Source organism: Ramlibacter sp., assembly GCF_036383835.1.
GTDB lineage: Bacteria > Pseudomonadota > Gammaproteobacteria > Burkholderiales > Burkholderiaceae_C > Ramlibacter.
Map to the genome: position 1 here is coordinate 1 of NZ_DASVNN010000064.1, position 111,792 is coordinate 111,792.

The following is a 111,792-nucleotide window of genomic DNA, read 5'->3' on the forward strand; positions in this document are numbered from 1 at the left end:
GCCTGGAAGCGCAGACCGTCATGTTCGGCATGCCGACCATGATCCGCATCCCCGACGTCGTCGGCGTGCGCCTCACCGGCGCGCTGGCGGCCGGCGCGCAGGCGACCGACCTCGCGCTCACCGTCACGCAGCGGTTGCGGCAGGCCGACGTGACCGGCGACTTCGTCGAGTTCTTCGGTCCGGGCGTGGCGACGCTCGATGCGGGCGATCGCGCCGTGGTGGCCAACATGGCGCCGGAGTACGGCGCCACCACCGGTTTCTTCGCGGTGGACGCGCACACGCTGGACTACCTGCGCCAGACCGGCCGCGGCGCAGAGGCGGTGGCGCTGGTCGAGGCCTATTGCAGGCGCGCCGGCCTGTGGTTCGACCCGCAGGCGGCGCCGCGCTATTCGCGCGTGGTGGAGATCGACCTGTCCGCCATCGGCATCCACGTGGCGGGTCCGCGCCGACCGCAGGACCTGCTGGATTTCGCCGCGACGGGCGAGGCGCTGCGTGCGACCGGCTTCGGCGGAAAAGGCGAAGGCGCGATGCCGCGCCACCCGGTGGCGATCGCCGCCATCACCAGCTGCACCAACACCTCCGATCCGCGCCTGCTGATCGCCGCCGGCCTCGTGGCCCGCAACGCGCGCGCGCTCGGCCTGCGCGCGCCGGCCTGGGTGAAGACCTCGCTGGCGCCCGGATCGCCCGCCGCGGCTTCCTATCTCGAGCGTTCGGGCCTGCTGGCCGACCTGCAGGCGGTGGGCTTCGGCATCGTCGGCTACGGCTGCACGACGTGCATCGGCAATCCCGGGCCGCTGACCGAGCCGATCCGCGCCGCGCAGGGCGCCGGCCACGCCAAGGCCGTCGCGATCCTCTCCGGCAACCGCAACTTCCCGGGCCGCGTGCATCCGGACATCGAGCTGAGCTTCATCATGTCGCCCGCATTGGTGGTGGCCTTCGGTCTCGCGGGCGATGCCGAACGCAACCTGCGCGACGAGCCCGTGGGCACCGCGCCGGACGGCCGCCCCGTGCGCCTCGCGGACCTGTGGCCCACGCGCGAGGAGATCGAGTCGCACCTGCGCTCGGCGCTCGATGCCGGTGACTACGCCCGCGACTTCCGCGAGGCGTCCGCCAATCCGCTGTGGAAGGCGCTGAAGGCGCCCGAAGGCGCGCGCTTTCCCTGGGATGCCGGGTCCACCGCGCTGCGCCGGCCGCCCTTCGCGGCGGTGACCGAAGGCAGCCTGCTCGGCCACTACACCGCGCAGCCGCTGCTGGTGCTGGGCGACGACGTGACCACCGACCACATCTCGCCCGCCAGCGCGATTCCTCCCGACAGCCTGGTGGCCGACCACCTGGTGGCGCGCGGCGAGCAGCGCGACGACCTCAACGTGTTCGCCTCGCGCCGCGGCAACTGGGAAGTGATGCTGCGCGCGGCCTTCCACAACAAGACGCTGCGCAACCTGCTGCGGCCCGATGCGCCCGTCGCGCACACGCTGCACGTGCCCAGCGGCCAGGTGCTGCCGATCTGGGAAGCGGCCGAACGCTATCGCGCGGACGGTCAATCGGTGGTCGTGGTCGCGGGCGAGCGCTATGGCATGGGCTCCTCGCGCGACTGGGCCGCCAAGGGCCAGCGCCTGCTGGGCATCCGGGCCGTGCTGGCCTGCAGCTTCGAGCGCATCCACCGCTCCAACCTGATCGGGATGGGCATCCTGCCGCTGCAGCTGCCCGAAGGCGTGCATCCGGACAGCCTGGCGCTGCAGCCGGGCGATCGCCTCGACATCGACGCGCGCACCGACGCGCTGAAGGTGCGCGCCGCCGTACCCGTGAAGCTGCTGCGCGCCGATGGCCGCGTCGAGACCTTCGCCGCCACGGCCGCCGTGGAAACGCAACTGGAGATCGACCTGCTGCGCGCCGGCGGCGTGATCCCGGCCATCCTGCAGGAGCGCCTGTCGTGAGCGTATTGGCCTTCGTCGGCTCGCGCACCACGCGCGAACGCAATGCGCGCGGGGAGGGCATCAGCGTGCTGCGCGTGGCGGACGACGGCACGCTCGCGCGCGTGCACCTGCAGGGCGGCTTGGTGAATCCTTCCTTCCTGGCGCTCAATCGCCGCGGCGACCGTCTCTACACGGTGCACGGGGACCAGCACGAGGTGAGCGCCTTCGCGGTCGACGAAGACGGCAAGCTGGCGTTTCTCAACCAGGTCGGCTGCGGCGGCCGCAACCCGGTGCACCTCGCGCTCGATCCGAGCGAACGCTTCCTGGTCGTCCCCAACCACCTGGACGGAACGCTCGCGGTCCTGTCGGTGAAGGAAGACGGCGCCCTGGGCGAGCTGCTCGAACTGACGAAGCTGCCCGGTGTGCCGGGCCCGCACCGCATCGAGCAGCCGTTCTCCAAGCCGCACTTCAATCCCTTCGACCCCAGCGGCCGCTTCGTGCTGGTGCCGGACAAGGGCCTGGACCGCGTGTTCAGCTTCCGCTTCGATGCCGGCCGGCTGGTGCCGGCGGCGCAGCCCTGGGCGCAGGCGCGCGAAGGCGCCGGGCCGCGCAACCTGGCCTTCCATCCGGTGCTGCCGGTCGGCTACGTGCTGAACGAGCTCGATTCCACGCTCGCCACCTGCGGCTTCGATGCGGAGAGCGGTGCCCTGCAGCCGCGCCACCTGCTGACGACGTTGCCGGCAACGTTCACCGGCCACAGCCGCGGGGCGCAGCTGCAGGTGGATCCCTCGGGACGATTCCTCCATGCGTCGAACCGCGGGCACGACAGCATCGCGCTGTTCACCCTCGACGCGCAGGGAACGCCGGCCTTCGTGGAGGCCTTCTCCAGCGGCGGCCGCACGCCGCGCTTCATCGCGCTCGGCCCGGTGGGCGACGTGCTCTATGCGTTGAACGAGGACAGCGACCGCATCGCGGTGCTGCCGCGCGACCCGGCCAGCGGCCGCCTCGGCGCGCCGCGCCAGGAACTGCCTTGCGGCAGCCCCGTGTGCATGGTGTTCAGGGCTTCAGCACGTTCCTGATCTTCGCCAGGTTGCGCAGCGTGCTTTGCAGGTGCTCGCGCAGCATCCCGGAGGCTTCCTCGTTGCGGCCCTGTTCCAGCAGGTCGAGGATCTTCAGGTGCTGCCTGCAATGCTGCTTGTAGCGCTGGCGGTCCTGCATCGAGCGGTAGGACAGCAGGCGGCGCACGCGGTTGACGCGGCGGATCGCGTCGATGAAGAAGGGATTGCCCGAGCCTTCCACCAGCGCCTCGTGGAAGCGCACGCCGCGGTCGTGGATCTGGTCGGGCGTGTCGGTCTCGATGCCGCCTTCCAGCAGGTGGATCTCGGCGGCGCGGCAGCGCGCGAGCACCTGCGGGTCGATCCGGTAGCCGGGCTCCATCAGCGCCATCGGCTCCAGCGCGAGCCGCAGGCGGTAGGACTGCAGCAGGCTCTCCGGCGTGGTGAGCATGGGCGAGAACTCCCAGCCGTAGCCGGGCTTCTTCTGCACCCAGCCTTCGTGGGCCATGCGCGACAGCAGGCCCTGCAGCTGCGCCGGGGTGAGCTCGTAGCGGCGCTTGAGCAGCGCTTCGGTGAAGGTGTCGGGCAGCTCGCCGCGCAGGCGGTCCTCGGCGATGCGGAAGTAGATGGCGGCGAGGTCGTCGCCTTCGCCGAGGTCCAGCACGCCGGCCTCCGCGCGCGCGAGTTTCTCCGCGCCCTTGGCGAGGAAGTAGCCGCGGTTCGGCTGCCGCTGCAGGATGCCTTTGTCCTCCAGCAGGCCGAGGGCCTCGTTGATCGGCGAGCGCGACACGCGCAGGCGGTCGGCCAGCCATTGCGCGGGCAGGTGCGCGCCTTCCTCCAGTCCTTCGGTGCGGACGAGGTCGAGGATCTGGCTGGCGATGGGCTTGTCGGTGGTGAGCATGGAGGGCGGTGTGCGGACCTGCATAGGGTAACGGGAAATCCCTGAGCGTTCGGGCTGGCCAGATTGCTCTTTAACTAGCTAAAATGCAATCATCAACAACGCGGGATTTCCCATGCAAAGACGCCATCTCCTCTGCGCCGCCGCCGCTGCGACGCTGCCCTTCGCCGCGCAGGCGCAGGACTTCCCGGCCAAGCCGATCACGGTGATCGTGTCCTTCGCCGCCGGCGGCAACAACGACATCCGCGCGCGCATGCTGGGCGTCGAGGTGGCCAAGAGCCTCGGCAAGAGCATCGTGGTGGACAACAAGCCGGGCGCGAGCGGCAACATCGGCCACGACTACGTGGCGCGCCAGGCGGCCGACGGCTACACGCTGGGCATCGGCGCCATGGGCCCGCTGGCGGTGAACCCGTCGCTGTATCCGAAGATGAATTTCGGCGCGAAGGACTTCACGCCCATCGTGCTGATCGAGAAGGCGCCGCTGGTGCTGGTGACCCGCGTCGACAAGCCCTTCAAGAACCTGAAGGACGTGATCACCGCGGCCAAGGCCAGGCCGGGCGGGCTGTCGATCGCCAATGCGGGGCCGGGCGGCGCGCACCACCTGAGCGCCGAACTGTTCAAGCAGCAGGCCGGCATCTTCATGCTGTCGATCCCGTACAAGGGCGGCGGTCCCGCCGCCAACGCGCTGCTGTCCGGCGAGGTGGACATGATGTTCGAGCAGACCTATGCGGCGCTGCCTTCCATCCAGGCCGGCAAGACGCGCGCGCTGGCCGTGACGAGCGAGAAGCGCCTCCCCAGCCTGCCGGACGTGCCGACGATGGCCGAACTGGGTTATCCCAGCGTGACGGTGTCGAACTGGCTGGGCCTGGTCGGTCCCAAGGGCATGCCGCCGGCGGTGGTGAAGCGCCTGAACGAAAGCTTCAACGCCGCGCTCGGCGTGCCCGATGTCCGCAGCAAGATCACCGGCCCCGGCAACGAGATCGGCGGCGGCACGCCCGAGCAGTTCGCGAGCTTCATCGAGGCCGAGAACAAGCGCTGGGCCCAGGTGGTGAAGGCCGCGAACATCAAGCTGGAGTGAGGTCCGGGCGCGGCGGTAGTGAACGTCGCAGGAAGGCCAGCATGCGCGTCCATGAGTCCTTCCGCGCGTGGGCGGTCGCCTCCGGCGTGCCGCCGAAGTCGACCTCTTCGCCGGACACCCGATGCGTGAAGCGGGTGAGCGTCGTCGATACGTGCGGCCAGCCGAGGAAATGGCCCGCCTCCGGGTAGGCCAGGACTTCCACTTCGTGCGGAAAGCCGCCGTGCCTGAAACGGTCCAGCGCGAACGCGGTCAGGTCCGCCGACGGCCACATCCGGTCGGCCGCACCGAGCACCAGCATCACAGGGCCGCGGATGTTCTCGACGCGGATCGCGCTTGCTGCGAGGAGGGCAGGGTCGCGCAATGGCCGCAGGTACCACTCGAAGCTCTCTTCTTCCGCCTCGCCCCTTGCCACCATCGAGAGCCATTCCTCCATGGGCATCACGTCGGCATATGCAAGTTCGTCGCCGCTGAGCGTCCAGGCCGAATGTCCGCTGGCGGGGTACGCCGGCCCCACGATGCCGCTCGGGGAATAGGCGACGACCGCGCTGATCGAGGGAAACGTCGCGCCCAGCAGGAGCGCGAGCTCGCCCCCGCGTGAAGAACCGCAGACTGCCACGCCACCGGGCTGGACGCCGGGGCTGGCGCGCAGCCAAGCCAGGGCCTGGCCGAAAGTTTCCAGCGGGATCCGGTCCAGCGTGGCGGGCAACGCTTCCAGGCCGAAGTAGCCCAGGGCCAGCGCCGCGAATCCGTTCGCGGCCAGCAGGGCCGCCATCTCGCCGGACCACGACAGGCCACCGCCGGATCCGCCCACGACCAGGACGGCCGGATGCCGGCCTTCCCGCTTCGGTCGGAACAGTGCGCCGACGAGGCCGTTCTCGCGAAGCTCGGTGCGCGACACGATCGCCGCATCGAAGTACATCCGGCGCAAGCGATGCGTGATGCGCTCGTCGGTCCCCTCCACCTCCGCGGAGAGGGTCACCGCCATCGGGTCGGCATCCAGCGCCAGCCACGGCGGGGCCGCGGCGGAATCCTGCACGGAGCGTGACCAGAACAAGCCCATCGCGTCGATACCCGCGTACCCGCCCGCGAGCGGTGCATCGCGGGCGAGGTCCAGGTCGCCGCGCGTTGCGGCGAAGGTCGCCTGGGAGGCGAGCACCTTCCCGTCCGGCGTGGCCGATGTCGCTCGCACCACCAAACGCGCATCCGGCGAGACATTCTCCACCGTGATGTGCAGCGCCTCGTCGACGCGGCAGGCAGTTGGGAGCAAGCCGAAGCGCATCCGCCGGCGGTGCCGCTCAGTAAGGCGGCGCGAAGCCGTTGCGGCCGGCGCTGATGCGCGTGGCCGTCGGCTGGCCCTGCACCTCCTGCGCGCTGACGGCGATGGCGCTGCCGACGGCGAGCATCGCGCGCTCGCCGGGGCGCAGGCTCACGATCGGCGTGCCGGGCGGAACCACGATCGTCTTCTGGCCATCGCCATAACGCAGCTCGAGCCGCTGGCCATCGGCCGCGGTGGCGACGCCGGCCACCGTCGCATTCGTCATCGTGCTTTGCGGCAGGAAGTCGAAGGGCCGGTGGCCCTCGCCGGTGCCGCGCATGTTCTCCGGGAACACCGTGACGGCGATCGCGCGCTGCGTGCCATCGGGCTGCGGCATCGCGCCGACGCCGATGAAGCTGCCCGGGCGGATGTCGGCCAGGGTCACCGGATACACCTCGGTCACCACGAGGTTCGCCGGCAGCGCGAGTTCCACGCGTTCGCCGCCGCGGGTGCGCAGCACCAGGCGGGTGTCGCCCAGCGACTCGATCGTGCCGCGCAGGCGCACGCTCCGTGCCTGCGCGAAAGCCATGCCGGGCAGCAGCGTGCAGGCCAGCATCGCCGCGCAGAAGGCCCGTCGCATCGTCTTCATCGTCGCTCTCCTTCTCAGCCTTGCAGGCCCTGCTCGATCGCCTCGATCAGCGCCTCGGGCTGGGCCGGCTTCACCAGATGCCTGCGGAAACCGGCTTCGTAGGCCTTGACGGCATCCGCCGCCGTGCCGTAGCCGGTGAGGGCCACAAGATAGCAGTTCCTGCCGTTGCGATGCGACTGCATGCGCGCGGCCAGCTCGTAGCCGCTCATGCCGGGCAGGCCGATGTCCAGCACCGCCACCTGCGGCTCGAACGCGTCGAGCAGGGCGAGGGCGACGCCGGGGTCGTAGGCGACCTTCACTTCGTAGCCCGAAAGCGCGAGCAGCGTGCCGGCGGTGTCGGCCGCGTCCTGGTTGTCGTCCACCAGCAGCACACGGGCCTGCGCGCCGTCGCTCGCGGGTGCGTGCGGCGCGGCCGCCGCCTGCGCCGGCGGCTGGATCACCGGCAGGCGCAGCGTGAGGGCGCTGCCGCGGCCTTCGCCCTCGCTGTGCGCCTGCACCGAGCCGCCGTGCATCTCCACCAGGCTGCGCACGATCGGCAGGCCGAGGCCCAGGCCGCCGCGCGCGCGGTCGGCGTCCTGCGGCGCCTGGTAGAACAGCTCGAACACGTGCTCCAGCACCTCGGGCGGCATGCCGATGCCGTCGTCGCTCACCGTGATCCCGGCTTGCGCGTCCTGCAGGCGCAGCGCCAGCGCGATGCGCCCTTCCGGCCCGGTGAACTTGACCGCGTTGCCCAGCAGGTTGTTGAGGCACTGCGACAGCCGCACCTCGTCGCCGCTCACCCAGAGGTTCTCGGCGTCCGGCGCGATGTCGACGGCGAAGCGCCGCAGTCCCAGCACGGACTGCACCGACTGGCCGGCTTGCCGCACCAGTTCGGCGGCGCGCACGGGCTGCATGCGCATCTCCAGCCGCTTGCCGGTGATGCGCGAGACGTCCAGCAGGTCGTCGACCAGCCGCTTCATGTGCGCGACCTGCCGCTCCATCACCTCGCGCTCGGTCTTCGAGCCGGGGTCGCCCTTGCGCGCCATCAGGTGCAGCGCGGTGGCCATGGGCGCGAGCGGATTGCGCAGCTCGTGCCCCAGCATGGCGAGGAATTCGTCCTTGCTGCGGCCCGCGTCCTCGGCACGGCGCAGGGCCTCGGTCACGCGCGCGAGCAGGCTCTCGCGTTCCGCGGCGGACCGGTCGCGTTCGGCCGAGGCGTCCTGCAGCGCGGCGCCCACGTCCTGCAGTTCGGCGATGCCCAGCGGCTCCAGGCGCACCGGCTCGCCGCGCCCGAGCGCGCCGGCCGCGCCCTTCAGCTGGTCGATGGGGTCGAACACGTCGCGCGCGAAGTACCAGGCGGCGAAGGCGGCGAGCGCGAGCGAGGCGAGCAGGCCCCCGCCCACCGCGCCGAGCACGCCGTACAGGCCGCGCTCGGAGCCGGCCTGCGCGATTCCCGTGGCCACGACCCAGTGCGACCGGGGCAGGCGCACGTAGCCGGTCTGGCTGCGCGCGCCTTCGAGCGTGACGGTGTGGCCCGCGCCTTCGGAACGGCCCTGGTTCAGCAGGGCCTGCAGGGACGGCGACGGTCGCGCGGAGGCGTGCTCGCGCGAGCGCGACACGCGGTTGTGGTTCTGGTCGAACACCGCCACCACGGAGGTGGCGGGAAGCTGCTGGCTCTGCAGCACCGTGGCGATGCGCTCCACCGGGACGACCGCCGTGAGCACAGCGGCCAGCTTGTCCCCGCGCAGCACCGGGACCCGGACCGCGAAGGCGGGGCCAAGACGATGCGGCCCTTCGGCGACCGTCCCCACCACGGGCTCCATGCGGGCGACGACCAGCTGCATGCTCTCCTGCTCCACCGGCGACGCCGGGACGTTGCCGAAGGACGCGGCGGTGCTGAGGACCACCTTGCCGGCGGGATCGGCCAGCACGACGGCACGCCAGCCCTGGTGGACGGCGATGCGCCGGGCCAGCGCATGGAAGTCCCGGTGCCGCTCCGGATCGAGTTCGTCGAACAGCGCGATGCTCTGGAGCACGCCGATCGTGGAACGCAGCTCCGCGTCCACTGCGGCGCCCATGGCGCGGGAGATGGCCAGCGCGGTGTCCTGCGCGTCGCGCTCGCGTTCGCCCGCCAGGTAGGCCAGCACCACGCCGGCGACGATGGCCAGCGGCAGCAGGCCGCTCGCGGCCAGCAGGAACAGGCGGAAGCGCAGCGGCCGGCCTTGTCGCTGCGGCTTCATTTATTTCAGCCGGACGACGTAGCGGACGAAATCGTCCGCCTGCGTGAAGCGGTCGTAGAGCCGCCGCGCCTCGGCGTTGTCGGCCTTCGTCATCCAGTACAGGCGCGCCCAGCCTTCGGCGCGCATCGCGTTGCGCAGCCACTCCAGCAAGGCGGTGCCGACACCGTGGCCGCGCGCGGCCGGCGTGACGTACAGGTCCTCCAGGTAGCAGACGGCCTGCGTCTCCCAGGTGTTTTCGTGCACCACGCAATGGGCGAAGCCGTAGACCTGGCCGTCGACTTCGGCCACGACGCACATCACCTGCGAATCGGGATCGAGGATGCGCTTCCAGGTGCGGTTGGTGACCTCCTCGGGCAGCTGGGTCCCGTAGAAATCGCAGTAGCCGCGCCAGAGCTGGCGCCAGGTGGCTTCGTCCGAGGGCAGCGCGGCCCGGATGGTGCAGGACATGGGAGTCACATGCACATGTTAACGGCCTTCGTCCTCCCCGCGGAGGCGGGGATCCAGGGCATTGCGAAGAGGCGCTGCGCGCCGTCCTGGGCCCCCGCCTACGCGGGGGTGACGTCGTGCAGTTGCCTTGCCAGCAACACCGCCGCGTGGATCGCTTCGCGCTGCGCACCATCGTGGATCTGGTGCCTGCAACTGGTGCCGTCGGCGACCACGATCGCGTCGGGCGCGGAGCGCACGGCGGGCAGCAGGCTCAGCTCGGCCATCTGCATGGAGACGGCGTGGGTCTTCGCCTCGTAGCCGAAGCTGCCGGCCATGCCGCAGCAGCTCGACTCGATCAGCTGCGGCTGCGCGCCCGGGATCAGCTTCAGCACGTCCAGCACCGGCGACACCGCGCCGAAGGCCTTCTGGTGGCAGTGGCCGTGCACCAGCACGGGCTGCGCCACCGGCTTCAGCTTCGCGCGCAGCGTCTCCAGCCGGCCGGCCTGCGCTTCCGCCGCCAGGAATTCCTCCAGCAGCAGCGACTGCTTCGCCAGCGCCTGCGCGCGTTCGCCGAAGCCCATGGCCGTCATCTCGTCGCGCAGCGTCAGCAGGCAGGAGGGCTCCAGGCCCACGACCGGGATGCCCCTGGCCACGAAGGGCTCCATCGCATCCAGCAGTTCGCCCGCCTTGGCTTTCGCTTCCTCCACCATGCCGCCGGCCAGGTAGGTGCGGCCGCAGCACAGGTGCTTGCCGTCGTCGACCTGCTTGCTCGCCACGTGCACCGTGTAGCCCGCTGCCTGCAGCACGTCGAACGCCGCTTTCGCATTGGCCGATTCGAAGAAGCCGTTGAAGGTGTCGACGAACAGCACGACCGGGCGGGCCGCGGCCAGCACCTCGTCGCGCGAGGCGCCGCGCACGCCGCTGTTGAAGAAGTGCTCGGCCTGCCACTCGGGCAGGCTGCGCTTCGCGGAAAAGCCCAGCAGCTTCTCGCCCAGGCTCGCCAGCAGCGGGCTGCGGTTGCGCAGGTTCAGCAGGCCGGCGATCCTGCTGGCGCCGGCGGCGTACTCGGGCAGCCTGGCGATCAGCTTGTCCTTCAGCGACCAGCCGTTCTTGCGGCCGTCGGCATGGCGGAACTCGATCTTCATGCGCGCCATGTCGACGCCCGTGGGGCAGTCGCGCTTGCAGCCCTTGCAGCTGACGCACAGCTCCATGGCTTCGCGCACCGCTTCGCTGGCCAGGCCGTCCGGCCCGAGCTGGCCGCTCACCGCCAGCCGCAGCGTGTTGGCGCGGCCGCGCGTGAGGTGCTGTTCGTCGCGCGTGACGCGGTAGCTGGGGCACATGGTGCCGGCGTCGAACTTGCGGCAGTGGCCGTTGTTGTTGCACATCTCCACCGCCTTGGCGAAACCGCCGGCGGGATCGCCGCCGGTGCCGGGCGCGGTGGTCTGCTCGGTGGCGGGATCGTTCTGCACGTTCCAGGCGCTCCAGTCGAGCACCGGCTGCAGCGGGATCACCTTGTAGCCGGGCGGGAAGCGCATCAGCCGCGTGTCGTCCATGCGCGGCGGATCGATGATGCGGTTCGGCGACAGCAGGCCGATCGGATCGAACATCCGCTTGATCTCGCCGAAGGCGGCGTCGATCTCCGGGCCGAACTGCCACTGGATCCATTCGCCGCGGCACAGGCCATCGCCGTGCTCGCCGGAGTAGGCGCCCTTGTACTTGCGCACCAGCTCCGACGCTTCCTCGGCGATGCGGCGCATCTCCGGCGCGCCGTTGCGCCGCATGTCGAGGATCGGCCGCACGTGCAGCGTGCCGACCGAGGCGTGCGCGTACCAGGTGCCCTTGGTGCCGTGCCTGCGGAACACCTGGGTGAGGGCGTCGGTGTATTCGGCCAGGTGCTGCAGCGGCACCGCGCAGTCCTCGATGAAGGAGACCGGCTTGCCGTCGCCCTTGAGGCTCATCATGATGTTGAGGCCGGCCTTGCGCACTTCCCACAGGTTCTTCTGGGGCGCGTCGTCCGACATCAGCACCACCGAGCCGGGCAGGCCGAGGTCGCCCATCAGCTCCTGCAGTTCGCCCAGTTTGCGCACCAGCGTGGACTTGTCGGCGCCGGCGAATTCCACCAGCAGCAGCGCGTCGGGCTGGCCGATGAGGGCGCTGCGCACCGTCGGCGCGAAGGCCGGGTTCTGCAGCGACAGCTCGATCATCGTGCGGTCGACCAGTTCGACGGCGGTGAGCGTGCCATCGGTGCCCAGCTTCACGATGTGCTGGGCCGAATCCATCGCCTGGTAGAAGCTGGGGAAGTTCACCACGCCCAGCACCTTGTGCCTGGGCAGGTCGGACAGCTGCAGCGTCAGCGATTTCGTCAGCGCCAGCGTCCCTTCGCTGCCGATCAGGAGGTGCGCCAGGTTGACGCTGCCGTCCTGGGTGTAGGGCCGCTCGTTCTGGTTGTGGAAGACGTCGAGGTTGTAGCCCGCGACGCGGCGCATCACCTTGGGCCAGCGCGACTCGATCTCGGGCTGCAGCGCCAGGGCGAGGTCGCGCACCTTCTCGCCGAAGGCGCGCGCGGTGCCGGTGCTGGCGTCGAAGCGGCCGAAGGTGTGCAGGGCGCCGTCGGACGTCCAGGCTTGCGCGCCCAGCACGTTGTGCACCATGTTGCCGTAGGCGATGCTGCGGCTGCCGCAGGAGTTGTTGCCGGCCATGCCGCCGAGCGTGGCCTGGGCCGCGGTGGAGACGTCCACCGGATACCAGAGGCCGGTCTTCTTCAGGTGGGCGTTGAGGTGGTCCAGCACGATGCCGGGCTCCACCGTCACGGTGCGGGCGGCCGCGTCGACGTCCAGCACGTTGCGCACGTGCTTGGAGAAGTCGATGACGAGGCCGGCGCCCACGGTCTGGCCGCACTGGCTGGTGCCGCCGCCGCGCGGGACGATGGGTACCTTCAGGTCGCGGCAGATGTCGAGCGCGACGCGGGCGTCCTCGGCGCTGCGCGGCAGGAACACGCCGACCGGCATCACCTGGTAGATCGACGCATCGGTGGCGTAGCGGCCGCGGTCGGCGGGCGAGAACAGCACTTCGCCCTGCGTTTCGCGGGCAAGGCGCTCGGCGAGCTTGCCGGCGACTTCGTTGCTGGCGCGCGCGACCTGGTCATAGGCCTGGCCCGCGGCTTCTCGGGTGACTTCGAGTGGCAGCGGTGCGTTCATGCGGCCCCCTTGCTGGTCTTGTGGACGGCACGCAGCTGCTCCAGCACCACGTCGCGCTTGTTGCGCAGGTGGGTGAGCAGCACCTCGCGCATGCCGGCGGCGTCGCGCGTGGACAGGGCTTCGATCATCTTCTCGTGTTCCTTCACGGCCGTCTTCCACTTCTCGCCGTCCTGGTTGGAGCGGAAGCGCAGCGCCTGTAGCCGGGCATTGACCTGGCTGTAGACGGTCTCCAGCACCGGGTTCTTGGCCGCCGCGTTGATCGCGTCGTGGATGCGCGCGTTGAGCGCGTAGTAGGTGGAGAGGTCGCGCCGGGTGTAGGCGGCCATCATCTCGAACTGCATGGCCTGGATCTCGGCCAGTTCCCTGGGCGTGATGCGCTGGGCCGCGAGTTCGCCGCTCAGCCCCTCGAGTCCGGCCATCACCTCGAAAGTATTCAGCACATCCTCTTCCGTCAGGGAAACCGCTATCGCGCCCCGATTCGGGACCAGTTCCACTAGCCCCTCGGCGGCGAGCATCTTGATCGCCTCCCGCAGGGGCGTGCGGGAAACGTTCAGCAGCTCGGACAGTTCGCGTTCATTGAGCTTGGCGCCCGGGGCGATGCGCCCTTCCACCAGCATCTGGCGCAGGCGCTGCGCCACCTGCTCGTGCAGGGCAGCGCGGGGAATCGAGATCACATCGGCGGTCATGGACGCTATTTTGTATGCAAATTAAAAGGTGAGCAAACCGTTAGTTCAGGATAGTCGGGTATTGACATTCGCATTTTGTATGCAAAAAATGGCGTCCATCGTCCACCCGTCCTGAAAGAGCACGCCCATGGTCACCCTCGACTTCCACCCCACCGGCCGCCACTTCCTGCAGATCCCGGGTCCGTCCCCGGTGCCGGACCGCATCCTGCGCGCCATGAGCTACCCGACGATTGACCACCGCGGTCCGGAGTTCGGCGTGCTCGGCCTGCGGGTGCTCAAGGCGATCCAGCAGATCTTCCAGACGAAGAACCCGGTGGTGATCTATCCGGCGTCCGGCACCGGCGCCTGGGAAGCCGCGCTCTCCAACACGCTGTCCCCCGGCGACCACGTGCTGATGTACGAGACCGGCCACTTCGCCAGCCTGTGGAACAAGATGGCCACCCGCCTGGGCATCAAGACCGAGTTCATCGGCCTGCCCGGCGTCGAAGGCTGGCGCCGCGGCGTGCAGGCGCACCTGATCGAGGAGCGCCTGAAGGCCGACACCCAGCACAGCATCAAGGCCGTGTGCGTGGTGCACAACGAGACGTCCACCGGCGCCACCAGCAACATCCTGGCGGTGCGCCGCGCGATCGATGCCGCGAAGCATCCCGCACTGCTGCTGGTCGACTCGATCTCCGGCCTGGCCTCCGCCGAATACAAGCACGACGAGTGGGGCGTCGACGTCACCATCAGCGGCTCGCAGAAGGGCCTGATGCTGCCCCCGGGCATCAGCTTCAACGCGATCTCGCCCAAGGCGCTCGAGGCGAGCAAGACGGCCAGGCTGCCCAAGTCCTTCTGGGCCTGGGACGAGATCGTCGAGATGAACAAGACGGGCTACTGGCCCTACACGCCCAATACCAACCTGCTGTACGGCCTGGCCGAAGCCTGCGACATGCTGCTCGATCCGCACTTCGGCGGCCTGCAGGGCGTGTTCGCGCGGCACCAGCGCTGGGCGGCCGGCGTGCGCGCCGGCGTCAAGGCCTGGGGCCTGGAGACCCAGGTGATCGAGACGGCCACGCAGTCGCCCGTGCTCACCGGCGTGGTCATGCCCGAGGGCGTCGATGCCGACGTCGTGCGCAAGCTGATCTACGAGCGCTTCGACCTGTCGCTGGGCACGGGCCTCGGCAAGGTCAAGGGCCGCATGTTCCGCATCGGCCACCTCGGCGACTGCAACGACCTCACGCTGATGGCGGCGCTTTCCGGCTGCGAGATGGGCCTCAAGCTGTGCGGCGTGAAGCTCGCCGGCTCCGGCGTCGCCGCCGCGATGGAGTATTTCGCCGGCCATCCGGCGCCGGTCGCCCTGCAGAAGGCGGCCTGAACGACAAGCATCCACAGAAGAAGCCGCGTTCCCCTTCCCACTTCCCCACCATCAAGGAGGCTTGCATGCAACGTAGAACTTTCATGACCGGCGTCGCCGCATCCGTGGCCCTGCCCACGCTGCGCGCGCAGCAACTCGGGCTGCCCAACGGCCCGATCCGCATCGTCGTGGGCTTCGCCCCCGGTGGCGGCACCGACGCCCTGGCGCGCGTGATGGCGCAGAAGCTCGGCCCGGTCTGGGACCGGCAGGTGATCGTGGAGAACAAGGCGGGGGCCTCCGGCATGATCGCCGCCGAATACGTTGCCAAGCAGCCTTCCGACGGCAGCACACTGCTGATGGCCCACATCAACAGCCACGCGCTGGCCCCCGCCATGGGCATGCGCATGGGCTACTCGCCGGACCGCGACTTCGCCCCGATCATGCTTGTGGGCGTCACGCCCAACCTGCTGATCTGCAACGAGCAGCAGCCCGCCAAGACCGTGAAGGACCTCGTGGACCTGTGCAGGAAGAACCCGGGCAAGATCAGCTTCGGGTCCGCCGGCAGCGGCTCGGCCCAGCACCTGGCGCTGGAGATGTTCAAGCTGCGCGCCAAGGTCGATGCGATCCACGTGCCGTACAAGGGCTCGGGCCCGATGCTCACCGACCTGATCGGCGGCCAGATCCAGTACAGCTTCGACACCATGACGGCGGCCACGCCGCACGTGAAGAGCGGCAAGGCGATCCCGATCGCGCAGACCCGCCTGAAGCGCGCCAAGAGCTACCCGAACGTTCCCACCATGGCCGAGAGCGGCTTCCCCGGCTTCGAGGCCACCACCTGGTACGGCCTCGTGGGCCCCGGCAAGCTGCCCACGCCGCTGGCGCAGCGCATGAACGAGGACATGAACAAGGTCTTCGCCATGGCCGACGTGCAGGAGAAGTTCGAGCAGTTCGGCGCCGAGGACGGCGGCGGCTCGCGCGAGAAGTTCGCCCAGTTCATGACCAGCGAGCTGAAGACCTGGACCAAGGTGGTGAAGGAAGCCGGTGTCAAAGCAGAAGGTTGAAGAAGAAGGCGGGCGGCCCCTGCCGCTGGCCGGTGTCCGGGTCCTGGACATCAGCCAGGTGATGGCGGGGCCCTATGCCTGCATGCTGCTGGGAGACCTCGGCGCGGACGTGATCAAGATCGAGCCGCCGGGCACGGGAGACCAGACGCGCGGCGCGATGGGGTTCAAGATGAAGGGCGCCGACAGCCTCGGCTTCCTGAACATGAACCGCAACAAGCGCAGCGTCGCGCTCGACCTCAAGTCCGACGCGGGCAAGGAAGTGCTCAAGGCGCTCGCGAAGCACGCCGACATCCTGGTGGAGAACTACCGGCCCGGCGCGCTGCGGCGCCTGGGCCTGGGCTACGACGTGCTGAAGGAGATCAATCCGCGGCTCGTCTACACCAGCATCTCGGGCTTCGGGCAGACCGGTCCCTGGGCGGACCGCCCCGGCTTCGACCTGATGGCGCAGGCCATGTCCGGCGTCATGAGCGTCACGGGCTATCCCGACAGCCCGCCGGTGAAGGCCGGCGTGCCGGTGGCCGACATCGGCTGCGCGCTGTTCGCGGTGTACGCGACGCTCGCCGCCTGCATCGGCGCCCGCAACACGGGGCAGGGCCAGTACATCGACGCGGCGCTGTTCGACACCGCGATGGCCTTCTCCGTCTGGGACACCTGCGACTGGTGGGGCACCGGCAAGCCGCCGCAACCGCTGGGCACGTCGAACAAGATGACCGCCCCCTACCAGGCCATGGCCTGCGCGGACGGCCACTTCGTGATGGGCGCGAACAACCAGAAGCTGTGGATGCAGCTGTGCCGCTTGCTGGGGCGCGACGAACTGCCGGACGACGCGCGTTTCACCACGATCGCACAGCGTCTCGCCCATCGCGCCGAACTGCAGGAGGAACTGGAGCGGACCTTCCGGCTGCACGGCAAGGACCACTGGGTCGAGACGCTGCTCGCCAACGGCATCCCGGCCGGCCCCATCCTGAGCTATCCGGAAGCCTTCGCCAGCGAGCACGCGCAGGTGCGCGGCATGCGCATGGACATCGACCACCCGGTGGAAGGCAAGGTGCCCAACATCGGCTTCGCGGTGAAGCTCTCGGGCACGCCGCAGCAGGTGCGCCGCCATCCGCCGCTGCTGGGTGAGCACACCGGGGAAGTGCTGGAGGAAATCGGCATCGGCGGCGCGCAGCTGGCGCGGCTGCGCGAGGAAGGAGCGTTCGGTCCATGAGCAACGAGGGTGCAGTCCACCTCGAGATCCAGGGCGGCATCGCCTCGGTGACCTTCGACCGTCCCGAGGCGCGCAACGCGATGACGTGGTCCATGTACCAGCGCCTGCGCGCGATCTGCGAGCAGGTGCGGGAGGACCACGCCGTCCGCGTGGTGCGCTTCCAGGGCGCCGGCGGCGAGGCTTTCGTCGCCGGAACCGACATCGCGCAGTTCCAGCACTTCGAGGGCGGCAAGGACGGCGTCGAGTACGAGCACCGCATCGACGGCACGATGCAGTTGCTCGCGGCGCTGCCCATGCCCACCGTGGCGGTGGTGCAGGGCTGGTGCATCGGCGGCGGCCTGGCCATCGCCAGCACCTGCGATTTCCGCATCGCCACGCCCACCGCGAAGTTCGGCGTGCCGATCGCGCGCACGCTGGGCAACTGCCTGTCGATGGGCAACGTCGCCGCGCTGGTCGCCAACTTCGGACGGCCGCGGGTGCAGCGCCTGCTGATGCTGGCCGACATGATCGGTGCCGAGGAAGCCAGGGCCTGCGGCTACGTGCTGGAGATCGCCGAGGCCGATGCCATCGAGGCGGCGGCGCAGAAGCTGTGTGCGAAGCTCGCTTCGCTCGCGCCCGTCACGCAGCAGGTGAGCAAGGAGGCGCTCAACCGCCTGCTGAAGCACGGCCTGCCCGACGCCGAAGACCTCATCCGCCGCACCTACGGCAGCGAGGATTTCAAGGAAGGCGTGACCGCGTTCGTGCAGAAGCGCTCGCCGGCCTGGAAAGGGAAATAGGTCCCCATCGGCCCCGTCCTACGCAGCGCGCCCGCTGCGCTGCCTAGGATGGGTCAGCCACCGGAGACCGCCATGGCCGCGAAGCCGCACGATTCCCTGCCGGGCTCGAACGCCCCCACGCGTCCGGGCGACACCGCCGACCTCGACCTGTCCGTCGCCGGCGAGGAGGATCCGGGCGCGTCGTTCGACCTTCCTGCCAACCCGCCCGGCGGCACGACCGACACCGGCGAAAGCGTCTGCCCGCAGTGCGGCGGCAACGGCCGCCTCGGCGGCTCCACGTGCCCGATCTGCCAGGGCAAGGGCAAGGTGATCGCCGGCATCGGCGGCGCCTGAGCGCGCGGGCCGCATGCAGCAGCACGCCGCGGACTCCCTGGGCCTGCTGCCGCCCATCCGGGCGCTGCAGACGCGCCAGGGCCGCCTCGGCTACATGGTCTCGGGCAAGGGCCCGTCGACCATCCTGCTTTTCAGCGGCGCCGGCATGAGCCTCATGGGATGGGAGCCGCTGTACCCGCAGGTCGAACAGCTCGGAACGGTGTTCGGCTGGAACCGCTTCGGCATGCAGGGCAGCGACCCGCCGCAGGAACGCCAGACCGGCCCGGTGGTGATCGGATCCCTGCGCGAACTCATCGGTTACGTGGGGCTCGAGGCGCCGTACATCCTCGTCGCGCATTCGCTGGGAGGCCTGTTCGCCAACCTGTTCGCGCGCCTCTATCCCGAGGAAATCGCCGGTGTCCTGTTCCTGGAGGCGACGCACCCGGCTGACCATGCGTTACTGAAGAAACACGAGAGCCACCTCACGCGCGCGCTCGCCAGGATGCTCGCGCTGCCGCAGGTCCTGTTCAAGCCCAACCTGCAGACCGAACTGGCCTGCGTGGCCGACACCGTGCGCGAGATCGAGGCGGCGGGCCCCTTCCCGCCGGTGCCGCTGACCGTCGTGACGGGCGGCCTCACGCCGAGGTCCTGGCTGATGTCGCCCGGCGCGGTGGGCGCCAGGCGCGCCCACCAGCAGGAACTGGTGCGCCTGTCGCCGCTGGGCGAGCAGGTCATCGCGCAGAAGAGCGGGCATTTCCCGCAGATGACGGAGCCGGATCTCGTGCTGCGCGTGCTGGCGGAGCTGGTGGCGATTTCCTGAGGCCGCCAGCCGTCCGGCGCTCAAGCCTCCATCACGCTCGCCGCGCGGATGGTGCCCACCGGCACCAGCCGCGGCACGGCGATCGAGTCGGCCCGGTGCACCGACAGGTGGATCACGTCGACGCTGTCGACGAACGCGTCGCGATACAGCAGTTGCCCATTCAGCGCCATGCCTTCGTTGTCGATCTTCAGCAGCGCGGTGGCCACCGAAGCGACGCCCTTGCTCACCGGCGCGAGGTTGAGGGTGGCGTAGCCTTCGCGGATGCGGCCGGCCAGGCGCAGGGTCAGGTCGAAGGACTGGATCTCCGAGCGGTAGCGGATGATCATCAGGCCCACGAGGTCCGCGGCGTCCTGGTCCAGGGTCACGGTGATCTCGGTCCATTCGCCGTTGGAGGCCGTGACGCCGGTTCCCAATCCTTTCCATTCGCCGGAAATCGTTACCCCTTGGTACCGCCAGCGTCGTGCGAGCGGCAACACCGTGTCGCCCCAGAAGCGGCTCAGGGCGAACAGCAGGAACGCGGAAAGCAGGCCGCAGATGATGCCGAGAACGATGGGAAGCGTGGTCTCTGTCATGGAACTGGAGGCTGTTTGCGCGGCGTCGGGTCCTGCCGCAACGGATGCAGCCACTTTGCCACCGGCGCGCCGGGGACCTGTTCGCGAGTGCAACAGCTGTCAGGCCGCGATGATCCCCGCCGCCTGGCGCACCAGGCCGTCGGCCTGCGGCCCGAGCCGGAACGCGCGCGTGAAATCCTGCACACCGTAGTCGGGGTGCGAGCGCCGGATCGCCGCCGCGTAGTCCCCCGCTTCGCGCGTGCGCCCGGCCAGGGCCAGGCAGAACATCGCGATCGCCCGGATGTGGACGTGCGCGTTGGGCCGCGCCGCCGACCGCACCGCCCAGTCGGCGGCCTCCTCGCAGCGCCCCAGGCGGATCAGCGCCAGCGCGCGCGACGCCAGCATCCCGAACAGCAGGGGGTCCATGGGACTCAGTTCGCGCGCCTGGTCCGCTTCGGCGATGGCCACCAGCGGATCGCCCGACTGCGCATGCACGAAGCCGAGGGTGTAGTGGCCGAGGGCGAAGTTGGGACTCAGCTCGATCGCGTCGCGCAGTTCGCGCAAGGCGTCGTCGTCGCGCTGCTTCAGCCACAGCGCGCGTCCGAGCGCCCAGTGGGCGGCGGGATCGCGTTCGTCCGCCATCAGGCCTTCCGCCGCCGCGGCATAGGCCCGCTCGATGGCCGCGTCGCGCTCGGCCCAATCGAGGAACGCGTCCTGGAAATGCGTGAACGACAGGCCCGCGTGCGGCCGCGAGAAGGTGGGGTCGAGGCGCACCGCGGCCTGGAAGAAGTGCCGCGCCTGCTGGTTGTCCTCGCGGTTGAAGCGCACCATGTGCCACAGGCCGCGGTGGTGCGCTTCCCACGCGTTCAGCGAGTTCGGGTTGCGCAGGATCGCGCGGTTGCGTTCGGCCACCTCGATCTGGTTGGCGATCGCCGTGACGATGCGGTTGCCGATCGTATCGAGCACCTCGAAGGCGTCGTCGACGCGGCCGGAGAATTCCTCGGCCCAGACCACCTGCGCGCTGCGCGTTTCCGTCAGCTGCACGGTGACGGCGAGCCGGGCGTCGTCGCGCCGCAGCCAGCCGCCGGCCACGTAATCCACGTCGAGGCGGCGGCCGGCGTCGTCCGGATCCACGTGCCGCTCGGACAGCGCGAACATCGTGCCTTCGGCGATCACGAACATGCTGCGCAGCTTGGCCAGGCGCGTGATGATGTCGTGCGCCATGCCGTCGCCCGGGCCGCCGCGCACCGCGACGCCGCGGGTGCGATCGAGGAAGGGCATGACGGCGAGCGAAGCGCGGCGCCGGGCCGAAGCGGGAACCTCGGGCAGCGTCTCCTGCAAGGCGATGACGGGGCGGGCCGTCGCGATGGCCGTGCCGTCGTTCGCGTGGCGGGCCTTGGCGGCCTGCCAGGCGCGCCCGATCGGCGTCCAGTCCTGCCCCTCGGCTTCGTAGCGGCGCGCCGTTTCGGCCAGGTGCTCGTCGCCCTCGCGCAGGCGGCCGCGCGCGGCGAGCGCGTCCAGCAGCTGTTCGTGCGCCTGCCGGTCGAAGGGCGCGATGGCGATCCAGCGGGCGAGGGCGGACATCGCCGTGTCGCTGCCGGTCGGAAGCGCGCGCACCCAGTGTTCCAGCACCGCCGCGTGCGCATTGCGAAAGCGCCGGCGCTCGGCCACCAGCCAGCCGGTGAATACCGGGTTGTGCGGCAGGTCGAGCGCATCGAGGAGATCGCCCTGCGCGAACCGGGCGGCGAGTGCTTCGAGCCGCGCGGCCGGCAGCGCCGGCACGCCGTCGTGCAGGGCCTGCAGCACTGCCTGCGTGTCGACGTCGTCGTCCGAGAGGTCGAGCGCGACGCCGTCGCCATCGGCGATGACGCGCGTGCGCCCGGGTTCGTCGAGCAGGGAACGCAGCTTGCTCAGGCACCAGCGCAGTTCGCCGCGCGGATCGCTGGGGAGGTCCCACAGCAATTCGCACAAGTGGCTGCGCGTGGTGGGGCGCTCCTGCAGGGCGAGCCAGGCGAGCAGGGCACGCACCTTGCGCGAGCGGGGCAGGGCGAGGGGCGTGCCGTCGCGGCTCAGCGCGAGCGGCCCGAGCAGCCGCAGCGCGAGGCGCGATGCGCCGGGCGCGTCCGAAGGCAACCGCTTGCGAATTTCCACGCCGATTCCCACGCCGGCCACCACGCCGGCTTCCACGTCCCCGGCGGAGAGTCGTGTCTCCCCCTTCTTCACCGAGGAACGACCATGACCCCCTTGCCCACCACCGCCGTTGCGCCGCAAGCCGCCGCCGACTTCAGCGCGATCAAGACCCGCCAGAAGGCCGCCTGGGCTTCGGGCGACTATGCCGTGATCGGCACCACCTTGCAAATCGTCGGCGAGACGCTGTGCGAGGCCGCCGACCTGCGTGCCGGCGAGCGCGTGCTCGACGTCGCCGCCGGCAACGGCAACGCCACGCTCGCCGCGGCGCGCCGCTGGTGCGAAGTCACTTCCACCGACTACGTGCCAGCGCTGCTGGAGCGCGCCCGCGAGCGTGCCGCGGCCGAGCGCCTGCACGGCATCGACTTCCGCGAGGCCGATGCCGAAGCCCTGCCTTTCGACGACGGCAGCTTCGACGTGGTGCTGTCCACCTTCGGCTGCATGTTCGCGCCGAACGCGCCGCGCGTGGCCGGCGAACTGCTGCGCGTGTGCCGCTCCGGCGGCCGCATCGCGATGGCCAACTGGACGCCGGAGAGCTTCATCGGCCAGGTGTTCAAGCTGATCGGCCGGTACGTCCCGCCGCCCGCCGGCATCACGCCGCCGGCGCAGTGGGGCACGCGCGCGCTGCTGTCGGAGCTGTTCGAGGTGGGCTCGTCCCGCATCGCGACCGGGAAGCGCCACTTCGTGTTCCGCTACCGCTCGCCCGGACACATGCTGGAGATCTTCCGCGGCTACTACGGGCCGGTGCTGAAGGCCTTCGCGGCGCTCGACGAGGACAAGCAGCACGCGCTGGCCGGCGAGTTCGTCGCGCTGATGGAGCAGTTCGACGCCGTGCGCGATGGCGGACTCGTGATCCCGAGCGAGTATCTCGAGATCGTCATCACGCGCCGTTGAGGCGGTCGCGCTTACAACCTGAGCCGTAACCGCACGTATTCTCCGCGCCGCCCGTGCGATGCGGCCCTACAGTCCCCCCATGCACATCAAGGAATTTTCCACCCGCGTGGTCGCCTTCAAGCTGGCGGCCGCACTGGAGAAATACGAGATGGACCTGCGCGCCCTGGCGGAGACCTGGGCCGATCCGGTGCTGTGGCGCCGGCTGCAGGACGAGTTCGGCGAGCTGCGCATCCTCGGCGCTTCGTTGCCGAAGCTGTCGGTGAACTGGGTCGCGGTGCTGGTCTCGCGCGCGAGATTGCTGCAGGCCTTGTGCACCCGCGCGGCGCTCGGGTCGGAACTGCAGGAGCACCTGCGCGCGGTGGAGTCGCTGCGCGATCGCTGCGTGCGCGCGATGGGCCTGCCGGGCGGCGCGCCGGCCTGAAGAGGTCCCGCGCCGGCCCGTCCGCCAACGAGCGTGTAGATTCGGCGTCGTGACGACCAACAGGCTCCAGTCCGAACTGCAGCGCCTCTTTGCCGGAGGCGAGGCGCCGCGCGACGACACCGGCTCCACTACACCGCACGCCGCCGCGATGCAGGTGGGACTTTCGGGCGCCGGCGCGTGGCCCGCCCTCTCGCGCATGTGGCAGGGCGTGCAGGCCGACCTGGACCTGCCCGCGCCCGGCATCGCCGTCTCCGGTGAAGAGGGGTACCAGCTCTGGTTCGCCCTGGCCCAGCCGGTGGGCGCGCAGGATGCGGAAGCCTTCCTGGCCGCCTTGTGCCGGCGCTATCTCGACAACGTGCCGGCGCAACGCATCGCCAGGTCTGTCGTGGTCGCCGGTGGCGACAGCGCCACACGCGTGCCGCCCGCGGAGATCGCACCGGGGCGCTGGTCCGCCTTCGTCGCTCCGGATCTCGCGGGGCTTTTCGCCGAGGAACCCTGGGTCGACTTGCGCCCGCCGGACGACGCCCAGGCCGACCTGCTTTCCCGGCTGCAGCCGATCACGCCCGCCGCGTGGAAGGCGGCCTGCGATCGGCTGCTTCCCGGCGACGCGCTGGTTCCGCAAGGCAGGGGAGAGGCCTTCCTCCCGCCGCAGGGACGCGCCCTGGCCGTCACGCCGTCGTCGCCGCCCGCGGCGCAGCAGGATCCGCGCCGCTTCCTCCTGGAGGTGATGAACGACCCGGCGGTGGACCTGCGGCTGCGCATCGAAGCCGCCAAGGCACTGCTGCCCTACGCGGAGCGCTGATTCGAAGGCTGGTCTTCCGGCATCGAGCGTTCGCTGGTGAACGAGACGCCCCGCAGGATCTTGCGCAGCGACCGCTCCAGCGGCCGCTGCTCGATGTCCGGCTCCAGGGTGACGCATACCCGGGCGGCGCCGAGGACTTCCGCGCCGCGCGGATCCAGCTCGAGGCGCAACAGTCCCGGCGACAGGACGGCCTCCTGGATGCCGCCGTGCAAGGACCACTGGCGATCGGAAAGTTCGAGGTAGGGCAGGCCCGGCACGCTGCCCGCGAGCTGGCGCGAGAGCAGCACGTAGGGCGCGGCGCCCCGCGCCCGGGCACCCACCAGGGCCACGCTCATGGCGCCGTCCTGCTCCTGGCAGGCCATGTGGACGGCGGCCACCCGGGAGCGATCGCCGGAAGCGCGGGACCCGCCGCGGCGCGCTCGCAGCGCCAGGCCGATTTCGACGAGGCAGCTGATCGCCGCACCGGCGAGGACGAAACGGAGTTCCTCCTGCAGCAGCGACAGGCCGGCAAGGGCCAGGAGCAGCAGGAGGGCGGCACTGCGTACGAGGTGGCGCATCATCGAAGGGATGCAGCCGCAAGGCATGGATTTCTCACGGGCGCCAGCGTAGCCGGTGAATGCGGCGTCCTCCCTGCTCAAGAAGTAAAAGCGGCCGCTCTTCTCAACCGTCGGGGCGCACTTGCAGTAGATTCGCCCTCGTGATCCTGACCACCCCCTCCCTGCGCACGCTGCCCAACGGCGTGCGCCTCCTCGCCATCCCGCTGCCGCACGTGCGCAGCACCAGCGTGGGCGTGTTCCTGCACGTCGGCTCGCGCGACGAGACGGCGGCCAACAACGGCATCAGCCACGTGCTGGAGCACATGGCCTTCAAGGGCACGACCCGCCGCACCGTGCAGGAGATCAACCTCGACGCGGAGAGGCTGGGCGCCGACGTCAATGCGTTCACCAGCAAGGACACCACCGGCTACTTCATGACGGGCCTCGGCCGGCATGCGGGCGAGTTCCTGGGCATGCTCGCCGACATCGTCCTGAACAGCACCTTTCCCGAAGCGGAGCTGAAGCGCGAGCTGGAGGTGATCCGGCAGGAGGCGATCGAGTACGACGAAGACCCGGAGGAAAGCTCCGGCGAGCTGCTGGATCGGGCGCTGTTCGGCGCGCATCCGCTGGGCATGCCGGTGATCGGCACCGTGGCCAACATCGAGCGCTTCACGCGCGACGACCTCGTGGCGCACGTGCGGTCGCACTACGTGGCGGAGCAGACCGTTGTCGCCATGGCGGGCGAGGTCGACGTCGAAGCGTTCTTCGCGCAGGGCGAGGCGCTGTTCGCCGGCATGCCGCGCGCTTCGGTGGCGGTGCCCGCGCCGGCCGTGCCCGGACACGTGGGCAGCGCCATGGGGCGCCGCTTCACGCAGGTCTCGCAGGTGTTCATGAACGTCGCGTACCCGGTGCTCCCCGAAGCCGCGGTGGACCTGCGCGACCAGCGCTGGCGCCTCGCCGGCTCGCTCGCCACCATCCTGTTCGGCGGCGGCATGTCGGCGCCGCTGACGGACACCGTGCGCGAACGGCTCGGCCTGGCGTACACGGCGCACTCCACGTCGGAGAGCGGCGACGACTGGTTCAGCTTCATCGTCCATGCCGTCACCACGCCGGAGCAGCTGGACGAACTGGTCGGCGCCGCGGGCACGCTGCTGCGCGCGCATGCGCAGGAGATCGACCCCGTGCACCTCGAACGGGCGAAGAACCAGCTCACGGTGTCGCGCGTGCGCTCCTCGGAACGCACCTATGCGGCGATGGAGCGCGCGGTGGAGGAGCTGTTCCTGCGCGGCACCATCGGCGCGCTGGGCGACACGCTCGACCTGATCGAGGAGATCACGCTGGAGGAGGTGCGGGCGGTGTTCGAGCGGATGCTGCGGCATCCGCCGGCGCTGGCGATCACGGGCAAGGGGGCGACGGCGAAGGCGGCGAAGCAGCTGGCGGGGAAGCTGCGGGCGGGGTGAGGGTGCTCGACGGCGCCTGCCCTTGCCGGAGTCAAACCGGCGAGAACGACACCGACCGCAGCATCTTCGTCTCCTGCTCCAGGATCACGTCGAGCTCGCGCAAGGCGTTCACGTAGTCCGGCCACAGCGGGTCCTCCTCCATCGCCTTGCGCCGGCGCTCGCGCTCGGCCAGGCTGTCGAAGGCCCAGAGGTGCACCACCTGGTTCAGCGGCCCCACCTCCGAGACGAAGAAGCCCACCAGGTGGCCCAGGTGCTTCTTCTGCAGCGGCAGCGCCGCCCGCTCGTACAGCGCGAGGAAGTCGCGCGTGCGCAGCGGCTTGAGGGTGTAGGTCCGCTGTTCGACGATCATCGCGTCACTCGACCTTGATGCCGAGTTCGGCGATCAGCTTGCCCCAGTAGGCGTGGTCGGCGGCCATGCCGGTGTTCACGGCGGCGGCCGGCGTGCCGGTGGGCGTGAGTCCCAGCGAATGCAGGCGGGCCTGGATCTCCGGCATCTTCACGACCTTGACGATCTCGGTGTTCAGGCGCGTGACGATCGCATCGGGCGTGCCCGCGGGCACGAAGAAGGTGTGCCACGAGTTGCCGATCACGCCGTTTGGATCGAGCTCCGCGTTGTACTCGGTCATGGTGGGAACGTCGGGCAGCGCCGCGACCCGCTGCGCGCCCGACACGGCCAGCGCCTTGATACGCTTGGCCTGGATCGAGGGGATCGCGGTCGTCGACGCCTCGAGGTACATGTCGACCACGCCGCTCATGACGTCGGGCGAGGGATTGGTCTTGTACGGCACGTGCGTGAGCTTGATGCCCATGCGGCGCGCCCAGGCCTCGAGCGCCACGTGCGGCTGCGAGCCGACGCCGGCCGAGGCGTAATTGAGCTTGCCGGGATTCGCCTTCGCGTACGCCACCATTTCGGCCATGGTGTTGAAGGGCGCGTTCGGCTTGGCCGTGATGATGTGCGGCACGATCAGCACTTCGGTCACGGCCTTGAAGTCTTTCAGCGGGTTGTACTTGGCCTGCGTGTACAGGTGCGGCGCGATCGCCATCACGCCCTTGACCGTGTAGAACAGGTTGTAGCCGTCGGCGGGCATGGTGGCCGCCGCTTCGGCGCCGATCATGCCGCCGGCGCCGGCGCGGTTGTCGACGATCACCGGCTGGCCGAGCGCCTGCGACAGCTTGTCGGCGATCACGCGCGCCACGACGTCCGGCGAGATGCCCGGCGCGTAGGGCACGATCACCTTGAGCGGCTTGTTCGGATACCCGGACTGGCTCCATGCGGGCAGGGCGAGCGCGGCGGCGGCACCGGTCGCGCCGGTGAGCAGGGTTCTGCGTTTCATCGGTGTTGTCTCCTGGTTCTTCGCTGGCAGGGAAAGGGAGCGCTTCAGCGGCCGCCGGACACGTCCAGCAGCGCGCCATGGATGTAGCTCGCCTGCGAACCGCACAGGAAGCTCACGACCCGGGCCACTTCGTCGGCGCTGCCGACGCGGGCCATGGGCACGGTGGGCGCGAGCCTGGCCAGCGTTTCCTGGCCGCCGTGCGCCTCGTGGATCTCGGTGTCGATGAGGCCGGGCCGCACCGCGTTGACGCGGATGCCGTGCGGCGCGAGCTCGCGCGCCAGGCCCAGCGTGAGGCTGTCGATGGCGCCCTTGGAGGCGGCGTAGTGCGCCTCGTTCATCATGCCGCCGGTGCGCGCCGCGACGGAGGACATGTTGACGATCACGCCGCCGCGGCCGCCCCTTTGCGTCGACATCTGCTTCGCTGCTTCGGACACGCAGTAGAAGCTTCCGAGCACGTTGGCGTCGAACACGCCGCGCAGGTGCTCCGCATCGGCGTCGAAGATCGAGCGCGTGCCGCCGACGACGCCCGCGTTGCTGACCATGGCGTCCAGCCGGCCGAACATCTTCTGCGATTGGGAGAAGAGGCGGCGCACGTCCTGCTGCTTCGCCACGTCCGCCTGCACGGCGAGTGCCTTGCGGCCGGCCTTCTCCACCAGCGCCGCGGTCTCGTTCGCGGCGTTGACGTTGGACAGGTAGCTGAAGCAGACGTCCCAGCCTTCGCGCGCCAGCATGAGGACGATGGCGCGGCCGATGCCTCGGCTGCCGCCGGTGACGATGGCCACGCGGCCCTTGCTCTCGATGTCGCTCATTCGCGTCCCCTGTTGGTATCCGATGACGTGGCGGGCGCGTGAAGCGTGCTATCGTGCTTCGCGCCATGCCTTCCGCTGCCAAGACCGTCCGCCACGTCGCCGCCCGCCCCGCGCTGAAGCAGGTGAAGAACGTGACCCTGCGCGAGCAGGTGACCGAGTCGGTACGCAGCGCGTTGATGAACGGGCACTTCCAGCCCGGCGAGGTGGTGACCGTCAAGGCGATCACCGAGTTGCTGGGCGCGAGCGTGATGCCCGCGCGCGAATCCATGAACCGGCTGATCGCCGAGGGCGCGCTGGAACTGCGTCCCAACCGCACGGTGATCGTGCCGGTGCTCTCGCGGCATGAATTCGACGAACTGACCGACCTGCGCTGCCACGTCGAGGGCCTGGCCGCCTCGCATGCCGTGGCGCACGCGGACGCGTCGCACGTGCAGCAACTGCGCGAGATCGACCGCGCGATGCGCGCGTCGGCGCGCAGCGGCAATGCCGACGCCTATCTCGACGGCAACTTCCAGTTCCACTTCCTGATCTACCGCCTGGGCGCCAGCCCCTTCATGCTGTCGATCATCGAAAAGCTGTGGGTGCGCGTCGGCCCGCTGCTGCGCTCCTGCTTCAACGAGACCGGCTTCTCCGATTCGAGCAAGCACCACGCGCAGATCGTCGAGGCGCTGGGCGCGCGCAAGGCCGGCGAATTGCGCAAGGGCATCGTGGCCGACATCGCCATGGCCGCCGACACCATCCGCGCGGTGCAGGCCGGGCGCGCCGAGGCGCGCAGGGCGGTGGGAGCGGGCCAGGGGGCGCATCGCGCAGCGGATGCCTGGCTCTAGAAGCGGACCTGGTCCGCGCCCTTGAGCTGCAGGATCCCGCGCGCCTCGGCGGGCGTGGCGACCTGCAGGCCCAGGCCTTCGACGATCTTGCGGATCATGCGCACCTGCTGCGCATTGCTCTCGGCCAGCGTGCCGGGGCCGGCCCACAGGCTATCTTCCAGGCCCACGCGCACGTTGCCGCCCATGCCGGCGGCGATGGTGGCGATCGTCATCTGGTGGCGGCCCGCGCCGAGCACGGACCACTGGTAGTCCTTGCCGAAGAGGCGATCGGCCGTGCGGCGCATGTGCGCGACGTCTTCGGGATGCGTGCCGATGCCGCCCAGGATGCCGAACACCGACTGCACGAAGAAGGGCGGCTTGATCAGGCCGCGGTCGGCGAAGTGCGCGAGGTTGTAGAGGTGCCCGATGTCGTAGCACTCCAGCTCGAAGCGCGTGCCGTTGGCGGCACACTTCGCCAGCGCGAATTCGATGTCCTTGAAGGTGTTGCGGAAGATCAGGTCGCGGCTGTTTTCCAGGTGCTGCCGCTCCCAGTCGTGCGTGAATTCCTTGAAGCGCTCCAGCATCGGGAACAGGGCGAAGTTGATCGAGCCCATGTTCAGCGAGGCCACTTCGGGCGCGAAGCGCATCGAGGGCTGGATGCGCTCCTCGATCGTCATGAAGGGCGAGCCGCCGCTGGTGAGGTTCAGCACGGCGTCCGTGCGCGCCTTGATCTGCGGCAGGAAGCGGCCGAAGGCCTCGGGGCTCTGGTCCGGCTTGCCGGTGACGGGATCGCGCGCGTGCAGGTGGATGATGGCCGCGCCGGCCTCCGCCGCACCCACCGCCGCCTCGATGATCTCCTCCGGCGTCACCGGCAGGGAGGGCGACATCGACGGCGTGTGGATGGCGCCGGTGACGGCGCAGGTGATGATGACTTTGCGCATGGAGAGGGATCCCGACGACGACCTTGATGTTTGATCAAAGGCGAGTGTAGGGGCCGTCGTCCGGCCGGCTCTACAGGTTTACCCGGTGCCCGATGCGCACTGCGCTAGAGTCGCGCCCATGCAATGGCTCCGTTCCCTCATCGCCCGATCGCCCAGGCGCGCCCTCGTGCTCGGCAAGACCTTGTTCCTCGCGGGAGCGATCCTGATCCTCGGCGCGGTGTTCGCGCGCGCCTCGCTGGTGGCGCTCAATACGGATCGCGCCGAAGCCAGGCAGCCGGCGTTGCACACGCTGGCCGAGGCCTGGCCGCAATACCCGACGTGGCTGGTGCCCGAAGGGCCCGTCGGATTCGGCATCGCCGCGGTGCTGGTGCTCGTGGGCATGGGCGTGACTTCGCTGGCGGAGTCCGCGCGGCGCAAGCAGAAGCGTTGAAGATGGCGGCGCGCGCGATCGACGTCCGTCCCGCGGTTGCGGCGGACGTGCCGGCGATCCTGGGGTTCATCCGGGAGCTGGCGGTCTACGAGAAGGCCGAAAGCGAAGTGGTGGCGACGGAGGCGATGATTTACGCGTCGCTGTTCGGCGAGGCGCCCCGCGTCCACGCGATCATGTGCAGCGTCGACGGCACGACTTGCGGCTTCGCGCTGTACTTCTTCAACTACTCCACCTGGCAGGGCCGGCAGGGTCTCTACCTGGAAGACCTGTACGTGCAGCCGGCGTATCGCGGCGCGGGGGGCGGCAAGGCGCTGCTCCGCCACCTCGCGCGCATCGCGGTCGCGAACGGCTGCGGACGCTTCGAGTGGAGCGTGCTCGATTGGAACGAGCCGGCAATCCGGTTCTACCGTTCGCTCGGCGCGGTGGCGATGGACGAATGGACGCGCTATCGCCTCACGGGCGAAGCGCTGGCGACGTTCGCGGCGGGCGAACCGCCCGCCCGCTGAGCCGCGATCAGACCTTGATCAGACCTTGATCAGGCGCGCGAGCTCCACGGCTTCCTTCGCGCCGAGGGCGGCGTTGCGGATGTGCCGCTGGGTCTCGACCGGCAGCTGGGCGGTGTTCAGGCCGGTCCACTTGTTGCGGCCCTTGATCGACAGGTTGTAGTGCACCGACACGCCTTCGCGCAGCTTGGCGGCGTACAGCGCAGGGTCGGACTTCAGGTGGCCGATGCGGGGGCTCGCCCATTGCGCGCCGAGCTTCATGTACTTGGCGGCGGCGAACACGGCCTGCACGGGGTCCTGCGGGTCGTCCAGGCCCATGGCCTTGGCGGTGCGCGGCTCGAACTGCGCCAGGCCCAGGTTGGGCGTGCCGTTCTTGCTGGAGCCGGTGCGCTGGATCCAGGACGTCTCGGCTTCGATCACGCCGTACACGTCGTTGTAGTCCAGGCCGACTTCGCCCAGGCCGGCCTTCTCGGCCGCGGCCTTGGCCAGCAGGATGCGCGAGCCTTCGTCGAGCGTCTGCACGGGCTTGCCGCCCCAGCGCACGGTCTCGAACTTGATGGCGGACCGCAGGGCGGCCTCGGTGCCGGCCTTGGCCACCACCGGCGCGGCGAAGCGGATCGCGGGCTGCACGGCGGGCTTGAGGGCGGCCACGGCGGCGGCCGCGGAAGGGGCCTTGAACTGCAGGGCCACACGCGGCTGGGCGCTCGAAACCTGGCTCGTCAGGGCGGCCACGCCAACGGCGGCGAGGGAAACGGCAACCCGGGCGGTGGTGTTCTTGCGCAAGCTCTTCATCGTGTGTAGGTCCTTCTTGATCAGCGTGTAGGCGACTTCTGATAGACCCGTAGGAGGGACGGAAAGTTCTAAGCTCGGCGTGGACGTATTTGGGGATTGGGAGGCTCGATGAGCCCCGATGTCGCTCGGCGCAGGCCCAACGGTGGGCAAGCAGAGCTTGCCCAGCCTTCGAGGCCGCGTGGGAGCCGTAGGGTGGGCAAGCCCTGCTTGCCCACCATTCCCCGAAATCGAAGAGCTACGCCAGCCGCCGGAACCACACCACCGACAGCGCCCCCGCGCCGAGCATGAACAGCCCCGCCGCCAGCGCGAGCAAGCCCGTCAATTCGGTTTCGCGCGTTTGCACCGCCAGGCGCGAGCCGAGGTTCTCGTAGACCGTGCGCAGCTTTTCCGCGGTGCCCGCATGCTCGTACAGGCCGCCCGTCATGCGCGCGACTTCGCGCAAGGTCGCTTCGTCCAGCTGCAGGTAGAGCGGCAGGCCTTCGCCGGTGGGGGCGGTGCCCGCGGTGGCGCCGAGACCCACGACATAGATGCGCACCCCGCGGTCGGCCGCCATCTTCGCGGCTTCCAGCGTGTCGATCCCGGTGGTGCGCCTGCCATCGGTCAGCAGGACGATCGCGGCGGACGCGTACGAGCCCGGCGCCACCGGCGCGATCGGCTTCGGCGGCCCCTTGGGCTGCTCGTCGAGGCTGCGGCCGTGCGACTTGCCGCTGCCGAACGTCATCTCGCCGACGTCGATGCCGTGGTCCGGGAATAGTTCGGCCAGGCACAGCACGATCGCGTTGCCCACCGCCGTGTGCATCTGCATCTGGAAGCCGTCGATCGCGGTGACCAGCGCCGCGCGGTCCAGCGTGGCGCGCTGCGCCACCTGCGTGCTGCCGGCGAAGGTGACGAGGCCCACTTCGATGTCGCGCGGCAGGTCGCGCAGGAACAGCTTGGCCGCCTCCTGCGCCGCCGCCATGCGCGTGGGCTTCACGTCGCTGACGCGCATGCTGAGGGACACGTCCATCGCCAGCATGACCGTGGAGCGTCCCCAGGGCAGCGGCACGCGCGCCACCGGGCGGGCGGCCGCGAACAGCAACAGCGAGCAGGCCAGGAACAGCAGCGCGGGCGGCACGTGCCGCTTCCAGCTGCGCGTGCCGGCCGCGCGCACCGTGCCGATGCTGCTGTAGCGCACGGCGACCTTCCCGCCGCGGCGAACCAGCCAGAGGTAGGCCGCCGGCAGGAGCGGAAGTGCCAGCAGCAGCCAGAGGGATTCGGGCCACAGGTAGAGCATCGCGATGCCGCGCGGCCACGGCGGCTCGGCGGTCCGCACATCGTGCTCCCGGCGCGGCGGCTTGGCAATCGCCGGGCCCGCGCGGCCCCGGGCTTCAGTCGACGCGCGTGAACGTGCGCCGCACGTGCTGCCGGTCCAGCATCTCGAAGTGCCACCACTCGTTGTCGATGCCGCCGAAACCGCCGTGGGCGACGGCGCGCCGCAGGAGTTCGCGGTTGGCGACCTGGTCCCGCGTGAGCTTCCCCTCGGCGAGGTTCCTGGCCTCGAGCACCGGGTGCGACATCTCCGTCATCTCGTCGAAGCCGCTGCCCATGTCGAGCTCGCGGCCCCGCGGGTCGAGGATCGTCGCGTCCAGGGCCATGCCGAAGGAATGGATGGAGCCGCGCGCCGGATCGGCGACGTACTGGCGCAGGTCGGTGCCTTCGAGGAAGTCCCAGAGCTGGATCTGCACGCGGTGCGGCCGCAGTGCGTCCAGCACGAGGAGGCGATGGCCGCGCGCCTCGCGCGCCAGCAGGTCCGCCGCGCGTTCGAGTCCCTCGGCGGCCAGGCGGTGCAGCCAGGCGCAGTCGAGCGTGCCGTAGAGGTCGTGGCCGACGAAGTTGTTCGGCGTGGCATAGCGCAAGTCCACCGCGACGGGCGCGACGGTGGACAGGTGCCGGAAATCAGGGTGGGAACCAACGTCTTCGCAGCGCATCGGGCTGAAGGATACCTGCCCGGAGTGGCCGCCCAATGAAAAAGCGCCGCATGCGCGGCGCTTTGGGGAAGCCCTGGGTCCCCGCCTGCGCGGGGATGACATTCAAACGCCCAGTTCTTCCTGAACTTTTCGCAGCAGCTGGCCGCCACCGAAACTCAGTTGCTCGGGCGGGGTGCCGCCCGCCGTGACGCGGATCGCGCAGTACTTCAGCTCCGGGATCTTGGCCACCGGGTCGAGCGCGTCGTTCGTCACGCGGTTCACCGCCGCTTCGTAGTAGCAGAAGGGCACGAACACGGCGCCGCGCGGCGAGCTTTCGTCGGCACGGCCGTACAGCGACACCTTGCCCCGGCGCGACTCGATCGTCAGCAGCTCGCCGGGCTTCACGCCCATCGCGGCCAGGTCCAGCGGGTGGACGAGGGCGACCGGATCCGGCTCGATCGCATCGAGCACGGTGGCGCGGCGCGTCATGCTGCCGGTGTGCCAGTGTTCCAGCTGGCGGCCGGTGATCAGCACCATCGGGTACTGCGCATCCGGGCGCTCCGCGGCGGGGATGATGTCCGCCGGCACGAAGCGGGCCTTGCCGTCGGCGCGCGGGAAGTCCTCGACGAACACCACGGACTCGCCGGGGTCGCCTTCCTGCGTGCAGGGATAGGTGACCGCGTCCTCGCGCTCCAGGCGGTCCCAGGTGATGCCGCCGATGCTCGGCATGCTGTGCCGCATCTCGTCGAACACCTCGGACACGTGCTGGTAGTTCCAGTCCAGGCCGAGGCCGCGCGCGATCTCCTGGATGATCCAGAGGTCCTGCTTGGCGTCGCCGGGCGGCGTCACGGCCTGCCGGCCCAGCTGCACCAGGCGGTCGGTGTTGGTGAAGGTGCCGTCCTTCTCGGCGAAGGCGCTGGCGGGCAGCACGACGTCGGCGAGGGCGGCGGTTTCCGTGAGGAAGATGTCCTGCACCACCAGGTGGTCCAGCGCGGCCAGCATCTCGCGGGCGTGGTTGGCGTCGGGATCGGACATCGCGGGGTTCTCGCCCATGATGTACATGCCCTTGACCTTGCCGTCGCCGATGGCGTGCATCACTTCCACGACGGTGAGGCCGGGCTTGTCGTCCAGCGTGCCGGGCGCGAGCTTCCAGTGCTTCTCGAAGCGGGCGCGCACCTCGGGCTCCACGACCTTCTGGTAGTCGGGCAGCATCATCGGGATCAGGCCGGCGTCGGACGCGCCCTGCACGTTGTTCTGGCCGCGCAGCGGATGCAGGCCGGTGCCCGGGCGGCCGATCTGGCCGGTGAGCAGCGACAGCGCGATCAGGCAGCGCGCGTTGTCGGTGCCGTGCACGTGCTGCGACACGCCCATGCCCCACAGGATCATCGAGCCCTTGCTGGTGGCGAAGGCGCGCGCCGTCTCCTTCAGGACGTCGGCGGGAACGCCGCAGACGGATTCCATCTCCTCGGGGCTGTAGCCCACCAGGTTCTTCTTCAGCTCCTCGAAGCCGCTGGTGCGCGATTCGATGAAGGCCTTGTCCGCCAGGCCCTCGTGCACGATGACGTGCATCATCGCGTTGAGCATGGCGACGTCGGTGTCGGGCTTGAACTGCAGGTGACGCCAGGCGTGGCGGGTGAGGTCCGACTGGCGCGGGTCCATCACGACCAGGCGGGCGCCGTTCTTCGCCGCGTTCTTCATCCAGGTGGCGGCCACCGGATGGTTGACGGTCGGATTGGCGCCGATGACCACGATCACTTCGGCCTTGGTCACGTCCATCACCGGGTTGGACACGGCGCCGGAGCCGATCCCTTCCAGCAGCGCGGCGACGGAGGACGCATGGCACAGGCGCGTGCAGTGGTCGACGTTGTTGCTGCGAAAGCCGGTGCGCACCAGCTTCTGGAACAGGTAGGCCTCTTCGTTGCTGCCCTTGGCGGAGCCGAAGCCGACGAGGGTCTTCGGGCCCTGGGTGTCGCGGATGTCCTTCAGCTTGCCGGTCGCCAGGGCCAGCGCCTCCTCCCAGCTCGCTTCGCGGAAGATCTCGTGCACGCGCTCGGGATCGAAGATCGCCTTCGGGTCCTTGGGCGCGTCGGCGCGGCGGATCAGCGGCTTGGTCAGGCGCTGGGGGTGGTGCGCGTAGTCGAAGCCGTAGCGGCCCTTCACGCACAGGCGGCCATGGTTCGCGGGGCCGTCACGGCCTTCCACGAACAGGATCTTGTTGTCCTTGACGTTGTACGTGAGCTGGCAACCCACGCCGCAGTACGGGCAGACGGAGTCCACCTGCTTGTCGGGGACGGGCAGGGCGGCGTCGCGCGCCGGCATCAGCGCGCCGGTGGGGCAGGCCTGCACGCATTCGCCGCAGGCCACGCAGGTGGACACGCCCATCGGGTCGTCCATGTCGAACACGATCTTGGCGTGCTCGCCGCGGAAGGCGAGGCCGATCACGTCGTTCACCTGCTCGTCGCGGCAGGCGCGCAGGCAGCGCGTGCACTGGATGCAGGCATCCAGGTTCACGGCGATCGCGGGATGCGTGAGGTCGGGCGCGACCTGGCCGCGCGAGGGGAAGCGGGGCTTGCCGACGCCGAGCTTCGAAGACCATTCGTCCACCTCGTTGTGGCGGGTGTACTCGGTCTCCGGCATGTCGGACTGCAGCAGCTCCAGCACCATCTTCTGCGCCTTCACGGCGCGCTCGCTGTTGCTGGTGACTTCCATGCCGGCGGTGGGCGCGCGGCAGCAGCTCGGGGCGAGCACGCGCTCGCCCTTGATCTCCACCATGCACGCGCGGCAGTTGCCGGCGGGATCGAGTCCGTCCTTGTAGCAAAGGCGCGGGATCTCCACGCCCTCGCGATCGGCGACCTGGATCACCGTCTCGTTGGCGCGGGCCTCGACCGCCTTGCCGTTCAGCGTGAACTTGACGACGGGGGTCTCGATCTGCGCCATTTCGGCGCGGGTGACGGCGTTCATGTTTGTAGTTCCTGAAAAACCAACTTCCGGACGCAGAGGCCGCAGAGGTCACGCAGAGGACGCAAAAGAGAGATCATCTTTTCTGGTCTTCTTCTGCGCTCCCTGCGCAACCTTTGCGTCCTCTGCGTCCGGATGTCGGATGTCTACGCCAACTCGTGCGGGAAGTACTTGATCACGCAGTCGAACGGGTTCGGCGCGGCCTGGCCCAAACCGCAGATCGACGCGTCGCGCATCACCTGCGACAGCTCCGCGAGCAGCGTCAGGTCCCACTTGGGCGCCTGCATCAGCGCGTACGCCTTCGCGGTCCCCGACCGGCAGGGCGTGCATTGGCCGCACGACTCGTCGCGGAAGAACCTCAGCGTGTTCCTCGCCGCGGCCGTGGCGGTGTCCTTGTCCGACAGCACCACCACCGCCGCCGACCCGATGAAGCAGCCGTAGGGCTGCAGCGTGTCGAAGTCCAGCGGGATGTCGTTCATCGAGGCCGGCAGGATGCCGCCCGAGGCGCCGCCCGGCAGGTAGCCGTAGAACTTGTGGCCGGTGGCCATGCCGCCGCAGTACTCGTCGATCAGTTCCTGGATCGTGACCCCGGCCGGAGCCAGCTTCACGCCCGGGTTCTTCACGCGGCCCGACACGGAGTAGGAGCGCAGGCCTTTGCGGCCGTTGACGCCCTGCGAGGCAAACCATTCGGCGCCGCGCTCCAGCAGGTCGCGCACCCAGAACAGCGTCTCGAAGTTGTGCTCCAGCGTCGGCCGGCCGAACAGGCCGACCTGCGCCACGTAGGGCGGACGCAGGCGCGGCATGCCGCGCTTGCCTTCGATCGATTCGATCATCGCGGACTCTTCGCCGCAGATGTAGGCGCCGGCGCCGCGGCGCAATTCGATCTTCGGCAGGCCCTTCGACGGCGGATCCTTCTGCAGGCGCGCGATCTCCTGTTCGAGCATCGCGCGGCAGCCGTGGTATTCGTCGCGCAGGTAGATGTAGATGGCGTCGATGCCCACCGCCCAGGCGGCGATCAGCATGCCTTCGAGGAAGCGGTGCGGATCGCGCTCGAGGTACACGCGGTCCTTGAAGGTGCCGGGCTCGCCCTCGTCGATGTTCACGGCCATCAGGCGCGGGCCGGGTTCGTTGCGCACGATGCGCCACTTGCGGCCGGCCGGGAAGCCCGCGCCGCCGAGGCCGCGCAGGCCCGAGGCCTCCATCACCTTGATCACGGACTCGATGTCGCGCTCGCCCGTGAGGCACTGTTCCAGCGTCTTGTAGCCGCCGGCGGCACAGTACTGCGACAGGCCCGTGTAGCCCTCGGGCTCGTGCTTCGTCGCCTTTTCCTTGACGCACTCCGCGACCTTCTGGGTCGTGGCGCAGGGCACCGGCTTCTGGCCGACGACCGCGGCCGGCGCCTGTTCGCAGCGGCCGATGCAGGGAGCAGCGATGACGCGCACGTCGCGTCCGAGCACGGACGGCAGCCTGGCAAGCAGTTGCTGCGCGCCGGCCATTTCGCACGACAGGCCGTCGCAGACGCGCACGGTCAGCGCCTCGGGCGCCTCGTCGCCTTCCTTGACGATGTCGAAGTGGTGGTAGAAGGACGCCACTTCGTAGACCTCGCTCTGGGCCAGGCGCATCTCCTGCGCGAGCGCGGAGAGATGCGCGGCCGAGAGGTGGCCGAAGTGGTCCTGCAGCTTGTGCAAGTGCTCGATCAGCAGGTCGCGCTGGCGCGATGCGTCACCGAGCAGCTGCCGCACTTCGGCCAGCGCCTGGTCCCCGGGCTTGCGGCCCTTGGGACCCTGGCGCTTGCGCTCCCGCAAGGGGAGCGCGGCCGCGGCGATGGGAATGACGCGATGACCTGCCATCTCGACTCGCTTACTTCAGGAGACCGGCGGCACGGGCCCACTGGTACTTGGCGCCCAGCACTTCCACCGGGAGTTCGGTGGAGTAGGCATAGGCGGGGATGCCGTTCTCGTACAGGTACTGGGCGGCTTCCTCGACTTCCACGTCGCCGGCGAGGGACACCACCACCGGCTTGACCTTGCCCTTTTCCTTCATCTCGTTGACCACCTGCACCATGTTCTTTGCGAACACCATGGGCGGCGTGACGATGGTGTGCCAGTAGCCCAGGATCAGCGCGTGGACACGGTCGTCTTCCAGGCCCAGCTTCACCGTGTTGACGTAGGTGATGGGCGGCTCGCCGCCGGTGATGTCCACCGGGTTGCCGGCCGCGCCGAACGGCGGGATGAACTTGCGGAAGGCGGCGTCCAGGTCGTCGGGCATCGGCTTGAGCAGCTTCAGGCCGTTGTCGACGCAGGCGTCGGACAGCAGCACGCCGGAGCCGCCGGCGCCGGTGATGATCACCACGTTCTCGCCCTTGGGCGTCGGCAGGATCGGCACGCCGCGCGACAGCTCCAGCATCTGGCGCAGGCTGCGGGCGCGGATCACGCCGGACTGCTTGAGCACGTCCTCGTAGATCTTGTCGGTGCCGGCGACGGCGCCGGTGTGCGAGGCGGCGGCCGCGGCGCCCATCTCGGTGCGGCCGGCCTTGAGCATGATCACGGGCTTCTTCTTCGAGACGCGCTTGGCGACCTCGGCGAAGGCACGGCCGTCCTTCAGGTCTTCGGCGTGCTGGGCGATCACCTTGGTGTTCTCGTCCTGCTCGAAGAAGAGGAGCAGGTCGTCCTCGTCGATGTCCGACTTGTTGCCCAGGCCGACGATCGCCGAGACGCCCATCTTGGCCGAGCGCGAGAAGCCGATGATGGCCATGCCGATGCCGCCGGACTGCGAGGACAGGGCGGTGGAGCCCTTGACGTCGTAGGCCGTGCAGAAGGTGGCGCACAGGTTGGAAGGCGTGTAGTAGAAGCCGTAGATGTTCGGCCCCATCAGGCGGATGTTGTACTCGCGCCCGATCTTCTGCAGTTCTTCCTGGCCTTCGACGTTGCCGGTCTCGCCGAAGCCCGAGGGGATCAGGATGGCGCCGGCGATCTTCTTCTCGCCGCATTCCTTCAGCGCGCCGGCCACGAGGGCCGCGGGGATCGCGAACACCGCGGTGTCGATCTCGCCGGGGACGTCCTTCACGCTCTTGTAGGCCTGCAGGCCCATGATCTCGCCGCCCTTGGGCGTGATCGGGTAGATCTTGCCCTGGTAGCCGCCGTTGATCAGGTTCTTCATCACCGAGTTGCCGATCTTGCCGGCCTGGTCGGACGCGCCGATCACCGCCACCGCCTTCGGCTTCATGATGCGGTTCATCGACGTGACGACGTCCTTCTCGGCCGGGCGGTAGCGCGCGGGCTTCTGGTCGAAGTTCAGCACGATGCGCACGTCGGCGGCGATCGCGCCTTCGTCGGAGGCGAACACCGGGTTCAGGTCCATCTCGGAGATCTCGGGGAAGTCCGAGACCAGCTGCGAGACGCGCACGATGGTGTCCTGCAGCGCTTCGCGGTTCACCGGCTTGGCGCCGCGCACGCCCTTCAGGATCTCGGCGGCCTGGATGCCGTCGAGCATCGAGCCGGCGTCTTCGCGGGTGGCCGGGGCCAGGCGGAAGGTGACGTCCTTGAGCACTTCCACCAGCACGCCGCCCATGCCGAAGGCGACCAGCTTGCCGAAGCTGTCGTCGGTCATCGCGCCGATGATGGTTTCCTGGCCGCCCTTGATCATCTGCTGCACCTGCACGCCGACGATCTTGGCGTCCGCCTTGTACTTCCTGGCGTTGGCGATGATCTGCTCGTAGGCGGTCGCTGCTTCATCGGCGTTCTTCACGCCCACGACCACGCCGCCGGCTTCCGTCTTGTGCAGGATGTCCGGCGAGACGATCTTCATCACCACGGGGAAGCCCATGGAGGAGGCGAGCGTCATCGCTTCCTTGCTGCTGCCGACGACGCCTTCCTTCGGCACGTTGATGCCGTAGGCGTCGCAGATCTGCTTGCCTTCAGGGGCCGTCAGCGAATCGCGCTTGTCCTTCTTCACCGCGTCCAGGATCGCGCGGACCTTCTGCTTGTCAGCTTGGAAATTGGCCATGTAGTGCCCCTTAAAAATTGGTTTGTCTCTCGGGTCCGGGTCGCGTCAGACGACCTTGGCCGTGCGCAGTTCGGCGATCTGGTCCTTGCTGTAGCCCAGCTGCTTCAGGACTTCGTCGGTGTGCTCGCCCAGCAGCGGCGAACGGGTGACTTCGGTGGGGCTGTCCGAAAGCTTGATCGGGTTGCCGACCGACAGGTACTTGCCGCGCTTCGGGTGGTCCACTTCGACGATGGTGCCGGTGGCGCGCAGCGATTCGTCCTCGGCGATCTCCTTCATGGAAAGGATCGGGCCGCAGGGGATGTCGTACTTGTTGAGGATCTCCATCGCCTCGAACTTCGTCTTGGTCTTGGTCCACTCCTCGATGCGGCTGAAGATGGTCTTCAGGTGCGGCAGGCGCGCCTTGGGCGTGGCGTAGCTGGGATCGGTGATCCAGGTTTCCTCGCCGATCACCTTGCAGATCGACTCCCACACCGGGGCCTGCGTGATGAAGTAGATGTAGGCGTTCGGGTCGTGCTGCCAGCCCTTGCACTTCAGGATCCAGCCCGGCTGGCCGCCGCCCGAGGCGTTGCCGGCGCGCGGCACGGCTTCGCCGAACTCGGTGTCGGGGTACTGCGGATATTCCTGCAGGGTCTTGGTGCGGTCCAGGCGCTGCTGGTCGCGCAGCTTGACGCGGCACAGGTTCAGCACGGCGTCCTGCATGGCGGCCATCACCTTCTGGCCGCGGCCGGACTTCTCGCGCTGGAACAGCGCCGTCACGATGCCCAGGCACAGGTGCAGGCCGGTGCCGGAGTCGCCGATCTGCGCGCCGGTCACCAGCGGGGGGCCGTCGTCGAAGCCGGTGGTGGAGGCCGAGCCGCCGGTGCACTGGGCGACGTTCTCGTACACCTTGCAGTCTTCGTAAGGGCCGGGGCCGAAGCCCTTGACGGAGGCCATGATCATGCGCGGGTTGATCTGCTGGATGCGTTCCCAGCTGAAGCCCATGCGATCGAGCGCGCCGGGAGCGAAGTTCTCCACCAGCACGTCGCACTGCTTGATCAGCTCGATCAGCACTTCCTTGCCCTTGGGATTCTTGGTGTCCAGGGTGATGGAGCGCTTGTTGTGGTTCAGCATCGTGAAGTAGAGGCTGTCCACGTCGGGGATGTCGCGCAGCTGGCCGCGCGTCGCATCGCCTTCGCCGGCGCGCTCCACCTTGATCACGTCGGCGCCGAACCATGCCAGCAGCTGCGTGCAGGTGGGGCCCGACTGCACGTGCGTGAAGTCGAGGATCTTGACGCCTTCGAGTGCTTTGCCCATGTCTATCGTCCTATGAAGTTTTGGATTCATGTCGCCGTCCCCGCGGAGGCGGGGACCCAGGGCATCCGGAAGCCCTGGATTCCCGCCTCCGCGGGAATGACGGTGTTACGCCTTCTTCTTCGCCGCGGCGGGGTTCAGGCTGGTGATGCGGCCAGACTCGGTGCCGGCGGTCTCGTCGATGATCGCGTTGATCAGCGTCGGCTTGCGGGAGGAGATCGCCTCCTTCAGCGCGCGATCGAGTTCCTCGGGGGTCCTGGCGGTGACGCCGACGCCGCCGAAGGCTTCCATCATCAGGTCGTAGCGTGCTTCCTTGACGAACACCGTGGGCGCCACCTCGGTGTTGCGCGGGTTCTTGTCGGTGCCCTTGTAGATGCCGTTGTTGTTCATCACGACGATGCACACCGGCAGGTCGTAGCGGCAGATGGTCTCGACTTCCATGCCGCTGAAGCCGAAGGCGGAGTCGCCTTCCACCGCGATCACCTGCTCGCCGGTGACGGTGGCGGCCGCGACGGCGAAGCCCATGCCGATGCCCATGATGCCCCACGTGCCGACGTCGAGGCGGCGGCGCGGCTCGTACATGTCGACGATCGAGCGCGTGAAGTCCAGGGCGTTGGCGCCTTCGTTCACCACGTAGGCCTTGGGGTTGGCCTTGACGGTGTTCCTGATGACGTTCAGCGCGCTGTGGAAGTTCATCACCGGCGGGTTCTTCGCCAGCGTCTCGGCCATCTTGGTGAGGTTCTTGTCCTTGCGTTCGGCGATCGCGCCGGTCCAGTCGGACGGCGGCTTGCTCCAGCCGGAACCCATGGCCTGGTTCAGCGCGGAGATGCACGAACCGATGTCGCCGATCACCGGGGCGGCGATCGCGACGTTGCTGTCGGCCTCCGTCGGGGAGATGTCGACCTGGATGTACTGCTGCTTGCCCCAGCCCTTGGAGTCGGCCGCGCCCCAGGTCTTGCCCTTGCCGTGCGACAGCAGCCAGTTCAGGCGCGCGCCCACCAGCATCACGACGTCGGCTTCGGCCAGCACGTAGGAACGGGCGGCGGAAGCGGACTGCGCGTGCGTGTCGGGCAGCAGGCCCTTCGCCATGGACATCGGCAGGTAGGGGATGCCGCTCTTCTCGACGAAGGTCTTGATCTCGGCATCGGCCTGCGCGTAGGCGGCGCCCTTGCCCAGGATCACCAGCGGCTTCTTCGCGGACTTCAGCAGGTCGACGGCGCGCTTGACGGCGTCGGCGCCGGGAACCTGCTTCGGCGCGGGATCGACCACCTTGATCAGGGAGCGCTTGCCGACTTCCTTGTCGATGGACTGCGCGAACAGCTTGGCGGGCAGGTCCAGGTACACGCCGCCGGGACGGCCGGACACGGCGGCACGGATGGCGCGCGCGATGCCCACGCCGATGTCCTCGGCGTGCAGCACGCGGAAGGCGGCCTTGCACAGCGGCTTGGCGATCGCCAGTTGGTCCATCTCCTCGTAGTCGCCCTGCTGCAGGTCGACGATCTCCCGCTCGCTCGAGCCGGACACCAGGATCATCGGGAAGCAGTTGGTGGTGGCGTTCGCGAGGGCGGTGAGGCCGTTCAGGAAGCCGGGAGCGGACACCGTGAAGCAGATGCCGGGCTTGCCCGTGATGAAACCGGCGGCGGCCGCGGCGTTGCCCGCGTGCTGCTCGTGGCGGAAGGAGATGACCTTCATGCCTTCGGCCTGCGAGATGCGCAGGAAGTCGGTGATCGGGATGCCGGGCAGGGCGAAGATCGTGTCGATGTCGTTCAGCTTCAGCGCGTCGATGACGAGATGGAAGCCGTCGGTCTGATCGCGATCTTGCGTTTCGGTGGTCATGGTGAAGTGGTCCTGGTTGGGAGTGCGAGAATGTTAGAAGTCGGGTTCGCCAAACCCACTTGACTGCGGTCAATTTTCGAAAAATTGGCCGGCCATTAAGGGGAATCCCTCGCTCCATCCCATGTCCTCCATCGACAAGCACCCCGAACGCAACGTGATCCGCGTGCAGCTGGCCCACAACGTGGCTCTCAAGGCCATGACGCCGGCGCAGATGGCAGAGCTGGAGCCCCTGCTGGTGGTGGTGGATTGCCAGAAGGGCGAGTCCCTGCTGAATCAGGGCGTCCACGAGATGGAGCAGTACTTCATCCTCGAGGGCATCCTGAAGCGGGTGGTGGGCAACCAGGAGGCGAAGGAGATGATCCTGCGCTTCGCCGACGAGGGGCAGATGGAGACCAGCTACGCCGCCTGGCGGCTGGGGACCCCCGCGCCCTACAGCATCGTGTGCGTGACGCGCGCCCGGGTGGCCAAGCTGCCGCTGCGCGACTGGGTCACCTTCCTCGACCGGCACCCGAACATCAAGCAGGCCTTCGAGTACGAAGTGATGTACCACATGAGCGAGATCATGGCGCACACGATCACGCTGCACCTGCTGGACGCGCCGGGCCGGGTGAAGCGCTTTTTGCGCAAGCACCCGGAGCTGGAGGAGCGGCTGCCGAAGAAGGAGCTCGCTTCCTACCTGAACCTCTCGGCGGAGACGCTGAGCCGGTTGAAGTCGCGGGGGAAGATCTGAACCTGTCATCCCGGGCTTGACCCGGGATCCACGCAGCGCCCGATCGAGCGCCGCATGGATTGCGGGTCGAGCCCGCAATGACAAGATCGGGTCAACCCTCCAGCTGCGCCCGGCGCATCGGCCGCAGCGCGAACCACGCCAGCAACGCCGCGACCGCGTTCATCACGCTCGCCGCGATGAACACCGCGTGCCAGCTGCCGGTCATGGCCGTCAGTACGCTGGACAGCGGCACCAGCAGGGCGGCGGTGCCCTTGGCGGTGTACAGCAGGCCGGCGTTGGAGGCCGCGTACTTCGAACCGAAGGTGTCCGCGCAGGTCGAGGGGAACAGGCTGTAGATCTCGCCCCAGGCGAAGAACACGATGCCGGTCAGGATCACGAAGGCCACCGGGTTGCTGCCGTACTGGTACAGCGCCAGGATGCCCACGGCTTCCAGCGCGAAGGCGATCAGCATGGTCAGCTCGCGGCCGATCTGGTCCGACACCCAGCCGAAGAAGGGGCGCGTCAGGCCGTTGAGCACGCGGTCGATGGCGAGCGCGAAGGTCAGCGCCGGCAGCACCAGGCCCGCGATGTTCACCGGCACGTCGCCGATCTTGAAGTCCTTGGCGATGGGCGCGAGCTGCGCGGTCGCCATCAGGCCGCCGGCGGCCACCAGCACGAACATCAGGTACATGACCCAGAAGACGGGCTTGCGCACCATCTCGCCGGGCGTGTAGTCCTTGCGGGTCTGCAGCACCTTCGCGGTGCCCACGCCCAGCTTCTGCGCCTCCGGCGCGCGCGCCAGGAACCACGACAGCACGAAGATGATCGCGCCCTGGCCGATGCCGAAGTACAGGAAGGCGGCTTCGTAGCCGTGGTTGTGGATGTAGGCCGAGATGGGCACCACGGTGAGCGCGGAGCCGGCGCCGAAGCCCGCGGCGGTCAGGCCGGCCGCGAGGCCGCGGCGATCCGGGAACCACTTCAGCGCGTTGCCCACGCAGGTGCCGTAGACCGCGCCGGCGCCGACGCCGCCGATGGCCGCGCCCACGTACAGCAGCGTGAGCGTGTCGGCATAGGCGTTGACGATCCAGCCCAGGCCGGCGAGCAGGCCGCCGCCCATCACCACCACGCGGGGGCCGTACTTGTCGACCAGCCAGCCCTCGATGGGCACGAGCCAGGTCTCGGTGAGCACGAAGATCGTGAAGGCCACCTGGATGGCCGCCCTGGTCCAGTGGTACTTGTCCGCGATCGGATTGACGAACAGCGTCCAGCCGTATTGCAGGTTGGCGATCATCGCCATGCAGATGATGCCCATGACGAGCTGCGCCCAGCGGAAGGCCGCGCCGCGCTCCGCGTTTGCGCTGCCCGCCGCAGCGGGCCCGACGCCGGGCAGGGCGCCAACAGTCTTGTCCATCCGTGTTCTCCTGTGATGTGGTTTGGAAGGAAGGTAATTGCAGGGAGGGATGCCTCGCCGGTGGTGCGAGGCGGAGGTCGTATCGATTTCGCTGGTCAGGTTCTACTCAGTTTCGGCTCGCCGAAATGAGAAGCGGCCCCAGAGGGCCGCTTCCAACTTCGGTGATCCGCTTGGACTCATGTCTTCGCGTAAGTGAATTTGCGCGACACCTTCATCAGGTGCAGCTTGTTTTCCACCTTGCCGACGCCCGCCACGGTGCTTGCCACGCGTTCGGATTCGGCCTTTTCCTGTTCGTTCACCACGATGCCGCTCAGGACGACGCGGCCCTCGCGGCCGTCGATCTGCACGTCGACGTTGCTGGTGGCCTCGTTGGCCTTCAGCGCGGCGCGCACGCGCGCGGCGAGGGCCAGGCCCGCCAGCGCGGCGCGCGACTGCGGCGTTTCCTGGAATTCGGGACGCCTGGCGAGCTGCAGGACCTGTTCCGCGCAGCTGTCCACCGACACGCGTTCGGTGTTGAGCACGAGGTCGTAGAGCAGGGGATCGCCCCAGGTCACGCCGAACTGCGCGTTCATGCGCTGGGCATGCGCCGCGTCGCTGCGGCGCAGTTCCTGTTCGGCCGCGTCGCGGTTGTCGGTGCCGAGGTGGTCCATCAGCCAGGCCAGGCGCGACTCGAAGGAGCGCGTGACGCGCACCCGCACCACGTGCTGCACCGGGTGCAGCAGGCAGGTGGCGCCCCAGCCGCGCAGCACCACGTTGCCGCGTTCGGCCTGCGCGAACACTTCCTCCGCGGTGTAGAGCGCGACCTGTTCCTTGTCGGTGGACAGGCGCTCCACGATCCCGGCCTTGCCTTCGCGCAGACGGCGGATCAGGCTGGCCGGCACCTGCATGCGGCCGGCGACGTTCTCCACCACTTCGTTGCGCATGACGGTGAGTCCGCCCATCTCGGCGACGCGCATGGCGACGTCCTTGGCGAGCGATCCCATTTCCTGGGTGAGTGCGATGACGGGCAAAGTGAGCCTCCTCTTCGTTCCCTGGCGATCAGTCCACCGGCTGTTCGGCCGCGAAGCCGGCGGCCTTCGGACGGCGCACCTTGTTCACGAGCTTCGACAGGACCGGCCAGACCAGCATGATCAGCGCCAGGCCCGTGATGGAGCCCACCAGCGGGTTGGACACCATGATGCCGAGGTCGCCCTGCGACAGCAGCATGGCCTGGCGGAAGGAGTCTTCCGCCTTGTCGCCCAGCACCAGGGCCAGCACCAGCGGCGCCAGCGGGTAGTCGAGCTTCTTGAACACGTAGCCGATCACGCCGAACAGCAGCATCAGCCAGACGTCCATCATCGCGTTGTGCACGGTGAAGGCGCCGATCGCGCAGATCACCACGATCACCGGGGCGATGATGGAGAAGGGGATGCGCAGGATCGAGGCGAACAGCGGCACGGTGGTGAGCACCACGATCAGGCCGGCCAGGTTGCCGAGGTACATGGAGGCGATCAGGCCCCACACGAAGTCCTTCTGCTCGACGAAGAGCAGCGGGCCGGGCTGCAGGCCCCAGATCAGCAGGCCGCCCAGCAGCACGGCCGCGGTCGGCGAGCCGGGGATGCCCAGCGCCAGCATCGGCAGCAGCGCGGAGGTGCCGGCGGCGTGCGCCGCGGTCTCGGGGGCGATCACACCCTCGATGTGTCCGGTGCCGAAGCTGGCGCCGTCCTTGGACATCTTCTTCGCGAGGCCGTAGCTCATGAAGGAAGCGGGCGTGGCGCCGCCGGGCGTGATGCCCATCCACATGCCGACCAGGGAGCTGCGCAGCGACGTCATCCAGTAGCGGGGCAACTGCTTCCAGGTTTCGAACACCACCTTCGGATTGATCTTGGCGCTCTTGCCGGAGAAGGCGAGACCTTCTTCCATCGACAGCAGAATCTCGCCGATGCCGAACAGGCCGATCACGGCGATCAGGAAGTCGAAGCCGCGCATCAGCTCCTCGAAGCCGAAGGTCAGGCGCAGCTGGCCGGTGACGGTGTCCATGCCGACGGCGGCCAGCGCGAAGCCGATCGCCATCGAGCCCAGGATCTTGAAGGGCGAGCCCTTGCCCATGCCGACGAAGCTGCAGAACGTGAGCAGGTAGACCGCGAAGAATTCCGGCGGGCCGAACTTGAGCGCGAACTTCGCGACCAGCGGCGCGAGGAAGGTGATCATCAGCACCGCGACGAAGGCGCCGATGAACGAGGAGGTGAAGGCCGCCGTGAGGGCCTGCCCCGCCTGGCCCTTCTGCGCCATCGGGTAGCCGTCGAAGGTGGTCGCCACCGACCACGGTTCCCCCGGGATGTTGAACAGCACCGAGGTGATGGCGCCGCCGAACAGCGCGCCCCAGTAGATGCAGGACAGCATGATGATCGCCGAGGTGGGCGACATCGAGAAGGTGAGGGGCAGCAGGATGGCGACGCCGTTGGCGCCGCCGAGTCCCGGCAGCACGCCGATGAGCACGCCGAGCGTGATACCCACCAGCATGAGGAGCATGTTCATCGGCGTCAGGATGACGCTGAAGCCATGGAACAGGGCGCTGAGTTCGGTCATGACGGTTGTGAGGCTGGCCTGTGGCGAGGAAAGGGAAACGGCTTCAGTAGCCGAGGAAGCCGAGCGGGTTCAGCCAGCCCTTGTGCAGGGGCACCTTGAACCAGACTTCGAACATCATGAAGAAGACGACCGAGATGACGATGGCGATCGTCGCGCTTTTCGCCTTGCCGTAATTGCCGAGGATGATCATGAAGCCGGCGATGTACACCGCCGAGGCGATGTAGATGCCCACGACGTGGATCGCCAGCACGTAGACGGCAGCCGGCAGCAGCACCGACAGCACGCGGCGGATCTGCTCGCCGTCGACGAAGATCTCCATGTTGCGCTTCTTGCCCAGCAGCGCCTGGTACAGGATGCCGCCGCCGGAGATGCACAGGATCAAGCCGATGTAGAAGGGGAAGTAGCCGGCGCCCGGACCATCGCTGGTCCAGCCTGCGCCGAGCTTGTAGCTGCCGGACGCCACGACGAGGCCGAGCAGCAGCACGAGGGCGGCAACGCCGGCTTCGACGGCGAACGTGGGAACGCCCGTGCGCGCGGCGGCTTCGGGCTCGTGGTGGGTGTCCATGGGGGCGGGTCTCCTGCCGGTGCGGCCGGCACTGTCGGAATCGAGGGAAAGAGGTCGCAATCGGGCGGAAAGCGCCCCCGCGTTGCGCGGGGGCCTGGGGATCACTTGGCGATGAAGCCGGCTTCCTTCATCAGGTCGCGGTGCTGCTGTTCCGCCTTGCCGAGCCAGGTGTTGAAGGTTTCACCTTCCATGGAGGTCTGGTTGAAGGCACCCTTCTCCATGTACTCCTTCCACTCGGGGGTCTCGCGGACCTTCTTCAGCAGGTCGGTGTAGAACGCCACCTGGTCCTTGTTCACGCCCGGGGGCATGAAGATGCCGCGCAGCATCGTGTAGTGCGACTGCACGCCGGCTTCCTGGCAGGTGGGGATGTCGCCCCAGGCCATGGTGTCGGTGATCTTGGCCTTGTAGGGCATGCGCTTGTCGTCGAACACGCACAGCGGGCGCAGCTGGCCGGCGCGCCACTGGGCCACGGCCTCGATCGGGTTGTTCACCGAGGAGTCGACGTGCTTGCCCACCAGCTGCACGGCCACTTCGCCGCCGCCCTTGAAGGGAACGTAGATGAACTTGGCGCCGGTGGCCTTCTCGAGGCCCACGGTCAGGATCTGGTCTTCCTGCTTGGAGCCGGTGCCGCCCATCTTCATCTTGCTCGGGCCGGCCGCCTTCACCGCGGCGAGGTAGGACTTGGCGTCCTTGTACGGCGTCTCGGCGTTGACCCACAGCACGAAGTTGTCCAGCGCCATCATGGACACGGGAGTCATGTCGCGCCAGTTGAAGGGAACGCCCGTGGCGAGCGGCGTGGTGAAGAGGTTCGACAGCGTCACGACGATCTTGTGCGGATCGCCCTTGGCGTTCTTCACGTCGAGGAAGCCTTCCGCGCCCGCGCCGCCGGACTTGTTCACCACCACCAGCGGCTGCTTCATCAGGTTGTGCTTGACGACGACGCCCTGGATCAGGCGCGCCATCTGGTCGGCGCCGCCGCCGGTGCCGGCGGGCACCACGAATTCGACGGGCTTCGTCGGTTCCCACGCGGCGTGGGCAAGGGGAGCGGCCAGCATCGCGGCGGACGCGATGGCGGCTGCCATGGCGATCGACATGCGGTTCTTGAGGGTCGGGATTCTCACGCTTTGTCTCCTGTGTGTTCGCCTCGCCCGTGCCATCTGTCACGATGACATTCATCGCGAGAACGCAGCCGATGGTCCAACCAAGGAGGGTCGAATTCTCTTGACTGCGGTCAATTTTTCGGAAGTGAAGTGCCCTTCTAGGGAAAGTCCGGGGGAGTGGAACTCGCTGGGAACGAACGAGTCGCCGCGTGCCCCTTAGGGAGCACCCGTATGAGTACGTACGAACGCAAAACGCGCCCCGTGGGGCGCGTCGGCGTGTCGTGCGATCAGCGGACCACCTGCGGCCGCTGCCGCGCGCTTTCGGCGGCCTGGACCAGGAAGTCGGCGTCGTAGGCGCGCAGCAGGTGCGGGCGCTCCTTCTCGAGCCAGGCGCGCAGCCCTTCGCGGCCCGAGGCGCACGCGGCGGCGTCCCAGTCGCGGCACAGGTCGAGGGCGTCGTCGGCGGTGTAGGTGGGGGTGGTGTCCTGGCGCATGGGTGTCTCCTTGAACTTCCTGTGCAGTGCACTCTAGGCGCCGGAATCGATTAATGACAGTGAAACGTTTTGATCATTTGCATTAGCTTGGAGTTATGATCGCGCCACGATGAGACACGCCACCCTGCGCCAGCTGAAGGTCTTCGAAGCGGTCGCGCGCCACCGCAGCTTCTCGCGCGCCGCCGAGGAACTGCACCTGACGCAACCGGCCGTGTCGACGCAGGTGCGCAAGCTCGAGGACCACGCCGGCCTGCCCCTCTTCGAGCAGCTGGGCAAGAAGATCCACCTCACGCCCGCGGGCACGCAGATGTTGCAGTCGAGCCGCGAGATCATCCAGAAATTCCAGGAGGCGGAGGAGGCGATGGCCCAGTACAAGGGCGTCTCCGGGGGGCGGCTCAACGTTTCGGTGATCAGCGCCGGCGACTACTTCTTTCCCCGCCTGCTGGTGGAATTCGCCCAGTGCCACGCCGGCGTGACCCTCAACTTCGGCGTGTGCAACCGCGAGGAACTGCTCACCCAGCTGAAGGACAACGTCACCGACCTCGCGGTGATGGTGCGCCCGCCGGAGGACGCCGACACGGTGGCCGAGCCCTTCGCGCCGCACCCTTACGTGATCGTCGCCGCGCCCACGCATCCGCTGGCGAAGACGCCGCGCATCGCGATGTCGCGCATCGTGCGCGATCCCTTCGTCGTGCGCGAGAAGGGCTCCGACACCTGGAACTCGATGATGGACGGCTTCGGCACGCAGCTCGCGAACGTCAACATCGCGATGGAGATCCGCAGCACGGAGACGATCAAGCAGGCGGTGATGGCCGGGATGGGCGTGAGCTTCCTGTCGGCCCACACGGTGGGGCGCGAGCTGCAGTCAGGCAGCCTGGTCGTGCTGGACGTTCAGGGCTTTCCGCTGATGCTGAACTGGTACGTGGTGCACCGGCGCGCCAAGCGGCTGCCGCCGGTGGCCCAGGCCTTCAAGGACTTCCTGCTGCAGGACGGCGCGACGCTCATCGACCGCGCCCTCGGCTTCACGAAGAAGCCCGCACCCAGGACTGCCACTCGGTCGAAATAGGCAGCCCGCGCTGCTTCGCGAATTCGCCCGCGGACAGCTTGCCGCCGCCTTCCGGGCGCAGCTTGAGGATCTCGATCAGGCCGCCCTGGGCCCAGATGACGATGGACGTCCCGGTGACGCCGGCGACGTCGCCCGGCCGGTGCCCGCGCGAGACGTAGCGCCCCACCACGTGCTTGTGGCAGTCGTACACGCGCACCTTGGTGCCGGCGAGCATCATCCACGCGCCCGGCGCCGGGTTGCAGGCGCGGATCAGGTTGTAGATGGTGTCGACGTGGCCCGGCCAGTGGATCTCGCAATCCTCGTCGAGCATCCAGCCTTCGTAGGTCGCCTGGCTTTCGTCCTGCACCTGTTCGCGGTGCCCGTTCGCCATCACCAGGTCGGTGGCTTCGAGCAGCGCCTCGACGCCCAGCGGGAACAGCTTGTTGAAGTAGACCTCGCCGAGCGTTTCGGTGGCGCCGATCGGCACGCGCTTCTGCAGCAGGATCGGCCCTTCGTCGAGGCCGTCGGTGGGACGGAAGATGGTGAGCCCGGTCTCCCCCTTGCCGAGCGCGATCGGCCAGCTGATCGAGGAAGGGCCGCGGTGCAGCGGCAGCAGGGAAGGGTGGTACTGGATGGTGCCGTGCCGCGGGATGTTCACGAAGGATTGCGGCGCGAACTGCAGCACGTAGGCCATGACGCCGATGTCGGCGTCGAGCGAGCGCATGGCCTCTTCGGCCTCGGGGCTGCGCAGGCTGGCGAAGGAGAACACCGGCAGGCCGCGCGCCATGGCGTCGGCCTTCAGGGCGTCGGGCTTGGCGCCCGGCTTGTCCGGGACGCAGAACACGCCGGCGATGGTGTCGCCGCGGGCGATGAAGGCATCGAGGACGGCCTTGCCGAAGTCCTGTTGTCCGATGAAGGCGATGCGGGCCATTGTGGATTCTTTCTTCAGCGCAGGAGGAAGTACGCCGCGAGGCAGTACAGGACGACCGCGAACACTTTCTTGAGCGGCTGGATGTCCATGCGGTGCGCGGTGCGCGCGCCAACTGGTGCCATCACCATGCTGGCCGCCGAGATGATGAACAGTCCGGGCAGGTACAGGTAGCCGACCGACCCGGGCGGCATCTGCGGCAGCCCGAGACCGGCGTAGATGTAGCCGATGGTGCCGGCCAGGGCAATCGGGAATCCGAGCGCGGCGGAGGTGCCGACCGCGTCGTGGATCTTGATGTTGCACCACGTCATGAAGGGCACCGACACGAAGGCGCCACCGGCGCCCACGAGCGACGAGAGCAGCCCGATCACGTTGCCGACGCCGAAGGTGGCCAGCGGTCCCGGCAGCGTGCGGCTCGGTTCCGGCCGGCGATTGAGGAACATCTGCGTCGCCGAGAACGCGACGAAGATCGCGAACAGGATCCCGAGCAGCTTGCCGGGCAGTGCATGGGCGATCTGCGCGCCCAGCAGGGACCCGACCAGGATGCCCGGCGCGAGCACCTTCACCACCGGCCACAGCACCGCGCCGCGCTGGTTGTGCGCGCGCACGGAGGAGACCGACGTGAAGGCGATGGTGGCCAGCGAGGTCGCCACGGCCATCTTCACCGTGTAGTCGGCGGGATAGCCCTTGTGGGCGAGGATGATGGAGAGGAAGGGCACCATGATCATCCCCCCGCCGATCCCCAGCAGCCCCGCGAGGAATCCGGTACAGGTGCCGATGGTGGCGAGTTCGAGGATCAGGATCGGGTCCAGGAGCGACATCGTTGTTGTGGGTGGGCAGCCGGGCATTGTCGCAAAGGTTGCCTCCGTCATCCCCGCGCTACCCGTCATCCCCCCGCTACCCGTCATCCCCGCGCAGGCGGGGATCCAGGGCTTCCTGTGTTGAAGCGGCTGCGCCGCTTCCCGCTTTTTCGCATCGCGCCCGGCTGCCAGCCCCCGCGCGGGCGGGGCCGGGGTCGCGCTGGCATGGCGTCCTTCGCGCCTTTCGGCGCTCGGCAAACCTGCGAGGACCGGGCAGGCGGCCCCCGCGACCGAACTCGCTGCGTGTTTGCCCGCGCGCGGCCAAACACTCCGCTCAGACACCGGTGTCGCGAGTCAGAAACGTACGCGCGGCTCGATACGCTTCGCTCTCGTAGCCGCGCTGGTCCGCCTGCCCGGTCCTCGCAGGCGCCATGCCTTCATGCGCGACCCCGGCCCCGCCCGCACGGGGGCTGGCAGCAGGGCAGGGCGGTGGCGCATTGTTCGTTGCCACTGCCATCGTCCGCGTGATCGCCGTAGGGTGGGCAAGCTCGCTTGCCCACCATTTCCCGTGCAAAGCGGCGCAGCCGCTTCCATGCGAACGCCCTCGATCCCCGCCTCCGCGGCGATGACGAGGATCAGCGCGCCACCAGCACCGGGATCGCCGATTCCGCGACGACCTTGCCCGCCACGCTGCCCAGCATCAGCCGCGCGACGCCGGTGCGGCCATGGGAGCCGAGCACGATCAGGTCGGCTTCGACCTGGCGGGCCGACTGCACGATGCCGGCGGCCGCGGCCACGTCTTCGACCAGCCGCGGCTGGAACGGCACCTTGGGCGCCTGTTCGCACTGCGCGTGCACCTTGGCGTGCGCCTCGGAGGCATGCTGCAGCGCGGCCGACATGTAGGCCTGGAATCCCAGCGGATTCGCCTCGCCGATGCCCAGGTAGGGGTAGGGATCGACGACGTACACCGCGGTGAGCTTCGCGCCGTGCACGCGCGCGAGATCCACGGCCAGTTGCGCGGCGTGCTCGGACGCCGGGGAGCCGTCGGTGGCGAGGAGGATGTGCTTGAACATGGTGGGTCTCCGGGATGGATGCGGCCATCGTGCCGCTTCCACCGTACGCCATGCTTGACGTGCGTCAAGCGCGTCAGCGCGACAGATAATCGCCGCCATGGCCTTTCCCCTCGACGGCACGTCCATCCCCCACGGCATCCAGCTGGCCATCGCGCCGGTGTTCCTGCTTACCGCGGTGTCCGGCATGATCGGCGCGGTGGCCAGCCGGCTCGCGCGCATCATCGACCGCGCGCGGCTGGTGGAGGACCGGGCCCTCGAATCGACCGACCTGCAGTTCCTCGATCGCGCCGAACGCGAACTGCAGCAACTGCGCGTGCGCGGCTGGCTCGCCAACGGCTCCATCGCGCTGCTCACCAGCTGCGCATTCCTGATCGGGCTGACGATCATCGTGCTGTTCCTGGGAGAGACGGGCGGCATCAAGATCAGCGGATGGGCGATCGGCAGCTTCCTGCTGGGGGTCGCCTGCTTCCTGGCGGCGCTGCTTTGCTTCCTCGCCGAGACTTTCCTGGCCACCCGCCTGCTCGATTTCCAGGTGCACCGCCCGCCTGGGGGACCTTCCGCTTGAAGCGCCCGTGAGGCGGGATTAGCATGGTCCGGCCGCGCGGTGCGGCAGTGGAGCGCGTATGCCGCAGCTGATTGCCACGGTGAAGGGTGTCGAGGTCAAGCACGTGTACCTGCACAAGGACCGCACCACCCTCGGCCGAAAGCCGGGCAACGACATCATGTTCGACACCATGGTGGTGAGCGGCCAGCACTGCGCCTTCGACCTCGTGGGCGTGGCCGACGTGTTCCTCGAGGACCTCGGCAGCACCAACGGCACCTACGTCAACGACCGCATGGTCAAGGAGCGCACCAAGCTCGCCGACGGCGACGTGATCGCCATCGGCCCCTATCGCATCCGCTACCTGCAGGCGAGCGAGGCCCCCAGCACCTTCGGCGGCACGCTGTCGTTCCCCGCCGACGCGATGCCGCTGCACGCCAGCTTCGAGGTGCTCTCCGGCGGCTCCGCCGGCCTGGAGATGCCGGTGCTGAAGGCCGTCACCACCTTCGGCAAGCCGGGCGTGTCGGTGGTGTCGGTCGCGCATCGCCGCAACGGCTTCTTCGTCACCCACCTCGGAGGCGCCACGGCGCCTCTGGTGAACGGCACGCCGCTGGGCAGCGACCCGGTGATGTTGTCGGATCGGGACGTCCTCGACATCGCGGGCACGCAGATGCGGTTCCAGCTGAGGGAATGAAGGACAATCGGCGCATGGGACTGATCCATCGCATCTTCGGCAACGGCAAGGAAGTCCAGGCGCCGGGAGGGTCCGGTACCACGCAGTTCCATGAAAGCGAGCCCGACGCCCAGGACTCGCAGCCTTCGCGCACCTCCCACCGCGACCTCGTGCAGGTGATGCTGCGCGACACCATGCGCAAGCACGGCATCCCTTCGGACTGGATCGAGTGCCGCATCCTGTCCGCGGTGACGCGCGGCGGCCGCAACGGCCTGCACGTGAACTTCGTCGTGCGCAAGGCGCACGACCGGCTGATCACCTATGTGTTCGCCTTCCAGGACAGCTTCGAACGCGAGCTCGCGCGCTACGAGCCGCGCGCCCGCAGCGACTGGCTGCTGAGCCTCGGCTGGGAGTTCCAGGGCTTCAACGCCGACGAGATGCCGGATCCGCACACCTGGGCCCAAAGCGGCCCGGCGCCGCTGGGCCCGACGGGCCGGGGCCGCTCCGACGAAGAAGCCCCCAAGACCGACGACGACGTCCAGCGCGACCTGAAGGCCCTGTTCGCCATTCGCGACGCCGCCCTGGCGGACACCGCCCGGCGTCCCTCGCGCAAGAGCGAGCGCGACGACGACCCGCCGGATTTCCAGCCGACCCAGCCCTTCGACGACAAGCCGTCCTGAGCACCGTACCGGTGCGCTCCGCGTCGTATCCGCGCTGCACTGGCGGTGTCGGCCCGCAACAAGCTCGAAGCAAAAGCAACGGCCGCGCCGGAAACACGGCTGCCCGTTACCCATCGATACTCCGGCCCGGAAGCGCCCACCGAGCATGCCCCTTCTTGTCCAACCAAGTAGGGAAACAGCAATGGAGAAGAAGTTGCGTGGGAGCTCCAGGATCGCCGGGGCCATCGGCCTGGCGGCCATGACGTTGCTGGCCGCCTGCGGCGGCGGCGGTGGCGATGGCGGCGGCGGCAGCAGCGGCCCGGTGCCGCAGGGCACGGTCAAGATGTCGATGACCGACGCGCCGTCCTGCTACCGGAACGTGTGGGTGAACGTGGAGAAGGTGCGCATCCACAAGAACGGCACGACCGCCGACACCCAGGCAGGCTGGGAAGAGATCATCCCGCCGAACGCGCCGGTGAGGATCGACCTGCTGAACCTCACGAACGGCGCGCTGGCCGACCTCGGCACCGCCACGGTGGATGCCGGCGCGTACCGGCAGATCCGCCTGGTGCTGGCCGACAACGGCAACGAGGTGATCCTGCTGGACGGCACCCCGCAGCAGCTCAAGACCCCCAGCGCGCAGCAGAGCGGCCTGAAGATCCAGGCCGACTTCGACGTCGCGGCCAACAGCACCACCGAGATGCTGCTCGACTTCGATGCCTGCAAGTCGATCGTGATCGCCGGCAACTCGGGCCAGTACGTCCTGAAGCCGGTGGTGCGCTTCACCGACCAGCCGGCCGGCTCCATCACGGGCTACGTCACCACCACCCTGACGCTGGGCAAGACCGCGGTCTCGGCCCAGCAGGGTGGCGAGGTGCTGCGCTCGACGGTGCCCGACGCCAACGGCCAGTTCCGCCTTGCCTACCTGCAGCCCGGCACGTACACGGTGGTGATCACCTCCGATGAACGCGCCACCGGCGTGATCAACAGCGTGCCGGTCGGCACGGCGACCACCGCGGTGAACGGCACGGCCAGCTATATCGTGCTGCCGACGTCGTCGATGACGACGGTGACGGGCACGGTCACGGCGAGTGCGGTCGCTGTGACCGACGCGACCGTGACGGCCTTCCAGAACGTCGCCACCGGCGGGCCCATCCAGGTGCTCAGCGTGCCGGTGGACCTCGACTTTGCGACCTACACGATGCGGCTGCCGACCGCGGACCCGGTGCGCGCGCCGTATTCCGCCTCGGGCCTGGCCTTCGCGGCCGACGCCACCGCGGCCGGCAAGTACGACCTGAAGGCGGTCTCGCCCACCAAGGGCACGAAGTCGGTCGTGTTCGACGCGCGCGGGGCGGCCACGACGGCCAACATCGCCTACTGACGCCCGGCGTCCGCCTTTATTCATGCGCAAGGACCGCGCTCAGCCGAAGACCTGGAGCGTCTCGTAGCCGCGGCCACCCGGCAGCGAGCGCACCAGGTGGTAATGCGGGCCCGTGCGCCAGCGCAGCGGCTCGAAGCCGGCCGGGGGCCGCGCCCCGAAGGCCTTGCGCGCCAGCGTGGCGTGCGGACGGTAGCGCCGCGCTTCCGTGACCATGCCGAGCGCCGTGAGACGCTCGCCGAGCACGGCATGCAGTTGCAGCAGTTCCGGCGGGACCGTGCCCGCCTCCAGCACGGCGATGCCTCCCGGCCACACCTGCGCCACGTCGAGCAGCAGCTCGCACGCTCCCCACTCGACCTCCAGGCCTTCCTTCAGGTCGGGCAGCCTCCCGGATGCGACTTCGCCCAGGAAGTGCAGGGTGAGGTGCAGCCGTTCCGGCGGGGTGTGGCGGGCCGATGCCGGCCATTGCCACGCATGCGCATGCCGCTCGAGTGCAATGCGCTCCAGGGTGGTCGGCCACAGGCCGAGGAAGAGGCGCAGGCTGGACGGGGCAGCAGTGTCCATTCGGCGATTCTGGCGCGCCACGCATCGACGCAGGGCCAAAAAAGAGAGCCCCGAAGGGCTCCAACGCTCGTGACCGGTTCCTGATGAGCAGCGGTTCGCGCTACAGTCACGCCCAATGTACAGGCCGGTGCGGTTTCTGCCAGCGGGAAAACCAGTGCCACCGCGCAGCCTGGCGAACTAGAAGAACGATGAGCGTTCCCGAGCTACCGGCAGAAGTCCGCCGGTTCATCCTCACCAGCGTGCCGTCCGTGCCTTACCTCGAGGCCGTGCTGCTGCTGCGCGCCGAACCGGCAAAAGACTGGGACGCCGCCGAGCTGGCCCGGCGCCTCTACGTGCGGGAGCGCAACGGCGCCGACCTGCTGGAGCAGTTGCGCGCCAGCGGCCTGGCCCAGGCTGCCGGGGAGCGCGCCGTCCGATATGCTCCCACGGCCGAGCTGGCCGACCTGATCGATCACGTCGCACACGCCTACGCCTCCAACCTGGTGGCCGTGACCGACCTCATCCACTCGCGCATCGACCGGCGGGCACAGCAGTTCGCCGATGCGTTCCGTTTTCGCAAGGACTGACATGGCCGCGGTCATCTACACGCTTTGCGCATTGACTTCGATCACCTGCCTGGTGTTGCTGTGGCGCAGCTGGCGCGCCAGCGGGGCCCGGCTGCTGTTCTGGAGCGCGATGTGCTTCGCCGCGCTCAGCGTGAACAACGTGCTGCTGGTGATCGACCGGCTCGTGCTCCCGACGGAAGTGGACCTCGGCACGCTGCGCCTGATCTGGGCGCTCGCCGCGGTGCTGCTGCTGCTGTTCGGGCTGATCTGGGAGGAGGACTGAGCATGACGCAGGTCCTCATGGGTGCGGTGGCGATGGGCTGGCTGCTCGCCGGCCTGTTCTTCTTCCGCTTCTGGCGCCACACGCGCGACCGCTTCTTCCTCTGGTTCGCGCTGTCCTTCTGGCTGGAGGCCGCCGACCGCGTCGCGCTCGCCACCATCACCGGCGCGGGCGAGGACAACCCGATCTTCTACGGCGTGCGCGTGCTCGGCTACGGCCTCATCCTGCTGGCCATCTGGCAGAAGAACCGGCGGCCGCCGAAGCGCTGATCAGAACTTCGGGATCCGCAGCGTCTTGCTGATCATGAGGCTGCCCGACAGCACGAACAGCAGGGCGAGCGGATGCAGTTTCCAGGGGCCGAGCTCCATGGCGCCGCCCCACAGGTTCTCGCCGAGCGCACCGCGCCAGGCGGCCCACGCGAGCACGCCCGTGAGCACCACGCTGGTCGGGATGGGCGTGCCTTCGAAGTACTTCACCTTGCCGGATTCGTCGCCCGCGAGCTGTTCCGCGGTGACGTTGTAGCGGGCCAGCCGGCTCACGCCGCAGCAGACGAAGTACAGCAGCGCGGCGGCGTCCCAGCCGCCCTGCATGCCCGCCGCGAAAGCGAGCGCCGCGGGCGCGACGCCGAAGGAGATCACGTCCGAGAGCGAATCGAGCTCGCGCCCGAGCGCCGAATGCTGGTGGCGGGCGCGCGCGATCCGGCCGTCCAGCACGTCGAAGGCGAAGGCGGCCGGCGCCAGCGCGGCGGACAGCAGGAAGTGGGTGGTGTCGCCGCTGGCCATGTACACCATGGCCAGCAGGATGGCGCCGACGCCGCAGGCGGCGTTGCCCAGGGTGAAGAAGTCGGCCAGGTGGAAGGACCTGACCATCGAGAAATGCCGGGGTGCCGTGCGTTGCATGCGTCGTCCTTGCTCGGCACCCACCTTAAGCACCAGCTTGGAGGCGGCCCGTCGTCCCCCGGCACGGGCCGTTGTAGTCGCGCGCCGACTTACTGGCGGATGCGCCCGCTGCCGCTGACGATCGAGAGCTCGACGAAGCGGGAGCCGTTGCGCTTGTTGGGACGGAAACCGACCACGTAGCCGCCGAGGTCGTAGCTCTCCATCGCGTCGAGCGTCGTGGCCATGGCTTCGCGCGTCGGCTTCGCGCCCTGGCGCCGCACCGCCTCGACGATCACCTTGGCGGCGATGAAGCCTTCCATCATCGAATAGCTGACGGGCACTTCCAGCGTGTTCGCCTTGGCCAGGTCGTTGAATTCCTTGGCCAGCCTGGTGGAGATCTTGTAGGGGCTCGGCGTGACCTGCGCGATCGCGACGCCCTGCATCTGCTCCTCCGACAGGCGCTTGGACATCTGTTCGATGTCGGCGCCGGAGTGCGCGAACAGCTGCGCCGCGCCGCCGCCGGAACGGTACTGCTCGATGAAGCCCGCGGCCGCGCCGCCGCTGGAGATCATCAGGATCGCCTGCGGCGGGTTCTTCAGGAACACGTCCACGGCAGGCGTGACGCGCGCCGTGCCGGGCGGGTAGGAGGCCTTGGACGCGATGCTCGCCTTGGCCTTGGCGGCGGCATCGTCGGCCGCCTTCAGCAGGGCCGCCGCGCCCGGCCCGTCCTCGTAGAACAGGCCCAGGCGGGTGATCCCGATGGTGGCGAGATGCTCGGTGAGCTTGTTCAGTTCGTCCGCGAGCGTGGCGCGCACGCTATAGAGCAGCGGCGTGTCGGGACGGATCTCCGTCGTGCGGTAGCCCACCAGCGCGATGCGCTCCTTCTCCAGCATGCCGGTGGCCACCAGGTCGGTGATGTTCTTGCTGCCCACGTAGCCGGCCAGCACCATCGGCTTGTCTTCGGCGAGCACTGCCTTGGTGGCGGTCACGGTGTCCTCGGGGCGGCCGGCATCGTCGCGCCGAACCAACGAGAAGGTGTGGCCGTTGATGCCGCCGGCCTTGTTCACCGCGTTGAACCAGAGTTGCATGCCGGTGGCGTAGGCGCGCCCCTGGCTGGCCTCCAGGCCGGACATCGGGCCCACCTGCGCCACGACGATCGTGGCGGCGTGCACCGCCTGCGCAGCCCACCAGGCTGCCGTTGCCAGCGCGGCGCGTGCCGCGAATTTCCTCGTTCCCATTCGTTCTCCAGCGTTGTGCGCGAGACCATAAGCCGATGGTTTCCATTTTCCACTCTGGAAAGCCCTGACTTGCCGGAATTTGGCCACGCGGCGTCGTTGGGTTCCAATCGGCACATGCAGACCGCCGGCCGCGAGGCCATTGAATCACCCTACGCCTGGGCCCGCCTGGCGATGTCGCTGCTGCTGATGACGATCGGCGGCTCCGGCATGTATTCGGTCACGGTGGTGTTGCCGCGGATGCAGCAGGACTTCGGCATCGCCCGCGGCGACGCGTCGCTGCCGTACACGCTCACCATGATCGGCTTCGGCATCGGCGGGGTGCTGATGGGGCGGCTGGCCGACCGCTTCGGCGTGATGCTGGCCGTGATGCTCGGCGCCGCGGGCCTCGGCATCGGGTACATCGCGGCCGGACTGGCGCCGGGGCCGGCGCTGTTCGGGCTCGCGCAAGGCGTGTTCATCGGCATGCTGGGGACGTCGGCCAGCTTCGCGCCGCTGGTGGCCGATACCTCGCGCTGGTTCGACCGCCGCCGCGGCATCGCGCTGGCGATCTGCATGAGCGGCAACTACACCGCGGGCGCGCTCTGGCCGCCGGTGATGCAGCACTTCATCGACAGCGTGGGCTGGCGCCAGACCTACATCGGCATGGGAATCTTCTGCATCGCGAGCATGCTGCCGCTGGCGCTTTTCCTGCGGCGGCGCCCGCCGGTGCAGGATTTCGCGGGCGCGGCCGCCGCGCCGGCCGGCGGCTTCGTCCCGCCGGCGCAGCGGCCGCTGGGCCTGCCGCCCAACGCGCTGCTGGCGCTCCTGTGCGTGGCCGGCGTCTCCTGCTGCGTGGCGATGTCGATGCCGCAGGTGCACATCGTGGCCTATTGCGGCGACCTCGGCTTCGGCGCCGCCCGCGGGGCGGAGATGCTGTCGTTGATGCTCGGGATGGGCGTGGTGAGCCGGCTCGTCTCGGGCTGGATCTCCGATCGCATCGGCGGACTGCGCACGCTCTTGCTCGGATCGCTGCTGCAGGGCGTGGCGCTGCTGCTGTTCCTGCCGTCCGACGGGCTGGTGTCGCTCTATCTCGTGTCGGGCCTGTTCGGCCTGTTCCAGGGCGGCATCGTGCCTTCGTACGCGCTGATCGTGCGCGAGTACTTCCCGCCGCAGGAGGCGGGCGCGCGTGTCGGCACCGTGCTGATGGCGACGCTGCTCGGGATGGCGCTGGGCGGCTGGATGTCCGGCGCGGTGTTCGACCTCACCGGCTCCTATCGCGCCGCCTTCCTCAATGGCATCGCCTGGAACCTCCTGAACCTCACCATCGTCGGTTTCCTGCTCTGGCGCGCCAACGCGCTCGGACAGATCCGCGCCTGGCCGCTGGCGGGGCGGGGCGCCGCCGCCTGATCCTCTATAGTCGCGCTGAATGCGCGCGCCCGCCGTCATCGATCGCCGCCGCCTGCTGGCCATGGCGGCCGCCACGGCCGCTGCCGCATCGCTTCCGCGCTGGGCCTGGAGCCAGACCCGCATCGCCGACATGCCTTTCGGCGCCGGCGTGGCCAGCGGCTCGCCCACGGCCAGCTCCGTGGTGCTGTGGACGCGCCTGCTGGGACGCTCGCTGCCCGCGCAGCCCCTCACCGTGCGCTGGGAACTCGCCGAGGACGAAGGCTTTGCGCGCATCGTGCAGTCGGGACAGGCGCAGGCGCTGCCCGATCTCGCGCACTCGGTGCACGTGGAAGTGCAGGGGCTCGCGCCCGACCGCTGGTACCACTACCGGTTCATGGCCGGTGAGTGGGCCAGCCCCACCGGACGCACGCGCACGCTGCCCGCGCCGGACGCGATGGCGCGGCGGCTGCGCCTGGCCTATGCGTCCTGCCAGCGCTGGGAGCATGGCTGGTTCTCCGCCTGGCGCCACCTGCGCGCCGACGCGCCGGACCTCGTCGTGTTCCTGGGCGACTACATCTACGAATACGGCGGCGCCGTGAACGCCGTGCGGCCGGTGGGCAGCGGCTGGGTGCTGACGCTGGACGATTACCGCGCTCGCTACGCGCTGTACCGCAGCGATCCCGATCTGCGGGCGATGCACGCGGCCTGTCCCTGGCTCTTCACCTGGGACGACCACGAGGTGCAGAACGACTATGCCGGCGAGCAGGAAGGCAAGGCCGGTCCGGCCGTCACCGATTTCCCGCGCCGCCGCGCCGCCGCCTACCAGGCCTGGTACGAGCACATGCCGGTGCCCGCGAGCATGCTCACGCGCGCGCTCGAGGGGCTCGCGGGCGGGCGCGGCCTGCGCATCTACGGCGAGCGCCGCTTCGGCCGGCTCGCGCAGATCCTGCTGCTGGATGGCCGCCAGTACCGCAGCCCGCAGGTCTGCACGCGCGGCGGGCAGTACGGCTCGGGCATGGTGAATCCGCTCGCCTGTGCGCCGCTGGAAGATCCGACGCGGACCATGCTCGGCGAGGAACAGGAGCGCTGGCTCGCGGCGCAACTCGCGCAGGGCGGGGCCGCCTGGACGCTCCTGGGCCAGGCGACCCTGTTCGGCCAGCGCGATTTCGTGCCCGGCCCCGGCACCCTGCTGTGGAACGACGGCTGGGACGGTTATCCGGCCGCACGGCGCAGGCTGGTCGAGGCCCTGCAGTCATCGCGCGCGCCCAATCCCGTGCTCCTGGGCGGCGACGTGCACGAGAACTGGGTCGGCCACGTCAAGGCCGATTACGCGCGCTCCGACAGCGCCAATGTCGGCGTGGAGTTCTGCGGCACCAGCATCACCTCGCGCAGCACCGAGCCGCAGCACCTGCGCAATCGCTGGGCCGACAACCCGCACTTCGTCTACGCGGAGGCGGGGCATCGCGGCTACGGCCTGGCGGACTTCACGCCGGGCCGGCTGGAAGTATCGCTGCGCGTGGTGGACGACGTGACGCGCCAGGACGCGGCGATCGCAACGGCGGCGCGCTTCGCTGTGGAGGCGGGGCGACCGCTGCTGCAGGCCGCATGAGGGGCTGCTGCGTCCGCATCGTCCTGTGCTGGCTGCTCGCGGCCGCGTCCGCGTGGGCGCACGCCGCACCGCTGGAACTCGGGAGCGCGCCGCGCTACGAGCTCGGGGCTTTCGTGAACATCCTCAAGGACCCGGGCGGCACGCTGCGCCTGGAGGACGTCCTGCAGCCGGCGCAGCAGGCGCGCTTCCAGGCAGTCGGAGGCAGCGGGCCTTCGGCCAACTTCGGCATGAACCGCGGCGCGGTGTGGCTGCGCGTGCAGCTGCGGGCGCCCGCCGCCGGCGATCCCCGGTGGCTGCTGGAACTCGCGTATCCGCCGCTGGACCACCTGGAGCTGTACTCGCCCGACCCCCAAGGCGGCTGGCAGCGCCAGGTGGGCGGCGACCGCGAGCCCTTCACCACGCGCGCGGTCGCCCATCGCAACCACGTGCTGCCCGTCTGGATCCCGCCGCAGCAGGGGAGCACGCTCTACCTGCGGCTGGCGAGCGAGGGCGTGGTCGCCGCGCCGCTGCGCCTGTGGCGGCCGCAGGCGATGTGGCAGTTCGACCAGGCCGCCTATGCGGTGCTGGCGCTGTACTTCGGCGTGCTGGTCGGCCTGCTGCTCTACAACCTGCTGCTGTTCGTGTCGGTGCGCGATCCGGCCTACCTGGTCTACGTGCTGTTCGTGGCGGCCATGGGGCTGGCGCAGGGCGCGCTGACCGGCCTGGGCACGCAGTTCCTGTGGCCCGAACAGGTCTGGTGGAACAGCGTCGCGCCGCACATCGGGGTGGCCTTCGCGGGCGTGTTCGCACTGCTGTTCGCCCGCCGCTTCCTGGAAAGCCGCGACTCGCTGCCGCTGATGGACCGCGCGCTGCGCGTGCAGGTGGGCCTGTGGCTGCTGACGGTGCTCGCCGCCGCCGCGCTGCCCTACGTGGTGTCGGCCTGGATGCTGATGGTGCTGGCGCCGCTCGGCATCGTCTCGCTGGTGGCGACCGGCGTGCTCGCGATGCGCCGCGGCCACGGTGGCGCGCGCCACTACCTGGCCGCCTGGGCCGTGCTGCTGATGGGCGTGGCCACGCTGCTGCTGCACAACTCCGGCCTGCTGGCGTCCAACCGTTTCACCTCCAACTCGCTGCTGATCGGATCCGCGATCGAGATGGTGCTGCTGTCCTTCGCGCTGGCCGACCGCATCAACGTGGCGCGCCGGCAGCGCGAGCAGGCGCAGGCCCGGCTCGCGGCGGAGCAGGCGATGGTGGAGGCGCTCTTCGAATCCGAGCGCAAGCTGAAGACGGCGCTGGAAGAGCGCGAGCTGATCCTGCGCGAACGCGAGGCCATCCTGAACAACGCGGTGGTGGGCATCGTGCTGTCGGTCAGGCGCCGCCACGAGTGGGTGAACCAGAAATTCGCCGACATGCTGGGGTATCCGCGGCAGGTGCTGATCGGGCAGGGATCGGACTACCTGCACCCCGACACCGAGAGCTGGCAGCGCTTCGGCGTGGAGGCCAGGGCGACGCTGATCGCCGACAACACCTACACCTGCGAGATGGAGCTCAAGCGCCGCAACGGCGAGCTGTTCTGGGTGCAGATGGGCGGCAGCTGCGTGCGGCCGCACGATCCGGACTCCGGCGTGATCTGGACCTTCCTCGACGTCACCGGCCGCAAGAAATCCGATGCGGAGATGCGCGAGGCGCTGGAGCAGCAGAAGGCCCTGAACGAGCTGCGCTCGCGCTTCGTGGCGATGACCAGCCACGAATTCCGCACGCCGCTCGCCGCGATCCTGTCGGCGGAGGAGGTGCTGCGGCATTACGGCGAGCGCCTGCCGGAGCGCGAGCGGCTGGAAACGCTGGACGGCATCGCCGCCGGCGTGCAGCGCATGTCGCGCATGCTCGATCGCGTGCTGCTGCTCGGTCGCGCCGACGCGCAACTGCTGGAGTTCCAGCCGGCGACGGTGGACCTGCGCGCGCTCGGCCCGAAGCTGGTGGAAGAGGCGCGCCAGCAGCATCCGCAGGGCGCGGGCCGGGTGGTGTTCGAAGCGGCGCCGGAGGTCGGACCGGGACTCTACGACGAGAAGCTGCTGCGCCACGTCTTCGGCAACCTGCTGTCGAACGCGATCAAGTATTCGCCGAAGGGCGGCAGCGTGCGGTTCGACGTCCAGCGCGAAGGCGCGGAGACCGTGTTCCGCGTGCGCGACCAGGGCATCGGCATCCCGCCCGAGGAGGTGCCGCACCTGTTCCAGTCCTTCCACCGCGCGAGCAACGTCGGCGAGATCCAGGGCACGGGCCTGGGGCTGGCGATCGTGAAGAACGCGGTGGAGCGCCACGGCGGCACCGTCGCCGTGGAAAGCCGGCTCGGGGCCGGCACGACGTTCACGGTGCGGATCCCCGGATCCCGGCCTGCGCCGGGATGATGGCTACGCCATCACTTCCAGCAAGCGGTCCAAGCCACCCGCATTGATCGCGACGTTGGCATGTTCGCGCACCTTCGGCTTGGCGTGATACGCCACCGACAGGCCCGCTTCGCCCATCATCGGCAGGTCGTTGGCGCCGTCGCCCATGGCGATGGCCTGCCGGGGCGAGATGCCCAGTTGCGCGCAGGTCTCCAGCAGCATCTTGCGCTTCTCGGCGCCGTCGCAGATGTCGCCCCAGGGCTGGTCGACCATCCGGCCGGTGAGCTCGCCGCAGTTGGCGCCGGAGCGGACCTCCAGCACGTTGGAGCGGGTGTAGTCGATGCCCAGCTTGTCGCGGATGCGGTCGGTGAAGAAGGTGAAGCCGCCGGAGACCAGCAGCGTCTTCAGGCCGGCGGCCTTGCAGGCCTGCACCAGCTTCTCGGCGCCGGGATTGAGCTGCAGCCGCTGGGTGAAGATCATCTCCATGTCGGCGACGGTCACGCCTTTCAGCAGCGCGACGCGCCGGCGCAGGCTCTCCTTGTAGTCGGCGATCTCGCCGCGCATCGCGGCCTCGGTGATCGCGGCGATCTCCTCCTTCTTGCCGACGGCGTCGCCGATCTCGTCCACGCACTCGATGTTGATCAGCGTGGAGTCCATGTCGAAGGCGATGAGCTTGAAGTCGGCCAGGCGCAGGGGCGGGGTGAAGCCCTGGATGGCGAGGCCGGGGGAGAAGTCTTGGGCAGGCATGGGGTGGATTTTCGCAGAGCCTGCTGTCATCCCCGTGGAGGCGGGTCTCTCCGTCATCCCCGCGCAGGCGGGGATCCAGGGCTTCTTGCCTCCAGCATCGCGCCGGCTGCCAGCCCCCGTAGAAAGGTAAGCGCGGCTCGATACGCGCTAAAGCGCTCTCGTAGCCGCGCTGGGCCGCCTGCCCGGTCCTCGCAGGCGCCATGCCTTCATGCGCGACCCCGGCCCCGCCCGCACGGGGGCTGGCAGCAGGGCAGGACGGTGGCGCATTGATCCGTTGCTGTCGCCACCGCCATGGGCCTGGCGTAGGGTGGGCAAGCTCGCTTGCCCACCATCCCCGCGGGCCGTCATGGTGGGCAAGCAAAGCTTGCCCACCCTACAGGGATCACGACGTCCTCGATCAAGCAGGGCGCCTGACGCGACGCGGCCCGTTGCTCCAAAGCGGGAAGCGGCGCAGCCGCTTCAAAGACAGGAAGCTCTGAATCCCCGCCTGCGCGGGGATGACGCAACGCTACGCCGGCTCCGCCACCTTCGGTTGCCCCAGCGCCCGCAGCACGTCCCGCACCATCTGCGCCCGCTCCTTCACCTCCACCAGCGACTTCTCGATGCGCAGCTTGTCGTTGCCCGCCAGCTTGATGTGCTTGTTCTTCTGCACCAGCTGGATGATCGCCAGCGGTTCGATCGGCGGATTCGGCTTGAAGGTGATGTGGATGACCGTCGGCGCCGCATCGACCTTCACGACGCCGTAAGGCCGCGCCAGCACGCGCAGGCGGTGCACGTCGATCAGCGTCTGCGCCTGCGGCGGCAGCTTGCCGAAGCGGTCGACGATCTCTTCCAGCAGGCGGTCGATCTGGTCGACGTTCTTCGCGGTCGCCAGCTTCTTGTAGAACGAGAGGCGCAGGTGGACGTCGCCGCAGTAGTCGTCCGGCAGCAGCGCCGGCGCATGCAGGTTGATCTCGGTGGTGACCGACAGCGGCGACAGCAGGTCGGGCTCCTTGCCCGCCTTCAGCGACTTGACCGCTTCCGACAGCATCTCGTTGTACAGCTGGAAGCCGACCTCCAGCATGTTGCCGCTCTGGTTCTCGCCCAGCACCTCGCCGGCGCCGCGGATCTCCAGGTCGTGCATCGCGAGGTAGAAGCCCGAGCCCAGTTCCTCCATCGCCTGGATCGCGTCCAGCCGCTGCGACGCCTGCTTGGTCAGGCCTTCGATGTCGGGCACCATCAGGTAGGCATAAGCCTGGTGGTGGCTGCGGCCGACGCGGCCGCGCAGCTGGTGCAACTGCGCGAGGCCGAACTTGTCGGCGCGGGCGATCACGATGGTGTTGGCGCTCGGCACGTCGATGCCGGTCTCGATGATGGTGGAGCACAGCAGCACGTTGTAGCGTTGCTGCACGAAGTCGCGCATCACCCGCTCCAGCTCGCGCTCCGGCATCTGGCCGTGGGCGACGGCGATGCGCGCTTCCGGCAGCAGCCGTTCCAGCGACTCGCGCCGGTTCTGGATCGTCTCCACCTCGTTGTGCAGGAAGTAGACCTGCCCGCCGCGCTTGAGTTCGCGCAGCACGGCTTCGCGGATCACGCCGTTGCCCTCGTTGCGCACGAAGGTCTTGATCGCCAGGCGCCGCTGCGGCGCGGTGGCGATGACCGACAGGTCGCGCAGGCCTTCCAGCGCCATGCCCAGCGTGCGCGGGATCGGCGTGGCGGTGAGCGTGAGCACGTCCACCTCGGCGCGCATCGCCTTGATCGCCTCCTTGTGGCGCACGCCGAAGCGGTGCTCCTCGTCGATGATCAGCAGGCCCAGGTTCTTGAACTTCGTCGACTGCGACAGCAGCTTGTGCGTGCCGACGACGATGTCGATGCTGCCGTCTTCCAGGCCCTTCATCGCCGTGTTGATCTCCTTGGTGGAGCGGAAGCGGCTCATCTCCGCCACCTTCACCGGCCACTTGCCGAAGCGGTCCACCAGGGTCTGGAAATGCTGCTCGGCGAGCAGCGTGGTGGGGGCGAGCAGGGCGACCTGCTTGCCGCCGGTCACCGCGACGAAGGCGGCGCGCAGCGCCACTTCGGTCTTGCCGAAGCCGACGTCGCCGCACACGAGGCGGTCCATCGGGTGCGGCGAGACCATGTCCTGGATCACGGCGTGGATCGCCGCGTTCTGGTCGGCCGTTTCGTCGAAGCCGAAGTCGTTGGCGAACTGCTCGTAGTCCTGCGCGCTGAAGCGGAAGGCGTGGCCCTGGCGGGCGGCGCGGCGTGCGTACAGGTTCAGCAGTTCGGCGGCGCTGTCGCGCACCTGCTCGGCCGCCTTGCGCTTGGCCTTTTCCCACTGGCCCGAGCCGAGCTTGTGCAGCGGCGCTTCCTCCGCGCCGACGCCGGTGTAGCGGCTGATCAGGTGCAGCTGGCTGACCGGCACGTAGAGCGTGGCGTCGCCGGCGTATGCGAGATGCAGGAACTCCGTGTTGCCCTGGCCCAGGTCGAGGTTGACGAGTCCCTTGTAGCGGCCGATGCCGTGCTGCGCGTGCACGATCGGATCGCCCACGTTCAGCTCCGACAGGTCCTTGATCAGCGCCTCGACGTCGCTGACCTGTTCCTGCTTCTTGCGGCGGCGCGCGGTCGGCGCACTGGCGAAGAGTTCGGTCTCGGTGACGAACTCGATCGCCTCCTCGATCCAGGCGAAGCCGCTGGCGACGGCGGCCGTGGCGATGCCCAGCTTCTCCTCGCTCGCCATGAACTCCGCCAGCGAGTCGAAGGCGGGCAGGGCGAGGTGGCTCGCGCGCAGGAAATCGAGCAGGCTCTCGCGCCGGCCCGCGCTCTCGGCGAGCACCAGCACCTGGTTGGGCGTCCCCGCCGCATGCGCCTTGAGCTTCGCGAGCGGCTCCTCGGCGCCACGCACGACGGACAGGTCGGGCAGTTGCTGGAACACCGCGCTGTGTTCCACGTCCTGCGCCTGGTTGCGCACCGCGAGCTGCGGATGCGCGTTGGCGCGCGTGTAGAACTGCTCCGCATTCAGGAACAGCGCTTCCGGCGGCAGCACCGGGCGCTCCGGGTCGCCTTGCACCAGGCGGTAGCGGTCGCGCGTGTCCTGCCAGAAGCGCTGGAAGGCCGGCTCCAGGTCGCCGTGCAGCACCACGCTGGAGGTGTCGCCGAGGTAGTCGAAGACGGTTGCCGTCTCCTCGAAGAACAGCGGCAGGTAGTACTCGATGCCGGCGGTGGCGACGCCGTTGCCCATGTCCTTGTAGATGCGGCTCTTGGTCGGGTCGCCTTCCAGCAGTTCGCGCCAGCGGCTGCGAAAACGCGCCCGCGCCTCGTCGTCCATCGGGAACTCGCGCCCGGGCAGCAGGCGCACTTCGGGCACCGGATAGAGGCTGCGCTGCGAATCGGGATCGAAGGTGCGGATCGAATCGACCTCGTCGTCGAACAGGTCGACGCGAAAAGGGACGGCCGATCCCATGGGGAACAGGTCGATCAGGCCGCCTCGCACGGCGTACTCGCCGGGGCTGACCACCTGCGTGACGTGGTTGTAGCCGGCCAGCGTGAGCTGCGCCTTCAGTTTTGCCTCGTCCAGCTTCTGCTGCACGCGGAAGTGGAAGGTGTAGCCCGCCAGGAAGCTCGGCGGCGCCACGCGGTAGAGCGCAGTGCTGGCGGGCACCAGCACGACGTCGGCCTCGCGCTGCAGGATGCGCCACAGCGTCGCGAGCCGCTCGCTGATCAGGTCCTGGTGCGGCGAGAAGGTGTCGTAGGGCAGCGTCTCCCAGTCGGGGAAGAGGGCGCAGCGCAGTTCCGGCGCGAAGAAGGCGATCTCGTCCAGCAGGCGCTGGGCGTCGTTGGCGTCGGCGGTGACGACGGCGGTGAGTCGGCCGTCCTTCAGCTCCCGCTGCGCCACGCGGGCGAGCAGCAGCGCGTCGGCAGAGCCGGGCGGGCGCGGCAGGGCCATGCGGCGTCCGGGGGCAAGCTTGGGTAGATCCATGGGCGGTTCGCGCAGCGAAAATGCAAAACACCCCGCCCTGAGCAGGGAGGGGTGTGCAAGGATTCTAAGGTGAATAGAATGAACGGGACGGACATGAACGCGAACGCAACTCCTCCCCGGTATTTCGCACTCATCCCCTGCGCCGGCCACGGCAGCCGCGCCGGCACGGCAGGGCCCAAGCAGTACGAACGTGTCGCCGGCCAGCCCATGGTGTGGCACACGCTGTCGGCGTTCGCCGGCGTCAAGCGCATCGCCCGCACGCTGGTCGTGGTTGCGCCCGACGACGGCTTTTTCGAACGCAATCCGACCACGTCGGCGCTGGTGGTCCAGTGCGGCGGGCCGACGCGCGCGGCCAGCGTCACCAACGGCCTGCGCGAACTGCGCCGTGCCGGCGCGGTCGACAACGACTGGGTGCTGGTGCACGACGCCGCGCGCTGCCTGATTACGCCGGAACTGATCGACCGCCTGATCGACGAGTGCCGCCACGACGAGGTCGGCGGGCTGCTCGCGCATCCGCTGGCCGATACGCTCAAGCTCGGCGACAACGGCCGCGTGGTCGGCACGGTGAACCGCGGCGACAAGTGGCAGGCGCAGACGCCGCAGATGTTCCGCCTGGGCATGCTGCGGCAGGCGCTCGAAGCCGCCGGCGACGGCATCACCGACGAATCCAGCGCGATCGAGGCCATGGGCCTGAAGCCGATGCTGGTGGAAGCGGGCGCGCAGAACTTCAAGGTCACGTACCCCGAAGACTTCTCGATGGCGGAGGCCGTGCTGCGCGGCCGCGCCCGCTGATGCCGTTCCGCATCGGCGAAGGCTGGGACACGCACGCGCTGGTGCCCGGGCGCCGGCTGGTGCTCGGCGGCGTGGAAATCCCCTTCGACCGCGGCCTGCTCGGCCACTCCGACGCCGACGCACTGCTGCATGCGATCACCGACGCGCTGTTCGGCGCGGCGGGCCTGGGCGACATCGGCCGGCACTTCCCCGACACCGACGAATGCTTCCGGGGCGCCGATTCCATCGTGCTGCTGCAGGAAGCGGCGAAGCGCGTGCGCGCGCAGGGCTGGTCCATCGAAAACGTCGACAGCACCGTGATCGCGCAGGCGCCGAAGCTGGCGCCGCACATCGAGGCGATGCGCACGAAGATCGCGGCGGCGCTGGACATCCCGCCGCAGCAGGTCAACGTGAAGGCGAAGACCGCGGAGAAGCTCGGGCCCGTGGGGATGGGGCAGAGCATCGAGGCGCGAGCCGTGGTGTTGCTCCAGACCGTCTGATCCCCCGCCCGGGAGAGCCATCCGGGATACAGCTGATTACACTTGCCTCCACAACAGGAGGTGGGATGAAGGGACGTTGGAATGGCTGGCCAGCCGCGCTGGCCGGCCTGCTCGTGGCATTTGCAGCCTGCGCCGCGCATGCGGCCGCCACGCAATACGGCAAGACGCTGGTCGTCACTCGCGACGTGCCGGTGGAGGCGCTGGCCAAGTTCGCGGCCTTCAATGCGAAGAACAGGAACCGGGCCGACCTGATCCCGGACACCGTGGACTGGGCCGCCGAGGCGATGGGCGCGCCGCCCGGCGGCAATCCCTACACGATCGTGATCAAGGCGCTGGGCGTCGTCGAAAGCGACGGCGAGGTCAGTGCCCGCTGGATGCCCGGCTGGTCGATCGACGGCGTGGTGCGCGGCAGCCTTGTGCCGAGCACGCGCATGGGCGGCGCCAAGGCGGGTGAGCGGATCGAACTGGTCACGGTGTCGCAGCCGCTCAGTTTCAAGGCGGAGCGCGAGGTGGCGCCCGTGATCGGCTTTGCCGGTTCGCAGAACATCCGGTTCGACACCGTGCAGGTCGAAGTGTGGTCGGGCGTCGGCAAGGCCAGCTTCGTCCAGCTGCTGGGCGCGTGGTCGCCGCTGCTGGTGGGCCTGATCTTCCTCGGCCTGTTCCTGTGGTGGAGGCGAAGCTGATGGCGCAGCGTGATCCGCTCGGCCTGGCGCCGACCCACGACGAACTGGCCAGCCGCGGCCGCGTGTGCCCCAGGTGCAGCTATGCGCGCCGCAGCAACGAGACGACGCCCGCGTGGCAGTGTCCGCGCTGCGGCATCGTCTACGACAAATACCTCACCGGGGCCGCCGCGGAACGCGCGGCCGAGCGCGCGGCGGAGCGTCGGCGCAAGCCCGAGGTCGAAGTGGTGGATGCCACGCGCCGCTGGCCCTGGGTGCTTGCCGCGCTGGTGATCGCGGCGGGCGGCTGGGGCGCGTGGCAGTGGAATTCCAGGCGCAGCGCGCCTCCGCCCGAAGCGATGGCGCGGCTCGCGCAGGTGGACCAGGTCCAGCGCGACGAGCAGGCGAACCTGGAGCTCAAGAGGGTCTTCCACGACGTCCGTCCCCGCGACCCGGAGCAGGCGCTGGCCGTGTTCCGCAAGTACGCGGACCAGGGCTACATCCGCGCGATGACCCTGATGGGGATCACGTACGGGCGTCCCGCCCATGCGAGCCGCATGGAGTGGCTGCGCAAGGCCGCCAACGAGGGCGATGCCGCCGCATTCGTCAACCTGGGCTACATCTACGAGACCGGCGATGCCGAGACCCGGCAACCGGAACTCGCGGCCAACTGGTACGGCAAGGCCGCGCGCCAGGGCGATGCCTCGGGACTCTATGCGCTGGGCTACCTGCACGCGAAGGGCGCCGAAGGCATCCTGCGCGACCCGCGGCAGGCGTTCCTGCTGCTGCAGCTGGCCGATCGCGCCTTCGGCGACGCCGGTTCGGCGCGCGAGCTGGGCATGCCGCACAACAAGACCGCGTTCTGGGCCAGGGGCATGGCGCGCGACCTGGAGAAGGCGCTCTCGCCGGTGGACGTGGTGAAGGCGCGCGAGCTGGCCGATGCCTGGAAGCCGGGCCAGCCGCTGCCCATCATGTAGAGCGCCCGGGCGCCGCGCTCAAGTGGTGGCGGGTTCCTTGCCGACGATCTTCCTTTCCGCCTCGATCACGCCGCCGCCCGGCACCGGCGGCATCATCCGCGGACGCTGCAGCTTGATGTGGGCGGCCAGGCCGCCGGAGGTGGTGTTCGACAGCGCGAAGATGCCGCCCATGCGCTGCACCGTCTTGTCGACGATCGCCAGGCCCAGGCCGGCGCCGGTGGCGGCGGTGCGGGCGGCGTCGCCGCGGAAGAAGGGCTTCACCAGGTTGGGCAGCGCTTCGGGCGACACGCCCATGCCGTGGTCGCGCACCTTCAGCAGCACCCATTCGTTGCGGGCCCGGGCGGTGATGTCCACCACCGCCACGCCGGTCTCGGGCGTCTTGCCGTAGCGGCGCGCGTTCTCCAGCAGGTTGGAGACCACGCGGGCGAGTTCCACCTCGTCGGCCAGCACCTGCAGGTTCTTGGGCATGTCCACGCTGACGCGGATGTCGCCGTGGTCCTCGATCGCGTACATGCAGGCCTCGATCACGTCGTTCAGCACCACGGGCTTGAGCTCCGCGTGGTCCGGGCGCGCGTAGTCGAGGAACTTGTCGATGATCGCGTCGAGCTGGTCGATGTCGGCCGCCATGTGCTCGCGGGCATCGGCGTCCACCACGCTCATCTCGGTTTCCAGCCGCAGGCGCGCCAGCGGCGTGCGCAGGTCGTGCGAGATGCCGGCCAGCATGACAGCGCGGTCCTGCTCGATCTTGGCGAGCTGCTGCGCCATGCGGTTGAAGCCGATGTTCACCTCGCGGATCTCGGAGGTGACGGCCTTCTCGTCGAGGCGGCTGGCGTCGAAGTCGCCGTCGCGCACGCGGCTCGCGGCGAAGGACAGCTGCTTGAGCGGCCGGTTGATCAGGCGCGCGATCACGGCCGCGCCGGCGAGCGACAGCGCCGCCGCGGTGATCAGCCACACGAGCCAGGTCTTGCCACCGACCTGCGAGAACCGCGTGCGGTCCATCAGCATCCAGTAGTCGTCCTTGTCGATCTTGAAGCCGATCCACAGGCCTTCCTCGGCGTTCACCGAGCTGGCCATCACCGTGCCGCTGCCCAGGCGCCGCACCAGTTCGTCGACGATGCGGCGGTCCATGGCGCTGCCGGTCAGCGGAGCGAAGCGGTCCTGCGGCTCGCGCGGCAGGATGCGCACGCCTTCCTGGTCGGCCAGCGTCTTGATCAGGGACACGCGCGCGATCGGGTCGGCGTGCACCAGCGCCGCGCGGCTGAGGTTCACCAGCGATGCGATCTGCTGCGCCGTCTGCACCGCCCGCGGCTCGAATTCGAGCGCGCGGAAGGTCTGCAGCCAGGCGACGATCGAGCCGATCAGCAGCAGCGACAGCAGGAAGAAGGTGCGCCAGAAGAGCGACAGCCCCAGGCGGGGCCGCATCTCGAGCGGCGCGGGCGCGGTTTCCAGAGGCGCCGGACTGGTCGGCTGGTCGGTAGGGGTCATCACGGCGCGGATCATGTCAGCCTGCGATTGAACCGCACCGCGTCGAGGGTGTCACCGAGGTCCGGGAGCTTTCGCCTCAACCCGCGCCGTCCGGCACGAAAACGTAGCCCACGCCCCACACCGTCTGGATGTAGCGCGGGGAGGCCGGATCGGCTTCGATCAGCTTGCGCAGGCGCGACACCTGCACGTCGAGGCTGCGGTCGAACGGTTCGAACTCGCGGCCGCGCGCCAGCTGCGCGAGCTTCTCGCGCGACAGCGGCTGGCGCGGATGGCGCACCAGCGCCTTCAGCATGGCGAATTCGCCGGTGGTCAGCGGCAGTTCCTCGCCGTTCTTGCGCAGGGTGCGGGCGCCGAGGTCGAAGGCGAAGGGGCCGAAGTTGACCACCTCGTTCTCGGAGGAGGGCGCGCCGGGCGCTTCCTGCGCCGGGCGGCGGCGCAGCACGGCATGCACGCGCGCCAGCAGTTCGCGCGGGTTGAAGGGCTTGCCCAGGTAGTCGTCGGCGCCGACTTCCAGGCCGACGATGCGGTCGACGTCCTCGCCCTTGGCGGTCAGCATGATGATCGGGGTGCGGTCGTTGGCCGCGCGCAGGCGGCGGCAGATCGACAGGCCGTCCTCGCCGGGCATCATCAGGTCGAGCACGATCAGGTCGGCGGTCTCGCGCAGCATCAGGCGGTTCAGGGCCTTGCCGTCCTCGGCGAGGATCACCTCGAACCCTTCCTGGGTGAGGTAGCGGCGGAGCAGGTCGCGGATGCGGGCGTCGTCGTCGACGACCAGGATCTTGTCGGTCCGTGCTGCAGCTTGGGTCATGGTTCTCCAGAGGCCAATTTGTAACAGCGCCGATTCTGACGGCGGATCAGCCGGATTTCGGGTTTTCACCCGTGCCTTTTCACCGCGTTACAAATGTTGCCCCAGCGGTGGCGCCTTGACAAGGGGGAAGTGAACGGGGCCGTGGGTGCCGCGTTCAATAGGGCATGAAGTTCCTGGCCGTGGTCCTCGCGCTGGTTTGCACCGGTGCCGGGGCCGATCCCCGCAAACCCCAGCCGCAGCCCGTGCCGGCGCTGCGCCAGGTCGTGGAGCAATACGATACGGTGCGGAAGGTGCCGCAGCCGCGGGAGCTCAGTCCCGCGGAGCGCGCCGAACTGCGCCGGCAGGTGAGCGAATACGGCCAGCGCGGCCGGCGAAATTGAAGTCCGGTCGAATCCGGTTGAAGGAAGAAGGAATGAGAACAAGAACGATGCTCGCGGGTTGCGCACTCGCGATGGCAACGCTGGCGGCGCCGGCGCAGACCGTCCCGCCGCCGCAGAACGTGCTCCAGCTGCAGGCCACGGGCACGGTCGAAGTGCAGCAGGACCTGCTCATGCTGAACCTCACGACGGCGCGCGAAGGGCCCGATCCGGCGGTGGTGCAGACCCAGTTGAAGACCGCGCTGGATGCGGCGCTGGCCGAAGCACGAAAGTCGGTCCAGCCCGGGCAACTGGATGTGCGGACCGGCAACTTTGCGCTCTATCCGCGTCACAACCGGGAAGGCCGCATCAGCGGCTGGACCGGCACCGCCGAGTTGATCCTCGAAGGCCGCGACTTCGCGCGCATCACGCAGACCGCGGGACGCATCCAGACCATGACGATGGGCGGCGTGAGCTTCGGCCTCAGCCGCGAACAGCGCGCGCGGGTGGAAACCGAAGCCCAGGGCATCGCCATCGAACGCTTCAAGGCCAAGGCCGCCGAACTCGCCAAGGGCTTCGGCTTTGCCGGCTACACGCTGCGCGAAGTGGCGGTGAACGCCAACGAGCCGGGCTTCGTGCCGATGCGCCGCATGATGGCCCAGGAGGCGCGGGCCGCGTCCGCCGATGCACCGGTGCCGGTGGAACCGGGCAAGAGCTCCGTGATCGTCACCGTGTCCGGCTCCGTCCAGCTCAAGTAGCCCGGGCCAAGGCGGCCGGCGGATGCTCGCGCTGGCTGCAGTCCGACAAGGCCCCCGTGCGGCCGCCGCTAAGCTGTGCGGCATGTCCGCCGTGCTGTCCGCTTCCGACGAACACCATCCGGCCGGCGCCCCCGCGGGGACGCCGGAGGCCGAGTTCTTCATCGTGATGAACCAGCGCTCCGGGGCCGCGGAGAAGGACGAGGTGCGCGAGGCGGTCGAAGCCGAGCTGGACAAGGCCGGCCGGCGCTATCGCTTCGTGCCGGTGCAGCCCGGCGAGATCCAGCAGGCCTGCCAGGTGGCCGCGCGCCTCGCGAAGGAGGCGGGCGGCGTGATGGTCGCCTCCGGCGGCGACGGCACCATCAATGCCGCCGCGCAGGCCGCCCTGGCGCAGGACTGCCCGCTGGGACTGATCGCGCAGGGCACCTTCAACCTGTTCGCCCGCGAGCTGGGCCTGTCGCTCGACGCCGCGGACGCCACGCGCTCGCTGCTGCGCGCGCGTCCCGAGCCGGTGCAGGTGTGCCTGGTCAACGAGCACGTGTTCCTGGTGAACGCCTCGGTGGGCCTCTATCCCAAGCTGCTGGCCGACCGCGAGCAGGTCAAGCAGAAGCTCGGGCGCCGCCGCTGGATCGCGATGATGGCCGCGTTCAAGAGCCTGATGGAGTGGCGGCTGCAACTCTCGCTGGACGCCGAGATGGATGGCGAGCTCGCCAGGCTGCGCACGGCCAACGTCTTCCTGTGCAACAACCGCGTGCAGCTGCGCCGCCTGGGCATCCAGGACTTCGTGGTGGAGCAGGTGGGCGAGGGCCGCATGGCCTGCGTGCTGCTGCCCGCGATGGCGTGGTGGGAGAAGCTGCGCATGCTGGCGGCCGCCGCCTTCGGCAAGCTGGGCGAGCAGCGGGCGATCCAGAGCTTTCCGCTGCGCTCGATCACGGTCGGCTCCCGCAAGGCCCGCCGCCTCAAGGTGGCCACCGATGGCGAGGTGCAGTGGATGGATCTGCCCGTGCGCTTCACCGTGTCGCCTCGGCCGCTGCGGGTGATGCTGCCGCCGGCGAACGAGAGGTTGCCGCCGGAATGACGGTCCTGCTGCACATCTCCGACACCCACTTCGGCACCGAGGAGCCGCCGGTGGTGGCCGCGCTGCAGCAGCTGGTGCGCGACCAGTTCCCGGACGCGGTGATCCTGAGCGGCGACATCACCCAGCGCGCCCGCGGCGCGCAGTTCGCGGCGGCGCGCCGTTTCTGCGACTCGCTGGGCGTGCGCCACCTGCTGACGCTGCCCGGCAACCACGACATCCCGCTGTACAACGTCGCCGCGCGGCTGTTTGCGCCCTATCGCGGCTACAAGGCCGCCTTCGGCGACGTCCTGGACCCGGAACTGGAATTCGGCGACGTGCTGGTGATCGGCGTGAACACGACGCGGCCGGAACGCCACAAGGACGGCGAGGTGTCGCCGGCGCAGATCGAACGCGTCGTGCAGCGGCTGCATGCGGCCCCCCGTGAGCAGCTGCGGATCGTGGTGACGCACCAGCCCGCCTGCGTGATGCGGCCGGAAGACGAGGAGAACCGGCTGCACGGGGGAGAAGAAGCGGTGCGGGCCTGGGCCGGCGCCGGCGCCGACCTCGTGCTCGGCGGCCACATCCACCTGCCTTACGTGAGCGACGTCTGCGCCCTCGTGCAGGCGGCGCAGCGGACGATGTACTGCGTGCAGGCCGGAACGGCTTTGTCGCACCGCGTGCGGCATGGTTCGCCGAACTCGGTGAACGTCATCCGCTGGAATCCGCCCAGGAACGGCGACGCGCGCGAGTGCCGGGTGGAGCGCTGGGACTTCGACCTGGCCGACGGGCGCTTCGAGCTGACGCACCCGTACGACCTGAAGCTCGGGGACTGATCGTCATTCCCGCGCAGGCGGGAAACCAGGGCGTCCAAGGATGCTCTGGGTCCCCGCCTGCGCGGGGATGACGTGATTTACTGCGCCGCCCAGCCGCCGTCCATGTTCCAGGCGACGCCGCGCACGTTCCTGGCGGCATCCGAACAGAAGAACACGGCCAGCTCGCCGAGTTCCTCCGGCGTGGTGAACTGCAGCGAGGGCTCCTTCTCGGCCAGCAGCTGCTTCTTCGCTTCCTCGTTGGAGAGTCCGCCGGCCGCTGCCTTGGCGTCCACCTGCTTCTGCACCAGCGGCGTCAGCACCCAGCCGGGGCAGATCGCGTTGCAGGTGATGCCGGTGGTGGCCGTCTCCAGCGCCGTGACCTTGGTGAGGCCCACGATGCCGTGCTTGGCGGCGACATAGGCCGACTTCTGCGCCGAGCCCACCAGCCCGTGCACCGAGGCGACGTTGACGATGCGGCCCCAGTTGGCCGCCTTCATCGCGGGCAGGGCGAGGCGCGTGGTGTGGAAGGCGCTGGAGAGGTTGATCGCGATGATCGCGTCCCAGCGTTCCGGGGGGAAGTCCTCCACCGGCGCGACGTGCTGGATGCCGGCGTTGTTGACGAGGACGTCGGTGCGGCCGAACTCCCTGGCCACGTACTTCATCATGGCCTCGATCTCTGCGGGCTTGCTCATGTCCGCGCCGTGGTAGCCGACCTTCACGCCGAGCGCGGCGACCTCGGCCTTGGGACCTTCGGCGTCGCCGAAGCCATTGAGCACGATGTCGGCGCCCTGGCGTGCCAGCGCCCTGGCGATGCCGAGGCCGATGCCGCTGGTGGAGCCGGTGACGAGGGCGGTCTTGCCTTCCAGCATGGGGATCTCTCCTCTTTCGGGATTGCTTTACGATGACGTGAGCCCGGAAGCGTACCGCCTTCCGCGCCGCACCTGCATCCATGACCGACCCTACGCTGAATTACGTATCCTGCCCGGACGCAGCCGGCGGCCATCGCATGGCCTTCTGGCTGTGGGGCGACGCGTCGGCGCCGCATGTGGTGGTGTGCGTGCACGGGCTGTCGCGGCAAGGGCGCGACTTCGACGTGCTCGCGCGCGCGCTCGTCGAGCGCAGCCCGCATCCGGTGCGCATCGCCTGTCCCGACGTCGTGGGGCGCGGCCGCAGCGACTGGCTGGCCGATCCCATGGGCTACGTGATCCCGGCCTATGCCGGCGACATGCTGGCGATGCTCAAGCAACTGCATGCGGCGGCGCCCGTCGCCACGCTCGACTGGGTCGGCACCAGCATGGGCGGGCTGATCGGCATGGGACTCGCGGCGCAGCCGCAGCTGCTGCCGGTCCCGCTGCGCCGGCTGGTGCTGAACGACGTCGGCCCGGCGATCCAGTGGGGCGCGCTGCAGCGCATCGGCGAGTATCTCGGCAACACCGGGCGTTTCGACTCGGTGCAGCAGGCCGCCGACGCCATGTGGGAGATTTCGAAGAGCTTCGGCCCGCACACGGCGCAGCAGTGGCTCACCCTGTCGCAGGCGATGGTGCGGCAGCGCGACGGCGCCTTCACGCTGCACTACGACCCGGCGATCGCCGTGCCTTTCCGCACGCTGGACGAAGCGTCGGCGGCGGCGGGGCAAGCGGCGCTCTGGCAGATGTACGACGCGATCCGCGCCGACACCCTGCTGCTGCGCGGCGCCCGGTCGGACCTGCTCACGCGCGAGACCGCGCAGGACATGACGCGCCGCGGCCCGAAGGCGCGGCTGATCGAATTCGAGGGGGTGGGGCATGCGCCCACCCTCGTGGCACACGAGCAGGTGGAGGCCGTGGCCTCCTTCCTGCTGCAGACTGGATCCGCATCCCATGAAGAGCCATACCGCGGAGCGGGTTGACGGCGGCGCGGTGCCGGGCCTGGTGGCGGCCGCGGAGCAGGCGCTGCCGCAGCAGCCGAACGCGCTGGCCCGCGCGCGCGCCTTCGCCGAGCCCCTGATCGCCGGCGAGACGCTGGAGACCGGTGAGAACACGCTCGCCCACGCCGATGCCGTCGCCGCCATCCTGAAGTCCATGGGCGGCTCCGAGGCCATGCAGGCCGCCAGCTACCTGGTGTACGCGGGCAGCCACCTGAACAAGCCGCAGGAAGTGATCGCCAAGGCCTTCGGCGAAAGCTATGCGGCGCTGGCCGTGGAGACCACCAAGCTGGTGGCGGTGCAGCGGCAGGCGCGCGACGCCACCGACACGGGGCACGACGACGCACTCTCGCAGACCGAGAACGTGCGCAAGATGCTGCTGGCCTTCTCGCGCGACCTGCGCGTGGTGATGCTGCGCCTGGCTTCGCGGCTGCAGACGCTGCGGCACTACGCGGCGACCAAGCAGCCGCTGCCGCCGGGCGTGGCGCGCGAGGCGCTGAACGTGTTCGCGCCGCTCGCCAACCGGCTGGGCATCTGGCAGGTGAAGTGGGAGATGGAGGACCTCGCCTTCCGCTTCCTCGAACCGGAGACCTACAAGCGCGTGGCGCGCTGGCTGGACGAAAAGCGCGTCGAGCGCGAGCAGTACGTCGAGCAGTTGCGGCGCGAGCTGGAGTCGCAGTTGAAGGCGCAGGGCATCCCGGCGCAGGTGCACGGGCGGCCCAAGCACATCTACAGCATCGTCAAGAAGATGCGCGGCAAGTCGCTCGACTTCGAGCAGGTGCTGGACGTGCGGGCGCTGCGCGTGATCGTGCCGACTGTGAAGGACTGCTACGAGGCGCTGGCCTGGGTGCACGAGCGCTTCTCGCCGATCCTCGAGGAGTTCGACGACTACATCGCCAGGCCCAAGCCGAACGGCTACCAGTCGCTGCACACGATCGTGCGCGACCTGGCCGGCCGGCCGATCGAGATCCAGATCCGCACGCAGGCGATGCACGAGCACGCCGAACACGGGGTGGCGGCGCACTGGGCCTACAAGGAAGCGGGCCACAAGGGCTATGCCGGCATCTCGGCGTCGAGCGATTACGACACCAAGATCGCGGTGCTGCGCCAGCTGCTGGCGTGGGAGCGCGACCTGTCCGGCTCGGTGCAGGGACTGTTCGAGGACCGCATCTACGTGCTGACGCCGCAGGCCTCGATCGTGGAGCTGCCCAAGGGCGCCACGCCGGTGGACTTCGCCTACACGGTGCACACGAGCCTCGGGCACCGCTGCCGCGGCGCGCGCGTCGACGGCGCGATGGTGCCGCTGAACACCCACCTCGCCAACGGGCAGACGGTGGAGATCGTCGCGGCCAGGGAAGGCGGGCCCTCGCGCGACTGGCTGAACCCCGAGCTCGGCTTCCTCGCCAGCCAGCGCGGCCGCGCGAAGGTGCGCGCCTGGTTCAACGAACAGCTGCGGCACGAGACGGTGGCACGCGGCCGCGAACTGGTGGAGCGCCTGCTGCAGCGCGAAGGCAAGACGGCGATCAAGCTGGAGGACCTCGCCTCGCAGCTCGGGTTCAAGTCCGCGGAGGACCTGTTCGCGGTGGTCGGCAAGGACGAATTCTCGCTGCGCAACATCGAGGTGCTGCTGCATCCGCAGAGCCCGATGCCCACCGAGGACGAAGTGCTGCTGCTGAAGAAGTCGCGGCCGTCCCCTTCGAAGTCGCCCAAGGGCGGCGTGCTGGTGGTCGGCGTCGATTCGCTGATGACGCAGCTGGCGCGCTGCTGCAAGCCGGCGCCGCCGGACGCGATCAGCGGCTTCGTCACGCGCGGCAAGGGCGTGAGCATCCACCGCAAGGACTGCGCGAACTTCCGCCAGATCGCCGAGCGCGACCCCGAACGCGTGATCGAGGTGGAGTGGGGCCGGCCGCGCAAGGGCGAGGACCACGCGGTCTACCCGGTGGACGTGGCGATCGAGGCCGCGGACCGGCAGGGGCTGCTGCGCGACATCTCCGAAGTCTTCGCCAAGGAGAAGATGAACGTGATCGGCGTGCAGACGCAGAGCGTGCGCGGCACCGCCTGGATGACGTTCACGGTGGAAGTCGCCGATTCGCAGCGGCTCGGCAAGGTGCTCACGGTCGTCCGCGAAGTGTCCGGCGTGCGCTCCGCGCGCAGGCGCTGAGCGAAGGGCCGCCGTTCCTCTGCTACAATAGCGGGCTTCAACGACAGGCGCGTAGCTCAGCTGGTTAGAGCACCACCTTGACATGGTGGGGGTCGTTGGTTCGAGTCCAATCGCGCCTACCAGACAGCAAAGTCCGGCAACCCTTCGGTGGGTTGCCGGACTTTTTCTTTGTCGCGTGGGTCACTTGCCGCTGCCGCTGCCGCTGCCGCCACCGCCACCGCCACCGCCACCGCCACCACCGCCGCCGCCGCCGCCGCCGGAACTGCCGGACGAGCCCGAGCTTCCGGAAGTGCCGCCGCCTGAACTGGAACCGCTCGTGCCACCGGGGCCACTGGAACCATGTCCGGAACCCGGCCCATGGCCGGAACTCGAGCCGTGTCCTGAAGGACCACCCACCGCGCCGCCTGGCCCGCCCGGTTCGATCACGACGCGGTCGATCACGATCCGCCGCTCGGGATCCATGCGTCCCGTCGCCCGGACGAACTGGTTGACCGACAGGCTGGCTGCGTTGCCGCCAAGCACTTGCGCACCGGCGTCGAGCCGCAGGCTGTCCTGCCCGAGGTTCAGGGAACCCGCATCCAGTTCCTGCACGTAGCCTTCGAGCACCACCTCGCCGACGAGCCCGATCTCGTCGAGCGCGGGATGGATCGTCACGCTCTGCGCGACGAGACGGTCCCCGTCCCATTGACCGGCGACCCGCACGCGCTGGCCGCGCGCCAGGCCGCGCGGTGTCGTCGCCGCGTCGAGCTGGACGCGCGTGCCGTTCACCTGCATCGTGTCCGGAGTGATCGCATTCACGCGTCCCGCTACCTGGGCCTGCCGGGGCGCGGCAGCGGGCAAGGGCTCGATGCTCGTCGCCGCGAGCACGCCATCCGCTTGCCGGTGCCCGCTGACCCGCACCCACTCGCCGCTGCGCAGGGAGGCGGGCCTCAGCACGATCACGTCCTCGCCCAGCACGCGGATCGTCCGGCCGCCGTTCCCGATCGCTTCGACGGGACCTACGACGGCGTGCAGCATGGCGATCGATTCGGCGCGCAGGTCCTTGCCTGCACCGATCGCCCGCACGGCGACCACCTGGCCGACGGCGAGTTCGCTGGCGGAACCCGGACGCCCGTTGTCGGAGACCGGCGTGTCGCGATCGAACTGCACTTCCAGGCCGTTGACGCAGATGCTGGCGAAGCCGGTGATCAAGCCGACGATGCCGGTGCCTCCGATGCCGCCGCCTGGAGTGCCCGCGCGTGCCGTGACTCCGGTTCCGCCGATGCCGCCCCGGCCGCCGCCCGCACCCGTGCCGCCGCCGGTTCCGCCGATGCCGCCGGCACCGCCGCTCCCCGTCCCGCCGGTGGCCGAAACCGCGGCCGGATTGACCGGCGACGCACCCGACTTGCAGATGTCCTGCGCCGCCGCGGGCAGGGCCAGGCTCGCACACAGGAGGGCGGCGCACAGCGCGCCGGCCAGGCGATGGGACCGGGCAGCAGTCATCTCGATGCCTTCTTGCGAGCGGGACGGCCAGGCGGTGCAGGCGCGGCCGCTTTCGGGCCGGCGCGGGGCGCCTGCGCCATGGCCTCGTCCGACGATGCCTCGGAATAGAAGTACACGCCGAAGGTCATGCGCTGGCGCGCGAGCGCAGTGGTGGTGCCGCCGCGCTTCGTGAGCGAGAGCGCGTTCTTGTTCACGGCGACGAGCGTCTCCATGCCCAGCGTGGCGGCCTGGCGGGCGAGCTGCTGCACGGAGTCCGCGCTCAGGCCGTCGTAATGCACGCTGCGCTCCAGGAAAGGCGGCTCGCCACCGAGCAGGTTATGCGCGGCAGCCGCTGCATGGTCGTGCAGGTTGTGACCGAAATAGAAGCTCATCTCGTCGAAGCCCTTGGTGGGCACGAAGGCGCCTGCATGCAGGCGGATGAGGCCGTCGTCGTCGAGGTCCACGACGCCGAGGCGCAGCCATTCGTCGAGCACGACGCGCGGACGGATGTCCCGGTTGACCCGCGCGACCAGCGCCTCGAAGGACAGCTCCGCGCCTTCGCTGGCGAAACGGGCCAATGGCCGGGGCCGGCCGGCGTCGTCCACGTAGGGAGCGGCGCCCATCCACTGGGCAACCACCTGCGCGCCAAGGGAGATCACGTCGGGCACGGTCTCCGCGCCCGATTCCAGCACCTCGCGAAGCCGGCTCACTTCCTTGCGATGGACGCCGGACAACAGGCTCACGCGGCTGTCGGTCGGCACCTTGCCATCGAGGCGGAAGTCCCGGTCGGCCACCTCCACGAACAGCGCCTTCAGGAGTTCGCTGGCGTAAGTGAAGGTCATGCCGCGCGCGAGCATGAGCTTGACGATCGGGCGCAACGCATGGCGCAGCGCGCGGATCAGTGCACGAGGCGGCGCGGCATGGGACGAAGTGCTCTCGGGCATACCGGTGGGGCAGGTGGCTTTTCGACGCGTCCAGTCTAGCGCGGCGCGTGGGAAATTGTCACACAAAAATCTTGGACGTGGAAAAAATTCCCACATATTCTGCGCCGGTCGAATGTGGGAAAGATTCCCACGTCCGGCGAGGCGAACGGGAGTGCGGAAAGCGCACCCGTTCGGATCGGGCAAGTTCTTGGGTGCTTACAGGAGATCGACATGATCAGCTTCAGGAAGGCTGCAGGGAACGGAACCATTGCGTTGACGCTGTGCTTGTTCGCGGCATCCGCTCTCGCCCATGGCGGCGGTGGAGGAGGCGGCGGCGGTGGCGGTGGCAGCGGGGGAGGTGGGGGTGGCGGTGCCGGCAGCAGCGCTGGGGCGTCGGGCAGCTCCGGCTCGTCCGGCGGCGCGGGCTCGTCCGGCGTCGCTGGCCCGTCGGGGAACTCGGGCCCCTCGGGACATGCGGGTCCGTCCGCCAGCTCGGGTCCGGGTAGCGGCGGCACCGGCGCCGACGCGGGCCATGCCCACGGCCATGGTGCGGACGACGCGCCCGGTCACGATGCGGGGCACGCGGTCGGTCATGGTGTCGGCCATGGCGCCGACGACGCGCCTGGGCATCGCTGATCCTGAAGGATCGTCGGAAAGGAGGATGCCCTTGCAGCCGGGCAGTCCGTAGAGTGGCGACCCGATGCAGTACCCGACTTCCTTCCTGCTCGCCGCGGCCCTGCTGGCGCCGGCAGGTTCCGCCGGCGCCGCTCCGCTCGCGCCCTCCAGTGGACACCTCGCCGTGGAGGGCCGCCTCGACCCAGGCGGCCGCTATGCGATCGAGGCGACGCTGAAGGACGGCAACTTCACCGGCACGATGACGGTCACGCTCGGGGGCCAGACGCTCTCGGCGCCGCTCATGGAGCGGCGAAGCCATCTCGAGAACGGCCGGTGCTACTTCCGCGCCGAGCAGGGGCGGGCCCGCGCCGAGCTCGCCGGCAAGTGCGACAGCACGGGATTCGAAGGGACCTTCAACACCTTCCTTCCCGGGCCTGGCTCCGCCACCGGCAAGCAGCAGGGCCGGGTGGCGCTATCGGGTGGCGGCCAGAAGACGGTTGCCGCCGGCACGCTCCCCGCCGCGAAGCTCACCTGCGCCTACCAGGACCGCAAGGTCTCGTTCAAGTGGGGCGAGGCCACGCAGTACAGCCTCGCGTTCTCGAACCTGGGCACGCTCGCCTTGTCCGGCCACCGCTATGCCACCGCGAAGTCGGCGGGCAGCTTCGAGCGCGTGGGCGCCGACAAGATCCGCCTCACGTCCGGCCCCTGGGCCGGCGCGGTCGGCACGCTGGAGCCGGACCGCTCCGGGCGTCCCGCGGTCGTCTTCCACATCGAGGAAAACCGCCGTCCCGACGGCGTCCACATCGTCGATCCCTACACCACGCGTTGCACGGAAGCCCGTTCATGAAGTCCCTCGCCCTTGCGCTCGCGGCCACGGCCGCCGTCCTGTCCTCCGGCGCGCAGGCCGCCATCCAGCCGCTGAGCGTCCTCACGAAGAAAGGCGGGCCGCTGGAGCCCGGCACGTATGCGTGCCGGCAGCAGTACAACCCGGCCGGCTACACCTACAAGGTGGTGGAGTTCAACAGCCCCACCGAGTACGCCTGGGTGCATGGCAAGAAGAAGTCCGGCTCGATGAAGTACGACGCCGGCAGCGGCCGCATCACCTTCACCGGCGGGCCGCTGGGCAAGGGTTTCGAGGCGCATGCGGGCCACCGCGCCGACGGCGCGCCGGTGATCATCCTGGTCGATACCGATCTCGCGCCGAAGGCCGACGCGTACGATTACTGCACGCGGCGCAAGGGCTGAGTACGGCAACGGCCGCCGGGCGAGGCGCGGCCGCTAAGGGTTCACCCCCGGACCCGGTCGGGGTCCCCTCCCTAGAATCCTGCTGCAACGCAACAGTGCGGGCGCCAGCCTGCCCAGAGGAGTCCCGTTCGTGACCAGCAAGAAAGCCAGCGGCGCCCCGAAGGCCGCGCAGCGCGTGATCAAGAAGTACCCGAACCGCCGGCTCTACGACACGGAGACTTCGACGTACATCACGCTCGCGGAGGTGAAGGAGCTCGTGATGGACACCCAGCCCTTCGTGGTGCGCGACGCCAAGACCAACGAGGACCTCACGCGCAGCATCCTGCTGCAGATCATCCTGGAGGAAGAGGCGGGCGGCGCCCCGATGTTCAGCGAATCCGCGCTCGCCAACATCATCCGTTTCTACGGCCACGCCATGCAAGGCTTCATGGGCAGCTACCTGGAGAAGAACGTGCAGGCCTTCACCGACCTGCAGAGCCAGATGGCGGAGCAGGCGAAAAATTTCACGCCCGAGATGTGGGCGCAGTTCATGAACCTGCAGAGCCCGCTCGGGCAGGGCAATCCGATGAACAGCTACGCCGAGCAGTCCCGCGCCATGTTCGAGAAGATGCAGGAGCAGATGCAGAAGAACACCGAGCAGATGTTCGGCGCCTTCGGCATCAAGAAGTGACGAATGACCAATGACGGATGACCGGCCAGGTGGCTGGTCGGTCCGTCATTCGTCATCGAGCGTCCGCGGGGACGCGAGGTCATTTGGCATCTGGGACAATCGAGGGATGAGCGAGACCGCCGTCCCCGAGACCACCACGACCGTGCCCAAGGTGGGCTTCGTCAGCCTCGGCTGCCCCAAGGCCCTGACCGATTCCGAACTGATCCTCACGCAGCTGAGCGCCGAGGGCTACACCACGTCCAAGACCTTCGAGGGCGCCGACCTGGTGATCGTCAACACCTGCGGCTTCATCGACGATGCCGTGAAGGAGAGCCTCGACACCATCGGCGAGGCGCTGGCGGCCAACGGCAAGGTCATCGTGACGGGCTGCCTCGGCGCGCGCGCCGGCGACAAGACCGACAACATGGTGCGGGAGATCCATCCTTCCGTGCTGGCGGTGACCGGCCCGCATGCGACGCAGGAAGTGATGGACGCGGTCCACGCGCACCTGCCCAAGCCGCACGATCCCTTCGTGGACCTGGTGCCGCCGGCCGGCATCAAGCTCACGCCGAAGCACTACGCGTACCTGAAGATCAGCGAAGGCTGCAACCATCGCTGCACCTTCTGCATCATCCCCTCGATGCGCGGCGACCTCGTCAGCCGCCCGATCGGCGACGTGCTGAAGGAAGCGAAGGCGCTGTTCGAAGGCGGCGTGAAGGAACTGCTGGTGGTGAGCCAGGACACTTCCGCCTACGGCGTCGACGTCAAGTACCGCACTGGCTTCTACGAAGGCCGCCCGGTGAAGACGCGCATGCTGGAACTGGTGCAGGCGCTGGGCGAACTGGCGGAGCCGCACGGCGCCTGGGTCCGGCTGCACTACGTGTACCCGTACCCGCACGTCGACGAAGTGATCCCGCTGATGGCGCAGGGCCGGGTGCTTCCCTACCTGGACGTGCCTTTCCAGCACAGCCACCCCGACGTGCTGCGCCGGATGAAGCGCCCGGCGAGCGGCGAGAAGAACCTGGAGCGCATCGCGCGCTGGCGCGAGATGTGCCCCGAGCTGGTGGTCCGCAGCACCTTCATCGCCGGTTTCCCCGGCGAGACCGAGGAGGAGTTCCAGCACCTGCTGGACTTCGTGCGCGAGGCGCAGATCGACCGCGCGGGCTGCTTCGCCTACAGCCCGGTGGAAGGCGCCGCGGCCAACGAGCTGCCCGGCATGCTGCCGCTGGAAGTGCGCGAGGAGCGCCGCGCGCGGTTCATGGCGGTGGCCGAGGAAGTGTCGGCCGCGCGTCTGCAGCGCCGCGTCGGCGCGACGATGCAGGTGCTGGTCGATTCGGCGCCGGCGCTGGGCAAGAAGGGCGGCATCGGCCGCTCGTACGCGGATGCACCCGAGATCGACGGCACCGTGCGCCTGCTGCCGCCGCAAAAGCTGAGCAAGCGACTCGCCGTCGGCGAATTCACGCAGGCGCGCATCGTCAGCACCGACGGGCACGACCTCGTCGCCGAGCCGATCTGATTACCGCGCAAGGCGACAAGGCCGGCCTCGGGAGAGGCCGGCTCTGCTTTTATCTGGACGGAAACAACAAGGCCGGCGATGCCGGCCTTATGATGTCCCTCGTGGCAGAAATGGAGCGCCAAACAAAAAAGCCGGCTTCCGCCGGCTTTCTCGAGATGTCTGGTGCCCAGGAGAGGACTCGAACCTCCACGATGTTACTCGCTAGTACCTGAAACTAGTGCGTCTACCAATTCCGCCACCTGGGCATTTCAGGAAAAACAAGATTGTATATCAAAAACGTAGAGCGAAACAACGGCGCCGGCCTTCTCGATGAGATCGACGGCGCGATCCAGGGACACCGCGATGGCCACGGCTACGTGGTCCGCGACGACGGCGAAGCCGACATCTACCTGCCTCCCAACGAGATGCGCGCGGTGCTGCATCGCGACCGCGTGCGCGTGCGCATCGTGCGCCACGACCGCAAGGGCCGGCCCGAGGGCCGCGTCGTGGAGATCCTCGAGCGCCCGCCGCATCCCATCATCGGCCGCCTGCTGCACGAAAGCGGCGTGTGGCTCGTGGCCCCCGAAGACAAGCGCTATGGCCAGGACGTCCTGATCCCGAAGGGCGCGACGGGTCTCGCGAAGGCGGGGCAGGTGGTCGTGGTGGAACTCACCGAGCCGCCGAGCCTCTATGGCCAGCCGGTGGGCCGCGTGAAGGAAGTGCTCGGCGAGGTCGACGATCCCGGCATGGAGATCGAGATCGCGGTGCGCAAGTACAGCGTGCCGCACGAGTTCTCCGACGCCTGCATCGCGCAGGCGCGGTCGCTGCCGGACAAGGTGCGGCCACAGGACCACAGGAAGCGCGTCGACCTCACCGACGTGCCGCTGGTGACCATCGACGGCGAGGACGCGCGCGACTTCGACGACGCCGTGTATTGCGAACCGGCGAAGGTCGGCCGCGGCAAGGGCTGGCGCCTGCTGGTCGCGATCGCCGACGTCAGCCACTACGTGGAGACCGGCAGCGCGATCGACGTCGACGCCTACGAGCGTGCCACCAGCGTCTACTTCCCGCGCCGCGTGATCCCCATGCTGCCGGAGAAGCTGTCCAACGGCCTGTGCTCGCTGAACCCCGAGGTCGACCGCCTCTGCATGGTCTGCGACATGCTGATCACGGCCTCCGGCGAACTGCACGCGTATCAGTTCTATCCGGCGGTGATGCACAGCCACGCGCGCATGACCTATACCGAGGTCGCCGCGATCCTGGCGAACACGCGCGGCCCGGAGGCGGCGCGCCGCAAGGACCTCGTGCCGCATTTCCTGAACCTGCACGACGTCTACCGCGCGCTGCTGAAGGCGCGCAACGTGCGCGGCGCGGTCGACTTCGAGACCACGGAGACGCAGATCATCTGCGACGAGAACGGCCGCATCGAGCAGATCGTGCCGCGCGTCCGCAACGACGCGCACCGCCTGATCGAGGAAGCGATGCTGGCGGCGAACGTCTGCGCCGCCGACTTCATCCTTCAGGCTTCGCATCCGGGGCTGTACCGCGTGCACGAAGGGCCGACGCCGGAGAAGACGGAGATCCTGCGCCAGTACCTGAAGGCGATGGCGGTGGGCATGACCATCGGCGACGATCCCCATCCGCGCGACTTCCAGAAGATCGCCGAAGGCACCAAGGAACGGCCCGACGCGCAGCAGATCCACACGATGCTGCTGCGGTCGATGCAGCAGGCGATCTACTCGCCGCACAACAGCGGCCACTTCGGCCTGGCGTACGAGGCCTACACCCACTTCACCAGCCCGATCCGCCGCTATCCGGACCTGCTGGTGCACCGCGTGATCAAGGCGATCCTGACCGAGGAGCGCTACCAGCTGCCGGCGCTGCCGACGCCGGGCGAAGCGCACGAAAAACTGGCGCGCCGGCTCGCCACGCGCGCCGCGCCGCCGACGCAACGGCCGAAGATGAAGGTGACCGCTTCGCCGCGCGAGATGCAGGCCTGGGAAGCCGCGGGCCTGCACTGCAGCGCCAACGAGCGCCGCGCCGACGAGGCGAGCCGCGACGTCGAGGCCTGGCTCAAGTGCAAGTTCATGCGCGACCACCTGGGCGAGGAGTACTCCGGTGTGGTGACGGCGGCGACGAGCTTCGGCATCTTCGTCACGCTCGACGCGCTGTACGTCGAAGGCCTGGTGCACATCACCGAGCTGGGTGGCGAGTACTTCAAGTTCGACGAGGCGCGGCAGGAGCTGCGCGGCGAGCGCACCGGCATCCGCTACGCCATCGGCACGCGGCTGCGCGTGCAGGTCAGCCGCGTGGACCTCGACGGCCGCAAGATCGACTTCCGCCTGGTCCGCGAGGACGAGGAGTTCATGGCCCGCGCGATGAAGGAAAAGGGCGTGAGCAACGGGCCGCGCAGCGAAGGCGTGCCCCTGAAGGCGGCGAAGAAGCGCGCAGCCAAGAAGGCGGCGGACAAGAAGGCGCCGAAGGCTGCCGTGCGCGCCGCCAAGAAATCGGCCCCGAAGGCCAAAGCGCCGCGCAAGCCGCGGCGGTGATCCACACGAGCGAGAGGAGAACACCATGGGGAATGGACAGGCGGCCGGCCGGGTCGCGATCGTCACGGGCGGCGGCACTGGCGTCGGCCGTGCCGCCGCGCAGGCACTGCTGGGCGGCGGCTGGCGCGTGGTCGTCGCGGGACGCCGGCCCGAACCGCTGCAGGAAGTGGCCAAGGGCGCGCCGGACCGCGCGCTGGCGGTGCCCACCGACATCACGGATGCGGATTCCGTGCGCGCGCTGTTCGACGCCGCGGTGAAGGCCTTCGGCCGCGTGGACCTGCTGTTCAACAACGCGGGCACCGGCTTGCCGGCCCATCCGCTGGAAGACATGGCGGTGGCCGACTGGAAGCGCGTGGTCGACACCAACCTGAACGGCGTGTTCTACGGCATCCAGAACGCCTTCCGCGTGATGAAGGCGCAGGACCCCATGGGCGGGCGCATCATCAACAACGGCTCGATCTCGGCGCATGCGCCGCGGCCGCACTCGATCGCCTACACCGCGACCAAGCACGCGGTGACGGGCCTGACGAAGACGGCATCGCTCGACGGCCGCCGCTACAACATCGCGGTGGGCCAGATCGACATCGGCAATGCCCATACCGACATGGCGGCGCGCATGGCCAAGGGCGTGCCGCAGGCCAACGGCGAGATCGCCGTGGAGCCGCTGATGGACGTGGGGATCGTGGGCCAGTCGGTGCTGTACATGGCCAGCCTGCCGCTGGAAGCGAACATCCTGTTCCACACGGTGATGGCGACCAAGATGCCGTTCGTGGGGCGGGGGTGAGCGTTGCGTCGGGGTTCGGCGCTGCGCGCGCTCACCCCGACCTACGAAATCGCCGACCTTCGTAGGCTGGGGTGCAACCCCAGCGCTTGCGCGCATCGCTGGGGTTGCACCCCAGCCTACTTCGAGGCGAGGGCCGACGCCGTCAGCGGCTGGTCCGCAGGCCAGCGATCCGCCGCCAGCCCATGCAGATACACCGCCGCACTCGCCGCCTCCAATGCATCTTCCCCGGCCGCCAGCCGCGCCGCGATCCACCCGGCAAGCACATCTCCGGTCCCCGCGATCGCCAGCCGCGCGTTGCCGGTCGGATTGATCCGCACGCGCCCCTGCGGCGCCGCGATCACGCTCCCCGAGCCCTTGAGCACGACGACGCCCGCGAAGCGCCGGGCGAGCTCCCTTGCCGCCTCCAAGCGGTCGCGCTGCACGGACCCCGCGTCGGTCCCCAGCAGCCGTGCCGCCTCCAGCGGATGCGGCGTCAGCACCGTCGGCGCACCGCGCCGCCCCCGCGCCGCGACCAGCGCCTGCAATTGCGGATCCGCCGCCACCGCGTTCAGTGCATCGGCATCGAGCACCAGCGCCCGCGCGGCCAGCGCTCGTGGCAGCGCCCTGCGAACCGCGTCGCCCCCTCCGCAACCGCAAGCCACCGCCATCGGCGCGAGCTCCACGCTGTCCCACGCGCGCACCATGAGGTCCGGCTGATCCGGGGCGAGCACCGGCGCGGCGGGATCGAGGAAACCCAGGAACACGCGGCCGGCGCCGTGGTGCAGCGCGGCGCGCGCCGCCAGCAAGGCCGCGCCGGCCATGCCCGGTGCGCCGCCGATCACGGCGACATCGCCGTAGCTGCCCTTGTGGCTCGCGTGCGGGCGAGGGCGCATCTCCGGCGGCGGTGACAGGATCGCAAGGGAAGAGTCCGCGTCGCCCGTCACCTGCAGGTCGTCGAACCACACTTCGCCGGCCGCGTCGCGGCCCTTCGCGGTGAAGAGGCCCGGTTTCAGCGCCACCAGGGCGAGCGTGTGCGATGCCCGGACCGCGGCATGCGCGTGGCCCGTGTCCGCATCCAGTCCCGAGGGCAGGTCCACGCCCAGCACGGGCGCGCTGGACGCATTCATCGCCTCGACCTGCGCCAGCATCGCGCCTTCGGGCGCCCGCTTGCTGCCGATCCCGAGCAAGGCGTCGATGGCGAGCTCCCACTGCGCCGGCGCTTGCGCCGCGAAGCGCACGCCCGCGGCCCGTGCGCGTTGCAGGGACGCGAGCGCATCGGCCGGCGCACTCGACTCCTCGCCGAGCCACGTGACGATGGGATCCTTGCCCCATTGCTTCAGGTGCAGTGCCGCCTCGAAGCCATCGCCGCCGTTGTTGCCGGGGCCGCAGGCGATCCAGACGGTGCGCGCGTGCGGCGCGATTGCCAGCGCGAGCCGGGCGACGGCGAGGCCGGCGCGCTGCATCAGCGTGTGCGGGGGCAGGGCGGCCGCGGCCGCCTGTTCGAGGCGGCGGATCTCCGCCTCGTCGTGCAGGGGCCAGGAACGGTCGGGGGTGACGCGCCGCATGCGCGGATTGTGCCGTGCACGCGGGGTAGGGTGGGCAAGCTCGCTTGCCCACCATGCGGCTTACGCCAGCAGCCGCTCCACCCCGAGCCCCTCGAGATCGACGTCCGGGGCCCGCGCCCCCATCAGGTCCGCCACCACGCGGGCGCTGCCGCAGGACAGCGCCCAGCCGCTCGAGCCGTGGCCGATGTTGATCCACACGCCCGGGATGCCCGTCGCGCCGATCACCGGCGGGCCGTCCGGCAGCATCGGGCGCGCGCCCTTCCACTCCTGCACCGCGGCACCCGTGTTGGCAAGTTGCGCCGCGCCGGGAAACCAGTCGTGCAGCACCTTGTAGAGGGTCTGGATCGCCGCCGGCCGCTTGTGGTTCGGCTGGCCGCCGATCTCCGCACTGCCCGAGACGCGCACGCGGTTGCCCAGGCGCGAGATCGCGACCTTGTAGCGTTCGTCCATGACGCCGCTGCGCGGCGCGTTGAGCGGCTCGCGGATCGGCGCGCTGATCGAGTAGCCGTGCACCGCCGCCAGCGGGATGCGCAGGCCCACCGGGCGCAGCAGCGCCGCGGACGCGAGGCCGCCGCACACCACCACCGCATCGAAGCGTTCCGTGGTGGGCGCCGCCTCGTTCTCGCGGGTGATGCGCAGCAGCGTGGGCTGCGCGGGATCCAGCGGAGCGACCGCCGCATTGAATTCGAACCGCGCGCCCAGGCCCTGCGCCTGGTTCTTCAGCAGCAGCGCGAACTGGCGGCAGTTGCCGACCTCGTCGTCGGGCAGGTGGATCGCGCCGAGGAACTCGGTGTCCGCGTTGATCGCGGGCTCCAGCGTGCGCGCCTTTTCCGCGTCGATCTCCTGGAATTTCACGCCCGCGTCCTTCAGCACCTGCAGCCCGGGCTGCACCATGCGGCGGTCCTTCTCCGAGCGCAGCAGCACCATGTAGCCGCTGGTGTGGTCGTATTCGAGCTGCAGGTCCTCGGTGAGCTCGTGCAGGCGCTGCCGGCTGTAGAAGGCCAGCCGCTGCAGCCGCGCGCGGTTCGCGAGGTAGGTGTCGAGGTCGCATGCCCGGCGCCAGCGCATCATCCAGCGCAGTTCGTGCGCGGCGAGCGGCCAGCACACGCGCACCGGCGCATGGCGGCTGAACAGGTAGCGTGCGACCTTGCCCGCCATGCCGGGCGCGGCCCAGGGCGTGACATAGCCCGGCGCGACCACGCCGGCGTTGGCAAAGCTCGTTTCCAGCGCAGCGGCGCCGTGCCTTTCGAGCACGGTCACCTCGTGGCCGTCGGCGGCCAGTTCGTACGCTGTGGTCACGCCGATGATGCCGGCGCCCACGATGGCGATTTTCATCAGTTGGGGAAGGAGGAAGAGAGCAGTCTTTCGACGTGCAGCGCGAGGTTCAGGATCGTATCGTCCCGCAACGCGCCGTGCCACACCATCAGGCCCACCGGCAGCTCGTCCGGAGCCTGGCAGGGCAGCGAGATGCCGCAGCCATCGAGCATGTTGACCACGCTGGTGTTGCGCAGGAGCAGGGCGTTGGTGCGGAAGAAGGCTTCGTCGCGTTCCTTGCCGGGCGCGACGTCCGCGATCGGCGGCGCGACGATGGGCACGGTGGGCGACAGGACGGCGTCGTAAGCGGAAAGGGCCGCGCCGACGTCCTGCAGCCACTCCACGCGGGCGCGCTGCAGGTCGAGGTATTCCCAGGCCCGCATGTTGGCGCCGCGCTCGATGCGCAGCCGCACGCGCGGGTCGTAGTGCTCGCCCTGCTCGGCCAGCAGGTGGCGATGCCAGGCATAGCTCTCGGCGGCGGAGAAGCCACCGGTGGCCTGGATCGAGCCGAGGTCCTGGATCTGCGCCAGCGGGATCTCGTCGATGCGGGCGCCGGCATCGCGCAGCAGCTTCAGCGTGCGCTCGAACGCGCGCGTGACGGTGGCGTCGGCGCTGTCGAGCATCTGCGTGGTGGCGACCGCGAGACGGTACGCGGACAGCGGCTTGTCGCTGCGCGCCACCCGGCATCCGGAGAGGACCTCGTGCGCGAGGATCGCGTCGCGCACGCTGCGCGTCATGGCGCACACCGTGTCGAGCGTGCTGGAAAGCGGATAGGCGCCCTCCAGCGGCGTGAGGCGCGCCGTGTTCTTGAAGCCGACGATGCCGCACAGCGCCGCCGGGATGCGGATCGAGCCGCCGGTGTCGGAGCCGAGGCCGATATAGGCGGCGCCGGTGGCGACCGATACCGCCGCACCGGAGGACGAGCCGCCGGGGATGCGCGGCGTGGCCGGATCGCTGGGGTTCACCGGCGTGCCGCGGTGCGGATTCACGCCGACGCCGGAGAAGGCGAATTCGCTCATGTTGGTGCGGCCTACGACCACGCCGCCGGCGGCGCGCAGCCGCGCCACGGAGAGGGCGTCCGCCCGGGCCGGCGCCGCGCGATCCAGCACCACCGAGCCGGCGCGGGTCACCTCGCCTTCGAGGTCGAACAGGTCCTTGATCGAGACGGGCAGGCCGGCGAGCGGGGCATCGGGGCGCGCGTCGCGTGCCTCGGCCTCCGCCTGCGGGAAACGCGTGCGCAGGAAAACATCGCGGTTGGCGGGGGACTCCGCCTGCGCCCTGGCGAGCGCAAGCTCGTCGCTGGCGGTGGTCAGGCCCTGGCGCAGGCGTTCTCGGGTGCTGTGGAGGTCGGGACGGGGCATGTCGTGCGGGGGAAACGAGAGGGGCCTGTGCTAGAATCTCGCGGTTTTGCCGGGTGCCACGTGCAAGGTGCGCGTGGATTTGCCGACAAGACAAATCGCGGATCCCGCCCCTCGAGGTGTCGCAGCGACGAAACCGTTGCGATTCAAGGCGGCGATTCTAGACCCAACCTTCGGAGCTACCATGACCGTATCCATGCGTGAAATGCTGGAAGCCGGTGTCCATTTCGGACACCAGACCCGCTTCTGGAACCCCAAGATGGCCCCCTTCATCTTCGGCCATCGCAACAAGATCCACATCATCAACCTGGAAAAGACGCTGCCCATGTTCCAGGAGGCGACCAAGTTCGCCCGGCAGCTCGCCGCCAACCGCGGCACGATCCTGATGGTGGGCACCAAGCGCCAGGCGCGCGAACTGGTCGCCACCGAGGCGCAGCGCGCCGGCATGCCCTTCGTGAACCAGCGCTGGCTGGGCGGCATGCTGACCAACTTCAAGACGGTCAAGACCTCCCTGAAGCGCCTGAAGGACATGAAGGCCCAGCAGGAAGGCGGCCTCGAGTCCATGTCCAAGAAGGAACAGCTGATGTTCCAGCGCGAGCTGGACAAGCTGGAGAAGGACATCGGCGGCATCCAGGACATGAACACCCTGCCGGACGCCCTGTTCATCGTCGACGTCGGCTACCACAAGATCGCCGTCGCCGAAGCGCAGAAGCTGGGCATCCCGATCATCGCGGTGGTGGACTCCAACCACTCCCCCGAAGGCATCGACTACGTCATCCCGGGCAACGACGACTCGGCCAAGGCCGTGACGCTGTACGTCCGCGAGATGGCCGACGCCATCCTCGAAGGCAAGAACAACGCCGTCACCGACGTGCAGCGCGCCGTTGCCCAGGGCAGCGACGAGTTCGTGGAAGTGCAGGAAGGCGCCTCCGCTTAAGTCCCCGGGCCACACCCGTGACGAAGGGGGCTCTCGTAGCCCCCTTTGCACACCCGGATCCAACTGAACAGACAACCGAGATAGAGGACAAGATGGCTGCAATCACCGCAAGCATGGTCGCCGAACTGCGCGCCAAGACCGATGCCCCCATGATGGAGTGCAAGAAGGCGCTGACGGAAGCCGGCGGCGACCTGGACAAGGCCGAGGAGATCCTGCGCGTCAAGCTGGGCAACAAGGCCGGCAAGGCCGCCTCGCGCGTGACGGCCGAAGGCGTCGTCGCCGCTTCCATCCAGGGCACCGAAGGCGCCCTGCTGGAAGTCAATTGCGAGACCGACTTCGTGACCAAGAACGACAGCTTCCTGGCGCTGGCCCGTGCCGCCGCCGAACTGATCGTGAAGAACAAGCCGGCCGACGTGGCCGCCCTGGGCGCGCTGCCCTACACCCAGGACGGCTTCGGCCCCACCCTGGAAGACGTGCGCAAGGGCCTGATCGGCAAGATCGGCGAGAACATGAGCTTCCGCCGCTTCAAGCGCTTCGAAGGCGGCAACAAGCTGGTGAGCTACCTGCACGGCACCCGCATCGGCGTGGTCGTCGAGTACCAGGGCGACGACGCCGCCGCCAAGGACGTCGCGATGCACGTCGCCGCGATGAAGCCGGTGTCGCTGTCCTCCGCCGAAGTGCCCGCCGAGCTGATCGCCAAGGAGCGTTCGATCGCCGAGCAGAAGGCCGCCGAATCCGGCAAGCCCGCCGACATCGTGAACAAGATGGTCGAAGGCTCGGTGCAGAAGTACCTGAAGGAAGTCTCGCTGCTGAACCAGCCGTTCGTGAAGAACGACAAGCAGACCGTCGAACAGATGCTGAAGGCCGCCAGCACCACGATCAAGTCGTTCACGCTGTACGTGGTGGGCGAGGGCATCGAGAAGAAGGCCGACGACTTCGCGGCGGAAGTGGCCGCCCAGGTCGCCGCCGCCAAGGGCGCCGCCTGACAGCGCGTCCGGCGGCCGGCCCGCGCCCGGTACACTCGAAGCCAGAATCACACCATCAGGAGGTCCCGTCCATGCCCGCCCAGTCAGCCCACAAGCGCATCCTGCTCAAGCTGTCCGGCGAGGCCCTGATGGGTGACGACGCCTTCGGCATCAACCGCTCGACGATCGTGCGGATGGTGGAGGAGGTGGCGGACGTCGTGCGCATGGGCGTGCAGGTCGCCGTCGTCATCGGTGGCGGCAACATCTTCCGCGGCGTGGCCGGCGGTTCCGTGGGCATGGACCGCGCGACCGCCGACTACATGGGCATGCTGGCCACCGTGATGAACGCGCTGGCGCTGTCCGACGCGATGCAGAAGCAGGGCCTGGTGCCGCGCGTGATGTCGGCCATCGCCATCGAGCAGGTGGTCGAGCCCTACGTGCGTCCCAAGGCGCTGCAGTACCTGGAAGAGGGCAAGGTCGTGATCTTCGCGGCCGGCACCGGCAACCCCTTCTTCACCACCGACACCGCCGCCGCCCTGCGCGGCGCCGAGATCGGCGCCGAGCTGGTGCTCAAGGCCACCAAGGTGGACGGCGTGTACTCCGCCGACCCGAACAAGGATCCTTCGGCCGAGCGCTATTCGCGCATCAGCTTCGACGAGGCGATTTCGAAGAACCTGGGCATCATGGACGCCACGGCCTTCGCGCTGTGCCGCGACCAGAAGCTGCCGATCAAGGTGTTCTCGATCAACAAGCACGGCGCGCTCAAGCGGGTGGTGCAGGGCGAGGACGAGGGCACCCTGGTGTACGCCTGAAGAGAGGAGAAGAGCAATGGCAACGATCCCCGAGATCAAGCAGACGACGCAGCAGAAGATGGATTCCACCATCGCGGCGTTCAAGACGACCCTCACCAAGATCCGCACCGGCCGCGCCAACCCCGGCATCCTGGACACGGTGCACGTGGACTACTACGGCTCCTCCGTCCCCATCAGCCAGGTGGCGAACGTTTCCCTGCTGGACGCCCGCACGATTTCCGTGCAGCCCTGGGAAAAGGGCCTGGGCGCCAAGATCGAGAAGGCCATCCGCGACAGCGACCTCGGCCTGAACCCGGCGTCCATGGGCGACCTGATCCGCGTGCCGATGCCGCCGATGTCGGAGGAGCGCCGCAAGGAGATGACGAAGCTGGTGCGCCACGAGGGCGAGAGCGCCAAGATCGCCATCCGCAACCTGCGGCGCGACGCCAACGAGCACGTGAAGAAGCTCGTGAAGGACAAGACGGCCACCGAGGACGACCTCAAGCGCGCCGAGGGCGACGTGCAGAAGGTCACCGACAGGCACATCGCCGAGATCGACCAGATGGTCGCGGCGAAGGAAAAGGAGATCATGGAGGTCTGACCTCCATGACCGCATGAGCGCGCCGCGCGCCATTCCGCACCACATCGCCATCGTCATGGATGGCAACGGCCGCTGGGCTACCCGCCGCTACCTGCCGCGCGTCGCCGGCCACAAGAAGGGCGTCGACGCGCTGCGCAACTGCGTGCGCCACTGCGGCGACGTCGGCGTGAAGGTGCTCACCGTCTTCGCCTTCTCTTCCGAGAACTGGAACCGTCCGCCGGAGGAAGTCTCCGGGCTGATGGAGCTGCTGGCCGTGGCGCTCGCGCGCGAGGTGCCGCAGCTGCAGTCCGAGGGCGTGCGCATCCATTTCGTGGGGGACCGTTCCGGCCTGTCCGAGAAGGTGCGCAACGGCCTGGCGCATGCGGAAGCCGTCACCGCCGCCAACCAGCGCCTCGTGCTGAACATCTGCTTCAACTACGGCGGCCGCTGGGACATCGCGCAGGCCGCGGCCAGGCTCGCCGCGCGCGGCGAGGCGATCACCGAGCTGAGCCTGAACCGCGCCATGGCGCTGGCCCACGTGCCGGACCCCGACCTCGTGATCCGCACCGGCGGCGAGATGCGCATCAGCAACTTCCTGCTCTGGCAGGGGGCCTATAGCGAGCTCTATTTCACCGACAAGCTGTGGCCGGAATTCGATGCGGCGGCGCTGGACGCCGCGATCGCGGACTACGCGAAGCGTGAACGCCGCTTTGGCCGCACCTCCGAGCAAGTCACCGGCCCCGGCCACGGCCGCAAGGTCGCCTGAGAAAGGGAAGCGCGATGCTGAAGCAGCGCGTCATCACCGCCGTCATCCTGCTGGCCATCCTGCTGCCGGCCCTGTTCTGGAAGACTCCCGAGCCCTTCCTCGCCATCACGCTGCTGCTGATCGCGGCGGGCGGCTGGGAGTGGGGCAGGCTCAACGGGCTGAAGTCCGCGGGCAGCATCGCGCTCGGCGCGGTCACCCTCGTTCTCTGCGCCGCGGCGTGGGTCCTGGGCTGGACCGAACGGCCGTCCGCGCTGCTGTGGCTGGCGGTCGGGGCCTTGTGGGTGCTCGCCGGCGCCTTCCTGATCCGCGCCGGCGTCGACGGCTGGCCGCAGATCCCGCGGGGCCTGCGCGTGCCCGGCGGCGTGGCCGTCCTCGTGCTCGCCTGGCTCGCCATGGCGCAGGCGCGCGTGATCGGCGTCAACTTCCTGCTGTCGATCCTGGTGCTGGTGTGGGTGGCGGACATCTTCGCCTACTTCGCCGGCCGCGCCATCGGCGGCAAGTTCACCCAGCGCAGGCTGGCGCCCGTCATCAGTCCCAAGAAGAGCTGGGAAGGCGTGTGGGGCGGCGTGGCGGGCGTGATCGTGCTCGCCGTCGCCTGGGTCTTCGCCGACAGCGCCGCGGGCGCGCAGGTGCCCAGCCTGTATTCGCGCCTGGCCGCGCTCGGCTGGCCGGTGCTGGTGCTCGCCGCCGTCTTCCTTGCCGCCATGAGCGTGGTGGGCGACCTCGCCGAGTCGCTCGTCAAGCGCAGCGCCGGCTTCAAGGATTCCAGCCAGCTGCTGCCGGGCCACGGCGGCGTGCTGGACCGCGTCGACGCCTTGCTGCCGACGCTGCCGCTGGCGATGATGCTGGCGACACTCGCTTCCCGATGAAACAACGCATTGCAGTCCTCGGCTCCACCGGATCGATCGGGGCCAACACGCTGGACGTGATCGCCCGGCATGCGGACCGCTTCGAGGTGTTCGCGCTGAGCGCCTCCTCGCAGGTCGATCTCATGCTGCGCCAGTGCCAGCAGTTCCGTCCCGCGTTCGCCGTGATGGCGCAGGAGGCGGCGGGCCGCGCGCTGGCCGCGCGCATCGAATCCAGCGGCCTCGCCACCCGCGTGCTGTGGGGCGCGCCGGCCCTCGACACGATCGCCGCCCATGAACAGGTGGATGCGGTGATGGCCTCCATCGTCGGCGCGGCGGGCCTGTCGTCCTGCATCGCCGCCGCCCGCGCCGGCAAGAAGCTGCTGCTGGCGAACAAGGAAGCGCTGGTGGTGGGCGGCGAACTGTTCCTGCGCGCGGTGAAGGAGGGCGGCGCCACGCTGCTGCCGATCGACAGCGAGCACTCGGCGATCTTCCAGTCGCTGCCGGAAGACCCGGCGACCTGGGACGCCCGGGTCGAGAAGATCATCCTCACGGCCTCGGGCGGGCCGTTCCGCACCCGCGAACCGGCGACGCTGCGCGGCGTGACGCCCGAAGAGGCCTGCGCCCATCCGAACTGGGTGATGGGCCGCAAGATCTCGGTCGACTCCGCGACCATGATGAACAAGGCGCTGGAAGTGATCGAGGCGCGCTACCTGTTCGGGCTGGCGCCCGAGCGGCTGCAGGTGGTGATCCATCCGCAGAGCGTGATCCACTCGATGGTCCAGTATCGCGACACCTCGGTGGTCGCCCAGCTGGGCACGCCCGACATGCGGGTGCCGATCGCCTACGGCCTGGCCTGGCCGGAGCGGGTGGCCTCGGGCGCGCAGCCGCTGGACTTCGGCGCGCTGGCCGACATGAGCTTCGAGTCGCTCGACAGCCGCGGCCATCGCGAGCGCTTTCCAGGCCTGCAGCTGGCGTGGGACAGCCTGGCCGCGCCGCCAGGCACCACCGCCGTGCTGAACGCGGCCAACGAGGTGGCGGTCGCCGCCTTTCTCGAGCGACGGATACGCTTCGACCAGATCCATTCGGTGAACCTGGAAACTCTCGAACGGATGAGGCCCTCCAAGCCCGCAAGCCTGGAGGACCTGTTGTCCCTGGACGCCGAGGCCCGCCGTGCGGCGGAGGAGGCGATCCGCAAGCTGGGGTCTTGAGATGTTCACTTCCTTGATATGGCTGCCCGCCTTCCTTTTCGCGCTGGGCCTGCTGATCGCCGTGCACGAGTACGGCCACTACCGCGTGGCCGTGGCCTGCGGCGTCAAGGTGCTGCGTTTTTCGGTGGGCTTCGGCAAGCCGCTGTACACGTGGAGGCCCAGGCGCCAGCGCCCCGGGCAGGACACCGAGTTCGTGATCGGCGCCTTCCCGCTCGGGGGCTACGTGAAGATGCTGGACGAGCGCGAGGCGCCCGTCGATGCGGCGGCGCGCCACCTCGCCTTCAACACGCAGCCGCTCAAGTCGCGCGCCGCGATCGTCGCCGCCGGGCCGATCGCCAACCTGCTGCTCGCCATCCTGCTTTACACGGGCCTGAACTGGGCCGGCGTGCAGGAGCCCGAGGCGGTCCTGGGCCGGCCGGTGGCCGGCTCGATCGCGGCGTCCGCCGGCCTGCAGGGCGGCGAGAAGGTCACCCGCGCGGGCTTCGACCAGGAGCCCCTGGAGACGGTGGACTCCTTCGACGAACTGCGCTGGCTGCTCACGCGCGGCGCCCTCGACGGCCATGACCTGCGCATCGCCATCGTGGGCGAGAACGGCCGCGGCGAGCGCGAGCTGCTGCTGCCCCTGTCCACCCTCGATGCGCGCGATGCCGACGCCACGCTGATGCAGAAGATCGGCGTGCTCGGTCCCTGGAGCGCGCCGGTGCTGCGCGAGGTGATGGCCGGCGGTGCCGCGGAACGGGCCGGCCTGCGCAGTGGCGACGTCGTGCGACGCATCGGCGGCGCCGGGGTGCGCGACGGCCAGGAGCTGTTCCTTGCGATCCGCGCCCAGGTCCGCGACGGCAAGCCGGTCACGGCCGCCTGGGACATCGAGCGCGACGGCCAGCCGCTGCAGGTGCAGGTGACGCCGGACGTCGTGCAGGAGGCGGGCAAGGCGATCCCTCGGGTGGCCGCCGCCGTCGGCGCGGCGAAGATGGTGACGGTGCGCTACGGCGCCTGGGAAGGCCTGAGCAAGGGCGTCGCCCGCACCTGGGAAGTCTCCGCGCTCACCCTGCGCATGATGGGCCGCATGGTCATCGGCCAGGCCTCGATCAAGAACCTGAGCGGCCCCCTCACGATCGCCGACTTCGCCGGCAAGTCCGCGAGGATGGGAGTCACCCAGTACATCCTGTTCCTCGCCCTGATCAGCGTGAGCCTCGGCGTGCTGAACCTCCTCCCCTTGCCCGTCTTGGATGGCGGGCACCTGATGTATTATCTTTGGGAGGCCGTCACGGGCCGGAGCATCTCCGAGGCCTGGATGGAGCGCCTGCAGCGCGGTGGCGTCGCGGTGCTGCTGGTGATGATGTCGATTGCGCTGTTCAACGACGTCGCCCGGATCCTTGGATAGAACAACGTTGCTGCTGACGCCGATAGCGGGTCCCGCCGGCGCTTTCCGGATTTCAATGAAAGAACAACTCAAGCGCTTCCGCGTGCGTACCGTTGCGGCCGTGGCCGCCCTGGCCTTCGCCGCCAACTCCTGGGCGGTGGATCCCTTCACGGTGCGCGACATCCGCGTCGAAGGACTCCAGCGCGTGGAGCCCGGTACCGTCTTCGGCTCGCTGCCGTTCCGCGTGGGCGACCAGTACAACGACGAGAAGGGCTCGGCGGCCATCCGGGCCCTCTTCGCATTGGGCCTGTTCAAGGACGTCCGCCTGGAAGTGAACGGCGACGTGCTGATCGTGGTGGTGGAAGAGCGCCCCACGGTGGCCGACGTCGACTTCGTCGGCACCCGCGAATTCGACAAGGACACGCTGAAGAAGGCGCTGCGCGAGATCGGCCTGACCGAGGGCCGCCCCTACGACCAGGCGCTGGCCGACCGCGCCGAGCAGGAACTCAAGCGCCAGTACATCAACCGCAGCCTGTACGGCGCGGACGTCGTGACCACGGTGACGCCGATCGAGCGCAACCGCGTGAACCTCACCTTCACCGTCACCGAGGGCGAGCCCACCCGCATCCGCGAGATGCACATCATCGGGAACAAGGCCTTCAGCGAGGGCACGCTGAAGGACCAGATGGCGCTCGACACGGGCGGCTGGCTCTCCTGGTACACGAAGTCGGACCGCTACTCGCGCACCAAGCTCAACGCCGACCTGGAAGCGCTGCGCTCCTACTACCTGCAGCGCGGCTTCCTCGAGTTCCGCATCGACTCCACCCAGGTCGCGATCTCGCCCAACAAGCAGGACATCAGCATCACCGTCAACATCACCGAGGGTGAGCGTTACGTGGTGTCCGGCGTGCGCCTGGAAGGCGACTACCTGGGCAAGGAGAACGAGTTCAAGTCCCTGGTGAAGATCAAGCCGGGCGAGCCGTACAACGCCGACACGGTGGCGGACACCACCAAGGCCTTCACCGACTACTTCGGCAACTTCGGCTACGCCTTCGCCAAGGTGGAAGCCCGCCCGGAGATCGACCGCACCAACAACCGCGTGGCCTTCGTGCTCCAGGCCGAGCCCTCGCGCCGCGCCTATGTGCGCCGCATCAACATCGCCGGCAACAACCGCACCCGCGACGAAGTGATCCGCCGCGAGTTCCGGCAGTTCGAGTCGAGCTGGTACGACGCCGAGAAGATCAAGCTGTCGCGCGACCGCGTCGACCGCCTCGGCTACTTCAAGGAAGTGAACGTCGAGACCAGCGACGTGCCCGGCGCCCCCGACCAGGTCGACCTGAACCTCACGGTCGCCGAGCGTCCCACCGGCAGCCTGCAGCTGGGCGCGGGCTTCTCCAGCGCCGAGAAGCTGGCGCTGTCGTTCGCGGTCAAGCAGGAGAACGCCTTCGGCACCGGCCAGTACCTGGGCGCGGAGATCAACACCAGCAAGTTCAACCGCACCCTGGCCTTCAACACGGTCGACCCGTACTTCACGACCGACGGCATCTCCCGCACCTTCGACCTCTACCACCGCACCTCGCGGCCCTACGACGACCAGGGCGGCAACTATTCGCTGGTGACGTCGGGCGCCGGCGTGCGCTTCGGCATCCCGTTCAGCGAACTCGACACCGTGTTCTTCGGCGGCGGCTTCGAACGCACCCAGATCCGTCCCGGCACCAACATCCCGGCGGCCTACCTGGCGTTCGCGGAGCGCTTCGGCTACACCAGCAACACCGTGCCGCTCACCGTGGGCTGGCAACGCGACGACCGCGACAGCACGCTGACGCCGACCGTCGGCCGCTACCAGCGCTTCTCCGGCGAATGGGGCGTGGCGGGCGATGCGCGCTACGTGCGCAGCAGCTACCAGTACCAGCAGTTCCTGCCGATCACCAAGGCCTACACCGTCGCCTTCAACGGCGAACTGGCCTGGGGCAAGGGCCTGCAGGGCCGGCCCTACCCGGTGTTCAAGAACTTCTACTCCGGCGGCCTGGGTTCGGTGCGCGGCTTCGAGCAGGGCACCCTGGGTCCCCGCGACGTGACCGGTGCCTCGATCGGCGGCGCGAAGAAGGTCACCCTCAACGCGGAGCTGATCACGCCCTTCCCGGGCGCCGGCGCCGACCGCACCCTGCGCCTGTTCGGTTTCGTGGACGTCGGCAACGTGTTCGGCGAATCGGAGAAGTTCGCCCTGGCCGACCTGCGCGCCTCGGCCGGCGTGGGCCTGTCCTGGCTGTCGCCGATCGGCCCGCTGCGGATCGCCTTCGCCCAGCCGATCCGCAAGGAGCCTGGGGATAGAATCCAGAGATTGCAATTCCAGATCGGAACCTCCTTCTGATGAAGTTTCTGACCCGTCTCAGCCTGGGCCTCCTGCTCGGCGCGCTGGCCATCGGCGCGCAGGTGCAGGCCCAGGAGTTCCGCGTTGGCTTCGTCAACACGGACCGGATCTTCCGCGAGGCGAATTCGGCGAAGCAGGCACAGGCCAAGCTGGAACAGGAATTCGCGCGCCGCGAGAAGGAACTGGGCGAGCTGGGCGCGTCGCTGAAGGCCGCGTCGGAGCGCTTCGAGCGCGAAGCGCCCGCGCTCGGCGAGCAGCAGCGCGGCCAGCGGCAGAAGGCATTGATCGACCAGGACCGCGAATTCCAGCGCAAGCGCCGCGAGTTCCAGGAAGACCTCAACGCCCGCAAGAACGAGGAGCTCCAGGCCGTCCTGGACCGCGCCAACCGCGTGGTCAAGCAGGTGGCCGAGCAGGAGAAGTACGACCTGATCCTGCAGGAAGCCGTGTACATCAACCCCAAGCACGACATCACCGACAAGGTGATCCGAGCGCTGAACGCGTCGCGCTGACGCGCGAGACCGCGGTGGCGCTGCAGCTCGGCGAAATCGTCGCGACCCTCGGCGGTGAACTGCACGGCGATCCCGCCCTGCGCATCGAGGGCATCGCGCCGCTGGAATCGGCCCAGCCCGGCCAGCTCAGTTTCCTCAGCAATCCCAGGTACCGCCAGCAGCTGGACGCATCGCGCGCCGGCTGCGTGATCGTCGCGCCCGCCGTGCGCGAGCAGGCGCTGGCCCGCGGCGCCTGCATCGTGGCCGACGATCCCTATGCCTATTTCGCGCGCGTGACGCAGCTGTGGAAGCGCACGCATGCGAAGCCCCAGGGCCCGGCGATCCACCCGACCGCGGTGATCGCCGGGGACGCGGAGATCGGCGAGGGCGTGCGGATCGGCGCGCATTGCGTGGTCGAAAGCGGCGCGCGCATCGGCGCGGGCACCGTGCTCAAGCCGCGCGTGTACCTGGGCGAGGACTGCGTGCTGGGCGCGCGCTGCATCCTGCATCCGGGCGTCGTGATCGGCGCCGACGGCTTCGGCTTCGCGCCATCGCAGGGCGGCTACGAGAAGATCGAGCAGCTGGGCGCGGTGCGCATCGGCGACGACGTCGAGATCGGCGCCAACACCTGCATCGACCGCGGCGCGCTGGCCGACACCGTGATCGAGGACGGCGTGAAGCTGGACAACCAGATCCAGGTCGGCCACAACTGCCGCATCGGCAGGCACACGGTCGTCTCGGGCTGCACCGGCATCGCGGGCAGCGCCACCATCGGCGCGCACTGCATGATCGGCGGCGCGGCCATGATCCTGGGCCACCTCACCATCGCCGACCGCGTGCACATCTCGGCCGGTTCCTTCGTCGCCCGCTCCATCTCGAAGCCCGGCCTCTATACCGGCATCTTTCCCATCGACGACAATGCCGCCTGGGAAAAGAACGCCGCGACGCTCAAGCAGCTGCACACCTTGCGCGAGCGCATCAAGGCGCTGGAAAAGAAACTCTGAATGCCGGACATGGACATCCACCAGATCCTCAAGAAACTGCCGCACCGCTATCCCTTCCTGCTGGTGGACCGCGTGCTCGCCGTCGAGCCGGGCAAGTCGATCCGGGCGCTGAAGAACGTCACGATCAACGAGCCCTTCTTCGTCGGCCACTTCCCGCACCGTCCGGTGATGCCGGGCGTGCTGATGCTCGAAGCCATGGCGCAGACGGCCGGCCTGCTGGCCTTCGCCGACGAGTCCAAGGGGCGCGACCCGAATTCCGTCATCTACTTCGCCGGCATCGACGGCGCGCGCTTCAAGCGTCCGGTGGAGCCGGGCGACCAGCTGGTCATGGACGTCGAGGTGCTGCGCCACAAGGCCGGCATCTTCAAGTTCAAGGGCGTCGCGCGCGTGGGCGAGGAAATCGCCTGCGAGGCCGAGCTGATGTGCACCATGCGCACGGTGTCCTGAACGGGGCGAAGATGGCGAACATCCACCCGACCGCGATCGTCGATCCGAAGGCGGAGCTGGACGACGGCGTCACCATCGGCCCGTACACGCTGGTCGGCCCGCACGTGAAGATCGGCGCCGGCACCACCGTCGCCGGCCACGTGGTGATCGAGGGCCACACGACCCTCGGGCGCGACAACCGCATCTTCCAGTTCGCCTCCGTCGGCGCGGCGAACCAGGACAAGAAGTACAAGGGCGAGCCCTGCGAGCTGGTGGTCGGCGACCGCAACACCATCCGCGAGTTCTGCACGCTGCACATCGGCACGGTGCAGGACAAGGCGGTCACCCGCATCGGCAACGACAACTGGATCATGGCCTACGTGCACGTCGCGCACGACTGCATCGTGGGCGACCACACCACGCTGGCGAACAACGCCACGATGGCCGGCCACGTCGAGATCGGCGACTGGGTGACGGTGGGCGGCCTCACCGGCATCCACCAGTTCGTGAAGATCGGCGCCCACTCGATGATCGGCTTCGCCAGCGCGGTGTCGCAGGACGTCCCGCCCTTCATGCTGGTGGACGGCAACCCGCTGGCGGTGCGCGGCATCAACGTCGTCGGACTGCGCCGGCGCGAGTTCAGCGCGGAGCGCATCGGGGCCGTCCGGCACATGCACAAGCTGCTGTATCGCGAGAACCGCACGCTGGAATCGGCCCGCGAGGCGATCGGCGAGTTCGCCCGGTCGGCTCCGGAAGCTTCCGCCGAGGTCGCGATGATGAGCGCTTTCCTGGCCGGCGCGACGCGCGGCATCGCGCGGTAGTCCCATGGCCGACGCACCGCGCTTCGCCATGGTCGCCGGCGAGGCCTCCGGGGACCTGCTCGCCTCCCTCGTGCTCGACGCCATGCGCGCCCGCTGGCCCGCGATGGCCGTGCAGGGCATCGCCGGCCCGCAGATGCAGGCGCGCGGCGTCGAGGCCTGGTGGCCTTCCGACAAGCTCGCCGTCAGCGGCTACGCCGAGGTGTTCCGGCACCTGCGCGAGATCCTCGGCATCCGCGGCGAGCTGCGCGATCGGCTGATGAAGGACCGCCCCGACGTGTTCATCGGCGTCGACGCGCCGGACTTCAACCTGGGCCTCGAAGCCGACCTGCGCGGCAAGGGCGTGAAGACGGTGCACTTCGTCTGCCCCTCGATCTGGGCCTGGCGGATGAAGCGCGTCGAGAAGCTCAAGCGCGCCTGCGACCACGTCCTGTGCATCTTCCCCTTCGAGCCCGAGCTGCTCGCGCAGCACGGCGTGGCGGCCACCTACGTGGGGCATCCGCTCGCCAACGTGATCCCGATGGAGCCGGACCAGGCGGGCGCGCGCCGCGCACTGGGCCTGCCGCAGGATGCGAAGGTCGTGGCCATCCTTCCCGGTAGCCGCGCCTCCGAGGTCGAGTCGCTCACCGCGCGCTTCCTGGCGGCGGCCAAGCTGCTGGAAAAGACCCATCCGAACACCTGGTTCGTGATCCCCGCGGTGCCGCGCCTGCAGGCGCGCATCAGCGCGATCGCGCGCGAGGGCCCGTCCCCGCGCCACCTTACGATCGTCACCGGCCAGTCGCATGCAGCGCTCGCGGCGTGCGACATCGCGCTGGTCGCCAGCGGCACCGCGACGCTGGAGGCAGCGCTCTTCAAGCGGCCGATGGTGATCTCCTACCGGACGCACTGGCTCACGTACGCGCTGATGAAGCCGCGCCAGCTGCAGCCCTGGGTGGGGCTGCCCAACATCCTGTGCGGTGAATTCGTCGTGCCGGAGTTGCTGCAGTCCAACGCAAAACCCGAGTCGATGCGCGGGGCGCTCGCCGACTGGCTGGACAGTCCTGACAGAATGCGCTCCGTGCAGGAGAAATTCCGGGCCTTGCATGGCCAGCTCCGGCGCGACACAGCGACCCTTGCCACCGATGCCATCGAAAAAGTCCTCGCCTCCTGAGACCGACAGGCGCATCCGGACGACGACGATCCGGACGAAGACGGCCGGGCCGCGGCAGGTGCCGCTGGTCTTTCCGGAGCCCGTCGGCCTGATCGCGGGAGTGGACGAGGCCGGGCGCGGCCCCCTGGCCGGACCCGTGGTGGCCGCGGCGGTGATCCTGGACGACAAGAAGCGCATCCTCGGCCTCGCCGATTCCAAGGTGCTCACCGCGCTGGCGCGCGACAAGCTTTACGACAAGATCCGCGAAAAGGCGCTCTGCTGTTCGGTCGGCATGGCGTCGGTCGAGGAAATCGACGACCTCAACATCTTCCACGCGACCATGCTGGCGATGAAGCGCGCCGTGGAGGGCCTGCGCCTGAAGCCGGTGAAGGTGCTGGTGGACGGCAACCGGCTGCCCAACCTGGACGTGCTGTCCGAAGCCATCGTCGGTGGCGACGCCAAGGTGAAATCGATCTCGGCGGCGTCCATCGTCGCCAAGGTCACGCGCGACCGCATGCTGGCGGAGCTGCACGAGCAGTTCCCGCAGTACGGCTTCGCGGCGCACAAGGGCTATGGCACCCCCGAGCACCTGGAGGCGCTGCGCGCGCATGGCCCCTGCGTGCATCACCGCAGGCATTTCGCCCCCGTGGCGGCGCAGTTCGCCGTGGACGAGGGCGTGACCCTGTCGGTCCAGGTCCAGTGACTTCCGGGCCGCAGCACATCGCTTCGCGCGACAACGCGCTGCTGAAGGAGCTGCGCCGCCTCGCGCAGGACAGCACGGGCTATCGCAAGCAGGGACGCGTCTGGCTGGAAGGCGACCACCTGTGTCGCGCCGCCCTGCAGCGCGGACTGCAGCCGAGCCACGCGGTGTTCCAGGCTTCGTACTTCGATGCTTCGGGCCACGAATGGGCGGATGCAGGGGGCAGGACCGTCGTCGTCGACGACACCCTGTTCGGCGGGATCAGCGGCCTGGAGTCGCCGGCCCGCATGGGCTTCGTGCTGCCGCTGCCGGCTGCGCCGGCCCTGCGGCCCGATGC

General features: G+C 69.2%; 104 protein-coding genes and 2 tRNA genes (1 of these 106 only partly in view). 61 read left to right on the plus strand and 45 right to left on the minus strand.

The window, feature by feature from the left end:
- Both acnA and VF522_RS10320 read left to right on the plus strand, forming a co-directional pair.
- Positions 1 to 1,934: aconitate hydratase AcnA (gene acnA, locus VF522_RS10315; RefSeq protein WP_330908169.1), on the plus strand; the 1,934-nt coding region annotated here is incomplete at its 5' end.
- A complete protein-coding gene (locus tag VF522_RS10320) occupies positions 1,931 to 2,992 on the plus strand; it encodes a lactonase family protein (protein WP_330908170.1) in 1,062 nt (353 codons plus the stop codon). The genes acnA and VF522_RS10320, both read left to right, overlap by 4 nt.
- Here the strand turns inward: VF522_RS10320 and VF522_RS10325 are convergent.
- Positions 2,970 to 3,869 carry a GntR family transcriptional regulator gene (locus tag VF522_RS10325; RefSeq protein WP_330908171.1) on the minus strand — a complete coding sequence of 300 codons (900 nt, stop codon included), beginning with the start codon at positions 3,867 to 3,869 and terminating at the stop codon, positions 2,970 to 2,972. The two genes, VF522_RS10320 and VF522_RS10325, sit on opposite strands and share 23 nt — an antisense overlap.
- A 112-nt stretch (positions 3,870 to 3,981) precedes the next feature.
- Here VF522_RS10325 and VF522_RS10330 point away from each other — a divergent pair, with 112 nt between their 5' ends.
- Positions 3,982 to 4,944: a tripartite tricarboxylate transporter substrate binding protein gene (locus tag VF522_RS10330; protein WP_330908172.1), complete on the plus strand. Its 963-nt coding sequence runs from the start codon at positions 3,982 to 3,984 to the stop codon at positions 4,942 to 4,944.
- On the opposite strand, the gene VF522_RS10335 is transcribed toward VF522_RS10330, so the two are convergent.
- The 6 genes from VF522_RS10335 to VF522_RS10360 all read right to left on the minus strand — a co-directional run bounded on the left by VF522_RS10335 (position 4,931) and on the right by VF522_RS10360 (position 13,376).
- Positions 4,931 to 6,223, minus strand: coding sequence for an acyl-CoA thioesterase/bile acid-CoA:amino acid N-acyltransferase family protein (locus VF522_RS10335; protein ID WP_330908173.1), 1,293 nt, complete (start codon positions 6,221 to 6,223; stop codon positions 4,931 to 4,933). The genes VF522_RS10330 and VF522_RS10335 overlap by 14 nt on opposite strands.
- A 16-nt stretch (positions 6,224 to 6,239) precedes the next feature.
- The gene (locus VF522_RS10340) at positions 6,240 to 6,848 is read right to left on the minus strand and encodes a hypothetical protein (RefSeq protein ID WP_330908174.1); all 609 of its coding nucleotides are present in this window, start codon (positions 6,846 to 6,848) and stop codon (positions 6,240 to 6,242) included.
- A 14-nt stretch (positions 6,849 to 6,862) separates the two neighbouring features.
- Positions 6,863 to 9,067, minus strand: coding sequence for a hybrid sensor histidine kinase/response regulator (locus VF522_RS10345; protein ID WP_330908175.1), 2,205 nt, complete (start codon positions 9,065 to 9,067; stop codon positions 6,863 to 6,865).
- Positions 9,068 to 9,514, minus strand: coding sequence for a GNAT family N-acetyltransferase (locus VF522_RS10350; protein ID WP_330908176.1), 447 nt, complete (start codon positions 9,512 to 9,514; stop codon positions 9,068 to 9,070).
- A gap of 98 nt (positions 9,515 to 9,612) precedes the next feature.
- Positions 9,613 to 12,690 (minus strand): FAD-binding and (Fe-S)-binding domain-containing protein, encoded by a 3,078-nt coding sequence (locus VF522_RS10355; RefSeq protein ID WP_330908177.1) that lies wholly within the window; start codon positions 12,688 to 12,690, stop codon positions 9,613 to 9,615.
- A complete protein-coding gene (locus VF522_RS10360; RefSeq protein WP_330908178.1) occupies positions 12,687 to 13,376 on the minus strand; it encodes a GntR family transcriptional regulator in 690 nt (229 codons plus the stop codon). The genes VF522_RS10355 and VF522_RS10360 overlap by 4 nt, the downstream gene beginning before the upstream one ends.
- Positions 13,377 to 13,503: 127 nt before the next feature.
- On the opposite strand from VF522_RS10360, the gene VF522_RS10365 reads away from it, so the two are divergent.
- The 6 genes from VF522_RS10365 to VF522_RS10390 all read left to right on the plus strand — a co-directional run bounded on the left by VF522_RS10365 (position 13,504) and on the right by VF522_RS10390 (position 18,891).
- Positions 13,504 to 14,733, plus strand: coding sequence for a pyridoxal-phosphate-dependent aminotransferase family protein (locus VF522_RS10365; RefSeq protein ID WP_330908179.1), 1,230 nt, complete (start codon positions 13,504 to 13,506; stop codon positions 14,731 to 14,733).
- Positions 14,734 to 14,798: 65 nt separating this feature from the next.
- On the plus strand, positions 14,799 to 15,773 hold the full coding sequence (locus tag VF522_RS10370) for a tripartite tricarboxylate transporter substrate binding protein (protein WP_330908180.1): 975 nt from the start codon (positions 14,799 to 14,801) through the stop codon (positions 15,771 to 15,773).
- The gene (locus VF522_RS10375) at positions 15,754 to 16,983 is read left to right on the plus strand and encodes a CoA transferase (RefSeq protein WP_330908181.1); all 1,230 of its coding nucleotides are present in this window, start codon (positions 15,754 to 15,756) and stop codon (positions 16,981 to 16,983) included. Before VF522_RS10370 ends, VF522_RS10375 begins: the two co-directional genes overlap by 20 nt.
- Positions 16,980 to 17,759 carry an enoyl-CoA hydratase/isomerase family protein gene (locus tag VF522_RS10380; RefSeq protein WP_330908182.1) on the plus strand — a complete coding sequence of 260 codons (780 nt, stop codon included), beginning with the start codon at positions 16,980 to 16,982 and terminating at the stop codon, positions 17,757 to 17,759. Before VF522_RS10375 ends, VF522_RS10380 begins: the two co-directional genes overlap by 4 nt.
- Positions 17,760 to 17,831: 72 nt before the next feature.
- A complete protein-coding gene (locus VF522_RS10385) occupies positions 17,832 to 18,092 on the plus strand; it encodes a hypothetical protein (protein WP_330908183.1) in 261 nt (86 codons plus the stop codon).
- A 13-nt stretch (positions 18,093 to 18,105) separates the two neighbouring features.
- On the plus strand, positions 18,106 to 18,891 hold the full coding sequence (locus tag VF522_RS10390; RefSeq protein ID WP_330908184.1) for an alpha/beta hydrolase: 786 nt from the start codon (positions 18,106 to 18,108) through the stop codon (positions 18,889 to 18,891).
- Positions 18,892 to 18,911: 20 nt separating this feature from the next.
- On the opposite strand, the gene VF522_RS10395 is transcribed toward VF522_RS10390, so the two are convergent.
- Positions 18,912 to 19,463, minus strand: coding sequence for a hypothetical protein (locus VF522_RS10395; RefSeq protein ID WP_330908185.1), 552 nt, complete (start codon positions 19,461 to 19,463; stop codon positions 18,912 to 18,914).
- Positions 19,464 to 19,562: 99 nt separating this feature from the next.
- Positions 19,563 to 21,665, minus strand: a complete 2,103-nt coding sequence (locus tag VF522_RS10400; protein WP_330908186.1) for a transcriptional regulator — start codon at positions 21,663 to 21,665, stop codon at positions 19,563 to 19,565.
- 12 nt (positions 21,666 to 21,677) lie between these two features.
- Between VF522_RS10400 and VF522_RS10405 the strand changes: the two genes are divergently transcribed.
- From VF522_RS10405 to VF522_RS10415, 3 genes are all read left to right on the plus strand, one after another.
- A complete protein-coding gene (locus VF522_RS10405; RefSeq protein ID WP_330908187.1) occupies positions 21,678 to 22,523 on the plus strand; it encodes a class I SAM-dependent methyltransferase in 846 nt (281 codons plus the stop codon).
- A gap of 79 nt (positions 22,524 to 22,602) precedes the next feature.
- Positions 22,603 to 22,944 carry a hypothetical protein gene (locus VF522_RS10410; protein ID WP_330908188.1) on the plus strand — a complete coding sequence of 114 codons (342 nt, stop codon included), beginning with the start codon at positions 22,603 to 22,605 and terminating at the stop codon, positions 22,942 to 22,944.
- Between the two features lie 49 nt (positions 22,945 to 22,993).
- Positions 22,994 to 23,746, plus strand: coding sequence for a hypothetical protein (locus VF522_RS10415; protein WP_330908189.1), 753 nt, complete (start codon positions 22,994 to 22,996; stop codon positions 23,744 to 23,746).
- Here VF522_RS10415 and VF522_RS10420 read toward each other — a convergent pair.
- Positions 23,731 to 24,306: a hypothetical protein gene (locus VF522_RS10420; RefSeq protein ID WP_330908190.1), complete on the minus strand. Its 576-nt coding sequence runs from the start codon at positions 24,304 to 24,306 to the stop codon at positions 23,731 to 23,733. The two genes, VF522_RS10415 and VF522_RS10420, sit on opposite strands and share 16 nt — an antisense overlap.
- Positions 24,307 to 24,443: 137 nt before the next feature.
- On the opposite strand from VF522_RS10420, the gene VF522_RS10425 reads away from it, so the two are divergent.
- On the plus strand, positions 24,444 to 25,742 hold the full coding sequence (locus VF522_RS10425) for a pitrilysin family protein (RefSeq protein WP_330908191.1): 1,299 nt from the start codon (positions 24,444 to 24,446) through the stop codon (positions 25,740 to 25,742).
- A gap of 31 nt (positions 25,743 to 25,773) precedes the next feature.
- On the opposite strand, the gene VF522_RS10430 is transcribed toward VF522_RS10425, so the two are convergent.
- From VF522_RS10430 to VF522_RS10440, 3 genes are read right to left on the minus strand one after another with little or no spacing between them, the layout of a single operon-like run.
- On the minus strand, positions 25,774 to 26,091 hold the full coding sequence (locus tag VF522_RS10430) for an NIPSNAP family protein (protein WP_330908192.1): 318 nt from the start codon (positions 26,089 to 26,091) through the stop codon (positions 25,774 to 25,776).
- Between the two features lie 4 nt (positions 26,092 to 26,095).
- Positions 26,096 to 27,076, minus strand: coding sequence for a Bug family tripartite tricarboxylate transporter substrate binding protein (locus VF522_RS10435; protein WP_330908193.1), 981 nt, complete (start codon positions 27,074 to 27,076; stop codon positions 26,096 to 26,098).
- A 44-nt stretch (positions 27,077 to 27,120) separates the two neighbouring features.
- Positions 27,121 to 27,885, minus strand: coding sequence for an SDR family oxidoreductase (locus tag VF522_RS10440; RefSeq protein ID WP_330908194.1), 765 nt, complete (start codon positions 27,883 to 27,885; stop codon positions 27,121 to 27,123).
- Positions 27,886 to 27,950: 65 nt separating this feature from the next.
- Here VF522_RS10440 and VF522_RS10445 point away from each other — a divergent pair, with 65 nt between their 5' ends.
- Entirely contained in the window at positions 27,951 to 28,712 is a 762-nt protein-coding gene (locus tag VF522_RS10445) for a GntR family transcriptional regulator (protein WP_330908195.1), read from the plus strand.
- On the opposite strand, the gene VF522_RS10450 is transcribed toward VF522_RS10445, so the two are convergent.
- Positions 28,709 to 29,632 (minus strand): 3-keto-5-aminohexanoate cleavage protein, encoded by a 924-nt coding sequence (locus VF522_RS10450; RefSeq protein ID WP_330908196.1) that lies wholly within the window; start codon positions 29,630 to 29,632, stop codon positions 28,709 to 28,711. The two genes, VF522_RS10445 and VF522_RS10450, sit on opposite strands and share 4 nt — an antisense overlap.
- A gap of 118 nt (positions 29,633 to 29,750) precedes the next feature.
- Here VF522_RS10450 and VF522_RS10455 point away from each other — a divergent pair, with 118 nt between their 5' ends.
- Both VF522_RS10455 and VF522_RS10460 read left to right on the plus strand, forming a co-directional pair.
- Positions 29,751 to 30,062: a hypothetical protein gene (locus VF522_RS10455; RefSeq protein ID WP_330908197.1), complete on the plus strand. Its 312-nt coding sequence runs from the start codon at positions 29,751 to 29,753 to the stop codon at positions 30,060 to 30,062.
- 2 nt (positions 30,063 to 30,064) lie between these two features.
- Positions 30,065 to 30,568, plus strand: a complete 504-nt coding sequence (locus VF522_RS10460) for a GNAT family N-acetyltransferase (protein WP_330908198.1) — start codon at positions 30,065 to 30,067, stop codon at positions 30,566 to 30,568.
- 18 nt (positions 30,569 to 30,586) lie between these two features.
- On the opposite strand, the gene VF522_RS10465 is transcribed toward VF522_RS10460, so the two are convergent.
- The 8 genes from VF522_RS10465 to oxc all read right to left on the minus strand — a co-directional run bounded on the left by VF522_RS10465 (position 30,587) and on the right by oxc (position 43,392).
- A complete protein-coding gene (locus VF522_RS10465; RefSeq protein WP_330908199.1) occupies positions 30,587 to 31,357 on the minus strand; it encodes a transglycosylase SLT domain-containing protein in 771 nt (256 codons plus the stop codon).
- 235 nt (positions 31,358 to 31,592) lie between these two features.
- Positions 31,593 to 32,630 (minus strand): VWA domain-containing protein, encoded by a 1,038-nt coding sequence (locus tag VF522_RS10470; protein ID WP_330908282.1) that lies wholly within the window; start codon positions 32,628 to 32,630, stop codon positions 31,593 to 31,595.
- Between the two features lie 94 nt (positions 32,631 to 32,724).
- Positions 32,725 to 33,324: a M15 family metallopeptidase gene (locus VF522_RS10475; protein ID WP_330908200.1), complete on the minus strand. Its 600-nt coding sequence runs from the start codon at positions 33,322 to 33,324 to the stop codon at positions 32,725 to 32,727.
- Positions 33,325 to 33,426: 102 nt separating this feature from the next.
- Complete coding sequence (gene fdhF / locus VF522_RS10480) at positions 33,427 to 36,264, minus strand: formate dehydrogenase subunit alpha (protein WP_330908201.1); 2,838 nt, start codon at positions 36,262 to 36,264, stop codon at positions 33,427 to 33,429.
- A gap of 143 nt (positions 36,265 to 36,407) precedes the next feature.
- Positions 36,408 to 38,111 (minus strand): NAD(P)H-dependent oxidoreductase subunit E, encoded by a 1,704-nt coding sequence (locus tag VF522_RS10485; protein WP_330908202.1) that lies wholly within the window; start codon positions 38,109 to 38,111, stop codon positions 36,408 to 36,410.
- A 10-nt stretch (positions 38,112 to 38,121) separates the two neighbouring features.
- Positions 38,122 to 40,266, minus strand: a complete 2,145-nt coding sequence (locus VF522_RS10490) for an acetate--CoA ligase family protein (RefSeq protein ID WP_330908203.1) — start codon at positions 40,264 to 40,266, stop codon at positions 38,122 to 38,124.
- Between the two features lie 45 nt (positions 40,267 to 40,311).
- Positions 40,312 to 41,559: a formyl-CoA transferase gene (gene frc, locus VF522_RS10495; protein ID WP_330908204.1), complete on the minus strand. Its 1,248-nt coding sequence runs from the start codon at positions 41,557 to 41,559 to the stop codon at positions 40,312 to 40,314.
- Between the two features lie 105 nt (positions 41,560 to 41,664).
- Positions 41,665 to 43,392: an oxalyl-CoA decarboxylase gene (gene oxc, locus VF522_RS10500; protein WP_330908205.1), complete on the minus strand. Its 1,728-nt coding sequence runs from the start codon at positions 43,390 to 43,392 to the stop codon at positions 41,665 to 41,667.
- 121 nt (positions 43,393 to 43,513) lie between these two features.
- Between oxc and VF522_RS10505 the strand changes: the two genes are divergently transcribed.
- Complete coding sequence (locus tag VF522_RS10505) at positions 43,514 to 44,122, plus strand: Crp/Fnr family transcriptional regulator (RefSeq protein WP_330908206.1); 609 nt, start codon at positions 43,514 to 43,516, stop codon at positions 44,120 to 44,122.
- 91 nt (positions 44,123 to 44,213) lie between these two features.
- Here VF522_RS10505 and oxlT read toward each other — a convergent pair whose 3' ends face one another.
- From oxlT to VF522_RS10535, 6 genes are all read right to left on the minus strand, one after another.
- Positions 44,214 to 45,413 (minus strand): oxalate/formate MFS antiporter, encoded by a 1,200-nt coding sequence (gene oxlT, locus VF522_RS10510; protein ID WP_414709495.1) that lies wholly within the window; start codon positions 45,411 to 45,413, stop codon positions 44,214 to 44,216.
- Between the two features lie 275 nt (positions 45,414 to 45,688).
- The gene (locus tag VF522_RS10515) at positions 45,689 to 46,522 is read right to left on the minus strand and encodes a cytidylate kinase family protein (protein ID WP_330908208.1); all 834 of its coding nucleotides are present in this window, start codon (positions 46,520 to 46,522) and stop codon (positions 45,689 to 45,691) included.
- A gap of 28 nt (positions 46,523 to 46,550) precedes the next feature.
- Positions 46,551 to 48,080: a tripartite tricarboxylate transporter permease gene (locus VF522_RS10520; RefSeq protein WP_330908209.1), complete on the minus strand. Its 1,530-nt coding sequence runs from the start codon at positions 48,078 to 48,080 to the stop codon at positions 46,551 to 46,553.
- 43 nt (positions 48,081 to 48,123) lie between these two features.
- Positions 48,124 to 48,645 (minus strand): tripartite tricarboxylate transporter TctB family protein, encoded by a 522-nt coding sequence (locus VF522_RS10525; RefSeq protein ID WP_330908210.1) that lies wholly within the window; start codon positions 48,643 to 48,645, stop codon positions 48,124 to 48,126.
- Positions 48,646 to 48,746: 101 nt separating this feature from the next.
- A complete protein-coding gene (locus VF522_RS10530; protein ID WP_414709496.1) occupies positions 48,747 to 49,739 on the minus strand; it encodes a Bug family tripartite tricarboxylate transporter substrate binding protein in 993 nt (330 codons plus the stop codon).
- Between the two features lie 293 nt (positions 49,740 to 50,032).
- Positions 50,033 to 50,239 (minus strand): hypothetical protein, encoded by a 207-nt coding sequence (locus tag VF522_RS10535; RefSeq protein WP_330908211.1) that lies wholly within the window; start codon positions 50,237 to 50,239, stop codon positions 50,033 to 50,035.
- Positions 50,240 to 50,348: 109 nt separating this feature from the next.
- Between VF522_RS10535 and VF522_RS10540 the strand changes: the two genes are divergently transcribed.
- Positions 50,349 to 51,305 carry a LysR family transcriptional regulator gene (locus tag VF522_RS10540; protein ID WP_330908212.1) on the plus strand — a complete coding sequence of 319 codons (957 nt, stop codon included), beginning with the start codon at positions 50,349 to 50,351 and terminating at the stop codon, positions 51,303 to 51,305.
- Here the strand turns inward: VF522_RS10540 and VF522_RS10545 are convergent.
- The 3 genes from VF522_RS10545 to VF522_RS10555 form a co-directional block, all read right to left on the minus strand.
- On the minus strand, positions 51,262 to 52,215 hold the full coding sequence (locus VF522_RS10545) for a methionyl-tRNA formyltransferase (RefSeq protein WP_330908213.1): 954 nt from the start codon (positions 52,213 to 52,215) through the stop codon (positions 51,262 to 51,264). The two genes, VF522_RS10540 and VF522_RS10545, sit on opposite strands and share 44 nt — an antisense overlap.
- A gap of 14 nt (positions 52,216 to 52,229) precedes the next feature.
- Positions 52,230 to 53,033, minus strand: coding sequence for a sulfite exporter TauE/SafE family protein (locus VF522_RS10550; RefSeq protein ID WP_330908214.1), 804 nt, complete (start codon positions 53,031 to 53,033; stop codon positions 52,230 to 52,232).
- A 614-nt stretch (positions 53,034 to 53,647) separates the two neighbouring features.
- Positions 53,648 to 54,085 carry a universal stress protein gene (locus VF522_RS10555; RefSeq protein WP_330908215.1) on the minus strand — a complete coding sequence of 146 codons (438 nt, stop codon included), beginning with the start codon at positions 54,083 to 54,085 and terminating at the stop codon, positions 53,648 to 53,650.
- 97 nt (positions 54,086 to 54,182) lie between these two features.
- Here VF522_RS10555 and VF522_RS10560 point away from each other — a divergent pair, with 97 nt between their 5' ends.
- The 4 genes from VF522_RS10560 (at position 54,183) to VF522_RS10575 (ending at position 57,339) form a co-directional block, all read left to right on the plus strand.
- Complete coding sequence (locus VF522_RS10560; protein ID WP_330908216.1) at positions 54,183 to 54,650, plus strand: DUF2721 domain-containing protein; 468 nt, start codon at positions 54,183 to 54,185, stop codon at positions 54,648 to 54,650.
- Positions 54,651 to 54,708: 58 nt separating this feature from the next.
- On the plus strand, positions 54,709 to 55,320 hold the full coding sequence (locus VF522_RS10565; RefSeq protein ID WP_330908217.1) for an FHA domain-containing protein: 612 nt from the start codon (positions 54,709 to 54,711) through the stop codon (positions 55,318 to 55,320).
- 14 nt (positions 55,321 to 55,334) lie between these two features.
- Positions 55,335 to 55,979 carry a hypothetical protein gene (locus tag VF522_RS10570; RefSeq protein ID WP_330908218.1) on the plus strand — a complete coding sequence of 215 codons (645 nt, stop codon included), beginning with the start codon at positions 55,335 to 55,337 and terminating at the stop codon, positions 55,977 to 55,979.
- Between the two features lie 181 nt (positions 55,980 to 56,160).
- Positions 56,161 to 57,339 carry a DUF4382 domain-containing protein gene (locus VF522_RS10575; protein ID WP_330908219.1) on the plus strand — a complete coding sequence of 393 codons (1,179 nt, stop codon included), beginning with the start codon at positions 56,161 to 56,163 and terminating at the stop codon, positions 57,337 to 57,339.
- 39 nt (positions 57,340 to 57,378) lie between these two features.
- Here VF522_RS10575 and thpR read toward each other — a convergent pair whose 3' ends face one another.
- Positions 57,379 to 57,900: an RNA 2',3'-cyclic phosphodiesterase gene (gene thpR, locus VF522_RS10580; protein WP_330908220.1), complete on the minus strand. Its 522-nt coding sequence runs from the start codon at positions 57,898 to 57,900 to the stop codon at positions 57,379 to 57,381.
- Between the two features lie 188 nt (positions 57,901 to 58,088).
- Here thpR and VF522_RS10585 point away from each other — a divergent pair, with 188 nt between their 5' ends.
- From VF522_RS10585 to VF522_RS10595, 3 genes are read left to right on the plus strand one after another with little or no spacing between them, the layout of a single operon-like run.
- Positions 58,089 to 58,466, plus strand: a complete 378-nt coding sequence (locus VF522_RS10585; protein WP_330908221.1) for a hypothetical protein — start codon at positions 58,089 to 58,091, stop codon at positions 58,464 to 58,466.
- A 1-nt stretch (position 58,467) separates the two neighbouring features.
- Positions 58,468 to 58,728 (plus strand): DUF5985 family protein, encoded by a 261-nt coding sequence (locus VF522_RS10590; RefSeq protein WP_330908222.1) that lies wholly within the window; start codon positions 58,468 to 58,470, stop codon positions 58,726 to 58,728.
- A 2-nt stretch (positions 58,729 to 58,730) separates the two neighbouring features.
- On the plus strand, positions 58,731 to 58,994 hold the full coding sequence (locus VF522_RS10595; protein WP_330908223.1) for a DUF5985 family protein: 264 nt from the start codon (positions 58,731 to 58,733) through the stop codon (positions 58,992 to 58,994).
- Here the strand turns inward: VF522_RS10595 and VF522_RS10600 are convergent, their stop codons facing one another.
- Together VF522_RS10600 and VF522_RS10605 are read right to left on the minus strand one after the other, a co-directional pair.
- Entirely contained in the window at positions 58,995 to 59,624 is a 630-nt protein-coding gene (locus VF522_RS10600; RefSeq protein WP_330908224.1) for a CDP-alcohol phosphatidyltransferase family protein, read from the minus strand.
- 89 nt (positions 59,625 to 59,713) lie between these two features.
- A complete protein-coding gene (locus VF522_RS10605; protein ID WP_330908225.1) occupies positions 59,714 to 60,841 on the minus strand; it encodes an ABC transporter substrate-binding protein in 1,128 nt (375 codons plus the stop codon).
- 114 nt (positions 60,842 to 60,955) lie between these two features.
- Between VF522_RS10605 and VF522_RS10610 the strand changes: the two genes are divergently transcribed.
- From VF522_RS10610 to VF522_RS10620, 3 genes are read left to right on the plus strand one after another with little or no spacing between them, the layout of a single operon-like run.
- A complete protein-coding gene (locus VF522_RS10610) occupies positions 60,956 to 62,227 on the plus strand; it encodes an MFS transporter (protein WP_330908226.1) in 1,272 nt (423 codons plus the stop codon).
- Positions 62,228 to 62,246: 19 nt separating this feature from the next.
- Positions 62,247 to 63,815, plus strand: coding sequence for an alkaline phosphatase D family protein (locus VF522_RS10615; RefSeq protein WP_330908227.1), 1,569 nt, complete (start codon positions 62,247 to 62,249; stop codon positions 63,813 to 63,815).
- Entirely contained in the window at positions 63,812 to 66,199 is a 2,388-nt protein-coding gene (locus VF522_RS10620) for a 7TM diverse intracellular signaling domain-containing protein (RefSeq protein WP_330908228.1), read from the plus strand. Before VF522_RS10615 ends, VF522_RS10620 begins: the two co-directional genes overlap by 4 nt.
- Before the next feature lie 3 nt (positions 66,200 to 66,202).
- Here the strand turns inward: VF522_RS10620 and serB are convergent, their stop codons facing one another.
- Both serB and mfd read right to left on the minus strand, forming a co-directional pair.
- Entirely contained in the window at positions 66,203 to 66,925 is a 723-nt protein-coding gene (gene serB, locus VF522_RS10625; protein WP_330908229.1) for a phosphoserine phosphatase SerB, read from the minus strand.
- Between the two features lie 508 nt (positions 66,926 to 67,433).
- A complete protein-coding gene (gene mfd, locus VF522_RS10630) occupies positions 67,434 to 70,880 on the minus strand; it encodes a transcription-repair coupling factor (protein WP_330908230.1) in 3,447 nt (1,148 codons plus the stop codon).
- A 93-nt stretch (positions 70,881 to 70,973) separates the two neighbouring features.
- On the opposite strand from mfd, the gene ispD reads away from it, so the two are divergent.
- The 4 genes from ispD (at position 70,974) to VF522_RS10650 (ending at position 73,787) form a co-directional block, all read left to right on the plus strand.
- Positions 70,974 to 71,672, plus strand: a complete 699-nt coding sequence (gene ispD, locus VF522_RS10635; protein ID WP_330908231.1) for a 2-C-methyl-D-erythritol 4-phosphate cytidylyltransferase — start codon at positions 70,974 to 70,976, stop codon at positions 71,670 to 71,672.
- On the plus strand, positions 71,672 to 72,151 hold the full coding sequence (ispF, locus tag VF522_RS10640; protein WP_330908232.1) for a 2-C-methyl-D-erythritol 2,4-cyclodiphosphate synthase: 480 nt from the start codon (positions 71,672 to 71,674) through the stop codon (positions 72,149 to 72,151). Before ispD ends, ispF begins: the two co-directional genes overlap by 1 nt.
- 65 nt (positions 72,152 to 72,216) lie before the next feature.
- Positions 72,217 to 72,834: a hypothetical protein gene (locus VF522_RS10645; RefSeq protein ID WP_330908233.1), complete on the plus strand. Its 618-nt coding sequence runs from the start codon at positions 72,217 to 72,219 to the stop codon at positions 72,832 to 72,834.
- Positions 72,834 to 73,787 carry a sel1 repeat family protein gene (locus VF522_RS10650; protein ID WP_330908234.1) on the plus strand — a complete coding sequence of 318 codons (954 nt, stop codon included), beginning with the start codon at positions 72,834 to 72,836 and terminating at the stop codon, positions 73,785 to 73,787. Before VF522_RS10645 ends, VF522_RS10650 begins: the two co-directional genes overlap by 1 nt.
- 18 nt (positions 73,788 to 73,805) lie before the next feature.
- Here the strand turns inward: VF522_RS10650 and VF522_RS10655 are convergent, their stop codons facing one another.
- Both VF522_RS10655 and ompR read right to left on the minus strand, forming a co-directional pair.
- Positions 73,806 to 75,272 (minus strand): sensor histidine kinase, encoded by a 1,467-nt coding sequence (locus VF522_RS10655; protein WP_330908284.1) that lies wholly within the window; start codon positions 75,270 to 75,272, stop codon positions 73,806 to 73,808.
- 76 nt (positions 75,273 to 75,348) lie between these two features.
- Positions 75,349 to 76,080, minus strand: coding sequence for a two-component system response regulator OmpR (gene ompR / locus VF522_RS10660; RefSeq protein ID WP_330908235.1), 732 nt, complete (start codon positions 76,078 to 76,080; stop codon positions 75,349 to 75,351).
- 164 nt (positions 76,081 to 76,244) lie between these two features.
- Between ompR and VF522_RS10665 the strand changes: the two genes are divergently transcribed.
- The 4 genes from VF522_RS10665 (at position 76,245) to VF522_RS10680 (ending at position 79,081) form a co-directional block, all read left to right on the plus strand.
- The gene (locus VF522_RS10665; protein WP_330908236.1) at positions 76,245 to 76,460 is read left to right on the plus strand and encodes a hypothetical protein; all 216 of its coding nucleotides are present in this window, start codon (positions 76,245 to 76,247) and stop codon (positions 76,458 to 76,460) included.
- Between the two features lie 32 nt (positions 76,461 to 76,492).
- Positions 76,493 to 77,194 carry an SIMPL domain-containing protein gene (locus VF522_RS10670; protein ID WP_330908237.1) on the plus strand — a complete coding sequence of 234 codons (702 nt, stop codon included), beginning with the start codon at positions 76,493 to 76,495 and terminating at the stop codon, positions 77,192 to 77,194.
- Between the two features lie 82 nt (positions 77,195 to 77,276).
- On the plus strand, positions 77,277 to 78,269 hold the full coding sequence (locus VF522_RS10675) for a diacylglycerol/lipid kinase family protein (RefSeq protein WP_330908238.1): 993 nt from the start codon (positions 77,277 to 77,279) through the stop codon (positions 78,267 to 78,269).
- Positions 78,266 to 79,081, plus strand: a complete 816-nt coding sequence (locus VF522_RS10680; RefSeq protein ID WP_330908239.1) for a metallophosphoesterase — start codon at positions 78,266 to 78,268, stop codon at positions 79,079 to 79,081. The genes VF522_RS10675 and VF522_RS10680 overlap by 4 nt, the downstream gene beginning before the upstream one ends.
- Positions 79,082 to 79,158: 77 nt before the next feature.
- Here the strand turns inward: VF522_RS10680 and VF522_RS10685 are convergent, their stop codons facing one another.
- The gene (locus tag VF522_RS10685; protein WP_330908240.1) at positions 79,159 to 79,929 is read right to left on the minus strand and encodes a 3-hydroxybutyrate dehydrogenase; all 771 of its coding nucleotides are present in this window, start codon (positions 79,927 to 79,929) and stop codon (positions 79,159 to 79,161) included.
- A gap of 80 nt (positions 79,930 to 80,009) precedes the next feature.
- Between VF522_RS10685 and VF522_RS10690 the strand changes: the two genes are divergently transcribed.
- From VF522_RS10690 to VF522_RS10700, 3 genes are all read left to right on the plus strand, one after another.
- Positions 80,010 to 80,948 (plus strand): alpha/beta hydrolase, encoded by a 939-nt coding sequence (locus VF522_RS10690; protein ID WP_330908241.1) that lies wholly within the window; start codon positions 80,010 to 80,012, stop codon positions 80,946 to 80,948.
- Positions 80,920 to 83,124 (plus strand): bifunctional (p)ppGpp synthetase/guanosine-3',5'-bis(diphosphate) 3'-pyrophosphohydrolase, encoded by a 2,205-nt coding sequence (locus tag VF522_RS10695; RefSeq protein ID WP_330908242.1) that lies wholly within the window; start codon positions 80,920 to 80,922, stop codon positions 83,122 to 83,124. Before VF522_RS10690 ends, VF522_RS10695 begins: the two co-directional genes overlap by 29 nt.
- A 45-nt stretch (positions 83,125 to 83,169) precedes the next feature.
- Positions 83,170 to 83,246 (plus strand) — tRNA-Val (locus VF522_RS10700).
- A gap of 58 nt (positions 83,247 to 83,304) precedes the next feature.
- On the opposite strand, the gene VF522_RS10705 is transcribed toward VF522_RS10700, so the two are convergent.
- Positions 83,305 to 84,606, minus strand: a complete 1,302-nt coding sequence (locus VF522_RS10705; RefSeq protein ID WP_330908243.1) for a DUF5666 domain-containing protein — start codon at positions 84,604 to 84,606, stop codon at positions 83,305 to 83,307.
- Positions 84,603 to 85,529: a DUF6502 family protein gene (locus VF522_RS10710; protein WP_330908244.1), complete on the minus strand. Its 927-nt coding sequence runs from the start codon at positions 85,527 to 85,529 to the stop codon at positions 84,603 to 84,605. Before VF522_RS10710 ends, VF522_RS10705 begins: the two co-directional genes overlap by 4 nt.
- 679 nt (positions 85,530 to 86,208) lie before the next feature.
- On the opposite strand from VF522_RS10710, the gene VF522_RS10715 reads away from it, so the two are divergent.
- The 4 genes from VF522_RS10715 to rimO all read left to right on the plus strand — a co-directional run bounded on the left by VF522_RS10715 (position 86,209) and on the right by rimO (position 89,533).
- On the plus strand, positions 86,209 to 86,970 hold the full coding sequence (locus tag VF522_RS10715) for a hypothetical protein (protein ID WP_330908245.1): 762 nt from the start codon (positions 86,209 to 86,211) through the stop codon (positions 86,968 to 86,970).
- Positions 86,967 to 87,368 (plus strand): hypothetical protein, encoded by a 402-nt coding sequence (locus VF522_RS10720; protein WP_330908246.1) that lies wholly within the window; start codon positions 86,967 to 86,969, stop codon positions 87,366 to 87,368. Before VF522_RS10715 ends, VF522_RS10720 begins: the two co-directional genes overlap by 4 nt.
- Positions 87,369 to 87,498: 130 nt before the next feature.
- Positions 87,499 to 88,038, plus strand: a complete 540-nt coding sequence (gene phaR / locus VF522_RS10725) for a polyhydroxyalkanoate synthesis repressor PhaR (protein WP_330908247.1) — start codon at positions 87,499 to 87,501, stop codon at positions 88,036 to 88,038.
- A gap of 106 nt (positions 88,039 to 88,144) precedes the next feature.
- Positions 88,145 to 89,533 carry a 30S ribosomal protein S12 methylthiotransferase RimO gene (gene rimO, locus VF522_RS10730; protein WP_330908248.1) on the plus strand — a complete coding sequence of 463 codons (1,389 nt, stop codon included), beginning with the start codon at positions 88,145 to 88,147 and terminating at the stop codon, positions 89,531 to 89,533.
- A gap of 160 nt (positions 89,534 to 89,693) precedes the next feature.
- On the opposite strand, the gene VF522_RS10735 is transcribed toward rimO, so the two are convergent.
- Positions 89,694 to 89,778 (minus strand) — tRNA-Leu (locus VF522_RS10735).
- 18 nt (positions 89,779 to 89,796) lie between these two features.
- On the opposite strand from VF522_RS10735, the gene rnr reads away from it, so the two are divergent.
- A complete protein-coding gene (gene rnr, locus VF522_RS10740; protein WP_330908249.1) occupies positions 89,797 to 92,061 on the plus strand; it encodes a ribonuclease R in 2,265 nt (754 codons plus the stop codon).
- 25 nt (positions 92,062 to 92,086) lie between these two features.
- Entirely contained in the window at positions 92,087 to 92,845 is a 759-nt protein-coding gene (locus VF522_RS10745) for an SDR family oxidoreductase (RefSeq protein ID WP_330908250.1), read from the plus strand.
- A gap of 116 nt (positions 92,846 to 92,961) precedes the next feature.
- On the opposite strand, the gene VF522_RS10750 is transcribed toward VF522_RS10745, so the two are convergent.
- Genes VF522_RS10750 through VF522_RS10760 form a run of 3 tightly spaced genes read right to left on the minus strand, consistent with a single transcriptional unit; the run spans position 92,962 to position 97,064 of the window.
- Positions 92,962 to 94,389, minus strand: coding sequence for an NAD(P)H-hydrate dehydratase (locus VF522_RS10750; RefSeq protein WP_330908251.1), 1,428 nt, complete (start codon positions 94,387 to 94,389; stop codon positions 92,962 to 92,964).
- A gap of 60 nt (positions 94,390 to 94,449) precedes the next feature.
- Positions 94,450 to 95,724: a D-amino acid dehydrogenase gene (locus tag VF522_RS10755; RefSeq protein WP_330908252.1), complete on the minus strand. Its 1,275-nt coding sequence runs from the start codon at positions 95,722 to 95,724 to the stop codon at positions 94,450 to 94,452.
- Complete coding sequence (locus VF522_RS10760; protein WP_330908253.1) at positions 95,724 to 97,064, minus strand: amidase; 1,341 nt, start codon at positions 97,062 to 97,064, stop codon at positions 95,724 to 95,726. The genes VF522_RS10755 and VF522_RS10760 overlap by 1 nt, the downstream gene beginning before the upstream one ends.
- 181 nt (positions 97,065 to 97,245) lie before the next feature.
- Between VF522_RS10760 and rpsB the strand changes: the two genes are divergently transcribed.
- From rpsB to VF522_RS10840, 16 genes are all read left to right on the plus strand, one after another.
- Complete coding sequence (gene rpsB, locus VF522_RS10765; protein WP_330908254.1) at positions 97,246 to 97,998, plus strand: 30S ribosomal protein S2; 753 nt, start codon at positions 97,246 to 97,248, stop codon at positions 97,996 to 97,998.
- Positions 97,999 to 98,090: 92 nt separating this feature from the next.
- The gene (tsf, locus tag VF522_RS10770; protein ID WP_330908255.1) at positions 98,091 to 98,984 is read left to right on the plus strand and encodes a translation elongation factor Ts; all 894 of its coding nucleotides are present in this window, start codon (positions 98,091 to 98,093) and stop codon (positions 98,982 to 98,984) included.
- A gap of 71 nt (positions 98,985 to 99,055) precedes the next feature.
- Positions 99,056 to 99,775, plus strand: a complete 720-nt coding sequence (pyrH, locus tag VF522_RS10775) for a UMP kinase (RefSeq protein ID WP_330908256.1) — start codon at positions 99,056 to 99,058, stop codon at positions 99,773 to 99,775.
- 16 nt (positions 99,776 to 99,791) lie between these two features.
- Positions 99,792 to 100,355 carry a ribosome recycling factor gene (gene frr / locus VF522_RS10780; RefSeq protein WP_330908257.1) on the plus strand — a complete coding sequence of 188 codons (564 nt, stop codon included), beginning with the start codon at positions 99,792 to 99,794 and terminating at the stop codon, positions 100,353 to 100,355.
- 13 nt (positions 100,356 to 100,368) lie between these two features.
- Positions 100,369 to 101,100: a polyprenyl diphosphate synthase gene (gene uppS / locus VF522_RS10785; RefSeq protein WP_330908258.1), complete on the plus strand. Its 732-nt coding sequence runs from the start codon at positions 100,369 to 100,371 to the stop codon at positions 101,098 to 101,100.
- A 14-nt stretch (positions 101,101 to 101,114) separates the two neighbouring features.
- Entirely contained in the window at positions 101,115 to 101,969 is an 855-nt protein-coding gene (locus VF522_RS10790) for a phosphatidate cytidylyltransferase (protein ID WP_330908259.1), read from the plus strand.
- Positions 101,966 to 103,156, plus strand: coding sequence for a 1-deoxy-D-xylulose-5-phosphate reductoisomerase (ispC, locus tag VF522_RS10795; protein WP_330908260.1), 1,191 nt, complete (start codon positions 101,966 to 101,968; stop codon positions 103,154 to 103,156). The genes VF522_RS10790 and ispC overlap by 4 nt, the downstream gene beginning before the upstream one ends.
- A 1-nt stretch (position 103,157) precedes the next feature.
- Entirely contained in the window at positions 103,158 to 104,540 is a 1,383-nt protein-coding gene (gene rseP / locus VF522_RS10800; protein ID WP_330908261.1) for an RIP metalloprotease RseP, read from the plus strand.
- Between the two features lie 55 nt (positions 104,541 to 104,595).
- Positions 104,596 to 106,890, plus strand: a complete 2,295-nt coding sequence (gene bamA, locus VF522_RS10805) for an outer membrane protein assembly factor BamA (protein WP_330908262.1) — start codon at positions 104,596 to 104,598, stop codon at positions 106,888 to 106,890.
- On the plus strand, positions 106,890 to 107,399 hold the full coding sequence (locus VF522_RS10810; RefSeq protein ID WP_330908263.1) for an OmpH family outer membrane protein: 510 nt from the start codon (positions 106,890 to 106,892) through the stop codon (positions 107,397 to 107,399). Before bamA ends, VF522_RS10810 begins: the two co-directional genes overlap by 1 nt.
- Before the next feature lie 14 nt (positions 107,400 to 107,413).
- The gene (gene lpxD, locus VF522_RS10815) at positions 107,414 to 108,382 is read left to right on the plus strand and encodes a UDP-3-O-(3-hydroxymyristoyl)glucosamine N-acyltransferase (protein WP_330908264.1); all 969 of its coding nucleotides are present in this window, start codon (positions 107,414 to 107,416) and stop codon (positions 108,380 to 108,382) included.
- 9 nt (positions 108,383 to 108,391) lie between these two features.
- A complete protein-coding gene (fabZ, locus tag VF522_RS10820) occupies positions 108,392 to 108,829 on the plus strand; it encodes a 3-hydroxyacyl-ACP dehydratase FabZ (RefSeq protein ID WP_330908265.1) in 438 nt (145 codons plus the stop codon).
- Between the two features lie 11 nt (positions 108,830 to 108,840).
- On the plus strand, positions 108,841 to 109,629 hold the full coding sequence (lpxA, locus tag VF522_RS10825) for an acyl-ACP--UDP-N-acetylglucosamine O-acyltransferase (protein ID WP_330908266.1): 789 nt from the start codon (positions 108,841 to 108,843) through the stop codon (positions 109,627 to 109,629).
- Between the two features lie 4 nt (positions 109,630 to 109,633).
- Positions 109,634 to 110,776, plus strand: coding sequence for a lipid-A-disaccharide synthase (gene lpxB / locus VF522_RS10830; protein WP_330908267.1), 1,143 nt, complete (start codon positions 109,634 to 109,636; stop codon positions 110,774 to 110,776).
- Positions 110,748 to 111,458: a ribonuclease HII gene (gene rnhB, locus VF522_RS10835; protein ID WP_330908268.1), complete on the plus strand. Its 711-nt coding sequence runs from the start codon at positions 110,748 to 110,750 to the stop codon at positions 111,456 to 111,458. The genes lpxB and rnhB overlap by 29 nt, the downstream gene beginning before the upstream one ends.
- Positions 111,455 to 111,792, plus strand: the start of a protein-coding gene (locus VF522_RS10840) for an RNA methyltransferase (RefSeq protein ID WP_330908269.1). 439 nt of this gene lie beyond the right edge of the window; 338 of the gene's 777 nt are visible here — the first part of the coding sequence; it begins with the start codon at positions 111,455 to 111,457; its stop codon lies off the right edge, out of view. The genes rnhB and VF522_RS10840 overlap by 4 nt, the downstream gene beginning before the upstream one ends.

Bases quoted from the DNA above. Each gene is read 5' to 3' on its own strand.
- VF522_RS10570 (WP_330908218.1), top strand. From the start codon at position 55,335: ATGGGACTGATCCATCGCATCTTCGGCAACGGCAAGGAAGTCCAGGCG.
- VF522_RS10530 (WP_414709496.1), bottom strand. From the start codon at position 49,739: ATGTCGATCGCCATGGCAGCCGCCATCGCGTCCGCCGCGATGCTGGCC.
- oxlT (WP_414709495.1), bottom strand. From the start codon at position 45,413: ATGGGCATCATCTGCATGGCGATGATCGCCAACCTGCAATACGGCTGG.
- VF522_RS10590 (WP_330908222.1), top strand. From the start codon at position 58,468: ATGGCCGCGGTCATCTACACGCTTTGCGCATTGACTTCGATCACCTGC.
- VF522_RS10365 (WP_330908179.1), top strand. From the start codon at position 13,504: ATGGTCACCCTCGACTTCCACCCCACCGGCCGCCACTTCCTGCAGATC.
- VF522_RS10505 (WP_330908206.1), top strand. From the start codon at position 43,514: ATGTCCTCCATCGACAAGCACCCCGAACGCAACGTGATCCGCGTGCAG.
- VF522_RS10525 (WP_330908210.1), bottom strand. From the start codon at position 48,645: ATGGACACCCACCACGAGCCCGAAGCCGCCGCGCGCACGGGCGTTCCC.
- VF522_RS10420 (WP_330908190.1), bottom strand. From the start codon at position 24,306: ATGATGCGCCACCTCGTACGCAGTGCCGCCCTCCTGCTGCTCCTGGCC.
- VF522_RS10715 (WP_330908245.1), top strand. From the start codon at position 86,209: ATGCAGTACCCGACTTCCTTCCTGCTCGCCGCGGCCCTGCTGGCGCCG.
- VF522_RS10650 (WP_330908234.1), top strand. From the start codon at position 72,834: ATGGCGCAGCGTGATCCGCTCGGCCTGGCGCCGACCCACGACGAACTG.
- thpR (WP_330908220.1), bottom strand. From the start codon at position 57,900: ATGGACACTGCTGCCCCGTCCAGCCTGCGCCTCTTCCTCGGCCTGTGG.
- VF522_RS10410 (WP_330908188.1), top strand. From the start codon at position 22,603: ATGCACATCAAGGAATTTTCCACCCGCGTGGTCGCCTTCAAGCTGGCG.
- VF522_RS10615 (WP_330908227.1), top strand. From the start codon at position 62,247: ATGCGCGCGCCCGCCGTCATCGATCGCCGCCGCCTGCTGGCCATGGCG.
- VF522_RS10710 (WP_330908244.1), bottom strand. From the start codon at position 85,529: ATGCCCGAGAGCACTTCGTCCCATGCCGCGCCGCCTCGTGCACTGATC.
- VF522_RS10445 (WP_330908195.1), top strand. From the start codon at position 27,951: ATGCCTTCCGCTGCCAAGACCGTCCGCCACGTCGCCGCCCGCCCCGCG.
- VF522_RS10465 (WP_330908199.1), bottom strand. From the start codon at position 31,357: ATGAAGAGCTTGCGCAAGAACACCACCGCCCGGGTTGCCGTTTCCCTC.
- VF522_RS10355 (WP_330908177.1), bottom strand. From the start codon at position 12,690: ATGAACGCACCGCTGCCACTCGAAGTCACCCGAGAAGCCGCGGGCCAG.
- VF522_RS10565 (WP_330908217.1), top strand. From the start codon at position 54,709: ATGCCGCAGCTGATTGCCACGGTGAAGGGTGTCGAGGTCAAGCACGTG.
- oxc (WP_330908205.1), bottom strand. From the start codon at position 43,392: ATGACCACCGAAACGCAAGATCGCGATCAGACCGACGGCTTCCATCTC.
- rnhB (WP_330908268.1), top strand. From the start codon at position 110,748: ATGCCATCGAAAAAGTCCTCGCCTCCTGAGACCGACAGGCGCATCCGG.
- serB (WP_330908229.1), bottom strand. From the start codon at position 66,925: ATGCCTGCCCAAGACTTCTCCCCCGGCCTCGCCATCCAGGGCTTCACC.
- VF522_RS10430 (WP_330908192.1), bottom strand. From the start codon at position 26,091: ATGATCGTCGAACAGCGGACCTACACCCTCAAGCCGCTGCGCACGCGC.
- VF522_RS10360 (WP_330908178.1), bottom strand. From the start codon at position 13,376: ATGACCGCCGATGTGATCTCGATTCCCCGCGCTGCCCTGCACGAGCAG.
- VF522_RS10750 (WP_330908251.1), bottom strand. From the start codon at position 94,389: ATGCGGCGCGTCACCCCCGACCGTTCCTGGCCCCTGCACGACGAGGCG.
- VF522_RS10575 (WP_330908219.1), top strand. From the start codon at position 56,161: ATGGAGAAGAAGTTGCGTGGGAGCTCCAGGATCGCCGGGGCCATCGGC.
- VF522_RS10585 (WP_330908221.1), top strand. From the start codon at position 58,089: ATGAGCGTTCCCGAGCTACCGGCAGAAGTCCGCCGGTTCATCCTCACC.
- VF522_RS10450 (WP_330908196.1), bottom strand. From the start codon at position 29,632: ATGCGCAAAGTCATCATCACCTGCGCCGTCACCGGCGCCATCCACACG.
- VF522_RS10670 (WP_330908237.1), top strand. From the start codon at position 76,493: ATGAGAACAAGAACGATGCTCGCGGGTTGCGCACTCGCGATGGCAACG.
- fdhF (WP_330908201.1), bottom strand. From the start codon at position 36,264: ATGAACGCCGTCACCCGCGCCGAAATGGCGCAGATCGAGACCCCCGTC.
- VF522_RS10475 (WP_330908200.1), bottom strand. From the start codon at position 33,324: ATGCGCTGCGAAGACGTTGGTTCCCACCCTGATTTCCGGCACCTGTCC.
- bamA (WP_330908262.1), top strand. From the start codon at position 104,596: ATGAAAGAACAACTCAAGCGCTTCCGCGTGCGTACCGTTGCGGCCGTG.
- fabZ (WP_330908265.1), top strand. From the start codon at position 108,392: ATGGACATCCACCAGATCCTCAAGAAACTGCCGCACCGCTATCCCTTC.
- VF522_RS10620 (WP_330908228.1), top strand. From the start codon at position 63,812: ATGAGGGGCTGCTGCGTCCGCATCGTCCTGTGCTGGCTGCTCGCGGCC.
- tsf (WP_330908255.1), top strand. From the start codon at position 98,091: ATGGCTGCAATCACCGCAAGCATGGTCGCCGAACTGCGCGCCAAGACC.
- VF522_RS10675 (WP_330908238.1), top strand. From the start codon at position 77,277: ATGTCCGCCGTGCTGTCCGCTTCCGACGAACACCATCCGGCCGGCGCC.
- VF522_RS10380 (WP_330908182.1), top strand. From the start codon at position 16,980: ATGAGCAACGAGGGTGCAGTCCACCTCGAGATCCAGGGCGGCATCGCC.
- VF522_RS10485 (WP_330908202.1), bottom strand. From the start codon at position 38,111: ATGGCAGGTCATCGCGTCATTCCCATCGCCGCGGCCGCGCTCCCCTTG.
- VF522_RS10705 (WP_330908243.1), bottom strand. From the start codon at position 84,606: ATGACTGCTGCCCGGTCCCATCGCCTGGCCGGCGCGCTGTGCGCCGCC.
- lpxB (WP_330908267.1), top strand. From the start codon at position 109,634: ATGGCCGACGCACCGCGCTTCGCCATGGTCGCCGGCGAGGCCTCCGGG.
- ispF (WP_330908232.1), top strand. From the start codon at position 71,672: ATGCCGTTCCGCATCGGCGAAGGCTGGGACACGCACGCGCTGGTGCCC.
- rimO (WP_330908248.1), top strand. From the start codon at position 88,145: ATGAGCGAGACCGCCGTCCCCGAGACCACCACGACCGTGCCCAAGGTG.
- VF522_RS10745 (WP_330908250.1), top strand. From the start codon at position 92,087: ATGGGGAATGGACAGGCGGCCGGCCGGGTCGCGATCGTCACGGGCGGC.
- VF522_RS10370 (WP_330908180.1), top strand. From the start codon at position 14,799: ATGCAACGTAGAACTTTCATGACCGGCGTCGCCGCATCCGTGGCCCTG.
- pyrH (WP_330908256.1), top strand. From the start codon at position 99,056: ATGCCCGCCCAGTCAGCCCACAAGCGCATCCTGCTCAAGCTGTCCGGC.
- VF522_RS10540 (WP_330908212.1), top strand. From the start codon at position 50,349: ATGAGACACGCCACCCTGCGCCAGCTGAAGGTCTTCGAAGCGGTCGCG.
- VF522_RS10455 (WP_330908197.1), top strand. From the start codon at position 29,751: ATGCAATGGCTCCGTTCCCTCATCGCCCGATCGCCCAGGCGCGCCCTC.
- VF522_RS10655 (WP_330908284.1), bottom strand. From the start codon at position 75,272: ATGACCCCTACCGACCAGCCGACCAGTCCGGCGCCTCTGGAAACCGCG.
- VF522_RS10695 (WP_330908242.1), top strand. From the start codon at position 80,920: ATGAAGAGCCATACCGCGGAGCGGGTTGACGGCGGCGCGGTGCCGGGC.
- VF522_RS10790 (WP_330908259.1), top strand. From the start codon at position 101,115: ATGCTGAAGCAGCGCGTCATCACCGCCGTCATCCTGCTGGCCATCCTG.
- VF522_RS10435 (WP_330908193.1), bottom strand. From the start codon at position 27,076: ATGAAACGCAGAACCCTGCTCACCGGCGCGACCGGTGCCGCCGCCGCG.
- VF522_RS10760 (WP_330908253.1), bottom strand. From the start codon at position 97,064: ATGCCCCGTCCCGACCTCCACAGCACCCGAGAACGCCTGCGCCAGGGC.
- VF522_RS10810 (WP_330908263.1), top strand. From the start codon at position 106,890: ATGAAGTTTCTGACCCGTCTCAGCCTGGGCCTCCTGCTCGGCGCGCTG.
- VF522_RS10665 (WP_330908236.1), top strand. From the start codon at position 76,245: ATGAAGTTCCTGGCCGTGGTCCTCGCGCTGGTTTGCACCGGTGCCGGG.
- lpxA (WP_330908266.1), top strand. From the start codon at position 108,841: ATGGCGAACATCCACCCGACCGCGATCGTCGATCCGAAGGCGGAGCTG.
- VF522_RS10595 (WP_330908223.1), top strand. From the start codon at position 58,731: ATGACGCAGGTCCTCATGGGTGCGGTGGCGATGGGCTGGCTGCTCGCC.
- ompR (WP_330908235.1), bottom strand. From the start codon at position 76,080: ATGACCCAAGCTGCAGCACGGACCGACAAGATCCTGGTCGTCGACGAC.
- VF522_RS10440 (WP_330908194.1), bottom strand. From the start codon at position 27,885: ATGAGCGACATCGAGAGCAAGGGCCGCGTGGCCATCGTCACCGGCGGC.
- VF522_RS10645 (WP_330908233.1), top strand. From the start codon at position 72,217: ATGAAGGGACGTTGGAATGGCTGGCCAGCCGCGCTGGCCGGCCTGCTC.
- VF522_RS10335 (WP_330908173.1), bottom strand. From the start codon at position 6,223: ATGCGCTTCGGCTTGCTCCCAACTGCCTGCCGCGTCGACGAGGCGCTG.
- VF522_RS10680 (WP_330908239.1), top strand. From the start codon at position 78,266: ATGACGGTCCTGCTGCACATCTCCGACACCCACTTCGGCACCGAGGAG.
- VF522_RS10350 (WP_330908176.1), bottom strand. From the start codon at position 9,514: ATGTCCTGCACCATCCGGGCCGCGCTGCCCTCGGACGAAGCCACCTGG.
- VF522_RS10520 (WP_330908209.1), bottom strand. From the start codon at position 48,080: ATGACCGAACTCAGCGCCCTGTTCCATGGCTTCAGCGTCATCCTGACG.
- frr (WP_330908257.1), top strand. From the start codon at position 99,792: ATGGCAACGATCCCCGAGATCAAGCAGACGACGCAGCAGAAGATGGAT.
- VF522_RS10325 (WP_330908171.1), bottom strand. From the start codon at position 3,869: ATGCTCACCACCGACAAGCCCATCGCCAGCCAGATCCTCGACCTCGTC.
- VF522_RS10345 (WP_330908175.1), bottom strand. From the start codon at position 9,067: ATGAAGCCGCAGCGACAAGGCCGGCCGCTGCGCTTCCGCCTGTTCCTG.
- ispC (WP_330908260.1), top strand. From the start codon at position 101,966: ATGAAACAACGCATTGCAGTCCTCGGCTCCACCGGATCGATCGGGGCC.
- VF522_RS10460 (WP_330908198.1), top strand. From the start codon at position 30,065: ATGGCGGCGCGCGCGATCGACGTCCGTCCCGCGGTTGCGGCGGACGTG.
- mfd (WP_330908230.1), bottom strand. From the start codon at position 70,880: ATGGATCTACCCAAGCTTGCCCCCGGACGCCGCATGGCCCTGCCGCGC.
- VF522_RS10720 (WP_330908246.1), top strand. From the start codon at position 86,967: ATGAAGTCCCTCGCCCTTGCGCTCGCGGCCACGGCCGCCGTCCTGTCC.
- rpsB (WP_330908254.1), top strand. From the start codon at position 97,246: ATGACCGTATCCATGCGTGAAATGCTGGAAGCCGGTGTCCATTTCGGA.
- VF522_RS10755 (WP_330908252.1), bottom strand. From the start codon at position 95,724: ATGAAAATCGCCATCGTGGGCGCCGGCATCATCGGCGTGACCACAGCG.
- VF522_RS10385 (WP_330908183.1), top strand. From the start codon at position 17,832: ATGGCCGCGAAGCCGCACGATTCCCTGCCGGGCTCGAACGCCCCCACG.
- VF522_RS10340 (WP_330908174.1), bottom strand. From the start codon at position 6,848: ATGAAGACGATGCGACGGGCCTTCTGCGCGGCGATGCTGGCCTGCACG.
- VF522_RS10605 (WP_330908225.1), bottom strand. From the start codon at position 60,841: ATGGGAACGAGGAAATTCGCGGCACGCGCCGCGCTGGCAACGGCAGCC.
- VF522_RS10560 (WP_330908216.1), top strand. From the start codon at position 54,183: ATGGCCTTTCCCCTCGACGGCACGTCCATCCCCCACGGCATCCAGCTG.
- rseP (WP_330908261.1), top strand. From the start codon at position 103,158: ATGTTCACTTCCTTGATATGGCTGCCCGCCTTCCTTTTCGCGCTGGGC.
- VF522_RS10490 (WP_330908203.1), bottom strand. From the start codon at position 40,266: ATGGCCAATTTCCAAGCTGACAAGCAGAAGGTCCGCGCGATCCTGGAC.
- frc (WP_330908204.1), bottom strand. From the start codon at position 41,559: ATGGGCAAAGCACTCGAAGGCGTCAAGATCCTCGACTTCACGCACGTG.
- VF522_RS10330 (WP_330908172.1), top strand. From the start codon at position 3,982: ATGCAAAGACGCCATCTCCTCTGCGCCGCCGCCGCTGCGACGCTGCCC.
- VF522_RS10550 (WP_330908214.1), bottom strand. From the start codon at position 53,033: ATGTCGCTCCTGGACCCGATCCTGATCCTCGAACTCGCCACCATCGGC.
- ispD (WP_330908231.1), top strand. From the start codon at position 70,974: ATGAACGCGAACGCAACTCCTCCCCGGTATTTCGCACTCATCCCCTGC.
- VF522_RS10600 (WP_330908224.1), bottom strand. From the start codon at position 59,624: ATGCAACGCACGGCACCCCGGCATTTCTCGATGGTCAGGTCCTTCCAC.
- VF522_RS10685 (WP_330908240.1), bottom strand. From the start codon at position 79,929: ATGCTGGAAGGCAAGACCGCCCTCGTCACCGGCTCCACCAGCGGCATC.
- VF522_RS10390 (WP_330908184.1), top strand. From the start codon at position 18,106: ATGCAGCAGCACGCCGCGGACTCCCTGGGCCTGCTGCCGCCCATCCGG.
- VF522_RS10555 (WP_330908215.1), bottom strand. From the start codon at position 54,085: ATGTTCAAGCACATCCTCCTCGCCACCGACGGCTCCCCGGCGTCCGAG.
- VF522_RS10690 (WP_330908241.1), top strand. From the start codon at position 80,010: ATGACCGACCCTACGCTGAATTACGTATCCTGCCCGGACGCAGCCGGC.
- VF522_RS10610 (WP_330908226.1), top strand. From the start codon at position 60,956: ATGCAGACCGCCGGCCGCGAGGCCATTGAATCACCCTACGCCTGGGCC.
- VF522_RS10395 (WP_330908185.1), bottom strand. From the start codon at position 19,463: ATGACAGAGACCACGCTTCCCATCGTTCTCGGCATCATCTGCGGCCTG.
- VF522_RS10405 (WP_330908187.1), top strand. From the start codon at position 21,678: ATGACCCCCTTGCCCACCACCGCCGTTGCGCCGCAAGCCGCCGCCGAC.
- VF522_RS10545 (WP_330908213.1), bottom strand. From the start codon at position 52,215: ATGGCCCGCATCGCCTTCATCGGACAACAGGACTTCGGCAAGGCCGTC.
- VF522_RS10470 (WP_330908282.1), bottom strand. From the start codon at position 32,630: ATGCTCTACCTGTGGCCCGAATCCCTCTGGCTGCTGCTGGCACTTCCG.
- VF522_RS10535 (WP_330908211.1), bottom strand. From the start codon at position 50,239: ATGCGCCAGGACACCACCCCCACCTACACCGCCGACGACGCCCTCGAC.
- uppS (WP_330908258.1), top strand. From the start codon at position 100,369: ATGAGCGCGCCGCGCGCCATTCCGCACCACATCGCCATCGTCATGGAT.